General features: G+C 69.3%; 100 protein-coding genes and 3 pseudogenes (1 of these 103 running past the window's edge). 51 read left to right on the top strand and 52 right to left on the bottom strand.

Annotated features, from left to right (window positions below; translation table 11 throughout):
• Positions 1–422 carry the 3' portion of a hypothetical protein gene (locus AOK01_RS05990; RefSeq protein WP_055509164.1) on the top strand. Its footprint begins 295 nt before the window's first position, so 422 of the gene's 717 nt are visible here — the last part of the coding sequence; its start codon lies off the left edge, out of view; it ends in the stop codon at positions 420–422.
• 175 nt (positions 423–597) lie between these two features.
• On the opposite strand, the gene AOK01_RS46435 is transcribed toward AOK01_RS05990, so the two are convergent.
• The gene (locus AOK01_RS46435) at positions 598–738 is read right to left on the bottom strand and encodes a hypothetical protein (RefSeq protein ID WP_425424720.1); all 141 of its coding nucleotides are present in this window, start codon (positions 736–738) and stop codon (positions 598–600) included.
• Positions 739–833: 95 nt separating this feature from the next.
• Here AOK01_RS46435 and AOK01_RS05980 point away from each other — a divergent pair, with 95 nt between their 5' ends.
• The 3 genes from AOK01_RS05980 to AOK01_RS05970 all read left to right on the top strand — a co-directional run bounded on the left by AOK01_RS05980 (position 834) and on the right by AOK01_RS05970 (position 3,263).
• Positions 834–1,427: a TetR/AcrR family transcriptional regulator gene (locus AOK01_RS05980; protein ID WP_055509159.1), complete on the top strand. Its 594-nt coding sequence runs from the start codon at positions 834–836 to the stop codon at positions 1,425–1,427.
• 529 nt (positions 1,428–1,956) lie between these two features.
• Positions 1,957–2,892, top strand: coding sequence for an aldo/keto reductase (locus tag AOK01_RS05975; RefSeq protein WP_055509215.1), 936 nt, complete (start codon positions 1,957–1,959; stop codon positions 2,890–2,892).
• A gap of 23 nt (positions 2,893–2,915) precedes the next feature.
• A complete protein-coding gene (locus AOK01_RS05970) occupies positions 2,916–3,263 on the top strand; it encodes a MerR family transcriptional regulator (RefSeq protein WP_055509157.1) in 348 nt (115 codons plus the stop codon).
• Between the two features lie 414 nt (positions 3,264–3,677).
• Here the strand turns inward: AOK01_RS05970 and AOK01_RS05965 are convergent, their stop codons facing one another.
• The 3 genes from AOK01_RS05965 to AOK01_RS05955 all read right to left on the bottom strand — a co-directional run bounded on the left by AOK01_RS05965 (position 3,678) and on the right by AOK01_RS05955 (position 6,095).
• Complete coding sequence (locus AOK01_RS05965) at positions 3,678–4,337, bottom strand: NADPH-dependent F420 reductase (protein ID WP_055509213.1); 660 nt, start codon at positions 4,335–4,337, stop codon at positions 3,678–3,680.
• 94 nt (positions 4,338–4,431) lie between these two features.
• Positions 4,432–5,367 (bottom strand): SDR family oxidoreductase, encoded by a 936-nt coding sequence (locus AOK01_RS05960; protein WP_055509155.1) that lies wholly within the window; start codon positions 5,365–5,367, stop codon positions 4,432–4,434.
• A 95-nt stretch (positions 5,368–5,462) separates the two neighbouring features.
• The gene (locus AOK01_RS05955) at positions 5,463–6,095 is read right to left on the bottom strand and encodes an NADPH-dependent F420 reductase (protein ID WP_055509153.1); all 633 of its coding nucleotides are present in this window, start codon (positions 6,093–6,095) and stop codon (positions 5,463–5,465) included.
• Between the two features lie 289 nt (positions 6,096–6,384).
• Here AOK01_RS05955 and AOK01_RS05950 point away from each other — a divergent pair, with 289 nt between their 5' ends.
• The gene (locus AOK01_RS05950) at positions 6,385–7,296 is read left to right on the top strand and encodes a LysR family transcriptional regulator (protein ID WP_055509151.1); all 912 of its coding nucleotides are present in this window, start codon (positions 6,385–6,387) and stop codon (positions 7,294–7,296) included.
• 149 nt (positions 7,297–7,445) lie between these two features.
• Here the strand turns inward: AOK01_RS05950 and AOK01_RS05945 are convergent, their stop codons facing one another.
• The 9 genes from AOK01_RS05945 to AOK01_RS05905 form a co-directional block, all read right to left on the bottom strand.
• Complete coding sequence (locus tag AOK01_RS05945; protein WP_055509149.1) at positions 7,446–8,381, bottom strand: aldehyde dehydrogenase family protein; 936 nt, start codon at positions 8,379–8,381, stop codon at positions 7,446–7,448.
• The gene (locus tag AOK01_RS05940; RefSeq protein WP_079103185.1) at positions 8,374–9,861 is read right to left on the bottom strand and encodes an aldehyde dehydrogenase family protein; all 1,488 of its coding nucleotides are present in this window, start codon (positions 9,859–9,861) and stop codon (positions 8,374–8,376) included. The genes AOK01_RS05945 and AOK01_RS05940 overlap by 8 nt, the downstream gene beginning before the upstream one ends.
• A 16-nt stretch (positions 9,862–9,877) precedes the next feature.
• Complete coding sequence (gene deoC, locus AOK01_RS05935; RefSeq protein WP_245702126.1) at positions 9,878–10,789, bottom strand: deoxyribose-phosphate aldolase; 912 nt, start codon at positions 10,787–10,789, stop codon at positions 9,878–9,880.
• 55 nt (positions 10,790–10,844) lie between these two features.
• Entirely contained in the window at positions 10,845–11,864 is a 1,020-nt protein-coding gene (locus tag AOK01_RS05930; RefSeq protein WP_079103184.1) for an ABC transporter permease, read from the bottom strand.
• On the bottom strand, positions 11,861–13,492 hold the full coding sequence (locus AOK01_RS05925) for a sugar ABC transporter ATP-binding protein (protein ID WP_245702123.1): 1,632 nt from the start codon (positions 13,490–13,492) through the stop codon (positions 11,861–11,863). The genes AOK01_RS05930 and AOK01_RS05925 overlap by 4 nt, the downstream gene beginning before the upstream one ends.
• A gap of 35 nt (positions 13,493–13,527) precedes the next feature.
• Positions 13,528–14,490, bottom strand: coding sequence for a sugar-binding transcriptional regulator (locus AOK01_RS05920; RefSeq protein ID WP_055509144.1), 963 nt, complete (start codon positions 14,488–14,490; stop codon positions 13,528–13,530).
• 26 nt (positions 14,491–14,516) lie between these two features.
• Positions 14,517–16,028, bottom strand: a complete 1,512-nt coding sequence (locus tag AOK01_RS05915) for an FGGY-family carbohydrate kinase (RefSeq protein WP_055509142.1) — start codon at positions 16,026–16,028, stop codon at positions 14,517–14,519.
• Entirely contained in the window at positions 16,025–17,086 is a 1,062-nt protein-coding gene (locus tag AOK01_RS05910) for a galactitol-1-phosphate 5-dehydrogenase (protein WP_055509140.1), read from the bottom strand. The genes AOK01_RS05915 and AOK01_RS05910 overlap by 4 nt, the downstream gene beginning before the upstream one ends.
• Positions 17,087–17,157: 71 nt before the next feature.
• On the bottom strand, positions 17,158–18,153 hold the full coding sequence (locus AOK01_RS05905) for a substrate-binding domain-containing protein (protein ID WP_055509138.1): 996 nt from the start codon (positions 18,151–18,153) through the stop codon (positions 17,158–17,160).
• A 126-nt stretch (positions 18,154–18,279) separates the two neighbouring features.
• Between AOK01_RS05905 and AOK01_RS05900 the strand changes: the two genes are divergently transcribed.
• A complete protein-coding gene (locus AOK01_RS05900; protein WP_055509136.1) occupies positions 18,280–18,528 on the top strand; it encodes a hypothetical protein in 249 nt (82 codons plus the stop codon).
• A gap of 284 nt (positions 18,529–18,812) precedes the next feature.
• On the top strand, positions 18,813–19,622 hold the full coding sequence (locus AOK01_RS05895) for an SAM-dependent methyltransferase (RefSeq protein WP_281181311.1): 810 nt from the start codon (positions 18,813–18,815) through the stop codon (positions 19,620–19,622).
• Between the two features lie 21 nt (positions 19,623–19,643).
• Here AOK01_RS05895 and AOK01_RS44735 read toward each other — a convergent pair whose 3' ends face one another.
• Entirely contained in the window at positions 19,644–19,943 is a 300-nt protein-coding gene (locus tag AOK01_RS44735; protein WP_055509134.1) for an SDR family oxidoreductase, read from the bottom strand.
• A gap of 103 nt (positions 19,944–20,046) precedes the next feature.
• Between AOK01_RS44735 and AOK01_RS44730 the strand changes: the two genes are divergently transcribed.
• From AOK01_RS44730 to AOK01_RS05880, 3 genes are all read left to right on the top strand, one after another.
• On the top strand, positions 20,047–20,184 hold the full coding sequence (locus AOK01_RS44730; RefSeq protein WP_245702120.1) for a hypothetical protein: 138 nt from the start codon (positions 20,047–20,049) through the stop codon (positions 20,182–20,184).
• A gap of 210 nt (positions 20,185–20,394) precedes the next feature.
• Positions 20,395–20,724 carry a hypothetical protein gene (locus tag AOK01_RS05885; protein ID WP_245702119.1) on the top strand — a complete coding sequence of 110 codons (330 nt, stop codon included), beginning with the start codon at positions 20,395–20,397 and terminating at the stop codon, positions 20,722–20,724.
• A gap of 11 nt (positions 20,725–20,735) precedes the next feature.
• The gene (locus tag AOK01_RS05880) at positions 20,736–23,393 is read left to right on the top strand and encodes a tetratricopeptide repeat protein (protein WP_055509130.1); all 2,658 of its coding nucleotides are present in this window, start codon (positions 20,736–20,738) and stop codon (positions 23,391–23,393) included.
• Positions 23,394–23,590: 197 nt separating this feature from the next.
• Here the strand turns inward: AOK01_RS05880 and AOK01_RS05875 are convergent, their stop codons facing one another.
• The 8 genes from AOK01_RS05875 to AOK01_RS05840 form a co-directional block, all read right to left on the bottom strand.
• Positions 23,591–24,727: an SGNH/GDSL hydrolase family protein gene (locus AOK01_RS05875; protein WP_055509128.1), complete on the bottom strand. Its 1,137-nt coding sequence runs from the start codon at positions 24,725–24,727 to the stop codon at positions 23,591–23,593.
• A gap of 54 nt (positions 24,728–24,781) precedes the next feature.
• Positions 24,782–27,319, bottom strand: a complete 2,538-nt coding sequence (locus tag AOK01_RS05870; RefSeq protein ID WP_055509126.1) for a CBM35 domain-containing protein — start codon at positions 27,317–27,319, stop codon at positions 24,782–24,784.
• A gap of 472 nt (positions 27,320–27,791) precedes the next feature.
• On the bottom strand, positions 27,792–28,982 hold the full coding sequence (locus AOK01_RS05865; protein ID WP_055509124.1) for an MFS transporter: 1,191 nt from the start codon (positions 28,980–28,982) through the stop codon (positions 27,792–27,794).
• On the bottom strand, positions 28,967–29,506 hold the full coding sequence (locus AOK01_RS05860) for a GNAT family N-acetyltransferase (RefSeq protein WP_055509121.1): 540 nt from the start codon (positions 29,504–29,506) through the stop codon (positions 28,967–28,969). Before AOK01_RS05860 ends, AOK01_RS05865 begins: the two co-directional genes overlap by 16 nt.
• Before the next feature lie 12 nt (positions 29,507–29,518).
• Complete coding sequence (locus AOK01_RS05855; RefSeq protein WP_055509119.1) at positions 29,519–30,751, bottom strand: type III PLP-dependent enzyme; 1,233 nt, start codon at positions 30,749–30,751, stop codon at positions 29,519–29,521.
• Between the two features lie 2 nt (positions 30,752–30,753).
• Positions 30,754–32,103 (bottom strand): DUF6271 family protein, encoded by a 1,350-nt coding sequence (locus AOK01_RS05850; RefSeq protein WP_245702117.1) that lies wholly within the window; start codon positions 32,101–32,103, stop codon positions 30,754–30,756.
• A complete protein-coding gene (locus AOK01_RS05845; protein ID WP_055509116.1) occupies positions 32,100–33,131 on the bottom strand; it encodes a phytanoyl-CoA dioxygenase family protein in 1,032 nt (343 codons plus the stop codon). The genes AOK01_RS05850 and AOK01_RS05845 overlap by 4 nt, the downstream gene beginning before the upstream one ends.
• A gap of 230 nt (positions 33,132–33,361) precedes the next feature.
• A complete protein-coding gene (locus AOK01_RS05840) occupies positions 33,362–34,852 on the bottom strand; it encodes a glycoside hydrolase family 3 protein (RefSeq protein WP_055509114.1) in 1,491 nt (496 codons plus the stop codon).
• A gap of 407 nt (positions 34,853–35,259) precedes the next feature.
• Here AOK01_RS05840 and AOK01_RS05835 point away from each other — a divergent pair, with 407 nt between their 5' ends.
• The 3 genes from AOK01_RS05835 (at position 35,260) to AOK01_RS05825 (ending at position 39,121) form a co-directional block, all read left to right on the top strand.
• Positions 35,260–36,024: a GntR family transcriptional regulator gene (locus AOK01_RS05835; RefSeq protein ID WP_055509111.1), complete on the top strand. Its 765-nt coding sequence runs from the start codon at positions 35,260–35,262 to the stop codon at positions 36,022–36,024.
• 259 nt (positions 36,025–36,283) lie between these two features.
• Positions 36,284–37,579, top strand: a complete 1,296-nt coding sequence (locus tag AOK01_RS05830; RefSeq protein ID WP_055509109.1) for an AAA family ATPase — start codon at positions 36,284–36,286, stop codon at positions 37,577–37,579.
• A 264-nt stretch (positions 37,580–37,843) separates the two neighbouring features.
• On the top strand, positions 37,844–39,121 hold the full coding sequence (locus AOK01_RS05825; RefSeq protein WP_055509108.1) for a prolyl oligopeptidase family serine peptidase: 1,278 nt from the start codon (positions 37,844–37,846) through the stop codon (positions 39,119–39,121).
• A 105-nt stretch (positions 39,122–39,226) separates the two neighbouring features.
• Here AOK01_RS05825 and AOK01_RS46430 read toward each other — a convergent pair.
• A pseudogene (locus AOK01_RS46430) lies at positions 39,227–40,075 on the bottom strand (DMT family transporter); the annotation flags it as partial.
• Positions 40,076–40,148: 73 nt separating this feature from the next.
• Here AOK01_RS46430 and AOK01_RS05810 point away from each other — a divergent pair.
• Positions 40,149–40,649, top strand: a complete 501-nt coding sequence (locus AOK01_RS05810) for an Lrp/AsnC family transcriptional regulator (RefSeq protein ID WP_055509204.1) — start codon at positions 40,149–40,151, stop codon at positions 40,647–40,649.
• A gap of 103 nt (positions 40,650–40,752) precedes the next feature.
• On the opposite strand, the gene AOK01_RS05805 is transcribed toward AOK01_RS05810, so the two are convergent.
• On the bottom strand, positions 40,753–43,962 hold the full coding sequence (locus AOK01_RS05805; RefSeq protein WP_055509203.1) for a TIM-barrel domain-containing protein: 3,210 nt from the start codon (positions 43,960–43,962) through the stop codon (positions 40,753–40,755).
• Positions 43,963–44,475: 513 nt separating this feature from the next.
• On the opposite strand from AOK01_RS05805, the gene AOK01_RS40610 reads away from it, so the two are divergent.
• Complete coding sequence (locus AOK01_RS40610) at positions 44,476–45,123, top strand: snapalysin family zinc-dependent metalloprotease (RefSeq protein WP_245702116.1); 648 nt, start codon at positions 44,476–44,478, stop codon at positions 45,121–45,123.
• 177 nt (positions 45,124–45,300) lie between these two features.
• Here the strand turns inward: AOK01_RS40610 and AOK01_RS05800 are convergent, their stop codons facing one another.
• A complete protein-coding gene (locus AOK01_RS05800) occupies positions 45,301–45,885 on the bottom strand; it encodes a TetR/AcrR family transcriptional regulator (RefSeq protein ID WP_055509102.1) in 585 nt (194 codons plus the stop codon).
• A gap of 101 nt (positions 45,886–45,986) precedes the next feature.
• Here AOK01_RS05800 and AOK01_RS05795 point away from each other — a divergent pair, with 101 nt between their 5' ends.
• From AOK01_RS05795 to AOK01_RS42430, 3 genes are read left to right on the top strand one after another with little or no spacing between them, the layout of a single operon-like run.
• A complete protein-coding gene (locus AOK01_RS05795; RefSeq protein ID WP_055509100.1) occupies positions 45,987–46,415 on the top strand; it encodes an ester cyclase in 429 nt (142 codons plus the stop codon).
• A complete protein-coding gene (locus AOK01_RS05790) occupies positions 46,412–46,882 on the top strand; it encodes a DUF1772 domain-containing protein (RefSeq protein ID WP_055509098.1) in 471 nt (156 codons plus the stop codon). The genes AOK01_RS05795 and AOK01_RS05790 overlap by 4 nt, the downstream gene beginning before the upstream one ends.
• Before the next feature lie 33 nt (positions 46,883–46,915).
• The gene (locus AOK01_RS42430) at positions 46,916–48,145 is read left to right on the top strand and encodes an alpha/beta hydrolase family protein (protein WP_342671024.1); all 1,230 of its coding nucleotides are present in this window, start codon (positions 46,916–46,918) and stop codon (positions 48,143–48,145) included.
• Here AOK01_RS42430 and AOK01_RS05780 read toward each other — a convergent pair.
• Positions 48,097–48,693 (bottom strand): TetR/AcrR family transcriptional regulator, encoded by a 597-nt coding sequence (locus AOK01_RS05780; protein ID WP_055509095.1) that lies wholly within the window; start codon positions 48,691–48,693, stop codon positions 48,097–48,099. The genes AOK01_RS42430 and AOK01_RS05780 overlap by 49 nt on opposite strands.
• Before the next feature lie 110 nt (positions 48,694–48,803).
• On the opposite strand from AOK01_RS05780, the gene AOK01_RS05775 reads away from it, so the two are divergent.
• The 3 genes from AOK01_RS05775 to AOK01_RS05765 all read left to right on the top strand — a co-directional run bounded on the left by AOK01_RS05775 (position 48,804) and on the right by AOK01_RS05765 (position 52,366).
• Positions 48,804–49,973 carry an alpha/beta hydrolase family protein gene (locus AOK01_RS05775; RefSeq protein WP_055509094.1) on the top strand — a complete coding sequence of 390 codons (1,170 nt, stop codon included), beginning with the start codon at positions 48,804–48,806 and terminating at the stop codon, positions 49,971–49,973.
• 194 nt (positions 49,974–50,167) lie between these two features.
• A complete protein-coding gene (locus AOK01_RS05770) occupies positions 50,168–51,367 on the top strand; it encodes a carboxylate-amine ligase (protein WP_063792738.1) in 1,200 nt (399 codons plus the stop codon).
• Positions 51,368–51,511: 144 nt separating this feature from the next.
• Positions 51,512–52,366, top strand: coding sequence for a phenylalanine 4-monooxygenase (locus AOK01_RS05765; RefSeq protein WP_055509093.1), 855 nt, complete (start codon positions 51,512–51,514; stop codon positions 52,364–52,366).
• Positions 52,367–52,443: 77 nt separating this feature from the next.
• Here the strand turns inward: AOK01_RS05765 and AOK01_RS05760 are convergent, their stop codons facing one another.
• Complete coding sequence (locus tag AOK01_RS05760; RefSeq protein WP_055509091.1) at positions 52,444–53,013, bottom strand: TetR/AcrR family transcriptional regulator; 570 nt, start codon at positions 53,011–53,013, stop codon at positions 52,444–52,446.
• Positions 53,014–53,088: 75 nt separating this feature from the next.
• Here AOK01_RS05760 and AOK01_RS05755 point away from each other — a divergent pair, with 75 nt between their 5' ends.
• Entirely contained in the window at positions 53,089–54,366 is a 1,278-nt protein-coding gene (locus AOK01_RS05755) for an MFS transporter (RefSeq protein ID WP_169800103.1), read from the top strand.
• Between the two features lie 273 nt (positions 54,367–54,639).
• Positions 54,640–55,791 (top strand): hypothetical protein, encoded by a 1,152-nt coding sequence (locus AOK01_RS05750; RefSeq protein WP_055509089.1) that lies wholly within the window; start codon positions 54,640–54,642, stop codon positions 55,789–55,791.
• A 73-nt stretch (positions 55,792–55,864) separates the two neighbouring features.
• Here the strand turns inward: AOK01_RS05750 and AOK01_RS05745 are convergent, their stop codons facing one another.
• Together AOK01_RS05745 and AOK01_RS05740 are read right to left on the bottom strand one after the other, a co-directional pair.
• A complete protein-coding gene (locus AOK01_RS05745) occupies positions 55,865–56,692 on the bottom strand; it encodes a glycoside hydrolase domain-containing protein (RefSeq protein ID WP_055509087.1) in 828 nt (275 codons plus the stop codon).
• Between the two features lie 267 nt (positions 56,693–56,959).
• Positions 56,960–57,493 carry an RICIN domain-containing protein gene (locus AOK01_RS05740; protein ID WP_055509086.1) on the bottom strand — a complete coding sequence of 178 codons (534 nt, stop codon included), beginning with the start codon at positions 57,491–57,493 and terminating at the stop codon, positions 56,960–56,962.
• 797 nt (positions 57,494–58,290) lie between these two features.
• On the opposite strand from AOK01_RS05740, the gene AOK01_RS05735 reads away from it, so the two are divergent.
• Positions 58,291–59,448: an oxygenase MpaB family protein gene (locus AOK01_RS05735; protein ID WP_245702115.1), complete on the top strand. Its 1,158-nt coding sequence runs from the start codon at positions 58,291–58,293 to the stop codon at positions 59,446–59,448.
• Between the two features lie 112 nt (positions 59,449–59,560).
• On the opposite strand, the gene AOK01_RS42425 is transcribed toward AOK01_RS05735, so the two are convergent.
• The 3 genes from AOK01_RS42425 to AOK01_RS05725 form a co-directional block, all read right to left on the bottom strand.
• Positions 59,561–59,719 (bottom strand): hypothetical protein, encoded by a 159-nt coding sequence (locus AOK01_RS42425; RefSeq protein WP_213862058.1) that lies wholly within the window; start codon positions 59,717–59,719, stop codon positions 59,561–59,563.
• 149 nt (positions 59,720–59,868) lie between these two features.
• Positions 59,869–60,798 (bottom strand): NADP-dependent oxidoreductase, encoded by a 930-nt coding sequence (locus AOK01_RS05730; protein ID WP_055509084.1) that lies wholly within the window; start codon positions 60,796–60,798, stop codon positions 59,869–59,871.
• A gap of 168 nt (positions 60,799–60,966) precedes the next feature.
• Positions 60,967–61,380, bottom strand: coding sequence for a winged helix-turn-helix transcriptional regulator (locus tag AOK01_RS05725; protein ID WP_079103181.1), 414 nt, complete (start codon positions 61,378–61,380; stop codon positions 60,967–60,969).
• Positions 61,381–61,471: 91 nt separating this feature from the next.
• Here AOK01_RS05725 and AOK01_RS05720 point away from each other — a divergent pair, with 91 nt between their 5' ends.
• A complete protein-coding gene (locus tag AOK01_RS05720) occupies positions 61,472–62,221 on the top strand; it encodes a glucose 1-dehydrogenase (RefSeq protein ID WP_055509082.1) in 750 nt (249 codons plus the stop codon).
• Positions 62,222–62,324: 103 nt separating this feature from the next.
• Positions 62,325–63,266, top strand: coding sequence for a DUF2071 domain-containing protein (locus AOK01_RS05715; RefSeq protein WP_055509079.1), 942 nt, complete (start codon positions 62,325–62,327; stop codon positions 63,264–63,266).
• Between the two features lie 86 nt (positions 63,267–63,352).
• On the opposite strand, the gene AOK01_RS05710 is transcribed toward AOK01_RS05715, so the two are convergent.
• Positions 63,353–63,907 (bottom strand): RBBP9/YdeN family alpha/beta hydrolase, encoded by a 555-nt coding sequence (locus tag AOK01_RS05710; RefSeq protein ID WP_055509077.1) that lies wholly within the window; start codon positions 63,905–63,907, stop codon positions 63,353–63,355.
• 66 nt (positions 63,908–63,973) lie between these two features.
• Positions 63,974–64,855: an alpha/beta fold hydrolase gene (locus tag AOK01_RS05705; protein WP_055509076.1), complete on the bottom strand. Its 882-nt coding sequence runs from the start codon at positions 64,853–64,855 to the stop codon at positions 63,974–63,976.
• A gap of 110 nt (positions 64,856–64,965) precedes the next feature.
• Between AOK01_RS05705 and AOK01_RS05700 the strand changes: the two genes are divergently transcribed.
• Both AOK01_RS05700 and AOK01_RS05695 read left to right on the top strand, forming a co-directional pair.
• On the top strand, positions 64,966–65,469 hold the full coding sequence (locus AOK01_RS05700) for a CGNR zinc finger domain-containing protein (RefSeq protein ID WP_055509074.1): 504 nt from the start codon (positions 64,966–64,968) through the stop codon (positions 65,467–65,469).
• 232 nt (positions 65,470–65,701) lie between these two features.
• Complete coding sequence (locus AOK01_RS05695) at positions 65,702–65,926, top strand: hypothetical protein (RefSeq protein ID WP_055509072.1); 225 nt, start codon at positions 65,702–65,704, stop codon at positions 65,924–65,926.
• Positions 65,927–66,164: 238 nt separating this feature from the next.
• On the opposite strand, the gene AOK01_RS05690 is transcribed toward AOK01_RS05695, so the two are convergent.
• Both AOK01_RS05690 and AOK01_RS05685 read right to left on the bottom strand, forming a co-directional pair.
• Positions 66,165–66,551: a cupin domain-containing protein gene (locus AOK01_RS05690; protein ID WP_055509070.1), complete on the bottom strand. Its 387-nt coding sequence runs from the start codon at positions 66,549–66,551 to the stop codon at positions 66,165–66,167.
• A 65-nt stretch (positions 66,552–66,616) separates the two neighbouring features.
• Positions 66,617–67,822: a glycosyltransferase gene (locus AOK01_RS05685; protein ID WP_055509069.1), complete on the bottom strand. Its 1,206-nt coding sequence runs from the start codon at positions 67,820–67,822 to the stop codon at positions 66,617–66,619.
• Between the two features lie 490 nt (positions 67,823–68,312).
• Here AOK01_RS05685 and AOK01_RS05680 point away from each other — a divergent pair, with 490 nt between their 5' ends.
• Positions 68,313–68,903, top strand: a complete 591-nt coding sequence (locus AOK01_RS05680) for a glycosyltransferase family protein (RefSeq protein ID WP_220450575.1) — start codon at positions 68,313–68,315, stop codon at positions 68,901–68,903.
• Between the two features lie 150 nt (positions 68,904–69,053).
• Here AOK01_RS05680 and AOK01_RS05675 read toward each other — a convergent pair whose 3' ends face one another.
• Positions 69,054–70,076, bottom strand: coding sequence for a zinc-dependent alcohol dehydrogenase family protein (locus AOK01_RS05675; protein ID WP_198427892.1), 1,023 nt, complete (start codon positions 70,074–70,076; stop codon positions 69,054–69,056).
• A gap of 341 nt (positions 70,077–70,417) precedes the next feature.
• On the opposite strand from AOK01_RS05675, the gene AOK01_RS05670 reads away from it, so the two are divergent.
• Positions 70,418–71,152, top strand: coding sequence for an SDR family NAD(P)-dependent oxidoreductase (locus tag AOK01_RS05670; protein ID WP_055509064.1), 735 nt, complete (start codon positions 70,418–70,420; stop codon positions 71,150–71,152).
• A gap of 139 nt (positions 71,153–71,291) precedes the next feature.
• Here AOK01_RS05670 and AOK01_RS05665 read toward each other — a convergent pair whose 3' ends face one another.
• The 4 genes from AOK01_RS05665 to AOK01_RS05650 form a co-directional block, all read right to left on the bottom strand.
• The gene (locus AOK01_RS05665) at positions 71,292–71,807 is read right to left on the bottom strand and encodes an SRPBCC domain-containing protein (RefSeq protein WP_055509062.1); all 516 of its coding nucleotides are present in this window, start codon (positions 71,805–71,807) and stop codon (positions 71,292–71,294) included.
• A 29-nt stretch (positions 71,808–71,836) separates the two neighbouring features.
• Complete coding sequence (locus tag AOK01_RS05660; protein WP_055509060.1) at positions 71,837–72,340, bottom strand: SRPBCC domain-containing protein; 504 nt, start codon at positions 72,338–72,340, stop codon at positions 71,837–71,839.
• 98 nt (positions 72,341–72,438) lie between these two features.
• The gene (locus AOK01_RS05655) at positions 72,439–72,981 is read right to left on the bottom strand and encodes an NADPH-dependent F420 reductase (RefSeq protein WP_055509057.1); all 543 of its coding nucleotides are present in this window, start codon (positions 72,979–72,981) and stop codon (positions 72,439–72,441) included.
• A gap of 70 nt (positions 72,982–73,051) precedes the next feature.
• A complete protein-coding gene (locus AOK01_RS05650; RefSeq protein ID WP_055509056.1) occupies positions 73,052–73,984 on the bottom strand; it encodes an NAD-dependent epimerase/dehydratase family protein in 933 nt (310 codons plus the stop codon).
• 135 nt (positions 73,985–74,119) lie between these two features.
• On the opposite strand from AOK01_RS05650, the gene AOK01_RS05645 reads away from it, so the two are divergent.
• On the top strand, positions 74,120–75,061 hold the full coding sequence (locus tag AOK01_RS05645) for a LysR family transcriptional regulator (RefSeq protein WP_055509053.1): 942 nt from the start codon (positions 74,120–74,122) through the stop codon (positions 75,059–75,061).
• Positions 75,062–75,266: 205 nt separating this feature from the next.
• Positions 75,267–76,472 carry an MFS transporter gene (locus tag AOK01_RS05640; protein WP_063792737.1) on the top strand — a complete coding sequence of 402 codons (1,206 nt, stop codon included), beginning with the start codon at positions 75,267–75,269 and terminating at the stop codon, positions 76,470–76,472.
• A gap of 106 nt (positions 76,473–76,578) precedes the next feature.
• Here AOK01_RS05640 and AOK01_RS05635 read toward each other — a convergent pair whose 3' ends face one another.
• Positions 76,579–77,070: a GNAT family N-acetyltransferase gene (locus AOK01_RS05635; RefSeq protein ID WP_055509050.1), complete on the bottom strand. Its 492-nt coding sequence runs from the start codon at positions 77,068–77,070 to the stop codon at positions 76,579–76,581.
• A 99-nt stretch (positions 77,071–77,169) separates the two neighbouring features.
• Here AOK01_RS05635 and AOK01_RS05630 point away from each other — a divergent pair, with 99 nt between their 5' ends.
• The 3 genes from AOK01_RS05630 (at position 77,170) to AOK01_RS05620 (ending at position 80,496) form a co-directional block, all read left to right on the top strand.
• The gene (locus AOK01_RS05630) at positions 77,170–78,051 is read left to right on the top strand and encodes a LysR family transcriptional regulator (RefSeq protein ID WP_055509048.1); all 882 of its coding nucleotides are present in this window, start codon (positions 77,170–77,172) and stop codon (positions 78,049–78,051) included.
• Positions 78,052–78,273: 222 nt separating this feature from the next.
• On the top strand, positions 78,274–79,509 hold the full coding sequence (locus AOK01_RS05625) for an MFS transporter (RefSeq protein ID WP_055509046.1): 1,236 nt from the start codon (positions 78,274–78,276) through the stop codon (positions 79,507–79,509).
• A gap of 84 nt (positions 79,510–79,593) precedes the next feature.
• Positions 79,594–80,496: an alpha/beta fold hydrolase gene (locus tag AOK01_RS05620; protein ID WP_055509044.1), complete on the top strand. Its 903-nt coding sequence runs from the start codon at positions 79,594–79,596 to the stop codon at positions 80,494–80,496.
• A 131-nt stretch (positions 80,497–80,627) separates the two neighbouring features.
• Here the strand turns inward: AOK01_RS05620 and AOK01_RS43985 are convergent.
• Positions 80,628–80,765: pseudogene (locus AOK01_RS43985) on the bottom strand (transposase); the annotation flags it as partial.
• Between the two features lie 321 nt (positions 80,766–81,086).
• Here AOK01_RS43985 and AOK01_RS05615 point away from each other — a divergent pair.
• The 4 genes from AOK01_RS05615 (at position 81,087) to AOK01_RS05600 (ending at position 85,041) form a co-directional block, all read left to right on the top strand.
• Positions 81,087–81,377 carry a lactococcin 972 family bacteriocin gene (locus tag AOK01_RS05615; protein ID WP_055509042.1) on the top strand — a complete coding sequence of 97 codons (291 nt, stop codon included), beginning with the start codon at positions 81,087–81,089 and terminating at the stop codon, positions 81,375–81,377.
• A 152-nt stretch (positions 81,378–81,529) separates the two neighbouring features.
• Positions 81,530–83,641, top strand: a complete 2,112-nt coding sequence (locus AOK01_RS05610; RefSeq protein WP_055509040.1) for a bacteriocin-associated integral membrane family protein — start codon at positions 81,530–81,532, stop codon at positions 83,639–83,641.
• 45 nt (positions 83,642–83,686) lie between these two features.
• Positions 83,687–84,370, top strand: a complete 684-nt coding sequence (locus AOK01_RS05605) for an ABC transporter ATP-binding protein (protein WP_055509038.1) — start codon at positions 83,687–83,689, stop codon at positions 84,368–84,370.
• A 173-nt stretch (positions 84,371–84,543) separates the two neighbouring features.
• Positions 84,544–85,041 (top strand): peptidylprolyl isomerase, encoded by a 498-nt coding sequence (locus tag AOK01_RS05600; protein WP_055509036.1) that lies wholly within the window; start codon positions 84,544–84,546, stop codon positions 85,039–85,041.
• Between the two features lie 174 nt (positions 85,042–85,215).
• Here the strand turns inward: AOK01_RS05600 and AOK01_RS46075 are convergent.
• Both AOK01_RS46075 and AOK01_RS05595 read right to left on the bottom strand, forming a co-directional pair.
• Positions 85,216–85,308 (bottom strand): annotated as a pseudogene (locus AOK01_RS46075) (3-alpha-hydroxysteroid dehydrogenase); the annotation flags it as partial.
• 18 nt (positions 85,309–85,326) lie between these two features.
• Positions 85,327–86,211, bottom strand: a complete 885-nt coding sequence (locus AOK01_RS05595; protein WP_055509033.1) for an SDR family oxidoreductase — start codon at positions 86,209–86,211, stop codon at positions 85,327–85,329.
• Between the two features lie 95 nt (positions 86,212–86,306).
• Between AOK01_RS05595 and AOK01_RS05590 the strand changes: the two genes are divergently transcribed.
• Entirely contained in the window at positions 86,307–86,912 is a 606-nt protein-coding gene (locus tag AOK01_RS05590) for a TetR/AcrR family transcriptional regulator (RefSeq protein WP_213862057.1), read from the top strand.
• On the opposite strand, the gene AOK01_RS05585 is transcribed toward AOK01_RS05590, so the two are convergent.
• Positions 86,890–87,861 carry an NAD(P)-dependent alcohol dehydrogenase gene (locus AOK01_RS05585; RefSeq protein WP_055509029.1) on the bottom strand — a complete coding sequence of 324 codons (972 nt, stop codon included), beginning with the start codon at positions 87,859–87,861 and terminating at the stop codon, positions 86,890–86,892. The genes AOK01_RS05590 and AOK01_RS05585 overlap by 23 nt on opposite strands.
• A gap of 103 nt (positions 87,862–87,964) precedes the next feature.
• Between AOK01_RS05585 and AOK01_RS05580 the strand changes: the two genes are divergently transcribed.
• From AOK01_RS05580 to AOK01_RS05530, 11 genes are all read left to right on the top strand, one after another.
• On the top strand, positions 87,965–88,645 hold the full coding sequence (locus AOK01_RS05580; protein ID WP_079103187.1) for a TetR/AcrR family transcriptional regulator: 681 nt from the start codon (positions 87,965–87,967) through the stop codon (positions 88,643–88,645).
• 479 nt (positions 88,646–89,124) lie between these two features.
• Positions 89,125–92,418 (top strand): glycoside hydrolase family 2, encoded by a 3,294-nt coding sequence (locus AOK01_RS05575; protein ID WP_055509025.1) that lies wholly within the window; start codon positions 89,125–89,127, stop codon positions 92,416–92,418.
• A gap of 332 nt (positions 92,419–92,750) precedes the next feature.
• Positions 92,751–94,076 carry an MFS transporter gene (locus AOK01_RS05570; protein ID WP_425424719.1) on the top strand — a complete coding sequence of 442 codons (1,326 nt, stop codon included), beginning with the start codon at positions 92,751–92,753 and terminating at the stop codon, positions 94,074–94,076.
• A gap of 54 nt (positions 94,077–94,130) precedes the next feature.
• A complete protein-coding gene (locus AOK01_RS05565; protein ID WP_245702114.1) occupies positions 94,131–95,090 on the top strand; it encodes a bile acid:sodium symporter family protein in 960 nt (319 codons plus the stop codon).
• A 291-nt stretch (positions 95,091–95,381) separates the two neighbouring features.
• Positions 95,382–96,389 carry an Lrp/AsnC family transcriptional regulator gene (locus tag AOK01_RS05560; RefSeq protein ID WP_055509019.1) on the top strand — a complete coding sequence of 336 codons (1,008 nt, stop codon included), beginning with the start codon at positions 95,382–95,384 and terminating at the stop codon, positions 96,387–96,389.
• A gap of 93 nt (positions 96,390–96,482) precedes the next feature.
• Positions 96,483–97,439 (top strand): polysaccharide deacetylase family protein, encoded by a 957-nt coding sequence (locus tag AOK01_RS05555; protein WP_055509018.1) that lies wholly within the window; start codon positions 96,483–96,485, stop codon positions 97,437–97,439.
• Positions 97,436–98,764: an MFS transporter gene (locus AOK01_RS05550; protein ID WP_055509015.1), complete on the top strand. Its 1,329-nt coding sequence runs from the start codon at positions 97,436–97,438 to the stop codon at positions 98,762–98,764. Before AOK01_RS05555 ends, AOK01_RS05550 begins: the two co-directional genes overlap by 4 nt.
• The gene (locus AOK01_RS05545) at positions 98,764–99,579 is read left to right on the top strand and encodes an SDR family NAD(P)-dependent oxidoreductase (RefSeq protein WP_055509013.1); all 816 of its coding nucleotides are present in this window, start codon (positions 98,764–98,766) and stop codon (positions 99,577–99,579) included. Before AOK01_RS05550 ends, AOK01_RS05545 begins: the two co-directional genes overlap by 1 nt.
• Positions 99,576–101,834 (top strand): 2-dehydropantoate 2-reductase, encoded by a 2,259-nt coding sequence (locus AOK01_RS05540; protein ID WP_055509011.1) that lies wholly within the window; start codon positions 99,576–99,578, stop codon positions 101,832–101,834. Before AOK01_RS05545 ends, AOK01_RS05540 begins: the two co-directional genes overlap by 4 nt.
• A 195-nt stretch (positions 101,835–102,029) precedes the next feature.
• Positions 102,030–103,196, top strand: coding sequence for an NAD(P)/FAD-dependent oxidoreductase (locus tag AOK01_RS05535; RefSeq protein WP_055509009.1), 1,167 nt, complete (start codon positions 102,030–102,032; stop codon positions 103,194–103,196).
• Between the two features lie 145 nt (positions 103,197–103,341).
• A complete protein-coding gene (locus AOK01_RS05530) occupies positions 103,342–104,781 on the top strand; it encodes a glycoside hydrolase family 43 protein (protein WP_055509006.1) in 1,440 nt (479 codons plus the stop codon).
• A 25-nt stretch (positions 104,782–104,806) separates the two neighbouring features.
• Here AOK01_RS05530 and AOK01_RS05525 read toward each other — a convergent pair whose 3' ends face one another.
• From AOK01_RS05525 to AOK01_RS05500, 6 genes are all read right to left on the bottom strand, one after another.
• Entirely contained in the window at positions 104,807–106,051 is a 1,245-nt protein-coding gene (locus AOK01_RS05525) for a Gfo/Idh/MocA family protein (protein WP_055509004.1), read from the bottom strand.
• 103 nt (positions 106,052–106,154) lie between these two features.
• A complete protein-coding gene (locus AOK01_RS05520) occupies positions 106,155–107,312 on the bottom strand; it encodes an ROK family transcriptional regulator (protein ID WP_055509002.1) in 1,158 nt (385 codons plus the stop codon).
• 94 nt (positions 107,313–107,406) lie between these two features.
• Complete coding sequence (locus AOK01_RS05515; protein WP_055509000.1) at positions 107,407–108,906, bottom strand: glycoside hydrolase family 36 protein; 1,500 nt, start codon at positions 108,904–108,906, stop codon at positions 107,407–107,409.
• A gap of 44 nt (positions 108,907–108,950) precedes the next feature.
• A complete protein-coding gene (locus AOK01_RS05510; protein ID WP_055508998.1) occupies positions 108,951–110,303 on the bottom strand; it encodes an ABC transporter substrate-binding protein in 1,353 nt (450 codons plus the stop codon).
• Positions 110,304–110,394: 91 nt separating this feature from the next.
• Positions 110,395–111,345: a carbohydrate ABC transporter permease gene (locus tag AOK01_RS05505; RefSeq protein ID WP_079103180.1), complete on the bottom strand. Its 951-nt coding sequence runs from the start codon at positions 111,343–111,345 to the stop codon at positions 110,395–110,397.
• Between the two features lie 11 nt (positions 111,346–111,356).
• A complete protein-coding gene (locus AOK01_RS05500) occupies positions 111,357–112,310 on the bottom strand; it encodes a carbohydrate ABC transporter permease (RefSeq protein ID WP_055508996.1) in 954 nt (317 codons plus the stop codon).
• Positions 112,311–112,727: the final 417 nt, after the last annotated feature.

Genomic DNA, 112,727 nt, shown 5'->3' with positions numbered 1-112,727 from the left:
ATCCTGACGGAGCCCTCCCCTTCGCCTGCCTGCTCTACCTCGCCGACCAGACAGAAGGAGCACGGTTCTGGTGGCACTACGCCGCCGGCTCAGGCAATGTCACCGCCGCCCTGTGCCTGCACCTGCTCCATCTGCACCATGGGGAACACCGCGACGCCGAACACTGGGCCACCCAGATCCACGACCTCAACGCACTGGCATGGGGCAGCTACACGCCGGTGCCGCACCATGCGGCCCCCGCCGATACCCCGACCGGACCCAGCGTCCGCTACACACTGCCCGGCCCTGTCCGCCCTCTGTCCAAGCACGCTCTCAAGAACGCCATCGCCGTCCTGCACACGGCACACGACCAAGACCTGGGCCCTGTCCCCCAGCCGCCATCGGTGCTCGCCGACCACTGGCAGGAACTCGTCACCACTTGAGGTTTCGCAGGACCTTTATCTCCAGTCCGGGTTCGGCCACCGGCGCCGCCGTCGGGCCAGGTCTGCGCGTTCGGCGCCGGTGACCTCCAAGTCAGGAGGCGTCCGACCCGTAGGCGTCACTTCACTCCTGCGTCGCCGCCGTCCGTGGCCACCCGCCGTCGGCTGCGCGGTCGCGCTATGCGCCGTATCCACCGTCGATCCTCAACACTGCGCCGGTGACGTAGGAGGCCTGCGGTACGGCAGGCCGGAGGACAACGCCTGCGGCGATCTCCTCCGGCCTGCCGTACCGCCCCATCGCCGTTGTCGGAAGAAACATGGACGCGGCCGGGCTGTCGGCGGGGTTCATCTCGGTGTCGACGAACCCGGGCCGTATGGTGGACCGGACGGTCAAGAATCCGTATCCTGGTTCTCATGGCACGTCCACGAGCGTTCGACGAGAAGCAGGTGCTGAACGCCATCCGCGATCAGTTCTGGACCGCCGGTTACGCCGCGACCTCGCTGGAAGACCTGATGCGGGTCAGCGGGCTGGGCAAAGGCAGCCTGTATGCGGCGTTCGGCGACAAGCGTCAGCTCTTCCTCCGGGCGCTGCGCAGCTACACCGACGACAGCCATGGCCATCTTCGGAAGGCCCTCGCCGAGACTCCACGGGCCCTGGACGCACTACGCATGCTCCTTGAGGCACCGATCGGCGACCCGGCCGGCGCGCGGCGTGGCTGCCTGATGGCCAACAGCACCTGCGAACTCGGCAACGCCGATCCGGAAGTCCTCGCCCACGCCCACCGCACCTACGAGACGTCCACCGCGCTGATCGGTGACTGCGTCGTCCGCGCGCAGCGCGAGGGCGACCTGTCGGCCGGAGCGGATCCGATCGCACTGGCGCGGGCCCTCCTGGCTGCGCAGCAGGGGATCGTGTTCATGGGCCGGACCGGGCTGGACGCGGCCACACTCACCGCCACGGCACGATCACTCGCGGCTCAACTCCTGCCGGACCACTCCGGCGACTGAACCGACAGGTGCCTACGGACCGTTCGCGCTGTCTGTCAGACGCTCGCGCACCGCGCTGTCCGGGCCGGTGCCGACCCGGCCGTCTGCCGTGCACGGCGACCGCTGGGCAAGAGACACCTTCGTGCCACTCTGGAACGCTGGTGCTCGTCGCCGCCTGTGGCACCTCGGCCTCCTCAGCGTACGGAGACAGCCCCGGGGTAGCACGGTCAGCAGCGATCCGTGCTTTTCGACGGTATGTCGCAATGCCTGCTCCGAACAGGGCACTTGACCGCGAGTTGGGTGCCGGTTGAGCGAAGCCGAGGGCGATCCGGTCACCGACTCCGGCGCTCCGTCGGCCACCTGAGCTGCACGGCGCCCTGTCCGGCAGCCCTGCGCGGCCTGTTTGGCAGGCCGCCTCTCAGAATCACCACGGAGCGTCGTTACGCGTGTCCTTCGCACACGACGCCGGGCGCTTCCGGACTCGTGCCCACGGCCGTATGCCACAACCGCTCTTGACCTGGAGCGCGCTCCAGATTCGAGGATGGGCGGCATGAACACCACAGGCCCCCAGATCATCCTCGGAACCATGGACTTCGGCACCCGCGTAGACCCCGACCGGGCCTTCGCGATCCTCGACTCCTTCGTCGCCGGCGGCGGCGTCTGGCTCGACACCGCGAACTGCTACTCCTTCTGGAACGACCCTCGTGGTCTGGGCGGCGCCAGCGAGCGCGTCATCGGCGCGTGGCTCAAGGCCCGCCCGGGCGCGCGCGACTCGGTACGGATCGCGACGAAGGTCCGCCACAACCCGCTCGTCCCGCACTCGCCGGAAACCGCCGAAGGACTCTCGGCACGCGCCATTCACGCCGGCGTGGAGGAGAGCCTGGGACGTCTCGGAGTCGACCACATCGATGTCCTCTGGGCCCACGCCGAGCACCGCGCCGTGCCGCTGGAGGAAACGGTCGGCGCCTTCGGCGAGTTGGTCGCGAAGGGAACGGCCCTGCGGGTCGGCGCAGCGAACCATGCCGCCTGGCGTGTCGAGCGCGCCAGGTCGCTCGCGCGGGAGCGGAGCCTGGAACCGTGGACGTACCTTCAACTGCGCCACTCACTCGTCCAGCCGCGCCCGCTCACTCCCATCGCGGAGAGCGGTCACCGCATGCTCACCGACGAGGATCTGGACCTCGCGCGGTCGGAGGGGCTCGCTGTGTGGTCGTACAGCTCGCTGATGTGGGGTTCCTACGTGCGCCCGGACAAACCGCTTCCGTCAACCTATGATCATCCTGGGACCACTCGGGTGCTCGCGGTCCTGGACGATGTCGCCGAGGAATTCTCTGCCACGAGGAACCAGGTCGTCCTCGCCTCGCTGATGCGGCAGGGCATCGACCCCATCGTCGGCGCGAGCCGCGTGGAGCAGGTCGGGGAGGCACTCGCCGCACGCCGTGTGCGGCTCGGTGACGAGCACCTGGCGCGCTTCGCCGAAGCCCGCTAGCGGCGGTCACAAAAGGAGCCTCCATGACCACCCTCACCCCGGCGGCGGCTTCCGACCGCACGGGCGTCTCCATCGACACCCTGCGGTACTACGAGCGTGAAGGGCTCATCGGCCCGGTCCGGCGCTCCGTAGGTGGGCGCAGGCAGTACACCGAGGACGACGTCTTCTGGATCGGTCTGGTCACGTGCTTCCGCGACGCCGGCCTCGGCATCGCGGACCTGAGGGGGTTCGTCGCCATCCTGCGCGCCGAGCATCCTCCGCAGGAGCGGGTCGCCTTCCTGCGCGAGCGCCGTGCCGCCCTGGAGCAGCGGGTGGCAGCGCTGGGCCGGGCCATGCAGGTTCTCGACGAGAAGATCACCTACTACAGCTGAAGGCCGGGAGCCCCGCGTTCGTGGTCCGCCGGGGGTTGGCCTGGGGAACATTGGAATGTTCGGGATGAAGCCGAAACGACTCGCAGACCGCCGCGACTGAGCGTCATGTTCTCGCTCAGCGACGGCTCATGAGGTCGTGTCACGCTGCGTTGGCTTTCGCGGAGGTCGGTCGTTCCGCGGCACGACCGAGGCACTCACCGCGCGGTTGCCGCAGGCCATCGGGTTCCACCCTGGGCGCCCAGGACTCTCTCTTCCAATGCCTCTGCGACCCACGGAGGAGGGCACCCCCATAGCGACGCCGGCCCCGTCACTCGGCTACACCTCGGAGAGTGCCCTCAGCAACGCCTTCGGCGCTTTCCACCGGACGGGGCCACGACACGGCCGGACCACACCGCGGCCCGCGCCACCTTGCGGTTACCGCGTTGCGGTGGCCAGTGCCGCGCGGATGGTGTCCTCGTCGGCCGGCCGGCCCTTCTCGTTCGAGTACGGCCCGTACGGGGTTCCCCACACCGGCGTGCCCGTCGCCTGCCGCCAGCTGTCGGCCAGCGGTCCCGCGTCCACGACGCTGTACCCGATGGACTCGATGAATTCGGTCGCCGCCGCCTTCGTCTGCGCGGAGTCCCCGGCGATCGGCAGGTAGGAGCGGTCGGGCGCCCCCGCCGGGCGGGCGAGTGACAGCAGGTGCTTGAAGAAGATGTTGTTGAACGCTTTTACGACCCCGGCGTCCGGGATGTATCGCAGCAGCAGTTCGCTTGAGGTGAGCGACTGGCTGTCGAGCTCGGGGATGTGCCCGTCACGCTCGGGGCCGTAGTTGCACGTGTCGATGACCGTCTTCCCGGCCAGTGGCACGGCGGGCACGTGGGGGAACGCCTTCACCGGCACCGTGACCACGACGATGTCACCGGCCGCCGCGGCCTCCCCACTCGTCGCCGCGGACGCCTGCGGCCCCAGTTCCGCGACCGTGTCCGCGAGCGTTTCGGGACCACGCGAGTTGCTGAGCACGACCTGGTGCCCGGCCTCGATGGCGAGCCGCGCGATGGTGACGCCGATGTTGCCGCTTCCGATGAATCCCACAGTCGTCATATTCTCAGTGTCCCTCTAGAAGAGTCGAACCCTTGTCATTTGCCATTTGTCATTTGCCGGGCTCGTTGCGTTCAGGTACCTGCCGTCAGCCGGCGGGGAAATAATGGCCGTTGTCCAAATCGGCGAGCAGGCCGGGCTGAGCGGGTTCCCAGCCGAGGGTTCGGCGCGTGATGTGGTTGGACGCCGGGTAGCTCTGCGTGACTATGTTCGCGAGGAACCCGAAGTGCCCCGGCACCATCAGGACGTCCGCGGGAATGCTTACGGCAGGCAGGCCCAGACGGCTGCCGATTGCCTCGGCGATCTCGCGGAGCGGAATGGCCCCGTCGCCCACCGCGTGCCAGTACTTGCCGGCCGGCCCCTTCTCCAGCGCCAAGCGGAACAAAGAGGCGACATCGCGGGCGTGTACGGCGTTCCACAGGTTCGTGCCGTCTCCGGGGTAGCCGACGACGCCCTTCTCCTTCGCGAGCGCGATCAGCGTGGGGAGGAAGCCGTAACGGTCGGTCGTGCTGTGCGCGATGTTGGCGATCCGTACGACCGAAGACCGCACCCCCTGCTCGGCGAGGCCGATTACGGCGGTTTCCACGACGTTACGAACCCGCAGGGTGCCCTTGTGCTCGTCGCCGCCGGGAAGGGCCAGGTCCTCCTCGGTGGCCGGCCGGCCCAGGTACCCTGGCGAGCCAATGCTCCCCGCCGCGACCAGCGGCTTTCCGGTTCCCGCGAGTGCCTCGCCGTACGCGAGCATGATCGGGAGCTCCGCGGCGGCCACGGCGTCGAGCCCGCCGGAGGGAAGCAGGTCCTGTCGGTGCGCGACGTGGATGACGCCGTCGGAGTCCGCGGCCGCCTCCTTGAGCCCGTCGAGATCCTCAAGGTCGCCGCGACGCACCTTCGCGCCGAGCGCGGACACCGCCGCCGCGGCCGTGTCCGACCGCGCCAGGCCGGTGACCTCGTGCCCGGCGGCGATGAGCTCGGGAATGATGTACGAACCGGAATGGCCGGTCCCACCAGCGACGAAAACGCGCATCTTACTGTCCTTGTGAGGTAGGTGGAGGGGCTGTTCTTCTCGTGCCGCGGATCGACTGGTGGGATGGGGCGCGAGAAGTGGTGGTGCGGGTGCGCTCAGCTGAGAAGGGTGATGCCGAGGGAGAAGTTGGTGTGCTTGACGGAGTGGGTCATGAGGCCCAGCTCCAGCAGGCCGACGTTCTCCAGGGCCCGCGCCATGGGCAGCTTCCCGGTGTCCATCGGGCGCAGTCCCAGGCTCTCGATGAACGCCGACACGCGTGCCTTCGCCTCCGCGTCGTCGCCGGCGATGAACACGTCCAATGGGCGACCTTCGGCCGGGCCGGCCGCCAGGACATGGGAGAACAGCGTGTTGAACGCCTTGACGACATGCGCGCCGGCGGGAGCGGCCTTGGCGATCTCCTGCGCGCCGGAACTGCCCTCGGGGGTGACAAAGCCCTGGAGATCGGGGGCGACGGGGTTGGTGACGTCGATGATGACCTTGCCCTGCAGTGCGTCCCCGTACTCGCTCACCACCGCCGCCGCGCCGGCGTACGGCAGGGCGAGAACAACGATGTCCCCGGCCGGGACGGCGCCGGCCGTCCCGACAGTGGCGCCGCTGAGCGCGGCGGCCAATTCCTTGGCCTTGGCCGGGTCGCGACCGATGATCTCGACGGCGTTGCCGCCGGCCAGCGCCCGGCCGGCCAGAGCGCCGGCCATGTTTCCCAGGCCGATAATGCTGATACTGCTCATTGGTACGCCTGCTTTCTGAAGCTGGATAGGACGCCGTGCCCACCCCGTCGTTGTTGACGGCTGCGACGTCGGCGTTGACGTCGACGAATGGCGTGATGGGCCGCGCTCAATTCCTTATGTGCCCATTCTGGGCCTGGGCCCTGCTATCGAGTTTCGACGTCGAATTCTTGTGCCGAATTCGCTTCGGCCCCATCAGGTACTTATTCAGATTGCCATTGGCCTGAGTGGGTGTCCAAGACTTCTTTTAGGCGTGGTGATACCCTGAAGGCATCACCGATCGGGAGGCGCCATGGATCTGGACCTGCGCAAACTGCGTTACTTCGTCGCAGTGGCCGACCAGTTGCACTTCGGCCGCGCCGCCGATGAGTTGCATATCGCGCAGCCGGTGCTCAGCCGGCAGATCCGCGCGCTCGAACAGGATCTCGCCGCCCCGCTGTTCACGAGGGATCGCCACGGCGTAGCACTGACCGACGCGGGCCGACAACTGCTGGCCGACGCCGGTCCGCTGCTCGCCTCCGCACACGCGGCCCGCCACCGCGTTTCCGTGGCCGCGCGGGGCAGCCGGCGGCTGATGATCGGCTTCCGGGCCGGCATCGCGGTCGCCCCGGCCGCGCGGGCGTTCGAGGCCCGGCACCCGGACGTTCTGGTGGACGTGCAGCGGATCGAGGGGGACGACCAGGCCCCGATGCTGCTCGACGGCCGCATCGACGTCGGCTATGTGCGACTGCCCATCGACGAGGCCGGCCTGCGCGTCATCCCGCTGTACGCCGAGCCGCGGGTGGCGGTGCTGCCCGCCGGCCACCGGTTGGCCGGCAAGGAGGAGGTCACCCAGGCCGACCTGGCCGGCGAACCGCTGGTCTGGCATGCCGACCCGAGCACACAGCCCACCAGGCGCCCGCACCCCAACGCCGGGTACCGGGTGCGCGGGGTGGACGAGACGCTCGAACATGTCGCGTCCGGCCGGGGCATCTCGTTCCTGGCCCGTTCGGCGACCGTGTTCTACACACATCCGGACGTCGTCTATGTGCCCATCCCGGACCTGGCGCCCGACCAGGTGTGCCTCGCGGTGGCGGCATCACGCACCTCGCCGGTGGTCGACGACTTCTTCACCGCGGCCCAGGCGACGGCCGAGATCACGGCAGAATGTGGAAACTATGAAATGTGGCAGCTTGGAATCGATGCCGTTTCAAAGCACGGTTGAGCAGTCCGACTGACAACAGCAGCGCCAACCGGGGCACGCGGCCACAGCCATGGCGAAGGAATTGAGCTCGGGGCCGGAGGCGATGTTGCCCACCACAGTTCGGCAGGCTCGGCGAGAACGGTCCGCTCTCGGGACGCACCTCGGGCTGTTCAGCGGCCGACGGTCTGCCAGACGGTCTTCGTCTCCAGGAACGGTGTGATCCGGGCCAGGCCCGGCAGCGCGTGCCAGTCCGGGAACGGTTCCGGGCGCAGCACCCGGGTGAGGGTGGCCGCCGCCGCGGTCTCCAGTTGTGTGGCAAGGTCTCCCGCTCCGGCCAGGTCGAGTGCGTTGACGTCGGCGTGCGCGGCCAGGGTCGGGGCGAGCTCGGCGGTGCGACCGGTGAGGATGTTGACGACCCCGCCGGGCAGGTCCGAGGTCGCGAGTGCTTCGGCGAGGGTGACGGCGGGAAGCGGGGCGCGTTCGCTCGCCACCACGACCGCGGTGTTGCCCGCGGCGATCACCGGAGCGAGGACCGAGACCAGTCCGAGCAGGGGTGAGTCCTGGGGGGCGAGGACCGCGACGACGCCCGTGGGCTCCGGGGACGAGTTGTTCTCGTACGGTCCCGACACCGGATTGCCCCCGCCCAGGACCTGCGCGATCTTGTCGGTCCATCCCGCGTAGTAGACCCAGCGGTCGATCGCGGCGGAGACGAGGTCCTGCGCCGGGGCCTCGTCGATGCCCTGCGCGTCGACGGTCTCCTGGACGAAGTGGGCGCGGCGGCCCTCCATCATCTCGGCGATGCGGTAGAGGATCTGCCCCCGGAGCTGGGCCGACCGCGCAGCCCAGGGACCGAACGCGGAGCGCGCCGCGACGACGGCGTCCCTGGCGTCCTTGCGCGAGGCGAGCGCGGCGTTGGCCAGATGGGCGCCGTCCGATGAGGTCACGGGGATGCTCCTGCCCGACTCGGAGCGGGGGAAGGCGCCGCCCAGGTAGAGCTTGTAGGTCTTGTGCACCGGCAGCCGTCGGGACACCGGAGCCGGAGCCGTCGCCGGTGCCGGAGCCGGAGCCGTCGATGCGGGTTCGGGTGCCGTGGCCGTGTCAGCCATTGAGGTACGCCTCCAGTCCGTGCCGTCCGCCTTCGCGCCCGTAACCGGACTCGCGGTAACCGCCGAAGGGGCTCGTGGGATCGAATTTGTTGAAGGTGTTGGACCAGATCACTCCGGCGCGCAGCCGGTTCGCGGTCCAGGGGATTCTGCCGGCCTTCTCCGTCCAGATGCCCGCGGAGAGACCGTACGGGGTGTTGTTGGCCTTTTCGACGGCCTCTTCCGGGGTGCGGAAGGTCAGGACGGAGAGCACCGGGCCGAAGATCTCCTCGCGTGCGATGCGGTGTGCCTGGGTGATCCCGGTGAAGACGGTGGGCGCGAACCAGTAGCCGCGGGAGGGCAGTTCGCAGGGCGGGGACCACTGCTCGCCTCCCTCGTCCCGGCCGGCCTCGGCGAGGTCCTGGATACGGGCCAGCTGGGCGGCGGAGTTGATGGCGCCGATGTCGGTGTTCTTGTCCAGCGGGTCGCCGAGCCTCAGCCTGGCCACCCGTTCCTTGAGCCGGTGCATGACTTCTTCGGCGACGGACTCCTGGACCAGCAGGCGGGACCCGGCGCAGCACACGTGTCCCTGGTTGAAGAAGATCCCTGTGACGATGCCTTCCACCGCCTGGTCGATTGCCGCGTCTGAGTAGACGATGTTGGCGCCCTTGCCGCCGAGTTCCAGCGTGGCCCGCTTGGGCGTGCCGGCGAGGGTCCTGGCGATCTCCCGGCCCACCTCGGTGGAGCCGGTGAACGCCACCTTGTCCACGCCGGGGTGGGCGACGAGCGCCCGGCCGGTGGCACCCGCGCCGGTGACGATGTTGACGACGCCCGGCGGCAGTTCGGCCTCCTGGCAGATCTCGGCGAAGGCCAGGGCGGTCAGCGGGGTGGTCTCCGCGGGTTTGAGGACCACGGTGTTGCCCGCCGCGAGCGCCGGGGCGATCTTCCAGGCGAGCATCAGCAGCGGGAAGTTCCACGGGATGACCTGGGCCGCGACGCCGAGAGGCCGCGGTGCGGGGACGCCCGGCGACACGAAGGGGAGTTTGTCGGCCCAGCCCGCGTAGTAGAAGAAGTGCGCGGCCGCAAGCGGGATGTCGACGTCCCGGGTCTCCTTGATGGGTTTGCCGTTGTCGAGGGACTCCAGCACGGCGAGTTCGCGGGCCCGGTCCTGGATGATCCGGCTGATCCGGTAGAGGTACTTGCCACGCTCGGAGGGGCTGGTCCGGGACCAGACGCCGTCGTAGGCGCGGCGGGCCGCGGCCACGGCGCGGTCCAGGTCCGCCTCGGTGGCGACGCTCACCTCGGCGAGCTTCTCCTCGTCGGCCGGGTTGACGCTGACCAGGGTCTTTTCGCCCGGTTCGGTGAACTCGCCGTCGATGAAGTGTCCGTAGGCGGCCCGCAGGGAGACCACGGCCCGCGATTCGGGCGCAGGGGCGTAGAGGAGGGCTCCGGGCCCGGATTCCTGCGGGGTGGAGACGGTGTGGGGCGTGGGGCGGTCGGACATGTGTGCCTGATCCCTTTCAGTCCGCGGAGTAGTAGTCAGGACCGGGGTACGTGCCGGTCGTCAGCTTCGCCCGCTGCATCAGCAGGTCGTTGAGCAGGCTGGACGCGCCGATGCGGAACCAGTGGGGGTCGAGCCAGTCGGGGCCGGCCGTCTCGTTCACCATCACGAGGTTGCGTATGGCGTCCTTGGTGGTGCGGATGCCGCCGGCGGGTTTGACGCCGACCTGGCGGCCGGTCTCGGCGCGGAAGTCGCGGACCGCCTGGAGCATGACGAGGGTGACGGCGGGGGTCGCGGCGGGCGAGACCTTGCCGGTGGACGTCTTGATGAAGTCGGCGCCGGCGTGCATGGCCAGCCAGGACGCACGGCGTACGGCGTCGTACCCGGCCAGTTCGCCGGTCTCCAGGATGACCTTCAGATGGGCCGGGGGGCCGTCGGACCGGTCGCAGGCCTCTTTGACGGCGACGATCTCGTCGTAGACCTTGCGGTAGTCGCCGGCGAGGAAGGCTCCCCTGTCGATCACCATGTCGATCTCGGTGGCGCCGTCGGCGACCGCGTACCGGGTGTCGAGCAGGCGTACCTCCAGCGGTGCGCGTCCCGCGGGAAAGGCGGAGGCGACGGAGGCGACGCCCACCGGGGTGGACTCCAGGGCGCGTACCGCGACGCGGACGAGGTCGGGGTAGACACAGACGGCGGCCACCGGCGGGACCGTTCGGTCGGTGGGGTCCGGCAGCAGTGCCTTCGTGCACAGGGCGCGCACCTTGCCGGGGGTGTCGGCGCCCTCCAGGGTCGTCAGGTCGACCATGCTGATGGCGAGATCGATGGCGCGTGCCTTGGCGGTCGTCTTGACCGAGCGGGTCGCCAGGTCGGCCACGCGGGCGTGGACGCCCGCCTCGTCGACGCCGGGCAGGGAGTCCAGGAGGGCACGCAGCGCGGCGTTGCTGTGTGCGGGGGCCGAGGGTGCCCGGGTGGCGGGACCGGTGGTGTCAGGCACGGGAACCTCGCTTCTCTATGAGCATGTTGAGGATGAGCGCGACCACGAGGATCAGTCCGGTGACGACCATCTGGAAGAAGGAGCCGAGGCCCATCAGATTGCAGAGATTGCGCAGCACGGACAGCAGCAGGACGGCGACGAAGGTGCCCATCACGCCACCGCGTCCGCCGAAGAGGTTGGTGCCGCCGAGGACGACGGCGGCGATGGCGTCCAGTTCGAGGCCGTTGAACGCGGTGGGCTGGCCGATGGTGAGGCGTGAGGTGAGCAGGACCCCGGCGAGGGCGGAGAGCGCGCCGGAGATGGCGAAGACCGCGGTGATCACGCCGCGCACCGGCAGTCCGGAGAGTCGTGCGGCCTCCTTGTTGCTGCCCACGGCGTAGATGTACTCGCCGAACGTGGTCCCGCGCAGCAGCAGCCCGGCGGCGACGGCGACCGCGACGAAGATCAGGCCGACGATGGGCACGTAACCGACGAATCCGCCGCCGAGGAGCTGGAAGGCGTGCGGGATCTCGCCCCCGGCCGGCTCGCCGTCGGTCAGCAGGTAGGTCAGGCCGCGGATGGCGGTGAGTCCGGCGAGGGTGGTCATGAACGCGGGCAGTGAGAGGTAGGCGGAGAGTCCGCCCATGACGGCGCCGAAGAGGGCGCCCGCGGCCAGGCTCACCCCGATGGCCAGGACGAAGTTGATGTCGTGGTCGATCAGGAGGGCGACGGTCATGCCGCCGAAGGCGGCGACGCTGCCCACCGAGAGGTCGATCCCGGCGGTGAGGATGACGAGGGTCATCCCGACGGCGACGATGCCCGTGAGCGCGGACTGCTGCAGCAGGTTGGACATGTTGCGGACGGTGAGGAACTCGGGGGCGAGCAGGCTCGCGACCACACACAGCGCCAGGAAGACGAGTACCAGGTTGAACCTGACGACGAGGTCGGCGCCCCGCCACCGGGGCGAGGGCGGCCTCGGACCGCTGTCGCCGGAGGCGGATTTCGGGTCGGCCACCGTGGTGGATGTGCTCATGAGGATGCTCCAGGGGGTGTCGCTCCGATGGATGTCGCACCGGTGGATGTCGCACCGGTGGACGTGGCACCGGTGGGTGCCGCGCCGGCAGATGCCGCGCCAGTGGGTGCCGCACCGGTGATGACGGCGTGCGCGATGGTGTTCTCGTCGGTGGTGCGAGGGTCGAAGCAGGCCACGTTGCGGCCTTCGTGCAGGACCCAGACGCGGTCGGCGTTGGCGGTCAGTTCGCTCAGTTCGCTGCTGGCCAGCAGGACGGCCACGCCCTGGTCGGCGAGGTGGCGGACCTGGCGGTAGAGGTCGGCCTTGGCGCCGACGTCCAGGCCGCGGGTCGGTTCGTCGAGCAGCAGGACCCGTATGTCGCCCCGGGTGATCCACTTGGCCAGCACGACCTTCTGCTGGTTGCCGCCGGAGAGCTTGCCGACCGGCTGGTCCGGTGACGAGCACCGCACGCCGAGATCGGTGATGACGGGTGCGGCGAGCCGGCGGCCGAGGCGTCGGGGGAACAGCCAGGGCGGGCGGGTCAGTGCGGTGACGGCGGCGTTGCGGGCGACGGACAGCTCCAGCATCAGCCCCTGTTCCTTGCGGCTCTCCGGGACGAGGGCCAGACCGGCCCGTACCGCGGCGGCGGGGCTGCGCAACCGCAGGTCCTTGCCGTCGACGGACGCGGAGACGGTGGCTCGGGTGTCCGCGAACAGGGCTTTGAGGAGAGTGGTGCGGCCGGCGCCGCCGAGCCCCGCGAGGCCCACGATCTCGCCCGCCCGGACCTCGATGCCCTTGATGTCGATCAGCCCGGGGCTCCGGGCGGAACGGATCTCCAGGAGGGGCGGGCCGTCGGGCCGGGGCCGGTCGGTGGTCCTGACGAGTTCCCGGTTCTCACCGATCATGTCGGCGACCAGTTCGTCGGCCGTCGTGGTGGCCAGGTCCCGGACGGCGACCGAGCGGCCGTCGCGCATCACGGTGGCGCGGTCGCCGATCTCCATGACCTCGTCCAGGCGGTGCGAGATGTAGATGACGGAGCGGCCCTGTGCGGTGAGGGAGCGGATCACGTCGAACACCGTGCGCAGATCGCTCTCGCCGAGGGTGGCGGAGGGCTCGTCCATGACGATGAGACGGGCGTCGGCCGTGAGCGCCCTGGCGATCGCGGTGAGCTGCTGTGCCGCGATGGGCAGGGCGCGGACGGGCGTGTGGACGGAGAAGTTCCCGCCGACCCGGGCGATGGCGGCCCTGGCCAGTTCGGCGCGCTCCTTGCGGCGTACGACGGGGCCCCAGGACGGGGCGTGGCCGAGCAGCAGGTTCTGGGCGACCGTCAGGTCGGGTACGAGGTCCAGTTCCTGGTAGATCACGGCGATGCCGGCGGCAAGGCCCGCCTGCGGTCCTGCGAGAGTGACCGGCTCGCCGTCGAGCAGGATCTCGCCCGCGTCCGGCCGGTAGGAGCCGGCCAGGATCTTCATCAGGGTGCTCTTGCCCGCTCCGTTCTCACCGAGCAGGCAATGGACCTCCCCGGGGCGTACGACCAGGTCGGCGCCGTCGTTGGCAAGGGTGCCGGGGAAGCGTTTGACGATGCCGCGCATGATCAGCCGCGGTGTGTCCCCGCCGGCGGGCCGGGCATCGGTGTCGTGCGGGCTCACGGCTCCTTCTTTCTGGCTCTCCTGGCCCTCCGTGCTCACAGCTCCTCCCGCTGGTGCGTGGTGAGCAGGTGGGACGCGGTGTGCTGATCGGTGACGAGGGTGTTGCACAGGCCGCTGGAGACCACGGCCGCGCACACGGCGTGTTTCGCGCTGCCGGAGACGACGGCGACGGAGACGGCGCTGTTGCGCAGGTGCTCCAGCGGGAGTCCCAGGGTGCGGTCGTCGAGCGGCTGGTCGACGATGGCTCCGCGGGCGTCGATGAAGCGGCCCGCGACATCACCGACGGCTCCGGCGGCGGCCAGCGACGCCAGGTCGTCGGCGGTCAGGTATCCGGAGCTGACCAGCACCGAGTCGGCTCCTATCCCGCCGGGGCTGAAGAGCACGGTGTCCGCGGCGGCGGCCTGGTCGAGGACGTCGGCGACCGCGCTGTCCTGCTCCAGGAGCCGGCGGGTGGTCTCCTGCTCCACGATGGACGGCACCGGCAGGACGCTGAGGGTGCCCTGCGCGAGGTGGGCGATCCGGCCCGCCATGTCCTGGGCGGAGGTGGGGGTGCGGGAGCGGCTGAGGCCTCCGTTGATCTGGACGACATGGACACCGCCGGCCCAGCCGGGCTGGAGGCGCGCGGCGAGCAGGTCGAGGGTGCGGCCCCAGGAGACACCCAGCTGGCGCGGTGACGGGTTCAGACGGGTGAGGTAGTCGGCGCCGGCCTCGGCGACCCGGGCGCGCAGCCGCTCGTCGTCCGCGCGGTCGGCGGCGACCACGACGGCGTCGCGCAGCCCGAAGGCGTCGCGCAGCCGTTCCTCCAGGCTGCGCATACGGGCCTTGGGGTGGACGACCTCGATCCGTACGATCCCCGCCTCCCGGGCCTCGGCCAGCAGCCGGCCCACCTTCCAGCGGGTGAAGTGGAGTTCCTCCCCGATCTGTTCCTGCGTGCGGTTCTGTTCGTAGTACAGGGAGGCGACCTGGTAGAGCAGGGCCTCGTCCTCGATGTTGGTCATCCGGACCTCCTTGTCCGACGGCCGGGTCAGCCGGTGTGGCGGTCCGGTGCGCTGAGCCGGTGGGCGATCTCGCGGGTGGCCTCGGTGGCGGCCCGGTAGTCCTCGTATCCCTGTTCGAAAGCCGCGCGGTGGGAAGAGTCCGGTTCGACGACCGTCACGCGCGGGGCGAAGCCCGCGGCGGCCTCGGCGAGGGAGGCGGCCTGTCCTGCCCCGGTGGCGGCGGTGACCGCGCAGGCCCGCAGGGTGAGGTTGCCCTCGGCGACCAGCAGCAGCGGGCGGCCGAGGACGTCCGCGGTGGTGCGCAGCCACAGCGGGTTGTGCCGGATGCCTCCGGAGACGAACACCTCGTCGACCGGTACGCCGCCGTCGACGAACGAGTCGAGGACCTGGCGGGTGCCGTAGGCGACGCCTTCGACGGCGGCCCGGTAGACCTCCTCGGGACGGCTGCCGAGGGTCAGTCCGAGAACGGCGCCGCGGAGCCGGGGGTCGCGCAGCGGTGTGCGGTTGCCCATGAAGTAGTCGAGGACCATCAGCCCGTGCGCGCCGGGCGGCAGTGCCGCGGCCTCCTTGATGAGTCCGGGCAGCTCCGCGCGGGGCCGGCCGAGGAGTTGTTCACCGGCCCAGGTGAGCACGGACCCCGAGGTGACCTGCCCTCCCTCGACCAGCCACCGGCCGGTGTTGAGCGCGTCCGGGTAGGGGCCCCAGACGGTGGGCGGGTAGACGGGTTCGTCGATCTCCGTGACGAAGGCGGTGGAGGTGCCGCACACGACCGACACCCGGCCGGCCCGCGCACCGCCGACGGCGAGCAGCGACAGGTGTGCGTCGATGCCGCCGGCGCTGACCACGGCCCCGCCGGTGAGGCCGAGCTCGTCGCGGGCGCCGGCCTGCACGGGGGCGACGGGGTCGCCGACCGGAACGATACGGCCGGGGAGTTTGTCCCGGAGGTCGGGGACGCCCAGGTCCGCGTAGAGGTCGTCGGGGAGCCCGGCGCCGCGCGGGTCGTAGTTCCACTTGCAGACGGCGTTCATCCGCGATCCGGTCCACTCGCCGGTGAGGCGCCAGACGAGGTAGTCGACCGCCTCGGTGATGTGGGCGGCTGCGCGGTAGACGTCCGGCTGGTGCCGGGCCAGCCACATGGCCTTCGGCACGAGCCACTCGACCGCGTCGGAGCCGCCCGCGTAGCGCAGGACCGGGTGGTCCGAGGCGGCTGTCAGCGCGGACTCCGCGCTGGCCCGGCTGTCCATCCACAGCAGTGCGGGACGCAGCGGCCGTCCGGCCTCGTCCAGTACGGCGACGGTGGACGCGGTGGTGGCGACGGCGACGCCGGCCACCGGGGGCGAGCCCGCCTCGGTGAGGGCGGCGCGGGTGGCCGTGACCACGGCGCGCCACCAGTCCTCGGGGTTCTGCTCGGCCCAGCCGGGGCGCGGGAAGGAGGTGGCGTAACCGCTCTGGCTCAGCGCGAGTTCCGCACCGTCGGCGCTGTACACGGCCACCCGGGCGCTCTCGGTGCCCAGGTCGATGGCGAGAAGCGCGCTCATGGACGGTCTCCGTTCGGCAGGAAGAGAACCTTGGAACTGAAGATGGACCGCTCGCCGAGTTGGTGCAGGGTGGCGGAGACGTCGTCGAGACCCAGCTCGTGAGTGATCATGAACTTCCAGCGGAGGCTGCCGTCACCCATGGCGCGGGCAGCGGTGCGCCACTCGTCGCCGGGAAACGGTGCGGAGAAGGAGTTCCAGGCGCCGTGCAGGGTGACCTCGCGGCGCAGGAAGTTGCTGAAGGTGGCCTTGGGCAGGACGACGGGATCGTGCGGGATGCCGATGAAGACGGCCTGCCCGTGCCGGGCGGTGAGGGAGACCGCCTGGTCGGCCGTGGCCGGCACACCGGCGGACTCGATGACGACGTCGTAGCCCTGGCCGGCGAGTTCGGTGGCCCGCTCGGCGGTGGTGGCGGTGTGGGTGGCGCCGGCCTCCATGGCCATCGCGGCCTTCTCCTCGCTGACGTCGATGGAGAGCACCTCGTGCGCGCCGCTGAGCAGGGCCCACTGGACGGCGAACAGGCCGATGGGTCCCGCGCCGACGACGGCGACCCGGTGGCCGGCCCGCAGCTTGGTGCGCCAGATGGCGTGCAGGGCGATGGCGGCCGGATCGAGCATCGCGGCGGCGCGCGGGTCGAGGTCGGCGGGCAGCACCATCAGATTGCCCTCGGGAACCGTCACGTACTCGGCGTAGGCGCCGGCCCGCCGACTGCCGAAGTAGTCGTAGTCCTCGCAGAGGCTGAAGTGTCCCTGGGTGCAGGGGGCGCAGCGGCGGCAGGGAATCAGCGGCGGGACGGCCACGAGGTCGCCCTCCTTGACCGTGCCGGCCGCCGCGAGCTCCGCGCCGAGCGCCACCACGTACCCGGAGAACTCGTGGCCACAGATCAGCGGGAGGTGGTAAGCCCCTCCGGGGCGCAGCATCCTGGGTATGTCGGAGCCGCAGACCCCGCATGCGGCGACCCGGACGAGCGCCTCCCGGGGCGCGGGCACCGGTACGGGCACCTCCTCGACGCGGATGTCGCCCGGGGCGTGCAGCAGGGCGGCTCGCATGGTGTGCGGCATGTTCGTATCGCTCTCTCGGGGTGGGGGCGAGGCCGGTTTCCGGCCTGCGGCGTGCGGCGGGCTGCTCGGGGCTACTTCTTGCCCGCGAGGGCGAACGTGGTGGACCCGCTGTACGTGGCGGCGTTGCCGGTGTCGATCAGACCGGTTCCGGCGTCGACCTCGGCGGAGACCTTCTTGCCCGCCTGGGCGTCCAGCGCGGTCTGTACGGCGGTGGCGCCGAGGGAGATCGGGTCGTTGAGCGCGGTCGCGATGTAGGGGCCGTCGGCGGCGATGGACTTCACGGCCTCCATCAGTCCGTCGACACCGGCGACCTTGACGTCGGTGCGGTTGTTCTCCTTGAGCACCTGGAGCGCGCCGAGGGCCATGTCGTCGTTGTGCGCGTAGACGGCCTTGACGTCGGGGTTGGTCTGGATGAGGTCCTGCATGGCGGTGACGGCCTTGGCGCGGATGTAGTCGCAGTAGGGTCCCGCCACGATCTTGATCTTGCTGTTGGCGGCCACGGCCTCGTGGAACCCGGCGCTGCGGTCGCGGGCGACGGCGCCGCCCGCGTCCCCCTTGATCTCGATGATCTTGCCGCCCTTGGCGCCCAGGGCCTTGACGACCTCGGCGCCCACGAGGCGGCCCATCTCCTTGTTGTCGCGTCCGACATGGGCGACGGCTCCGGAGGGCACCGGACGGTCGACGGTGACGACGGGGATCCCCGCCGCGTCGGCGGCGGCCAGGCCTGCCTTGACGCCCTTGGGGTCGACGGGGTTGACCAGCAGCACGTCGACACCGCGGGTGATGAGGTCCTGGATGTCGTTGTTCTGCTTCGTCACGTCGTCGCCCGCGTCGGCGAAGTTGAGCTTGGCACCGGCCTTCTTGGCGGCCTGCTCGGCACCGGTGCGGAGCTGCACGTAGAACGGCGACTGCTGGGTCGCCTGGCTGAAGCCGATGGACAGGCCGTCCGAGGCCGCCTTCTTGCCGCCGCTGTCCGAGCCGCCCGGGGTGGTCGAGACGGAGCACGCGGTGAGCGATACAAGAGTGGATGCCGTGATAAAGATCCCGAAGATGCGCTTGGTACGCATATGGGCCTCCTGAAGTGGTCCTGGCGACGGACAGTAGATCCAGAATTAACTTCACGGCAACACATGCAGATTTTTTTGCTCTCATGAGCACGGCCTGGTGAGCGACGGTGGTCGAACGATCGCTCGGTGAGGCGGGGCCGGCCGGCGGCGACAGTCGTCGTCACCGACCGCGCGATCCTGATCGTGGGCCGCGGCAGGGTCCAGCGCCTCCTGCGCGACTTCTGGTTCGGCAAGCCGACCGGGCTGTACCACATGGTCGAACTCGACCGTACGTACAAGGTGCACCGGCAGTGGTACTCGGAGATCACCCTTGCCGACGAGGCACTGCGTGACATGCAGGCCCGCGGCAACCCGCCGGAGAGCGACCAGCGCTGAACCACGCCGGGTGCGGCCCGGTTCGAGGGACCGTGATCACACGGCGGGTGCGAGGGCGTCGCGGTAGCGGACCGCATGAACCCGTGGGTGCTCGCGCTGAGTGTGGTGGGCCGAGTACTCCTCGACGGCGCGAGGTCGTGGACCTCGCCGACGGTGGCCCTCCGCGCGGGCGGTCTGCGAAACACGGCCCCATACACATCGGGACATGAACTCCCTTAGAAACAGCGCCTGTTGACAGTAAGTTGGGCAAGAACTACCGGACGCACGACGAGAGGGCGTTCTCCGTGAAAGACGGCGACCCGGCACAGCACCTGACCGAGATCGATACGTCAATGCCGCATTCGGCACGGATATGGAACTACTGGGTTGGAGGCAAGGACAACTACGAGGTCGACCGCACAGCCGGGGACCAAGTGAGGGAGGTGTTCCCGGGCATCGTCGACGACGCCCGTCACACCCGCGCGTTTCTGGCACGTGCTGTCCGCTGCCTTGCGGGCGAGGAGGGCGTCCGCCAGTTCCTCGACATCGGCACGGGCCTGCCGACCGCCGACAACACTCACGAAATCGCCCAGCGGGTGGCACCGGAGTCGCGGATCGTCTACGTCGATAATGATCCCCTGGTGCTGCGGCACGCCCAGGCCCTGCTGACCAGCCACCCCGAGGGAGCCTGCGCCTACATCGACGCCGACGTACGAGACTCGGACCGGATCCTGACGGGCGCCGCCAGGACACTGGACTTCAGCCGTCCCATCGGACTCATGATGCTGGGGATTCTGGGCAACGTCCCTGACTACGACGAGGCGCTGGAGACACTGAAGCGCCTGCTCGACGCTCTGCCCTCCGGCAGCTTTCTCGTGGTCAACGACGGCACGACCACCAACGTGGAACGGAACGAGGCTGTCCGTCAGTACAACGAGAACAGCGGCGGCTCTCACCCCTACACCAACCGCAGCCCAGAACAGATCGGCGCCTACTTCAGCGGTCTGACCCTCGTCGAGCCCGGTGTGGTGCCCACCTCGCAATGGCGGCCCGAGCCGAACCCGTGGCACACCACCGACGTCGCGGTGCTCTGCGGCGTCGGCCGCAAAATCTGAACGCCAACGCGCTGGAAGCGGTCAGACAGCGGTGCGGCCGCCGTCGACGTTGAGGAGCGTGCCGGTGATGCAGCCGGCCTCGTCGGTGGCCAGGTAGACGATCGCGTCGGCGATCTGCTCGGGCTGGGCGACGTAGGCCGCCGCGGCGATCGAGGCCGCAGCGGCGATCGAGGAGTCACGGTGAGCCCCGTGAACCCTTCCGGACCGGGCCCCGTGAACCCTTCCGGATCCGGCGTCGACACCCACGAGATGGTGCTGATCCACCGCGTCATCCGCCGCGAGTTCGGCCGGCTCCCCCAACTGCTGCGCTCCGCGGCGCATGACCGTGCACGGTCCAAGGTCATCGGCGCACACACCCGGGATCCTCCCCATCGTCTCCACCACACTGACGCAAAGCGAATGGGACGCACTCGGCAAACACGGCATGAGCGCGATCCCGCTCACCCGACGGCTCGTCTTCCTCGGCCACATCACCGAGGAAACCGACGACGCCGAACGGCGGAAATTCCTACAGGTCGTACCGGCCCCGGCCCGGCTGGCGGGCGGGGCGGGAACTACGTGACGGATACCAGCACTTCGGAATGACCTCGCCCCTGCCGCCATCGTGGCGGCGGGGTGACCGATGCCTCGGCGCGGCTTCCGCAGGACGGCCATTGTCCGGCAACTCGCCTTCGAAAACAGGCGAATCGGACCTCCACATACCTCAGGTTCTCCGTATTCTGTAGAGAGACACCGACTTGGGACAACACGGGGGCGTGGGATGGATCCGAGTGTGGTCGCACAACTTGCGGGAGCAGCGATGGTCGCCGCCATGGGTGCGGACGCCTGGCAGCAGACCCGTGGTGCCGTCATCGCCCTGTGGCGCCGGGTACACCCGGAGCAGGCCGAGGCGGTGGAGGGAGAGTCGTCCGGCCTTCGTACGGTGCTCCGGGGCGCCGACGGGGAGCTCGCTGCGGCAGCGCTGACCCAGCTGTGGCAGATGCGGCTGCGGGCCCCGTCGCCCGCCGCACCACGTGTCGGTTCGGTACGGATGAGCGTCCGGGCGACGGATGGCGGCCGCGTCCACCAGTCAGCCGGTGACCTGCACGTCACCGAAAACTGACGGGGCTGCCGTTGCCGTCGCCCGACCGCAGGAACCTGCCGCATCAGGTCCGCCAGTCCGCCTCCGCGTCCACGGGTGCCCGGGTTGTTCAGGCCGGCGGTGACCTGCAGTACACCGAGGTGCATCATCACCTGCCCGCGAACGACGCGGTCGTCGTCGTGGAGCGGGTCCTTCCCAGGGCCGAAGCGGTCGCCGAGGTCTTCGTCGGGCGGGAGGGCGAAGTGGGCTCCGTCCTGGGCATTTTGGACCCCGCGCATGAGGCGTCCGGCATGGTGGTCGTGTCAGCGGTGGCAGGTCTGGCCGGCATCGGGAAGACGGCCCTCGTCCGGGTGTGCGCCATGGAGGCGGTCTCACGCGGCTGGTTTCCCGGGGGCGCCCTCTTCGTGGATCTCAATGGCTACGCACCCCAGCCCGACCAGCGCATCCTGCCCCGCCAGGCGTACGGTCCTCTGCTCCACACCCTGGGGCGGGACGGCACGGTCCATACCGCGCCGGCGCAGCAGCACGCACTGGAGTACCACCGGCTCCTGGAAGACCTCGCCGCGCGGGAACGTGCGGTCCTCCTCGTCCTGGACAACGCTTCCACGACCGACCAGATCGCCGATCTGCTGCCGCGGTCCCGAAGACACCGTGTCGTGGTCACCTCGCGACACACCCTGACCGTACGCGGCTCACGCACCCTGGACCTCGGGACACTCGCACGCGCTGACGCGGTAGCTCTCATCCGGCGCCAGTTCGAACAGCTCTCCGCATGGGACGGCCGTGTCCGTGACGACGAGGCCGGCACCCTGCGGCTGTGCGAGCTGTGTGAAAACCTGCCGTTGGCCCTGCACATCGTGACCGCTCTCCTGGCCCGCTCCCCCTCTCTGACACCGGATGAACTGGCCGACGATCTCGCTCACGCCCGCAGCAGGCTCGACCTGCTCGACGACGGGGAGCGTGCCGTACGCGCTGCCTTCGAGCTTTCGTACCAGCGCCTGAGTCCGGAACAGGCACGTCTCTTCCGCATCCTGCCGGTCAACCCCGGCCCGCACTTCGGCATTGCGACCGCCGCGCAGCTCCTGGGCAAAGATCCCCGATCCTCCCGTCCCCTTCTGCACGAGTTGTCCCGCGCCCACATGATCGAGCACGTCGGCGCGGGTGCTTGGCGTCAGCACGACCTCATCCGTGATTACGCCATCGAGCTCTCGACGGCGTGCCTCGACGACCAAAAGGCGCCTGCTGCCCGCCTGTTGGACCACTACTCGATAAAGGCAGCAGGAACCGGGGAAGTTCTGCGCACCGCACGCCGCGACGCGCCCGCGGACTCCGAGGCCGTGCAGAGCGCCCTGGCGTGGTTCGACCAGGAGCAGCCCAATCTCCAGGCCGCCGTCGCGATGGGAGTGACATTCGACGATGCCGACGCGGCGCTGCGGATACTCGAAGCCTTCGTCCGACTGCACCGCTTCAGAGGCCAGACGGCGGAACTCGTCGACACGTCCCAGAAAATCGCCGCCTTGACGACACCCGGCGACGAGAGGGACCACACCGTCTGGGCCCTGGCCGGTCTGAGCTGGACCCTGGGTGCTTACAGCAACGGAGGTGCCGAGGCCGAGCGCCTGCTGGACTTCGACCGGGAGCAGTTCCTCTCGTCCTTGGCCGACGATCCGCGCGCGGCACGCACACAGCTCAACACCCTGTTCGACACAGCGCGCAAGAGCTGCTCCAGGTTGCGCGACGAGGGCCGACACGCTGCGGTGCCCTTGTTCCACCAGATCTACCACCTGGCGTCGATGACAGGCCTGGACACCAGGCTGGAGTCCGAGGCCCTGACAGCCGCATCGCGTCTTGCGCACCGTCTCGGAGACGACCGGCTGCAGGTCGTCTGCCATGTGCTCGAAGCCAGAAGAAAGATCGCACCGCGATCCATCGGTGCTTGCCTCACAGCACTCGAAGAGGCTCTGGAGCTGCTCACTCGGTCCGCCGACACTCATGCGCCGCCGTGGCAGGACGCCTGCAGACAACTCACCGCCACCGCCCTCGGCGTCGCGGACGCCCTGCTCACTCCGCGAAAGGGATTCCGCTACGACAGTGGGCACGCAGAGCGGGCCTTTCACATCTGCCGCACGACCTGGCGGTACATGGATGCCCCCGGCAGCGAGGCGACGGCTCTGCGACGCTTTGCAGCACTGCGCCACCATGCCGGCTTCCCTGCCGAGGCGATCAGCCATTACCTCGATGCCGTGCGGATATACGAGGGCCTGAACCGGCAGAAGGACGTCGGGGGCGCGCTCCTCGACCTGTCTGCCGTGCACACCGCCGCCGGGCATCCGGAGAATGCGGTGCGGACGGCCGAGCGGGCCGCTGCGGTGTTCGAAGCGGAGCAGGATCTGCCGTCAACCCGTCAGGCACTGGACGTACTGGCACTTGCCCTCCTCGCCCTGGGGCGCTCGGACGAGGCGATAGCCGCTTCCACCAGGTCGGAACAGATGGCCGTCACGACAGGCGACCTCGGCGACCGGACCTCCGCCGCGGCCGCCCTCGCCCAGGTTCTTCAGCGGTCCGGACGCGGCAAGGAAGCCAGGCGAACCGCGCGCCGCGCACTCAAACTCGCGAAGGCCGCCGACGAGCCCGAACTCTATTACTCCTTGCACAACTGGCTGGCGGACAACGGGCTGCTGCCGGACTGACCGCAGTTGAGCGATGAGACATCGCTGATCGCCAAGTGCCGAGCGGGCGGGGCGTTTTCGTCGGTTGGGCGTGGGCATGACGGAGTCCAGGCGCGGTGGTCATGTCTCCAGGGCCAGGTCGCCGATATCCGCAGCAGCGGGACGCGCATCCGGGACCACAGGTGTGGATGAGGGCTGGTGTGTCCGCTGTGGTGGGGTCACACCGGTCGCAGTGTCGTCCACTTCTGCGCGTCGGTGCCGTTGCAGTTCCACAGCTGCAGTTGGGTGTTGTCCGTCGTGGACGAGTTGGGGACGTCCAGGCAGCGGCCGGACTGCGGGTTGCGGTAGCCGCCGTTGTACGGTTCCCAGACCTGGGCCCCGGTGCCGTTGCAGTCGTAGAGCTGTATCAGGGTGCCGTCGGCCGTGCCGCCGTTCGCGGCGTCCATGCACTTGCCGTAGATGCGCAGGGTGCCGTCGGTGCGCAGGGTCCACCACTGGGCGTTGGTGCCGTTGCAGCCGCGCGACTGGACGGCTGTGCCGTTGGCGGTCCCGGCGTGGTCGTCGTTCAGGCACTTGCCCGCGATACCGGAGCGCACCACGCCGCTGGGGCCCGGCGCCTCGATCCAGCCCGCCTCGTCGGCGGCCCGGATCCCGGCGTTGAAGGCGTCCGCCATCTTCTGGTGGCCGCTGTCGTTGGGGTGCAGCGAATCCGCGAGGTCAGCGGTGGTCAGCGTCCCCATGTCGACGTACCCGACGTGCTTACCCTCCGCCTGCGCGGCCTCGACGATCGCGGGCACCTGCCGGTTGAACGCCGGCCGGAGGGGTTCCTCGACCGGGTGGGTCGACACGACCAGGGAGGCGAGCAGCACGGTGACGCCCGGCAGGTCGGCGGTGATCCGGTCGACCAGGGCGTGCAGCCGGTCCGGGGCGGTCGCCACCTGGTAGTTCTGGTTCAGGTCGTTGGTGCCGATCATCAGGGTCACCACGTTGGGCCGGTAGGTGCTCAGGACCGAGTCGGCGATGCCGGAGATCTGGTCGATGCGCCAGCCGCTGTGGCCCTCGTTGTCGGGGTCCGCTATGCTGCCGTTCTGCAGGCTGCCGACGAAGTCCACGGTGTACCCGGCGGCGGTGAGTTCGTTGCGCAGCGGGAGCCGGTAGCCGGTGCCGTTGCTGCTGCCCGCGCCCCAGGTGATCGAGTCGCCCATCGGCATCACCCGGAGGTCGGTGGACGCGGTGGCCGAGGCGGGGCCGGTCGCCGGGGTCGAGGCGGGGGCCGCGGCTGCCACGGCCGGCGTGCCGATCACCCCGAGGATTGCCGCGGTCGCCGCAGCGGCGACCGCGAAAAGTCTTCTCATGTCAGTACTCACCTTCTCGATCGGCTTCTTGGTCTGTTTCTTGTCTGTCGGGATTCAGGGGGCGACGGCGATGACCGCCTCGTTGTCGGTGCCCGTCACGGAGACGGTGAAGAGCTTGGTCGAGGTGTCGTAGGCGACGGCTCCGGCACTGCCCGTGGTGGCGGTGACGGTCGGCCTGCGCGGTGCGTAGCCGTGCAGGGTCACCGGTCCCTCGCCCGCCGCGAAGGCGAGGGTGGCGTTCACGTTCCCGTCGTCGTCGAGGTGCACGACGCGCTTGTCGCCGTGCGAGACGAACTTCCCCGCGTCGCCGAGGAAGGCGATGCCGGAGGGTCCCACCGATGCGACGACCCAGTACGTACCGCTGGTGACGGTGGTGCTCACGCTGCCGCCCGAGGCGACCAGGGCGCCGGTGCCGGCGTAGTAGTCGTAGACGTACGCCGGTCCGCCCACGCCCAGCGAGGCCAGGCTGAACGAGACGCTCTGGGACAGGCCGGTCGGCACGGTGCCCTGAGTGACGCCGAGCCAGTCGATGTTGCCGCCGCTCGACCCGGTGGCGATCACGCGTACGGTGTTCGCGCCCGCGGCCAGGGTGGCGGTGAGCCCCACGACGCTCCACGACGACCACCAGCCGGTCGAGGGGAACGACAGGGTGCGCGCGGCGGCGCCGTTCACCTGCACCGCGAGCGGGCGGTCGGTGAAGGCGGCGTTCGCGTAGCGGAACTGGAGGGTGTACGTGCCCGCGGCGGGCGCCTGCACCGTCCACTCCACGTAGTCGCCGTCGGCGTGCTGATAGTCGGCGTAGCCGCTGCCGGTGTAGCCGGACTCCTCCGAGCGGACGGACACCCCCGAGAGGGTCGCGTCCTCCGCCTGGTAGATCCGCTGCGGTGCCCGGAACTGCCGGGCGTACGCGAAGACGTAACGGTACGTCAGCCCTGTCGCGTGCACGACGTGGGTGGCGGCGACCATGGCCGGCAGGTTGCCGGCCGCCTGGCCGATGTAGGTCGCGTCGGTGGGGACGATCGGCACGTCGGGTTTGACCAGGACCCCGTCGGGGCGTGCCACCTTCGACAGGTTGGCGGCGTTCACCTTGCCCAGCGCGTCCCCGACGCCGACCGGCCCGGCCGACAGGTTCGCAAGGAGCAGGTTGTCCCTCTCGCCGCTCAGGAACACGTCGGCCCAGGGCCACACCCCGAGCGAGCCCGCGAACTGCGAGTCGTAGAGGAAGTCGTCCCACTTCGGGCGGTCGAAGCGGTCGTCGCTCACCCGTATGGTCGTCAGGTGGGGGTAGCACGTGCTCTGGAGGTAGTCGCGCGGCAGTGCCATGCAGTACTGGAGATCGATGCCCTCGGCCGCGGAGAACCAGGCCATGTTGTCGAAGAACGCGTCGGCGTCGGTGAGGTTGGTGTCGGCGGGCTTGGCCTTCGTGCAGAGCCAGTCCTGCTCGAAGACGGTGACTCCGCCGTCGCGCAGGTACTTCATGACGCTCTGCCAGAACTCCGGGTCGATGACAACGTTGTTCGAGAACGCGTAGTCGTCGTGGTACGGGCTCAAAGCGTCCATCCACCGGGCGTGGGTGACCAGCGGCATGCCCAACTTCTTCTGGAACGCGGCCAGTCCGTCCGGGAACAGCTCCTTGTCCGCCTCGTACAGGGAGGTGCCGTCCGGCAGGGCGTTCCACTTGCTGTCGGGGCCCTTGGGATACCACCAGCTGTCGAGCTGCATGTACCCCATGGGGATCTTCTGGGCCGCCCACTCGTCACGGACGGCCAGCAGTGTGCCCGCGTAGCCCTTCGACTCGTCGAACTTGTAGTAGTAGTCCGCGCCGTTGTCGGTCCAGTAGCCCAGCTTGTTGAGGATCACACCCCGGTCGTTGGGCGGTGGGGTCTTGCCCGCCAGCCGCGTCAGCGCGGTGCCCCACGCGCGGTGGGCGGCGCCGATCCCTGCCTTGACCGACAGGATCGTCCGCCGGGTGTAGCCGGCCGGCAGGGTGGCGATCGAACCGAGCACGCCGACCGCTATCGAGCCGTCCGCGGCCTGGGTGGTCCGCGTGTCCTGGAAGTGGCTCGCCGCCGAGAGCAGGAAGGTGTTGCCCTCGTCGTCGAAGTACGCCCACGGGCTGTCGGCCGCACTCGCGAAGGTGTTGAACTGGACCCTCCCGAAGCACTCCCTGTGGCTCAACCGGTGGCCGAGCTCGGGATATTGGGTGAGGGTCGGGAAGGGCTTGGAGTTGGCGGCTGCCCTGACGCAGGTGTCGGTGAAGACGACGGCCGACGCGCTGTCGTAGACGCGGATACCGCCCCGTCGCGCACCCTCCTGGAACGTGAACGTGGTCTCGGTGTACGCGCCCACCGCGTCCGAACCCGAACGGGTGGCGATGCCGGTCGCGGCCGAGCCGACCGAACCACCGAAGGTCCAGCCCAGGACGGTCGCGGTCACCTGCCAGGTACCCGACGCGTTCACGACTGCTCGCAGAGCCGTCGGCAGGGACGCCCCCGCGGTCGCCCGGCCCGCCATGCCTGCCAACGGCAGGGTCAGGGCGGCGGATCCGACACCGGCGGCTCTGATGAAATCACGACGATTGAACCCGGTCATGACGTGCTCCTCGTCTCGTGGCAGGGCAGCGGAATGCGCGCGGCGGAGGCAGAGCGACGTGCTTCGTCAAAGTGCGCTGAAGTGCAGTGACATGCAGTGACATGAGTGCAGTGCGCTGAAGTGCCGTGAAAGCGGTAACGCCGGTGCGGCAATGCGCCCATTGGGTACGGGGAGATGCCGTTCGCCCAACGAGGGGGACGATGTTCAGTGTGCTGGCGTCTGTCTTTTGAGGTCAACACTCAAGACGAAGGAACTCCACACATCGGTTCATCTACATGAATTCAGCCGATCGAGAAGGCTTCGCATCGCGCCGCCGTTGACGCCATACCCCGTCGCGTTTTTACGTCAGAGATCTTGATTCACGTATATGACCTCGCTGCGGCCGCGACCGTACGCACCTTCATTCGTGCGGTTCAGCGTCGAGGTCGCCGACGACAGGGTGGTGGAGGAACGTCGTAGCGGCTCGGCGCAGTTATGAACTCACGGCCCCCTTTGCCGTGTTCCAGCGTATCCGTGTGGTGCAGAGCGATACGAGGAGCGCCGACGCGGCGACGACGGCCATGCCCCAAGTGAGGCTGCTGGCTCCGGCTACGAATCCGATGACGGCCGGGCCTGCCAGGAGGCCGATGGTTCCCATGGTCGCGACCAGGGCCAGTGCGTCCGAGCCCTGGGCTGCCGCGGCAACGTAGAGACAGGGTGTCACGGCCGCGATGCCCAGACCCACGCAGGCGAATCCGATGAGTGAGGGCACCACGCCGCCCGCCAGCAGCGCCAGGGCCAGTCCGGTGCCGGCCACCGCGCTGCCGACGCGGACGACACGGGCGTCGCCCCAGCGGCTGCGCCAGCCGTCGCCGAGGAAGCGCGCCAGGACCATCATGACCGAGACGACGGCGATGCCCAGTGGCGCGAGCCGGTCCGGTGCGTCGGCGACATCCTTCATGTAGAGCGCCGACCAGTCGTTCATGGCACCTTCGGTGACCGTGCCGAACACCATGGCGCAGCCCAGCCACAGCGTCACCTGCGCGGGCAACGTCAGCCCGCGGCGACGGCCCTTGGCCTTCTCCTCGGCTGCGGCGGGCTGTTCCTGCCCCTTGGGCCGGTCCGCCAGCAACCGCGGTCCCGCGTAGGCGAGCAGCAGCACGAGGAGGACAGCCGCGGCCGCGAAGTGCGCCGCCATGGACGAGGTGACCGTGTTCATGCCCGATGCCAGGAGCGCCGCGGCGAAGGATCCACCGCTGAACGTCGCGTGCAGCTGGGTCATGGCGGTGCGCTGGTAGGCCGATTCCAAGGCGGCACCCTGCGCGTTCATGGCCACGTTCAGGCAGCCGACCGCCACGCCGTCGGCACAGATGACCAGCAGGGCCACGGGATAGTTCGGCGCGGCGGACAACCCGAGGAGAATGACCACCAGGCACAGCGCGGACACCAGGGACAGGGATCTGGAGCCCAGGCGCTTCATCAGGTACGCGACGAGGGGGAAGGAAGCCGCCGCTCCCGCCCCGCAGGCCATCAGGAGCAGCCCCACCTCCGTCTCGCTCAGGCCCAGCCGGGACTTGAGGGCGGGCAGCCGGGAGGCCCAGGTGGCGTACTGGAACCCGAGGAAGCAGAACAGGGCCGCGATGGCCAACTGCGCCCGCCGGAAATCGTCTAGGGCACGGGGCATGGGAAACGGTCTGCTTTCGTCGCACCACTGATACGGACACCGGTCAGGGCCCGGGACATGTAGACGGCGTTGTCGCCGTAGTCGGGCGGGACCGCGACCCCCTGGTGAGCCAGGAACCCGCGGGACGCCCAGAAGGTCGCCTTTCCCTCGACGGCGACCAGGGAGATGTGGTCGTACCCCGCCGTCCCGGCCGTCCGCGTGAGGTGGTTCAGCAGTCCGCTCCCCCGCCCCCTGCCGCGCTGGTCCCGCGCGACGACCATGTCGTGCAGGTGCAGGTTCCGCGAGGGGACGGCGGGCCGCTCCGCGCGGGCCAGGTCCGGGTACTGGAACATCGGGTAGGGCAGGGCGAGTACGTAGCCCGCGACGCGGCCGTCGAGGTCCAGGACGAAGCAGGTGGCCGGTGCGGCCCGCCCCCGGGATTCCAGCACCGCGCGTCCCTCGGCGAGGGAACTGCCCGCGTAGGCATCGGCCTCCAGCGCGGCCACGTTGGGCCAGTCACTGTCCCGTATGGGGCGAGGACACATGTCTCGGCTCACCTAGTTCCCCCTTGTCGTCTCTGTTCCGGCGAGTGTCGTGTCTGTTCCCGCCAGGGAGGAGGTGTCTCGGACGCACGTGTAGGGCAGCGGCGGGAAGCCGTTGAACCCCTGCGTCATATAGCTGGTGGCGTAGGCGCCCGCGGCGAGGATCCACACCGGCTCGCCGGAGGTGACGGCTTCCGGCACCGGCACGGGATGATGTCCGGAGCCGTACGCGTCGTCGCTGTCGCACGTCGGGCCCGCGACGACCGCGCTCACCTGCGGTCCGTCGACGTGCCTGGGAAAGACGAGCCGGTAGCTCAACTGGTCCATTTCATAGAGCCCGTTGAACTTGCCGCTGCTCAGATACAGCCAGTGGACACGTTCGCCGTCGGACTTCTGGCGCGAGGTGAGCCGGTACACGTGCGCGCGGATGGCGCCGTGGTCGGCCACCAGATGCCGGCCCGGTTCCATGACGAAGTCCAGCGGTGCGCCGTTGACGGCCCGCAACTGCTCCATTCCGTCGCGGATCACGGCGAACATCTTGTCCAACGGGGGGTCGAGCCGTGTGCCGTGCCGGTCGAGGTATCCCAGCGCGGGCAGGCCGCCGCCGAGGTTGATATGATCCACGGCGATGCCCTGCTCGTGGAGCGCCACGAGTGTGTCGGCGAGCAGGTCGAAGGCCTGTCGCCAGGCCTCGCAGGTCATCTGCTGCGAGCCGACGTGGACCGAAAGACCTGCCGGTGTCAGACCGGCCGCTCGCGCCGCGTCCAGCACCCGCACCGCGTCGTCCCGCGAGCAGCCGAACTTCCGGCTCAGACCCCACAGGGCGCCGTCCCCGCTGGTGGCGAGGCGGCAGAACACCCGGGACCCGGGGGCGTGAGCGGCGATCGCCGCCACGTCCTGCACGCTGTCGGTGGCGAAGGTGCGCACGCCGAGCCGGTGGGCCTCGGCGATGTTCGCGTCGGACTTGACGGTGTTCCCGTAGTGGATCCGTGCCACGGGCACCCCGGTGCGCAGCGCCTGTTCGATCTCGGTGGGGCTCGCCGCGTCGAAGCCTGCGCCGCGGTCCGCGAGGCACGTGAGGACCTCGTCGACGGGACAGGCCTTCATCGCGAACCGCACATCGACGTCCGGCAGTTCGCTCAGAAGCCGCTCGTACTGGCCCTCGATCCCCGTGAGGTCGAAGACGATACGGTCCGACGAGGCGGCGGTCAGTGCGGCGGACAGCCGCGCGTCAGCGTCGACGTACATGCTCACTCGGCCGCGCTCCCGATCCCGTGGTCCCTGGCCGCGCGCATCAGCGGACCCCAGGCCTCGGTCAGCAGGGCGAAGTCCTCCATGTCCCTCGCGGCCTCGTCCAGCAACTGGTCGCGGCGAGCCGTCAACCGGTCGGCGAACTCCTCGTATCTGCCGCCGAGTTTCCGGTAGGAGATGCCTACGCTTTCCAGCCGCCACAGATTCTCGGTCCGGTCCAGGCCCGTGCTCGCACGGAGCAGGTCGACCACTGTCTCCGGACGGATCTTCTGCTGGTCGTCGAGGAGCGCGGGGCCCGCCGCGGCCATCCCGTCGTAGACGAAGTTGAAGTAGAGCATCGACAGCAGGAACTTCACGAACCGTGTCTGGTACGCCATGAACCCGGCGTCGGTGCGCCGTTCCGGGGTGTAGAAGTTCTCGATGTCGCGGTTGTGCAGCACACCCGGGAGGGCGGCGTCGTGGACGAGGTGGATGAGGAAGTAGTCGCTGCCGATGGTGCTGGTCGCCGGGGGCAGTGGCACCCGCTCGTACACCTCGTGCCGGAAGCTGATGTTGCACATGTCCACCCGCATGGGATCGACCAGTGTCAGCACCGAGTGGTCCTGGGTGAAGCGATCGGTCCCGGCGCCCTTGAAGGACTCCTCCACGAGCTGCCGTTTCTGCTCCTCGGGCCAGTGGCCGGGCGCCCACAGACTCACGACGTCGTGGTAGATGGTCTCGTCCAGCCGCCTGATTTCGTCGATGTCCACGGAGAGTTCACCGATGAAGGAGGCGCCGACCATGGACACGGGGCGCTGGGCATGGGCGTGGGCGAGGTCGAGGGTCGTCGCGGAGACCTCGGCCGACGCTTCGGTGGCGGGTCTGCCCAGGGACGCAAGTTCGTGGTGGATCGGGAAGACCGGCTCGCCGTCCAGTGTCTGGTAGGCGCTGTCGGAGTCCCGTCGGTGCACGGACCGGCAGCCGAGGGCGCCGGCGATCAGGAAGGCACGGTTCGTGCAGGCTCCGTAGGAGACGGCGTCCGGCAGCAGGAGATCGAGGAACAGGGCGGGTGCGGCCAGGCCTGCGTGCCGGATCAGGCGCCGCAGGACGTCCCGCTGGCGCTGTTCGTCGAGGTGGTGCACGACCACGTCGGGGTTGACGGGCAGCGCGGCCGTGACGCGCGCGTGGTCGGACCGGGTGGCCTCGTCGGAGGAGTCGAGGATCAGCAGATGTACTTCGACACCGAAGTGGCGCGTCGCGTACGCCGCTTCGTCCGCGAGGGCGGATATGGCGGCCGAGCAGGCCCTGTTGGTGGGCAGTGCCAGGCAGATGCGGTCGACGCCGCCTGTTCGGGTCACTGTCGGGGTCACTGCTCGGTCTCTTGTCCGCTCCAGGGATCCAGTCCCAGAAGCCTTTTGCCCAGGCCGTTGAGTGTGGCGGGCCCGTACCTGAGCGATTCGTGCTGCGTCGCGTCGCCGAGCAGAGTTCCGTTCCAGCCGGGCGTGCTGAGCGTCCGCCAGGACTCGACGCGGGAACTGCGCAGTTCCTCGTGTTCGTTGAGGGCGGGCATCATCGACAGGTACTGGACCGCTCGCACACCGTTGTCGGAGTGGTTGGGCGCCACTCCGTGCGCCAGCAGCCCGTTGAAGATCAGCAGGTCGCCGGCCTGGAGGTCCGGGCGCACGACGGGGTACTGCGAGCGGTCGATCGAGGGCCGGATGGGGTCGCGGTCGGCCGGCTGCGTGACCTTCCACTCGTCGAAGCGCCGGAAGAGCTCGGGCGCGCACTGGAAGCCGCCGAGTTCGGGCTGGGTGTCGTTGAGGGCGATGATGCCCTGCACCCGCTGGGGCAGTATGCCGAGCGTGGTGTCGACGTCCCAGTGCAGTTCGATGTCGAAGCCCTCGTCGGTCGCCTCGATGAGGGAGCGCGAACGGTTGCCCCGGTTGGGCGGGTTGAGGTTGAGCCGGTCGAGCGTGACCCACAGCTCTTCGCAGTCCCATACGTCGACGAAGGCGTCGTAGACGCGCTCCGTCTGACGGCTGTCCCAGAGGTGCTGGTGGTGATACGCCTCGACGAAGCCGTACACGTGCAGGTCGCGGTCCAGGTCCGAGCGGAACTCCCGTTCCTGGTACCAGGTTTCGGGGCGGTCCGGGTCGAGTCCCTGGAACTCCCAGGCGAATTCGAGGAGGCTCTTCGCCGCACCGGGCGAGATGGCGTCGCGGACGACGACGTAGCCGTACGTCTGCCAGAACTCCAGGTCCTGGGGCGACAGCACACGCAGCGGTCGCGCCTTGGAGATGTCTCTGAGGGGCGTCGGCGTGAGGTACGTCTCGGCGTCCGCGCTGAAGTAGGGGCGCGCGGAGGCTGCTCGATGCAGATAGGGGGAGGGTTTCGGCATGCGATGACTCCAGGTGCGGTAGTTCAGGGGCCGAGTGGCCCGCTCTCGGCCGGTGCGGGAGCCGAACCGAGGCTTCTTCAAGCTGGCCTAGACCATTGGGCGGGGTCAACCCGCTCCCGCGGAAACTGCCGCCAAGTGCCGGTCAACTGCCGGTTACCGGCACTTACCTGATGCATGCCGTGACGAGCCCTTCGCCGTACGTCACCCCGCGGTGATCCGCATCGCGTACGTCAGCCGGTGACGATCCGCTCGGCCGCGGCCACGCCGCAGACGCGGGCGGCTCCGTACGTGGCGAGGTGGACGGCGCCCCTCGGCGGCGCCTGCGGCACGCCCATCTCGACGACGATCGTGTCCGGGCGCGCGGCCAGGAGCACGTCCAGGGCCGCTCGCATCCAGTCGTGCCGGTGCTCGTCACGGACCACCGCGACGATGCGACGGCCGCCCGCCGCCGCAAGGGCCGCCCCACCCGCGTCGGAGCCGGTGAAGGACCCGGACGTCGTGCCCGGCAGCAACCGCTCCAGTTCGAGGTCGACGCCCCACGGGGTCTCGTGGCCGACGGCGATGTTCGCGGCCGGATGGAACGTCGCGACGTACACGGGCTCCTCGACCGGTGACGCGGCCCCCGTGCGCCGCACGGTCAGCGCACGGCGTGCCGCCACGAGCCCGATCTCCGGGTCGGCCGTCACCTGCGCCGCGCCGCCCCGCCGTGCGTCGGCCGTCCACTGCGCCAGGCTCCGCACCCGGGTGGCGGCGTCGGCGAGCCGCTCCTCCGGGAGTTCGCCGGAGCGGACGGCGGCGACGAGCGAGTCCCGCAGGCTCAGCACCGTGCCCTCGTCGCACAGTCCGCCGCCCACGCAGATCGCGTCGGCACCCGCCGCTATCGCCAGCACGACTCCGTGTTCCAGACCGTACGCCTCCGAAATCGCGCGCATCTCCATGCCGTCCGTGACGATCAGCCCGTCGTAGCCGAGTTCGCCGCGCAGCAGGTCGGTGAGGATGGGGCGGGAGAGGGTCCCCGGGCGGTCCGGGTCCAGGGCGGGGACGAGGATGTGCGCGCTCATGATGGCGCGGGTCTCCGCCTCGATGGCCGCGCGGAACGGGACGAGTTCGCGTCCGTAGAGGGTGTCGGTGTCCACCTCGATGCGCGGCACCGCGTGGTGGGAGTCGACGTTGGTGTCGCCGTGGCCGGGAAAGTGCTTGGTGCAGGCAGCGACGCCGGTGGACTGCAGACCCTGGACGTAGGCGGCGGTGTGCCGGGCCACCAGGTCGGTGTCCGCGCCGAAGGAACGTACGCCGATGACCGGGTTGTCGGGGTTGGCGTTGACGTCCGCGGACGGCGCCCAGTCGAAGTCGATGCCGCATGCGCCGAGGCGGCGGCCCAGTTCGCGGGCGACACCGCGCGTCAGGGCCGGGTCGTCGACGGCGCCCAGGGCGTGGTTGCCGGGGAACGAGGAGCCCGTACGGACGTCCAGGCGGGTGACGTCGCCGCTCTCCTCGTCGATGGCGATCAGCAGATCGTCCCGTTCCGCCCGCAAACGGGTGGTCAGGTCGGCCAGTTGGTCGTGCGTGGCGACGTTGCGGCCGAACAGGGCGACGGATGCCAGCCCCTCGCTGACGCGACGGCGCACCCAGTCCGGTGCCGTGGTGCCGGCGAACCCCGGCAGAAGTACCGCGAGGGCGTCACGGGTGAGGGTGTCGTGGTGGGTGGCGAGCGTTGTCATCTGTGCGTCATCCCTTTCGATGCCGTCGGTCAGGCCGTTGGTGAGTCGGGCGGGCGGAGCGGCAGCGGATCGGGGCGGGCGCGCGAACAGCGGGTGGACGCCGTCACTCGCGCCGCGCCGAACGGCCTCCCACCTCGGAGGTGCCGCCGGGCGTGCGTCCATGACGGAGGTCGCCCACGGCGCCGCACCTGCCGTGACCGACCGCCCACTGGTGTAGACCTGCCTCCGGGAGCTTGGCCTAGACTTTTGGCAGCGTCAAGGTCGGCCGGGTAAAGCGGGGTTCAGGGTCGCGGAGCCACCCGCGACCCGCCCCAGGTCCGCGGCGACACGCCCTCGTTTGGACTAGACCAAAGGACGGGTGCGGGTCTATAAACGGGAAAACGGCGACTCCGCCGGGAAGGCAGGCCATGACCACGGACGTCAGCGGTGCCCGGAACGACACGCGGGCGACCGGACCCGGCGCACGAGTGCCGAAGTACTACCGCGTCAAGCAGCGAGTCCTGGAGATGACACAGTCGCGCACACCCGGTGCGCGCATGCCGGCCGAGCGATTACTCGCACTGGAGCTGAACACCTCGCGCACCACGGTCCGGCGCGCCTTGCAGGAACTCGTGGGCGAGGGCCGACTGGACCGCATGCAGGGCAAGGGCACGTTCGTCGCCCGGCCCAAGCTCTCTCGCACGCTGCAACTCATGTCCCACACCGAGGACATGCACGCTCAGGGCCTCGCGCCCGCTTCCCGGACCCTGGACATCCGCCACATCGAAGCCGACGACAAACTGGCCCAGCTGCTTGACATCGATGTCGGCGACAGAGTGCTGCGCATCGAACGGCTGCGGCTGGCCAGCGGTGAGCCCATGGCGATCGAGACCTCACACCTGTCCGCACGCCGTTTCCCCGCCCTGGCGGCGTCGTTGGCCACCCACCGTTCGCTGTACACCGCGCTCGCCGAGGTCTATGGCGTGCACCTCACCGAGGCGCAGGAGGTCATCGAGACGTCCCTGGCGACACCCCGCGACGCCACGCTCCTCGCCACGGAGGTCGGCCATCCGGTGTTGCTGCTCTGCCGTCACTCACAGGACGCGCACGGTGCGCCGGTGGAATGGGTCCGCTCCGTGTACCGCGGCTCCCGCTACAAGTTCGTGGTCAACCTCAAGCCCCCGCCGGACTGAACGCCCGAGCCGATCCGCGCCCGCGGACCGTCAGGTCGAAGACCGGCTCCTCGCCCCCGCATCCGCGCCCCCGCTCGCAGGACCCCACTCCCGCCGCACCGTGCCGGAGCTTCGCCCACGGCGGTCGCCTGAACACCGCCGCCCGGCGGCTTCGCGGCCGCACCGACCACTCGTCCCCTCTCCGGTCTCCGTCCGCCGGAGCGTTCACGGTCGTCACCGCCCACCCACACAGCTGTCGGAACAACGAGATGGACTTGTCGTGAGCGAAACCCTAACGTCGGACACGTCGGCGACGGCACTGGTCACCGCGCGTGAGGCAGCCTGTCTCACGCAGGAGGACCTCGCGCAGCGCTCCGGCCTCAGCGTGCGGGCCATCCGCAACCTGGAGACCGGCCACACCTCCCGCCCGCGCAGACAGTCACTGCTTCTGCTCGCCGAAGCACTCGGGCTGCCGCCCGCCGCGGCGGACCGGCTGCTGAGCAGACCGGGCGCCGGCCACCGGTCCGGCTCGCCGCGCCGTCTGCCGCCCGCGGAGCTCCCGGCCGCACCGCGCCACCGTCTCGTCGGCAGGGAGCCGCTCATCGCTTCCCTGCGGACGCTCGTCACGACGAGGGAACAGCGCGACCACGCACAGCCGGCGATCGTGGTCGGGCCGCCCGGCTCGGGCAAGACCTCGCTGGTCCTGCAGACCGCTCACGGCGTACGGGACCAGTTCCCGGACGGGCAGGTCTTCGTCGACCTGCATCCGGCTTCCTCGCCGCCTCTCGGGCCGGACACCCTCGTCCGCCGCATACTCCGTTCACTCGGTGGCGTGCCCGCCGCCGACAATCCCGAGGAGGCGGGCGCACAGCTGCGGGACGTACTCAGCACGAGACACGTCCTCGTGGTCCTGGACAACGCCGACAGCGAGGCCCAGATCCGGCCGCTGCTGGTGGAGGACGTCAGCAGCGCCGTGCTGGTGGCCGCACGGCGAGAACTGCCCGCACTGCCCGCGCAGTCGCTCCACCGGATCGGCGCCCTCAGCCAGTGGGACGCGCAGGCGGCTCTGGAGGAGTTGGTGGGCCCCGACCGCGTCCAGGCGGAACAGCAGGCCGCGCTCAGCATTTTACGGTCCTGCGCGCGGCTGCCCCTGGCCCTGCACATCGCCGGACTGTGGCTCGCGGCACGCCCGCACCGCTCACTGCGCGACATGGCCGGCCGCCTGCTGTTCGAGCAGGACCGCCTCCGGGCCCTGCGCGTCGGGGACCTGTCACTTCAGTCGAGCGTGGCGGCCCATCACCGGTCGCTGCCACTGCCCGTCCAGACCGCGCTCGCACAACTCGGCACGGCAAACGACGATTTCGGAGTGAACGACCTCGTGACCCGGGGGGTGGCACCGTCGAGGGACATGGCGATGGAGATCCTCGACGAACTGCTGTACCGGCAGGTGCTGCACATCAGCCAGATCGACGACGACGGGCAGATCCGTTACCGGTTGTACGACGCGGTACGCCTGTACGTGTCGCACTGCCTGACGGCGTCGCCGGCCGGGTGTGCCGCGGGCGGCCGGGTGTAGCTGACAGACCAGGTGCAGTCGGCGGCACGGGTGGATCTGCCGGCAGGTGGCGGTCCTGCGGCGAGTCGGGGCCGGTCGCGCGGACGTTGTGATTGCCGAGGGTGATTGCCGAGGGTGATTACCGGTGGTGCTCCCCTACGTCTTGCCCACAGCACTGTCCGTCCTGATCCTGTACGTGGTGGGCAGCCGTCAACTCTCAGGGCTCACCGCCCGGTTCGGCAAACAGACTGCGCTGACATCTCCCCCACGACGCAAGGAGTCCGCATGCCCACACCGATCAGCCGTCGCACCCTTCTGGCCGTCGGCACGGGCGCCGCCGCCGGCCTGTCCCTGCCCGGCGTCGCCGCGCATGCCGACGACCAGGCAGCCAGCGGCGTGAGATTCACCCTCAACGCCCAGGTGCTCGACGGCGGCGAGCAGGTCACCTCGCTCACCCTCGACACCGCCCGTCTCGGCCCGATCGACCCGGCCGGCCTGACCACCGGCACCTTCACCGTGCACGCCAAGGCCACCAGCCCGATTCCCCTCGCCGCCGACGACGTCATCTTCAGCGAGTACGACCTCGACCGCACGGTGACCGCCGTCCGGCTCGACCACCGCGGCGACATCGTCCTCGACCTGGCCCACGCCGAAGGCCGGATCGGCGGCAGCACCCTCGGCTACATCGCGGGCAGGGGCCGCAACGTCGTGCTCGACCTCGCCTACACCCTCACTCAGAACGCCCCGATCGCCCTGCGCAATCACCGATTGATCACCATCAAGGACTTCGTGCAGGGCCATCGGGTGTCGGACCCCGAGGTCGACGCGTTCAGCTCGCACGTCTCCGGCTCGGGAATGAAGTACCGGCTGTACTCACCCACCGGCTCCCACTCCTCCCGGCGGGGCAAGCGCCCTTTGATCGTCTGGCTGCACGGCGGGGGTGAGGGCGCCTCACTACCTGACAACTACTACGACAACGAGACCACGCTACGAGCCAACCGCGGCGCACTGGGCTTCGCCACCCCCCAGGCACAACGCATCTTCGACGGCGCCTATGTCGTCGCCCCGCAAAGCACCTCCGCCTGGATGCAGGACGGCCCCCGCTTCGCTCCCCTCATCCACGAGATCATCGGCGACGTCGCGAGCAGGAACCGCATCGACCGGGACCGGATCTACGTCGTCGGCTGCAGCAACGGCGGCTATATGAGCATGAAGATGACCACCGTCTACCCGAGCCTGTTCGCTGCTTCCGTGCCGATCTGCGGCATTGTCGCGTCCTTGCCGTCCGGCGGCGCACCGCTGATCCCCGACAGTGAGCTGGCGAAGATCGGCACCCCCAGCTGGCTCGTCGCCTCCCGCGACGACACCACGGTGGACCCGCAGGCCAACACCGCCCACGCCCACGACCTCATCCCCGGCTCGCAGATGACGCTCTACGACCACGTCGTCCGAAACGGCTACCAGTTCGCCGGCCACTGGTCGTGGATCTACGTCGCCCGCAACGACCCCAGTGTCAACGGAACTCACCTCTGGCAGTGGATGGCCGCCCGGCGTCGGCACTGACAGGGAACCCGCGTTCGTCCGCACCACGGGTGACGGCTGTGGCTCGGCGGGGGCGGTGGCGGACCGTGTGCGGCGGGCGGGGAAGCAGGCTGCCGCCAGTCCGGCGCACATCAACAGGCTTCCGAGGACGGAACTCGGGGTGAGGTGCTCGTGCAGGACGAAGACGCCGAGGACGAACGCCGCGAACGGCTCGGCAAGGCTGAGCGTACCCACGGCCGCGGCGCTGGTCGAGGTGATACCGATGGAGAACAGCCAGTAGGCCAGGGTGGTGGAGGCCAGCCCCAGCCAGGCGATCAGCGCAAGACCGGTGGGCTGCCCGAGCGCGGCCGAGTCGATGACCATCCACGGCATCAGCGGAACGGCTCCCAGCAGCAGCGCCAGGGCGGACACGGCCGGCAGGGGGACGCCCGGGTGGTCGGTGGTCAGCTGCTTCGCGTACACGGTGTACAGGCCGTAGCAGACGCCGGAGACGGTGGCCGCCAGCAAGCCGAAGGCGTCGACGCTGCTGCCGGTGGGCGAGAGGAGCAGCGCGCAGCCGGTCACAGCGGCGGTGGTGGCGATCAGCCATGTCCGGGTCAGGTGTTCACCGTTGACGGATCGGGCGATGAGGCCCGTGGCGACGGGAGCGACGCCCAGGGCGACGACGGTGGCCAGCGCGGCGCCCGTGTGCGCGGTGGAATAGAGGAAGGCCGCCTGGAAGACGGCCGTGGCCGCGGCGCATATCAGCAAGGGCCGGGCCATGCCCTGCCGCAGAGCGGGGAGCAGGGCCCTCAGATGGCGGCTGTGGAGAGCGCCCAGTACTGCTCCGCCGACCAGCAGTCGCCAGCCTCCGAGGGCGGCGGGTCCCATGGGGACGTCGGCCAGAGCTTGTGCGGGTCCGACGGTGCCCCACAGCAGTGCGGCTCCGAGGATCAGACCGGCACCCGTGGTGAATCCATGTTTTTGTTGCCTCACGAGGTCATAGAGTAGGTATTAGTTCATTCTGTTGATGCAGGCAGCGAACTTCGTAAGGCGTATGGGACAGATCATGGAACTTGATGCGCTGGACATGGCTCTTCTGCGGGAGTTGCAGAACGATGCACGGCAGACGAACCGGGACCTCGCCGCCAAGACGGGTGTCTCACCGTCCACGTCGCTGGAGCGTGTGCGTGTGCTGCGGGAGGGCGGTCTGATCACGGGCTACCACGCGGCGCTGGATCTGGAGGCGGCGGGCCGGCCGGTGCAGGCGCTCATCTCGGTCCGGATCCGGCCCCCGGCCCGGCCCGTCATCGAAGGATTCCGGGAATGGGCGCAGCAGCTGCCGGAAGTGATCGCCATGTTCGTCACGTCCGGCGCCTACGACTTCCTGCTTCACGTCGCGGTGCCGGACGTGAACGGCGTGTATGCCTTCGTGATCGACAGGCTTACGGAGCGGCGAGAGGTGGCCGACGTACAGACGACCATGGTCTATGAGCTCGTGCAGTCACGGGTCATCGAGCCGGCCGGCGTGACTCCCGGGCGGACGCGGCACGCGCGCCGACACCGGTGAGTACCGCCCGTACGGCCTCGCGCCGCGTGGGGCGCCCCCGTCCGGACACACCGGAACGGGGAGCACCCCACCAGGCACGGGGGAGCCGGCTGTCAGCTGTCGGCTATCGGTACATGACGGTCGTTGCCTTCCGGATGCTTCGTGAGGGCACCGTGACGCTGAGGGTGTGGGTGTCGGCGTCCCACCGCCAGGCCGATGCGGCCGTCCTGGTGCCGTTCAGGGTCACGCGGGCCGGCTCGTGTTCCACCCCTCGGAAGGACACCGTCCACTCGCGGCTGCTCACCTGGCCCTTGAAGGACCCCTTGGCAGGGGCGATCTTCAGGAGGTGGGAGCCGTTGTGCTCGGTGTACCGCAGTTGTGTGGTCGCCGCCCGCTTCGACACGGGGCCGGTGCCGTCGTCCTCGTAGAGGGAGGAGAGACCGGAGGCCCCCGTGGCGACGGTGACGCCGGCCTTGTTCAGCGGGTGCTGCGCGTCGTTGGCCACGTTCTCGGAGCGCGTGGTGACGATGCCGCCCGCGCGGACGAAGACCGGCATGGTGTCCAGGGTCGTCGTGACGTCGTGGGTGGCTCCGCCGGCGGGCGCGGTGTAGGTGCGTCCGGTGAAGTAGTCCGTCCACCGCCCCGGCGGGAACCAGACCGAGGTCGTGGTGCTGGTGCCGGGCGTCGTGACCGGCGCGACCAGCATGTCGGGCCCGTACAGGTACTCGGCGCCCGCCTTGCTGTAGGCGCTCTCCTCCTCCGGATACTGCAGGTACAGCGGCCGGACGAGCGGTGTACCGGTGACGGCGGCCTCCTGAGCCAGGGTGTAGGTGTAGGGCACCAGCGCCTCGCGCAGTCTGAGGAACTTCTCGGCGGACTTCCTCGCCTCGGAGCCGTACTGCCAGGGGAGCCGGTCGCTGTGATTGCTGTGCAGGCGGTCGATCGGCTGGAACGTCCCGAACTGCACCCATCGTGCGTACAGGTCGTCGGGCAGCTTGGTGGTCCGGTGCGTCTGGCCGTCGGAGGTGTACGTCTCGGCTCCGGGAATGCCGTAGCCGTCGTTGTGGCCGCCGATGTCATGGCTGATGGCGGCCATGCCGGTGGCGGCGGACTCGCCCGGTGTGTAGCCGATCTCGGCGCGCAGGGTGCCCCAGTTGGACGTCGTGTCACCCGAGAAGTGCAGCGTGGTCCGTTTGTCGGCCCAGGGCCCGGTGGGCAGGCCCACTCCCCCGCTGTAGCCGCCTGCCTGGAGGGAACCGTAGGCGCGGGAGAGGATGAAGCCCCGCTCGCTGGTCTCGGCGGTGAGGTCGGCGTACTGCTGGTTGATCCACGCGTCCGGGGTGACACCGGCCTGCGAGGACTGTGAGGTGTCGCAGCACCAGTCCAGCCACCAGAAGTCGTTGCCCGCCCGGTCCATCGGCCGGTGCAGATCCAGATAGGCCTTCAACTGGTCCGGGTCGCCGAAGTCGAAGGTGTAGCAGTCCGCGCCGCCCGCGGGCGCGCATCCCCCCGCGCGCAGCTTGCCCTTGGCCGTGGCCTGTGCCTTGCCGAACTGCGGGTCGTTGCCGAGAATGCTGGGGTGCACGTTCAGCGTGTTGTGCAGCCCCTGGTCCGTGGACCAGTCGAAGAAGCCCTTCGCATCGGGGAACTTGGCCGGATCGAAGTTCCAGCCGCTCCAGGTGTTGGGGGACTTGAAGTCGGTGTCGGTGACCAGTACGTCGAGCGGCACGCCGGCGGCCCGGAACGCGGGCAGGACGGTGTTCTCGTAGTCGCTCGCCGTGCGGTCGATGTACTCGGAGTACCACACGCCGTAGGCCCAGCGGGGCAGCAGTTGCGGTGGGCCCGTCAGCGTGGCGAGGTCGGACAGACCCTGCGCGTAGTCGTGGCCGAAGCCGAAGAGGTAGCCGTCCTGGTAGGGCCGGCCGTTGTGTGCGGGCCGAGCGGATGTCTTCTTGGTGCGGCGGTCGTAGACCGCTGACGTCGTGTCGTCGAGCAGGTACCAGCCGTCCCGGTGCAGCAGGCCGGATGTGGTCCAGGGGGTGGGGTCGTTGTCGCCGTTGAGTCCGTCGAGGCTACGCCGGTAGCCGCCCAGGGCGAGGTGCGGCGCGGGTGCCGGGTCCTGCGGGCGGGCCAGCGCCAGGCTGTCCACGTTGACGTGGCAACTGGTGGCCTCGGGGCATCCCAGGGTGATCTTGTCCGTGCCCGCCTTCAGGCTGACGCGGAGGGAAGCCGTGGACCAGGAGTCCCAGTTGTCCGTCGGCGGCAGGGACAGGGTGCTGTCGGTGCCGCCCTGGGTGCCGATCTGCACGCTCCGTGCCTGGTGCAGGCCGTCGCCGCCCGTGCCGTTGGCGTAGCGCAGACTCAGCAGGTAGATGCCGTCCTCCGGTACGCCGGCGATCCGGTCGGTGATGCCCGCTCCCTGGCTGAGCTCGCCGGTGAATCCGTATCTCGCATGTCCCTTGTGGTCCGTGGCGACCACCGCGGAGCCCGACAGGAGCGCGTCCTCGGCCTCGCAACTCGTGCCGAACCGGCAGCCGGGGGCGGCGCTTTGGGCTCTGGAGGGGTAGGCGTCCCCGGCTCCGAGGAGGGCGACGCTGTCGATGTTGACGTTCCCGGTGTCGGCCGCGGTGCGGTGCAGTGTCACCGTGTGGTGACCGGCGTTGACGGACAACGGCAGCCGGGCCACTCCCCAGGTGTTCCAGTCACTCGTCTCGGGCAGGCTGAACTTCTGGTCCGCGCCGCCGTCCACACTGAGGCTGAGGGACCGGGTCCCGTGGTGGCCGTCACCGCCGACGGAGTTGGCGTACCGCACGGCGAAGTCGTACGTGCCGGTCGTCTTGGCCCGGACGTCCGTGGAGAGGGAGTTGTTGTCGACCTCGAACCCGGCCAGGAAGCCCTTGCCGGTGAACGCGCCATGGTCCGTGGCCAGTCCGGGGCCGTCGTACCGCTGGTCCTCCGCCTCGCACAGGACGCCGGGGGCACAGACCGGGTGCTGCCAGGGGGCTGCGAGCACCGGCTGCTGCCCCGCCTTGAGTTTCATGGTCAGGTTGTCCGCGGTGAAGGGGCCGGAGCCAACCCGGTAACGCAGTGTCATCGCACTGGTGGCGATGGTCAGGACGCCGTCGCGAACCGACGAAGTGTAGTGGGGCGGTGTGAAGGAGCCCCGGCCGATCGCGTTGAAGGTGGACCGGTCCTCGAAGCGGCCGTCACCCGCGTACTCGGTACGTATCAGGGTCGGTGAGAGAACCTCGAACCGGGCGTCCGACACGGACACCGTCGCGGTGCGGGCCGGCGCACTCGCGGTGTCCGCCGCACTCGGGGTGTCCGCGGCCACGACACCGGAGGCGGCCAGGACGAACCCCGCCGAAGCCCAGGACAGGAGGTGGACGATCACAGGTGTGCGCCATCTCCGGCGGAATCTCGAAGGCGTTGGGCTCACAGCAGGCTCCATTCCGCGACGGCAGCACTCCGGCGAACGCACGACGAACATGCGCCGAGGCCTGTGCCGACACGTCCAGCGCGTCCGGCACCGGCGGTTTACAACGTTGTCATCGCGGTCCTCCGGCATGAGATCACCAACTTTTTCCTCTGTCCACACTCCACCGGGCATCATTGCCAAGGCTTTCCGCTGCGCTCGGTCCGTACTGAGTCCGTGCTCAACGGGCAGGCTGGAGCGAGGTCTCCGGCGAGCAGAAGGCGGGTGCTCGGCGCGTTCGCCGTTGGACAGGTCGCGCTCGACCGGGACGAGGCAGCATTTTCTCGTACAACCCTTATGGGCAATTTGCCGCCAGTGCACAGTCTGTCACGGTAGCCCGGGCCGGCGCCCTCAAGTAGGTTTCCGCAATGCATGCTCGTCGCAACACCGCGACACTCTTCCGAGTGCACCGTTCCGCTTGAGTCCAACGTCAACGGAAATTCACAACTGGTGATGGAGGTCCTGAAATTGCCTCGTCGAGTAGCGAGTCTGATATCGGCCCTGGTCTGCGTAGGCGCTGCTGTGGTCGGTGTCGGTTCTCCGGCAAGTGCCGCGGATTCCGAGCCCGAGGTTATTCCCATCGATCTCATCCTGGCCGGCTCCTACGCGAATACGGTGCGCGACGCCATGGAAATCTGGAACACGGCCGTTCCGGGGATCAAGTTCGTCGAAGAGGACACTCCAACGGCACTACGGGTCAAGGAATACACGACCGCGACCGGTACCGGTTCACACGTCTTCCTCAATGGCTTAGGCAGGGGCTGGATATATCTTGAGACCGGAGACGCCCAGGTTTACCGCCCTTCGCGCATCGCTGTTCACGAGCTGGGGCACGCTCTGTCACTCGCCGATCTTGGGCCGGGCAGCCCGTGTTCCAAAGTGATGTCCGGCGGATGGGCGGGGCCCGAGTGCCTCAACGATCAGCCCGACGCGGAGGAGGTTGCCGAGGTGGCGTCGTTCTTCGCCAGCCATGATGTCGGCGATCAGGTACCGGGCTGGCCACCCCCGTCAGGGAGTTAGTACTGCACGGCAGGTATGGGGATGGGGATGGGATTCACGGTTCCGAGGTTCCTGGCTCGGAACCTCGGAACCGTGAATCCCATCACAAGAACAGAACCAGAGCCGAAATACATGGTCGCTCACAGGGCGGTCTCGGCCCGTCGATCCGGGGTCACCCTCCAGATGAACGCCGCCAGTTCAGGACCCCGCGGTGCGGAACTGGGCGAGCAGGACCTCGATACGGTCGGCCTCATGTCCAGGGCGTAGCCGATCGTTGCGGCTGAGCGTGACCAGTCCGTGCAGTGCCGCCCAGAGGACCTCGGTGAGCGTGTCGATGTCGCGCCCAGCAGCGATGGTGGCGACCGCCCCGCGCAGTTCACTGAATGCCTGGCGGAGCGGCGCCGCGGTGTCGTCCGCCGCGAAGCGCAGTTGCGTGGACCGGGTGAACATCGCGTCGTAGAGCGCGGGGTTCGTCGCGGCGAAGTCGCTGAAAGCGGCGGCGACCCGGCCGACCTCGTCGTCGGGCAGGGCGCTGCTGCGACGACGGGCCGCGCGCAGCGCCTCGGCGAGTTCCCCGAAGCCCTCCGACGCAACGGCTGCGACGATGTCCTCCATCGAGCCGAAATGCTTGTACAGCACCGGCTGGCTGTACTCGATCTCGGCGGACAACCTGCGCGTGGTGACCGCGTCCCAGCCGTCACTTTCGGCCAAGGAGCGCGCTGTCGCCGTGATGAGCCGGCGACGGGCGACGCGCTCGCGCTGCCGGCGGTCCTCGATAGCCATTACCTGACTGTAGCTGCACTGCAGCGCGCTGTTGATGCGAGTCCGCCAAGGGGTTAGCATTGCTAGCGCTAGCAATGCTAACCCCTGATGAGGATGCCGACATGACCACACCCGGACACCAGCTCGCCGACCTCTTCGTCGAGATGACCAACACCCACAACCCGGACCTCGTGGACCGGTTCGTCGCCGAGGACTACCTCAACCACAACGACTTCGTCGCCGACGGACGTGAGGCCAACCGTCAGTTCTGGACGGTCTTCTTCGCCGGTCTGCCCGACGTGAGCGTCACGAGGGAGGACCTGGTCGTCTCCGGTGACCGCGTCGTGGGCCGCCACATCTACCGCGGCACCCACACCGGGGACCTGATGGGCATCCCCGCCAGCGGCCGGCCCGTCGAGATGCGCAGCATCGACATCTGGCGCGTCCAGGACGGCATGTTCGTCGAGCACTGGGACGAGCTGAACCTCATGCAGATGTTCCAGCAGATCGGCGCGCTGCCGTCGCTCGGCGGCGCCGGGGCCCAGGCATGACACTGCTCTCGCAACTTGCCGCGCTCTTGGCGATCATGAGCACGGGGATCGTCTACGGCACCGATGTCTTCTGCGCGCTCGTCCAGCGAGCCGCACTCGCGGAAGTCGACGACGCCACCCTCACCTCGGTCATGGGCACCACGCACCGCATCGCCGACCGGCGCATGCCGGCCCCCGGAATCCTCGGCGTGATCGCCGCCGCCGTCGCATCCGTGCTCGCCGCGGTGGCCGGCCGCCCCACCGGATCAGCGACCGCGGGAGCGGCCTTCCTGCTGCTGGTGGTCTGGGTGCTGCTCTACGTGCGGATCAGTGCGCCCATCAACCGCCGGCTCACCGCGGCTGCCGACGCCCACGAGACTCCCGCCGACGCCCGTACGTGGCAACGGGACTGGGACCGCGTCATCGTTCCCAGAGCCGTACTGCAGGGCGTGGCCGTCCTCGCCCTGGGCGTAAGCCTCATCAGCTGACCCGGCACGTCGCCACTTCCGCACTCAGACCCGATGGTGAGGTCCGACCGCCATGCCCGTAATGAACACCGGGGTCAGCGCTCCCACCGCTCCCCCGTATCACGTCCAGTCGACAGCCAGAACCCTGCGCGACGGGTTTCCCTGCTTCGCGCACCACGATTCGGTCTCGGCGCTGTGGTCGCACAAGTGGCGTGTGCCATGCGCAGCGGGCATCTACCCCTTCACCGACGGGCGGGTGGAGGACTTCGACCCGGTCTTCGCCGAACTGAGCAAGATCTCAGCCGACGACCCGGCGATCCTGTACCGGCCCGACGACTACGCGAAGCCGTTCTTCCCGGTCGCGGAACAGCTGGTCGCCGCCGCTCAGGAAGCGCTGTCGAAGGGCGGCGCGTCGAGGGAAGGGATCTGTTCCTGCGCGCGGCGGCGATCTGCCGGATCGCGCGGTTCCCCGTCAACCGATCGCCGCTCGGCCAGGAAGCATGGGAGAAGGGCAAGGCCGCATACGAGCAAGGCGGTCGGCTGCTCGACCCGCCGAGCATCCCGATCGGCATCCCCTTCACGCACGCCGACACGGCCGCAGGCGATCTCGACGCCGACATAGCGGCGTACCTCCGCCTGCCTCAGGGTCAGAAGCCGGCGACCGGGTGGCCCGTGGTGCTCTGCATCTGCGGACTGGACGCCTACCGGACCGATCACACACCGCGCACCCAGCAGCACGTCGACCGCGGCTACGCGACGATCAGCTTCGAGATCCCCGGCACCGGCGACTGCCCCGCGGCACCGAACGATCCGGCATCACCGGACCGGCTGATGAGCAGCGTCCTCGACTGGGTGGCCGCCGGCGCCTCCGCGTACGGGTTCAACCCTGAAAGGATCCTCGCCCGGGGTATCAGTACCGGCGGCTATTACGCGTTCCGCATCGCGCACACCCACGCGGACCGGCTGTTCGCCGTCGTCGCGCAGGGCGGCGGTTGCCATCACATGTTCGACGCCGACTGGATCGGCGCCCAGAACCAGATGGAATACCCGTTCGCCCTGTCCGACGCGCTCGCGTACAAGTTCGGGTACCGCGACCCGGACCCAGCGGTGGCGGTCGCCCGGTACGCCGCCGAGGCCCACAAATTCAGCCTCGCCGACTCCGGCATCCTCCGTGCCCCGACGTGCAAGCTGCTCGTCGTCAACGGCACCCACAAGCCTGACACCGCCAGAAAGCCTCACGCACCCAGTGCGCTGACGATCTTCGTGACCAGGCGTTCCAGGTAGTCCTCCCCGGTCGCGGCCCGGGTCATCACGAGGCGCCAGTAGACGGGGCCGACCAGGAAGTCCAGGCCCAGCTCGACGTCGGTGTCGGCAGGCAGTTCGCCGCGCTCGATCGCGCGCCGGATCACCAACTCGGCGTTCTCCCGCCGCGGATCGCGGACCGCGGTGAGCAGGGCCTGCGAGAGCTCCTCGTTGCGCGCCGCCTCCGCGACCAGGTCGGGCGCGATCCTGGAGACCAGCGGGTGGCGCAGCGCGGCCATCACCTCGCGCAGGTACTGCGTGACGTCGCCGCGCAGGCTGCCGGTGCCGGGGGCGCCGGTCGCCGCCACCGCGAACCGGGACACCAGCGCGACCGTCATGGCCTGCTTGGACGGCCAGCGCCGGTAGACCGCGGCCTTGCCGGTCCCGGCACGCTTGGCGACGGCTTCGATGGAGAGCCGGCCGTAGCCGACGGCGGCGAGTTCATCGAAGAAGGCAGCGGTCAGGGCATCGGTGACGCCGTCCTGCAGGACGGGCCCGCCGGAGACGCGCCGCGCGGGGAAGGCGTTCATGGCGAAGACGCTAACACGAGACGGAACGGTTGCGTCTCGCCAAGGCGCAAGGCTACGCTCCCTAGGCGAGACGGAACCGTTCCGCCTCGTTCGAGAGCAGGGAGTCGAGGATGAAGTTCCTCTACGACGACGAGTCCTTCTCCTTCGAAGCGCTGCGCGCCGCGGGCTACGCCGCCTACAGCGGGGCCGATCTGGGCGAGGTCCTGGTCACCTGCCGGCGCATACCGGAGGGGGACGAGGACGCCTGGTCGGCCGAGTGGGCCGCGACGGCCGCGCGCGTGGAACACATCGGCCGCGACGCACTGGCCGCCGGTCACCGGGTCAGCGCCCGGGAGGCGCTGCTGCGCGCGTCCAACTACTACCGCACCGCCGACTTCTACCGCCGCGAGAACCCCGCCGCCGACGCCGAGTCGGCGCGGCTCGCCGAGGCGTCCCGACAGACCTTCGCCGACGCGGCCGCCCTCCTCGACACCCCGGTCCGCGCGCTGCGGATCCCCTACGAGGACACCACGTTGCCCGGCTACCTCTTCCTCGTCGACGACTCCGGCGCCCCGCGCCCGACCGTGCTCTACCACGGCGGATACGACTCCACGCTGGAGGAGGACTACCTGGCGCTGGCCGCGGGCGCGCTGCGGCGCGGCTACAACGTCATCGCCTTCGACGGCCCCGGCCAGGGCCTCAACGTCCGTGAGGGCCTGCACTTCCGGCCGGACTGGGAGGCCGTGGTCATCCCGGTCGTCGACTACGCGCTCACCGTGCCCGAGGTGGACGCCGAGCGGCTCGTGCTGATCGGCACCAGTCTCGGCGGCTACCTCGCCGCACGCGCGGCCGCCTTCGAGCACCGGCTCGCCGCCTGCGTGCTGCACGACGGCGTCTTCGACTTCCACGCCGCCGTCGCCGCGATCGTCGACCGCGCCGCGTCGCTGCCTGGCGGCCTGGAGGCGTTGACGGCCCAGAACACCGGCACGCGGTGGGCGGTGCGCAACGGCCTGTGGACCTACGGCCTCTCCGACATGGAGGAGCTGGTCAAGGCGACCGAGGCGTACACGCTGGCAGGCGTCGCCGACCGCATCACCTGCCCGACGCTCGTCCTCGACGCCGAGAACGACCAGTTCTTCAAGGGCCAGCCGCAGCGGGTGCTGGAGGAGCTGACGTGCCAGAAGGAGCTGATCACCTTCCGCGAGGACGAGGGCGGCGGCGAACACTGCCACGAGGGCGCGCTCTCACTGTTCCACCAGCGCTCCTTCGACTGGCTCGACACCGTGCTCGCCGCTGCCTGATCCCCACCCACTGCCATCGAGGTGCACAACTGGCAGTTCGGCGGGCGGCCGTCATGACCGTGTTCCAACGTCCGGCATGGTGACTGCGGGTCTCTTGCCGGGCCGGGCGTCAGGCGCCTGTACCGGATGAGGCCGGTCACGCGGGTCGGGGCCTTCGCGTTGCGGACCCGGCCGGTGGCAGGAACGGTTGCGGTATGACAGCCGTGTTCGGGGACCAGCCGCCTCCTGTGGGAGTGGAGGAGGAGTATTTCCTGACCGCCGTCGGCAGCCGGACCGTGGCCGACGGCGCGTCGCGCATTTCGCCGCAGGCCACGGCCGTGCTGGGTGATCGCTTCTCCGGTGAACTCATGGAGTGCCAGGTCGAGGCGAAGACGCCGCCGTGCTTCACCGTGGAACAGGTCCATGGTCATCTGACCGCCATGCGGGACGCGGTCGCCCGGGCGGCGGGTGCGCACGGGCTTCGCATCCACGCGTCGGGCACCCCTGTGCTCGGCGTGCTGGGCTCCGCGCGGCTTCGGGACGATCCCCGCTACCTTGCCGCCCATGCCACGTTCCGGGCCAGGACGGAGGGCGCTGTCATCTCGGCGACGCACGTCCACGTCCAGGTACCGGGGCGGGAGGAGGCGGTACTGGTCGGCAACCACCTGCGTCCCTGGCTCCCGACCCTGGTCGCGTTGTCGGCCAACTCTCCCTTCTGGGCGGAGCGTGACACCGGTTACGCCAGTTGGCGCACCATGGCGGCGCATGCCCTGCCCGTCTTCGGGCCGCCGCCGTACTTCTCCTCCCTGGACCACTACGACCAGGTCGCCGCCGGCCTGCGGGAGGCCGAAGCGGTGGTCGACGAGGGCATGCTCTTCTGGGACGTCCGGCCGTGCACACATCTGCCGACCGTGGAGATCCGGGTGATGGACGCCGTCGCCGACGCCGAGGTCGTCGCCGTGCTCGCCGTCCTGATCAGGGCGATGGTGGTGACCGCCCTGGCACGGGTGAGCAAGGGCGACACCGGCCCCGAACTGCCCGAGCCCGTGCTCAGCACCGCGTACTGGCGCGCCGCGCGTGACGGGCTGCGCGGCCATGGAGTGGACACGGTCGGCGGACGGCTGCTTCCGGTGCACGAACTCGTCACCCAGCTCGTGCGGGACGTCAGGCCGGTGCTGACCGAGTACGGCGAGTTCGAACGGGTCTGCCGGACCCTGCGGCGCTGGTGCCGACAGGGTGGCGGTGCGACGGTCCAGCGTGCGGCCTTCGGCCGCCGAGGAGACCTGAGGGACGTGGTCGACGCGCTGACCGCCGACACCATCGGGGCGGCGACGGGGTACGGTACGCCGCCTGCCGACACCCAGACACCGGACCCCGTCGTGCGGCAGCCCATCGCCACGACCGAGTCCCGCTGAACCTGGTACGGCTGCCGAAGCCCCGGCCGGCGGGATCATCGCCGTTCACCTGTTCGGACCTGCGCTGCGCGCGCGGCCCGGGCGGCACGGCAACGATGAAAGCCCGGGCCCAGCCGGCCCGACCGGCCGTCGAAAGGCTTCCTCGTGGAGGAGAACTCCGGCTACCCGGACATCAGAAACGTTGGCGGCACGGTCGTCGTGGACTTCCCTCCCAGCCATCCGGGACACCATGACGTCGCCTATCACCGGCGGCGCGTCGCGATCGCCGAGGCGGCCTTCCGCGCCGGTCCCGCATCGTCGGCTCCTGACATCGCGTACACCGATGAGGAACAGCGCGTGTGGCGGACGGTCAGCGCGGCCCTGACGGGCCCGCACGTCAAGCACGCCTGCCGGGAATTCCTGGAGGGCGCCGACCGCCTGGACCTGCCCGCCGACCGGCTACCGCAGCTAGGCGAGGTGTCCGACAGGATCGAGCAACTCACCGGAGCGCGGTTCAGCCCAGCCCCCGGCATGCTCGCACCGCGTGACTTCTACAGCTCCCTCGCGGAGCGCCGCTTCCAGGCCACGCAGTACATCCGGCACCCCTCGCGGCCGCACTTCTCCCCCGAACCCGACATGATCCACGAAATCATCGGTCACGGCACCGCCCTGGCCCACGACCGGTGGGCCGACCTCTACGAGATGTTCGGCCACACAGTCCGCCGGCTGGCCGGCCGCGAGGCCGTGAGCGCCGTATCGAACGTGTTCTGGTTCACCATGGAGGCCGGCCTCGTCAAGGAGGACGGCGACATCAAGGCATGCGGCGCCACCCTCCTGTCGTCCTGCGGAGAACTGGAGAACATCGCCCGGGCCGACATCCGCCCCCTGGACACGACAGCCGTCCAGCGACAGCCGTACGTCGTCACCGGCTACCAGCCGGTCCTCTTCTGCGCCGAATCCTTCGACCACCTTGAGGACGTCCTCCGCGACTATCTGACCGGCATCCAGGACAAGAAGTGACGGTCTTCCAGGAGACGACGCCCCCGGCCGCCACCGAACCGGACCAGCTCTTCGGGACGGCGCACCGCGTGGCAGGTTCAGGCCAGGGCCTCGGACGCCGCGAGGAAAGTTGCCACCAGCTCCCGGGCCCAGCCGCTGGAGGCCGGCTCGGTGCTGAAGATGGCGCGGTAGTACAGCGGTCCGAGCAGGAAGTCGACGGCGCTCTCCACCTCGGGGACACGGCCGCCGCGGGAGCGTTCGCGCTCGATGATGGCGCTGAGCTGCTCGTGGCGGTCGCCGATGCAGGCGCAGCCGCCTTCCGGTCCTGAGCCGATGGCGGCACGCATGAGGGCCAGCGTGTCGGGGTCGGCGAGGTCGGTGGCCACGTCGCCCAGCCAGCGTTCGAGGTCACCGGCGAGGGTGCCGGTGTCGGGCACGACGACGTCACCGCTGAACCGGCTGGTGGCCACGTCGCCGAGGAGCTGGGCGGCTGAACCCCAGCGTCGGTACACCGTGGTCGGGTGCACGCCCGCGCGGGCGGCGACGGCGGGGATCGTCAGGGCCTGTTCGGGTTCCTCCGCGAGGTGCTGCGCGACGGCGCGGTGTACGGCCGCCCGGACCTTCGCGGAGCGGCCACCGGGGCGTACTTGAGTCGGAGCGTCAACCATGGGGAAATTATCGCACCGATCGCTGCGTTAGTGGTAGCGTCCTTAACGCATCGATCACTGCGTTTGGAGAGAGTTGTGTCCGTCTCCGCCCTGCCCGACAACCAGATACCCCCGCCGTCCGGCACAGTCCCGCCCCGCCGTCGCCGCCGCGAGCTGAACCCTCCGGCCGCTTTTGCCGCCCTCGCGGTCGTCTTCGTGCTCTTCATGGCCGCGTCCAGCGCGCCCTCCCCCCTCTACGTCGTCTACCAGCAGCGGTGGGACTTCTCCGCGACCACCCTCACCACGGTGTTCGCCGTCTACGTGCTCGGGATGATCGCGGCACTGCTGGTGCTCGGCGCCCTGTCCGACCATCTCGGACGCCGCCCGGTGCTCCTGTCCGCGATCGCGCTGGAAGCCGCGTCGATGGCGGTCTTCCTCGTCGCGGACAGTGTGTCCCTGCTGCTGGTCGCGCGACTGGTCCAGGGCGTCGCCACCGGGGCCGCCATGACGGCCCTCGGCGCGGCCCTCGCCGATCTGAATCCCGCCCACGCGCCGCACCGCGCCGGCCTCGTCACCGGCGCCGCACCCACCTTCGGGCTGGGCCTTGGCGCTCTGGGATGCGGCATCCTCGTCGAGTACGGACCGCACCCCACCCGCCTCGTGTACGTGCTCCTGCTGGCGGCCCTCCTGCCGGCCGCGGCCGCGGTCGCGGCCCTGCCCGAGACGTCGCTGCGGCGGCCCGGGGCGGCCCGCTCCCTCCAGCCCCGCCTCAAAGTGGCCTCCCACCTGCGGGCGGACCTGCTGCGTCTGGTGCCGATCCTCGTCGCGAGCTGGGCGCTGGGCGGCCTCTACCTCTCCCTGGGACCGTCGGTCGCCGCGGGTCTGTTCGGCCTCTCCAGCCACGTCGTCGGCGGACTGGTGGTCACCCTGCTGACCGTACCGGCCTGCCTGACCGCGATCGCGCTGCGCGGCCGGCCCGTCTCCCACACCCTCGCGCTCGGCGCCGGCCTCCTGCTGGCCGGCACGCTCGTCGCCCTGACCGGGATCGAGGCGGACTCCCTGCTCACCGCGGCACTCGGCACCGTCGTCGCCGGAGTCGGATTCGGCGCCTCCGCTCTCGCCACTTTCGGCACGCTGGCCCGTATGGCCGCACCCTCCGAACGCGGTGAACTGTTCTCCGTGGCCTTCGTGATCTCCTACCTGTCCTTCAGCGTGCCCGCGGTCGTCGCCGGGATCGCCACCACCCATATCGGGCTCCACGAGACATCCGTCGCCTACGCCGCCACGGTCGCCTTCCTCGCCGCCCTCGCGCTGCTCGCCCAGTGGCTCCGCTCCCGCCAGGCCCCCGACCGCGGCACCTGCCCGCAGACCTGACCGGGGGACCTGTTCCGGGGACGAGCGGGACGGCTGCCACGGTACCCACACCGAGGCGCTCGACGGGGGTGGCCGTCCCGGCCTCTCGGAGCCTCCCGTCGGCGGCTGTACGTCATCAGCGAGCCGCGGAACCCCGCTCGCCGGAGGCCGGCCCGGAATGCGAACGCCACGCCGAACACGGCCGTTGACCTGCCGTCGGACGGGGCGCGGCGCGACATGCGCAGGAGCGAGGGACCATACTGGTCGGGCCCCGATCGCCCACAGAACGGTTCCATGGCCAAGAACAGCAGCTCTCCGACGACCGTACCCGGCACCGTATGGCTGGCGCGCGGGCGCCATCTCGGGCCCGAACCCGAGCGGGACGTCCGGCGCAACCTGATCGCCCTCAAGGCGGCCGGGGTCCTCGACGACTTCCTGGACCTCGATCCCCTGGAGGCGGCCCGCTCCACCGTCCTGTACCCGCGGGAGGAGTCCGCCGGCCCCGGCCCGTCGGCCCGCCGGCTCTTCGAGGCCCGCTGGAGCGTGGCCGGCGGCGTCACGGTGCGCGCCCAGCTGACGACGTACGAACACGGGTCCCGCCGCGCGGACAACGAGGGAATCACCTGGATCCTGGCCGCCGAGGCCCAGCCTGCGTGGAACCACCGGTGGCCCTCGCCCGCCACCATGTTCTGGCCCGACAGCGACCAGGTCGCCTGGGACCACGACCTCGTACCCGAGGTGCGCCTGCGGACGGCGAACCACCTGCCGAAGGACGAAGGCGAGCTGCGCCGCCGCCTGCGGGACTGCTCCCGCAACACCTGGTACATCCATGTCGTGGTGCATGAGGCCATGACACCCGACGCGAGGGGCCGGCAACCGGTCTCCACGTTCCTGCCGCCGGGCCTGCGGCACCGGGTGGTCGAGCACCGGGCCACACCGGAGCAGGCAGAGGTCGCCGATTTCGCGGTGAAACGGGAACTGAACGTGCGGTTGCCGCGCGGCGGCGCCGTCATCCTGCCCACACAGCCGCGAAGCCCGGACCACGACGCGGAACACTTCAGCGTGCACAGTGTCTTCCTGGACGGCTCCGAGCCCACGGAACTCCTCGCCCTCATCGAGGAGTTCGCCAAGCTGCCGCGGCCCATGCCAGAAGGCGCCGAACGGGCCCTGACACAGTTGCGCCAGGGCTGGCACCTGCTCACCCCGGACGAGGAACTGGCCCACGCCCAGAGCATGGTCACCAAGTACGCCGAAGCGCTCGACGCCATGACGAAATCCGCTGATCTCTACCAGAAGGCAGCCGAGGCAGCGCATGCCGCACTGGCCGAGCTCACCAACGGCGACGGCACACCCCGGCCATCCGCGTCGGAGACAGCCAGGACAGGCAGCTCACCGCTGAACGCCATCAAAAAGGGATTCGGCCGCTTCCGGGACCCGAACAGATAACACATGTGACACCCACCGCGGGTGGCGCCGGATGCACGGCACGCGCTCCTGACGACGCCACCCCCAGGGATGGTCAGCCGATGATGGCGACCGGAGCGTCCCAGGCGTTGCGGTCGACGGTGATGGTGTGGCCGCCGCGGGTCTCCTTGCTGTTGACCATGTACTGGTGGGCGCGGCTGTGGCCGGTGTACAGCTTCGGGTCCCAGGGCCAGTCCGTGGTCGTGGTGTTCTTCTTGTCCCACAGCGCGTACCAGAGGTTGCCCGGCAGGTCGGTGCGGTCGGTGGCCGTGGCGATCGCCTTGGCGCTGGAGCTGCTGAAGCCGTAGTAGCCGCCGCGGTACGTCTTGGCGCGCAGCGTCTTGGTGAAGGAGCGCACGTAACTCAGTACGGCGTTGTTGCACGACGTGTTCGTGATGTCGTACGGCTCCATGTCGAGGTAGATCGGGCTGCCGGCCTTCATACCGAGCGTGGAGGCCTTGGCGACGGCGTCCTTGGCGTTGCTCGCGCCGACGGAGGCGGCGTTGGCGGCGGTGAACTTCTCCGGGTTCGAGCCCGTCTGGCAGGGCGGCTGGGCACCGACGTAGAGCGGGATCAGCTTCCAGCCGGTGGAACTGACCGACTTCACCCATGACTTGGTGAGGTTGGGCTGGTTGCAGCCGCGGTTCTTGCCGCCGATGTAGACGGCCGCCGCGCCGTAGAAGCCGGTCTTCCACGCCTTCATCGCGGCGAGCGAGGGCGCCGTGCACGCGTCGAACGCGCGCCCCGTATACGTCTTCTGCGCCGGCCAGGTGGTGGCGGCCATCGACGTCTGCGCCGCGATCCCGGCCCCCGCGACGACCGCGGCTCCCGCGGTCGCCCACGCGATGTAGCGGCTCTTTCTGGACAAGCGGTGCCTGGACAATCCCCACCCCGTTCGAATTCCGGCCAACGGCCGTGGCTGATGGTCTCTTTCGCAGGTGTGCGAGACGCATCGGCACCTTACTCGACAGCCGTACCGTGATCGTTGCCGGGCCGGTGAAGTCGCGCCTGGTCGGGGGGCAGGGAAGTGACGGCCCACTGGGCGCGGGCCAGGATCGGACAAGCCAGTTGGTCGCAGCCCCGGTTGAGGGCTGCGACCAGCTCGGTCGCCTCGTACGCCTGTCGAAGCTCGTGGCGACTTCGTGTGCTGTTACAGGCGGTTGAACGACCAGGAGTTCATGGCCGACTCACTCGGGGTGTCCAGGATGACAACCTGATTGGGCAGGTTGTAGTAGGGACGCAGGGCCTGTTTGGTGGAGCGGGAGATGATCTGCCCCTCGTAGGGGTTGTTCCAGCGGGAGACGATGTCCCACTGGAACTCGTAGCTGTTGGAACAGGTGGCCTGGGTGACGAACGTCTTCAGCCCGTCGAAGAGGCCCCCGGGCTTGAGACACTTGCTGGTGTCCGTGTTGCGGATGATGTAGTAGTTCTGTTCCACCCACTCCAGGTGCCACGAGTCGCCGGTGGCCGTTTCGTTCCAGGCGTAGATGAGGATGCCGTCCTGATGGTTCAGCCCGTATCCGGCGGGCATGAGATGGCCGCTGGTGGCGGAGTTGACGATGCGCCAAGGACCACTGTCGAACCCGGGGGCCGCGGTGGCGGCGGCCGAGTTTCCGACGACCAGCGCGAATAATGTGCCTGCGATGACGGCGAGTCGGGCGAAGAACCCGGAATTGGACTTCATGCTGCCTCTCTCCATGGTTTGGGGACGTTTCCGGTGCCTGGCCGGGCACTGCCCTCGGCAGGTGCCGGACAGGTCGGCGCAAGAGCTCGGCGGACCTGCGAAAGGTCTGCCGCCGACACGGGGGAACCGAGGAAACTGCGGCCTGAGTCGATGGGCTCACCCATCCGACGGCGAGCTACTCGGACCTGATCAACTCGACGGAACGGCAGGCGTCCGAACGGTTCACGGGACCTGTCGACGCCCGCCGACGGTCTTATCACCATGAATCGCGTCCACCAGTAACCGCAACACTGCCCAGGGTGCTCTTTCGGGTGATTCGGCACCACGCCTTGGACCTTCCCGAAGCCAGAGTCCGGCCAGTCGTCGCACGCACCCCCGGCGTGCGATTTCGTCAACCGTCTGCCGTTGTGCAACTCCCGCGCCAGACACACACCTTCCCGCCCCGCGATCGCGCTACTACGGGCCACGATTCCGGCGAGACCGTGTGTATGAAGCTCGTCGGCTGCGCTGTCCCTTCCTGACCTGGCGAAGCCCTGTCCGTAGGACCGGCGACGCCGGCGCGGCCACCGGGCGGCGAGCGCGGCCGTGCGCCGCTTCAGCACGCGGGCGTGCTCCTGCGTGCCTCGAACGGGGCATCGCGAACGTGCAGCCTGCCGAGGCAGGATCGTAAAAGGTGATCTTGCCTGGCTCCTGCTCCGTGTGAGCGCGGCCGGGGGCGAAACCCGTACTCGGCCGAGGTCAGCGGCCTGGTCACCGCAGCGCCACAGCCCTGATCAACACAAGACGGGAGTTCTGTTATGGCATTGACGACTGCCAACATCGCGGCCGAGCTGGAGGCCGCGAACAAGGTCGGCGATCCGGACGCCGACGCATTGGTGTCCGACCTGATCGACAACCGGGAGGTCGACGGGGTCAACGACCTGTTCCGCACCATCGGCAAGCTGAGCAAGAACCAGGACTACCACGCGCAGCTGCCCGAGCGGCTCGCCGACTTCATGGACAAGGCCGCGGCTGACCCGCCGGGCTGGACGAAGGCGGACGTCAGGGCCGCGGAGGGCTTCTTCGACCACCACCACGGCGAAGCGTCCATGCTCCAGGGCACCGTCGGCCTCATCGGCACCTACCTCTCCCCCACCGGCGCCTTCACCCTGCGCTCCACCGGCCGCCTCGGCGGCGTGGAAGGGCCGGGCCGGCGCCTGTCGCAGTCCTCACGGCTGTTCCTCGACATGGGCAACAAGGGGGCGATGACAGACGGGACGCTGAAGGCGAACGTGACCAAGGTGCGCCTGGTCCACGCCTCTGTGCGCCAGCTGCACAAGAAGAGCGGCGAGTGGGACTATGCCAAGTGGGGTGAGCCCGTCTCGCAGAAGTACACCACCGGCGCCGCCTGCGTCTTCTCCACCCAGATCCTCCAGGCCCTGAAGAACCTCGGCGTCGACGTCTCCAGGGACGACGCCCACGGGTTCATCTGCGCCTGGCACTACGTCACCCACTACCTCGGCACACCCGAGAAGTGGCTCCTGCCCAAGAACGCCGACGACGTCGAACAACTGTGGAACCAGGCACGGGAGACGGAGTGGAAGAAGACCGACGACGGCCTCTTCATGACCGAGCAGGCCATCAAGTTCTACCGGGACCTGCTGCCGCCCGGAGTCAGTGACGCCTACATCGCCGTCACCCGCGTGGGCCTCGGCGACAAGTACGCCGACATGGCGGGCGTCCCCAAGAACCCCCTCGACCTCGCCGCCAAGCCCCTCGCCGAAGGACACAAGGTCGTCAGCAGCATCGGCGGCGGTCTGTTCGGCGGAGCCGCCGAGAAAACCGTAGGCGTCAATCCCTACAAGGAAGTCCTCGGCACTGCCTCCAGGCACTTCAACGAGATCGAGAAGTACGCGATCACCCACGACCAGGACAACCAGCCCCAGATGCACCAGGAACTGAACGACGGCCGCTGACAGGCAGCCGCCGACAGCCGCCGACAGCAGGACCGGACCCGGCGACGTAGCCGGGCGGCGTGTCCCGGCGCTGTATCAGTCACCCCCCGCCGGCCGCACCGGAGTTCCGGGATCAGGCGTCCGGAAGTGCGTACCGCTGGAATTCGGTCAGGTAGGGCGACTCGGCCGGATCCGGCCGGTCGGTGGCGTTGAGGGCGCGGTGCCACCACGGGTAGTAGGCGGGCAGCCGGGAGACCTTGAGCCCCGACGCGCCGAGGGGAACGTACTGCATGGGTTCTTCCGACAGCCCTTAGGTCAACTGCCGCCCGGACGCCTCACCATCAAGCACTCGGGTGATGCCCGAGCGGGTTCGGCGCTGCCGAGCCCGATCTCGGCGGTCATGTGCTTCCCGCATCGCGTTCAGCGCACCCGGGGACCTGCTCACAGAGTGATCACGATCTTGCCGTGGACGTGGCGTCCGGCTTGCAGGGTCACGGCGTCGTGGGTCTGCTCGATCGGGAAGGTAGCGGCGATCGGCACGGTGATCTTCCCGGCAAGGATCGCGTCGGTGATCCGCGCCAGCGCGTCCGGCCCCGCTTCGCTGCCGCCGGTCGCGCGCACGCCGCCGGGAGGGTTGGGCCCCGCGGCGATCGTGGAGATCCGCTCGGGCGGTACACCGAGCGCGAGCGCGGTCTCCGCTGTCTCGGTGCCGAACAGGTCGGTCGCCGCGGTCACGCCGTCGGGGGCCAGTGTCCGTACCCGGTCGGCCAACCCGGCGCCGTATGCCACGGGCTCGATGCCCAGCTGCCGCAGGAACTCGAACGTGCTCTCCGAGGCGGTCCCGATCACTCTGGCGCCGACGAGTTTCGCGAGCTGTACGGCAAACACGCCCACACCGCCGGCGGCGCCGCCGATCAGGACGGTGTCGCCGGACCGCAGGTCGATCGCCGACAGAGCGGCGGCCGCGGTCAGGCCGGCCACGGGAAGCGTGCTCGCCACCTCGTCGCTGATGCCCTCCGGCGTGTGAGACAGCACCTCGGACGCCTCCGCGGGCACCTTGACCACCACGAAGTCAGCGACGGCCCTGCTCAGCGCGCCTCCGTAGACGCGGTCGCCCACCGCAAAACCCGTGGCGCCGACGCCGACCTCGTCCACCACACCGGCGAAGTCGTGCCCGAAGCCGGACGGCACGGTGACGCCGAACTGCTCCGCCGCCTCGGGCAGCGAGGCAAGGATCCAGTCCATGGGGTTCAGGCCGGCTGCCGCTACGCGGACACGGACCTCGCCCGGACCGGCGTGCGGCTCCGGGACCTCTCGCACCTCCAGCACCTCGGGACCTCCGAACGCCTCATAGATGACGGCTCGGCTCATGGCAGACCTCCAGCAGGCAGAGTGACGATACTTGGTCCCATCACCGTACACGAGTGATGGGACCAAGTGCCGTAGGCCGTCCTCGCCGTGCGACTTCCGCCGGTCGCACCGAGGACAGCCACCCGCCGCGCGTGGCGTCGGGGGGGAAGTCGCCGAGGCATCCGCTCCCTAGTTCGCAGCACTCTCCGCCTGCCGGCTGTCGTAGTCCTTCTGCGCGGCGAGGAGTTCGTCTCCGTGCCGGCCGAACCATCCGATGAGGTCGGTCAGCGGTCCGGCCAGGCTGACACCGAGCTCCGTCAGGCTGTAGGTGACCTGAGGCGGATTGGTGGGCGCGACATGGCGGGCGACGAGTCCGGCCCGGGCCAGCGCCTTGAGGTTCTGCGACAGCATTTTCTGACTGATGCCACCGACTCGTACATGCAGCTGCGCGAAACGGTGCGGGCCGCCGACGAGGGCCGACACGATGAGGGTCGCCCAGCGGCTTGTCGTCTGGTCCATGATCGGCCTGAGCGGGCACTTGCTGTCGAAGGTGTCATGGGCCAGGAGCCTGCCGGCGGTCGCGACCTGCGCTGTTTCCATCATGACAGGAGCTTACAAAAAAGTACGTACTTCCCATCAGTAAGTGGTTTTCCTACGGTTGCTTCCACACGCACCAACCGTTCTAGGAGCCACTGTGAGCAGCAACAACGCACGTACGGCGATCGTCACAGGCGCGTCGAAGGGGCTGGGCGCAGGCATCGCCAAAGCACTGGCCGGGACCGGCGCGGCCGTAGTGGTGAACTACCGAGTGGACGCGGAAGGCGCCGAGCGGGTCGTCGCGGACATCACCGCCAAGGGCGGCCGGGCGATCGCGGTCCAGGCGGACGTCGCCGGCGGCGACGACGTACGCCGGCTCTTCGACCGGGCGCGCGAGGTGTACGGCCCGGTCGACGTGCTCGTGAACAACGCGTCCGTCGTCACCTTCGCACCGCTGTCGGGCATCACCGAGGAGGAGTTCCAGCGCGAGATGACCACGAACGTGCTGGGCACGATCCTGACCACGCAGGCCCTGGCCGCGCAGGACGACATCGACGCCGGGTCGATCATCAACATCTCGACGGCCGGCACGGTCAGCCACCCTCCCTACGCCTCGCTCTACGTCGCGTCCAAGAGCGCCGTCAACGCCTTCACCGTCATCATGGCCAAGGAACTGGGCCCGCGCGGCATCCGTGTCAACGCGATCATGCCCGGCCCTTCGGACACCGAGGGCACCAGGGCCATCGGCTATGTCGGGTCGGAGCAGGAGGCCCAGACCATCGCCGCGACGCCCCTGGGCCGTACGGGCACCCCCGACGACTACGGCCCGCTGGTGACCTTCCTGGCCTCCGACGACGCGCGCTGGATCACCGGGGACGTCATCCTCGCTTCCGGCGGCATGCGCTGACGACGCCTCGCCCGGCCCTTTCCTCTCCTTACGGTCCTCTCCTTATGGTCCTCCTCTTACGTCTTTACGGAAAAGGCCCCACCGCATTTGCCATACTCTCGTGATGTTCGTATTCCTCGCCGTGCTCGCCCTGGTCCTGTCGGTCGGCTCAGCGGCCTGGATCGCCGAGCACGCCCTGCGTCGCACTCGTCGGCAGACCCGCTACGGGCGGTACGCGCCGTGGATCCACCCACGGGGCCGGCTCGCTGCTCCGCTCAACTGGGTGGCTGACAGCCGACTGCTGCGGACACTGTGCGAGCGCATTCCACCGGTGGCCTTCGCCAGCGACATGAGGGACGTCGTCTACGTCAACTACGTGGTCGACGCCCGTCGCATCGAGCCACTCATTCCGCCCGGCCTGGAACTGCAGCGCATCGGCGAGGCCGGCGACCAGGCGATGCTGACTTTCCTGAGTTACCGCCATGGGCACTTGGGGCCGGCGTCGCTCGGCCGCTGGCGGCGCCTGCTGCCCTCGCCGCTGCAGAGCAACTGGCGCGTTTACGTGCACCACCGTCGCACCGGTGCCTTGGGCGTCCACTTCCTCAGCACCGCCATCGATCGCACGTTCCACGCCCTCGGCGCGCGTATGACGGCCGAGGCGCTGCCCATGCACGTCCTTGGGCGAGCGTCGCTGCTCACTTCGGAGGACGGGCGGATCGATCTTCTTCTGGGTCCGGGGCACGGTAGCGCGCCGGACGCCGAAGCCCATCTCGCCCCGCTGCCCGAGTGGCCGACGGACGGACCTTGGCGCTGCGCCTTTTCCGACTACGAGCAGATGCTGGCCTACTGCGTGCCTCAGGACCGTGCGCTGTCGGTTCAGCCGTGGCACGGACGAATAACCCGGCAGGAGATTTCCCTGGGGATCCCTCTCGATGTCTGCGTAGCCCTCACAGGACCGGTTCATTCCGCTGCCGCCGGCGCCATCACAGGCGACGCCGAACCATTCTCATTTCTGGTGCCGCTGGTGAAGTTTCGCTTTGAGAACGAAGAGCACGATCCGATCTGAACTTCTGAACTTCTGAACTGGACACACACGTGAGCTGAACACTTGAATTGAACTGGGGCCGGGGCTGGTGCCGGGGCTGGGACATCTCAGCGGTCGACGAGCGTGCGCAGGAATTCCCGGCCGGCCTGCCAGTCGCCGAGGCCGCTGTCGGAATTGATGTGTCCGTGGCTTCCGACGAAAGACGGTTGCGCCTGCCACCCCTGCGCGAACGAGGCCGAGGCCGTCGGGTCGCAATAGGGGTCGTCGTCGCTGGCCACCATCAGGCTCGGGCACGGCAAAGGGCGGGCGGACACGCCGAGGAACGTCGACGCGGCCGCACGTGGGAACGCCGGTCCCTGGGGGTTGGGCGGTGCCACCAGGAACGCGGTGACCCCGTCGGGCCGCACCCGCTCCAGCCACTGAGCGGCTGCCCAGCAGCCGAGGCTGTGCGCCACCAACACCACCTGGTCGTCCTGGCCGTCGCGCTCGGAAGCCACCTCATAGGCAGCCTGGACCGCGGCGACCCAGTCACTCAGGTCCGGCCTGCTCCACGAGGCCGGCGCGATCCGGACCGCTGAGGCTCCCCACTCGTTCTCCCACAAGCTCTGCCAATGCTTTTCATCGGAACCGTCAATTCCGGGGAGGATGACGTACGCGGCCATCGCACACCGCCTTTCCTGTCGTGGCCCCCACACTCCGTGGAAACCTCCGCCGACCGACTCTGCCTGTCATACCCGAGTCGCCGACAATGTACGGGTCAGGAAGTCCCGGATGTGGCCGGCCGTGCCGTCCAGGTGGCTTTCGAGCAGGAAGTGGCCGCCTCCGGGCACCAGGTGGATCTCGGCGCCCGGCAGGTCCCGCGCGAAGGCGCGGGCGCCGTCGGGGCCGAAGATCTGGTCCTCGGCTCCCCATACCGCCAGGAGCGGGACGCGACTCTCGCGGAAGTACGCGTGCACCTGCGGGTAGAGGGGCGGGTTGGTGGCGTAGTCGCGGAAGAGAGCGAGTTGTACGAGGTCGTTGCCGGGGCGGCTGATGTCGCGGTGGTCGGCCGTCCAGGTGTCGGGGTCGACCAGTTCGGGGCGGTCCACCCCGTGGAGGTACTGCCAGCGGACGGCGTCCAGATCGAGGGCGCCGCGGACCGCCGGTTCCGTCCCGGGCCCCGGGTCCTTCGCGTAGGCCCACACGGGCGCCCAGAACTCGGGGACGAAGCCGTCCTCGTAGGCGTTGCCGTTCTGGGTGATCACCGCGGTGATCGACTGCGGGTTGCGCAGCGCGAGCCGCCACCCGATGGGCGCGCCGTAGTCCTGTACGTAGATGGCGTAGTCGGTGACACCGAGCCCGGCCAGGAGTTCCTCGGTGATGTCGGTGAGTGCGTCGAACGTGTACGGGAACGTGTCGGCGGACGGGGTGTCGGAGTGGCCGAAGCCGAGGTGGTCGGGGGCGATGACGTGGAACCGGTCGGCCAGCTCCGGGATCAATCGGCGGAACATGCGCGAGCTGGTGGGGAATCCGTGCAGGAGTACCAGAGTCGGCGCGTCGCCGGGTCCGGCCTCCCGGTAGAAGACGCGGTGTCCGCGCACGGTGGCGTACTGATGGCGAATCTCAGTCATATCTAACCCTCTCAATCCGCTTTGATGGTTACCTGCGCCCTCAGTGGACCGGATGTCGAGGTAACCTGTCAAGGCCATGAACGGGGTTAGACAGGGGGAGGTGGGCGGACATGATCGATGAACGCGCGCTGCTTGAGGCGCTGAACAGCACCCCGGTGGTGGACGGCCGGTCACAGGATCTGTGGGCCGACGAGGCCGAGCTGCGGCGGTGGGCTCAGGAGCATGGCGGCCCCGACGACGCGCCGGCGATCGACTGGCTGCGGACGGCGCGGGATGTCCTCCGGACCGCCACGCTCGGCCCCGTGCCCGAGGCGGAGCTGCAACAGATGCTTTCCGGCGTCTGCCGGCTTCCCGAGGTCGGCGAGTCGGGCCTACGGTGGCGTCTCCAGGTGCCACCCGAGCGGATGCTCGCGGTGGAGTTGGTGCTCGCCTGGTACGACGTCCGGGAACGCAGGCCCGGACGACTGCGTCCCTGCGGCAACGACGAGTGCCGCCTCTTCCTCCTCGACCGCAGCCGTGCGAACACCGCCCGCTGGTGCTCGATGAAGACCTGCGGCAATCGTCTGAAGGCCCGTCGCCACCAGGAGCGCACGCGGCAGGCTCCGACGCCCTGACCGGTGCACATGATCAGCTGCACAACCCGGCGATCAGTCCGCGACCATCACTGGCCGTCTGCGGAGGGCGTCCTGCTGCGGGAGGGCGTCCTGCGCGGCGCCCACGTTTGGGTGATGAATGCTCGCCGACGGCACGTCCCGCCGTGATGCTGGGCGCAAGGGCGGTGAGGGTGCGCATCCGCGCACCGGATCTCCCGCTCATGTGTCCATCACCTCTCCATCGGGAGCAACCATGCGTGTGCGTACCATCCTTGCCGCCGGCGCCTTCGCCGTCACCGCGATCCTGGGCAGCGCCGGCTCGGCCCTCGCCGACGACCACGACGAGCACCGCAGCGAGGGCGACTTCCGGATTTGCGGCGAGTTCGCGAACGCGGGCGACGGCCACGCCTCCTACGGCGCCGGCTGCGCGGAGGGCCACTGGAAGGGCGATGGCCAAGAGGGCCGCTCCTCGTTCTGACGTGGCATGAGCCCTGGTACTCCGCGACCGTCCGAGCCTCGGGGCGCGTGGGCTCGTATCGCACGACGTGGTCCCACGGCTGTGGTCACTTGAGCGCCGGTCCTCCCGCGAACACCGGGAGGGCGCGGTCATGCATGAGGTTCCGCGGTCATCCGGGAGTCGACCGGGTGACCGCGGGGCCCTTCGTGTGCGTGGGGGTCTGTGTGTCCGTCATGTGTGGGCGAGGCCGCAATCGGCTCTACGAACCCGCTCGCTCTTCGTCCTGTGGTACGGCGTATCCAGCGACAGAAGGCCATCGCACGGTCAGTACCACCGACTCGTCCTCCGCGACCCAGGAGTGATCCACTCCCTGGCCCCAGACGACGTAGTCGCCTTGTTCTTCCAACAGCACGCTACGACCGGGGAACTCCATACGGAAGCGACCTGTGATGAGAACCAGGAGGGCTGTACGCACTTCGCCCTTCACCCACTGCGCCCGCTGTTCGCCACGTGGGTGGACGCCCCATTTGACCTCCACGGCCTGGCTGTGGCGAGGACCGCCGGGCTCCTTGAAGTGCCCGAGCAGCCATCCCCGGTCCAGCGCCGCGTCCTTGCCTGCGTTGCCCACGTACACGCCGTCTTCCATGCGCCCGAACGCTAGCAGTGTCGGTTACGGCGTCGGTCACAGGGCGATCAGCCCATCCGCCATGCTTACCGGAGGGCGTCGCGCAGCAGGCTCGCGGCCACCGCCGCTCCGTCGGTACGGATCCTGCTGCCCACATCCTTTGCCCGCGTCCGGGTCTCGGGCGACAGGGCCGTCTTGAACGCGACGTCCAGGGACTCGGTGGTCAGAGTCGGACCGTCGAGTGCCGCACCGATGTCCAGGTCTGCCACCCGGCCGGCCCAGTACGGGTTGTCCGCCAGTTGAAGAGGCACCACCACTTGCGGCACGCCCGCCCGGGCTGCCGTCACCGTCGTGCCCGCGCCGCCGTGGTGCACCACTGCGGCCACCCTGCCGAACAGGCGCTGATGACTGACCTCGCCGATGGCGAAGCAGTCGTCCCGGTCGTCGACCGGGTTCAGATCCGCCCAGCCCCGGGAGACGAGTACGCGGTGCCCCTGTGTGCGGAGCGCCTCGATGGCCCTTTCGACGATGCCCGGCGACGGGCGCAGGCTGCCGAAGCCCACGTAGACCGGCGGCGTGCCCGCCTCCAGGAACGACACCAGATCCGCGGGGAGCGGGCGTTCGTCCGCCAGGCTCCACGCACCCGTCTGTGTCACGTGAAGGCCGGGGGTCTGTCGCCAAGGTCCCAGGACCGGGTCCGCCGCCAGCCACGGCCGGTCGGTGAGGACGTGGTCGCGGACGTTGTCCACGGGTGGCAGGCCGATCGCTGCCCGGTGGCCGTTGAGCGTCTCGCTGAACTGCGCATTCGCTTGATGGGCGTCCAGCTCCCACAACGTCCGGTTGTCGTTCGCCTCCGGCTCCGGCCAGCCCGGCCGTGGTGGGGGCGCATGGTGCGGTGACGGCAGGCTGTTCGCCGCGTAACTCACGTACACGTAGCGGATGCCCGCAGCCTCGGCCACGGACCGCGCCGCGATCTGCGCCAGGCCGGCCGCCACGAGCGCGTCACACCCGTCGGCCGCCGCGGGAAAGATGCCGAATTGTGCCTCGACCATCTCGGTCCGGTACCGGGACAGTTCCGCCGCCGACGGCAGGCTCGCGCCGCGCATCAACGCCCGTACCGGTGGCCCGACCGGCACCAGGTCCACCCCGAGTCCTGCCAGCCGCTCGGCAAACTCCTCGTCCGGCGGGGCGCACATCCGCACCTCCACGCCGAGTTCCTGTAGCCGCACCGTGAGTGCCACCAGCGGTTCGACATCGCCACGCGTCCCGTATGTGGACAACAGCACCCGCATTCCGCGTCCTCTTTCGTTCTGTCTTCCCATACGTTTCGGCCCGCCGTCTTCGTTGACGGCGGTGCGTTCGGTGCGTTCGGTCTTCGGCGCGTTCGGTCTTCGGTGCGTTTGGTCGTTCGGTGCGTTGTTCGTAGCGCGTGTGCGGCAGCAGTGTATGCGCAACCGGGCGATGTCGGACGGGAGTTGTGCCTCGCCCCCAGCGCCTCGCCCTCTCGCGTGGAACCGTCCTCGGTGGCTACGGTGAGCGCCGGCGTGCGTTCCAGGCCGAAGCCGACAGTGCGGTGTCGGCCTTGGGGCGTGCCCGTACCCGTGCCCGTACCCGGCGAAGTGCGCAAGGTCCTCGATCTCAAGACAACCTGAGAGCCACTCAATGCATAGTTCGTCCGCGCCCGTCCCCGATGTTTCGATCATCTTGCCCTGCGCCGGATTCGGCACGCGCTTCAGGGCTCCCTACTCGAAGGAACTGCACTGTCTGGCACCCGGGGTCACTGTGCTGGACCGCAGTCTGGATGCCGTCGTCGAACTGACCAAAAGCGGACTCGACGTACGCGTGGTCGTCGTATTCGGGACACACAAGCTGGACACGGTGAGTTATCTCGCGCGCTATGCCGAGACCTTTCAAATGGTCTTCGTCTACCAGGACGAGTCGTTCGAACCGGGTCTCGACGGGGCGATTCGGTCGGCCCTGCCGATGACGCGGGGGCCGGTAGCCCTCGTACTGCCTGACATCGTTGTCAACGGTGCGGGCAGCGTCGGCAGCCTGCTCGCCGCGCTACGGCACACAGCGGTGTCGGGGTGGAGCGTGGTGGCCGCCGAGGAACGGAACCCTGACACCCTGCAGCAGATGGGCGCGCTGGCCGTGAGCGAGAGTGGCGGCCTCCTGACGGTCGGGGCAGCCGCCGACAAGCCGGCGGATCCGTCGGGCTTCAACGCGTTCTGGGGCATGGTGGCGGTCACCGAGGCAGAGGCACACCGGTTGCCCGACGTGGTGAGCAAAGGGGTGGACAGCCCATTGACCGGTGCGGTCGCTCTCATGGTGGAGGAGATCGTCAACTACAACACCAACACTGCCGCGGGGTGACTTTCCGGGCGTCGACGAACTCGTACGGGGTTGTCGCCGCGCACACTCCCCTGGGCTGTGTTCGATCCGGCCTCCGGCCCCGGCCGGGCCTGCCGCTGAAGCGCAGTGGCAGAGCCCGGCCAGGGGCGGCTGTGTGGGGGCCACGGTGCGTCAGAGGGTGAGGAGCACCTTGGTGGCGCGGCGCTCGTCCATGGCCTTGTAACCCTCGGGGGCCTGCTCCAGAGGGAGCGTGAGGTCGAAGACCTTGCCGGGGTCGATCCTGCGGTCCCAGATGAGCTGGATCAGCTCGGGCAGGAACCGGCGCACCGGGGCCGGACCGCCGAGGGTGTGGATGCCGGCGAAGAACAGCTCGATTCCGGGGACGGTCACGTCGTAGTTCACACCCACGTAGCCCAGGTGTCCGCCGCCGCGGGTGGCGCCGACGGCCTGCATGAATGACTCCTGGGTGCCGACCGCCTCGATGACCGAGTGCGCGCCGAGCCCGTTCGTGAGTTCCTTGATCTTCGCGACGCCTTCCTCGCCGCGCTCTTCGACGATGTCGGTGGCGCCGTAGTAGCGGGCCAGCTTCTGCCGCTCGGGGTGCCGGGACATCGCGATGATCCGCTCGGCGCCCAGTTGCTCGGCGGCGAGGACGGCCATGAGTCCGACCGCGCCGTCGCCGACGACCGCGACGGTCTTGCCGGGGCCGGCCTCTGCGGCGACGGCGGCGTACCAGCCGGTGCCGAGCACGTCGGATGCGGCGAGGAGGGCGGGGATCAGCTCGGGGTCGGGCTGCCCCGGGGTGGCCACCAGGGTGCCGTCGGCCAGCGGGATACGGGCCTTCTCGGCCTGGGTGCCGATCCCCGCGTGGACGAACTCGGCGTGCACGCATTTGGACTGGAACCCGGCCCGGCAGATCTCGCAGGTGTTGTCGGAGATGACGAACGATCCGACGACGAAGTCCCCGGGCTTGACGGTCTTCACCGCGGAGCCGACCTCCTCGACCACGCCCACGTACTCGTGCCCCATGAGGGTGTGGTCGGCGGGCTCGATGCCGCGGTACGGCCACAGGTCCGAGCCGCAGATGCAGGTCGCGGTCAGCTTCACGACGGCGTCGGTCGGCTCGATGATCTTCGGATCGTCGCGGTCCTCCACGCGGACGTCACCGGCCGTGTGCATCACTACTCCACGCATGGTGGGTCTCCTCACTCGGTGTGCCGGCGCTTCGCGCCGGTTCGTGTGTCAGGAAGGCACGAGATCGCCGCCGCTTCCTCGGCTTGTGCGCCCCCGACCGCCGAGCCCGCTGAATAGGCGTAATCCGCCCGGGGCGCGGCCGGTGGTGCGGCGAGTGGGGCCCCTGCTCGAAGAGCTTGGGGGAGGGTGCCGGGCGTCGCGATGCCGCGGAGATCCATCAGAAGGGCCCTAAGGGCTGTCCCGCCCACACGCCGGTTCCCGGCACACTGAAAGCCGTTCAGCACAGCAATTCCGGGCAACAACACCCCAAGGAGTCCTCCCGTGCAGCACACAGGACGATCATGAGCCGGATCCTGATCACCGGTTCCACGGACGGCCTCGGATACGCCACGGCGGACGCACTGCAGTCCGCCGGGCACGACATCGTGGTCCACGCCCGCAACCCGCAGCGCGCCAGGGCCCTCGACCCGCTCGTCGGCCGCGGGGCGGACCTCGTCGTCGCCGACTTCACCGACCCCGACGCCGTACGGCACATCGCCACCGAGCTGAACGACGGACCACCGCTCGACGCGGTCATCCACAACGCCGGCGTCTGGAGCGGACGGGCGGTCATGCCGGTCAACGTCGTCGCGCCCTACCTGCTCACCGCAGTGCTGCGCCGCCCACGCCGCCTGGTGTACCTGAGCAGCGGCTCGCACTTCGACGGCCGCCCCTCACTGGAGGGCATCGACTCGGCCGACACGAAGCCAGGTTCGTACGCGGACAGCAAGCTGTTCGTCACCACGCTCGCCACCGCGATGGCCCGCCTGTACCCCGACGTGCTGAGCAACGCCGTGGATCCGGGCTGGGTGCCCACCAAGATGGGTGGGCCCGGCGCACCCGACGATCTCGAACTCGGCCACCGGACACAGCAGTGGCTGGCGAGCAGCGACGATCCCCAGGCACTGACCACCGGCGGCTACTGGTATCACCGCCAGCGGCAGCAGCCGCATCCCGCCGCACACGACGAGGCGTTCCAGGACCGGCTCCTGCACACGCTGGCCAAGGAGACAGGCACCGCGCTCAGCGCGTGGTGACAGTACCCCTCGACAGCGTCGTCTGCCCGGCGCGGCCTTCTCATGGCGGCAGATGCCTTACCGGGCGGGCTGACCGGCTCCGCCCGCGGCGTGCCGTCGATCAGCGGCACGGCGCGGGCGAGAGCGAGGGAGTGTCGGCCTACCGCGCAACCGGTCCTGATGCTCCGGACCTGTCCCCGCGCTCGGTCGCGATCTTGGCGAGCGCCGCAAGGAGTTGCTCGTGCGTGCGCCAGAAAGCGTCAGGAGCGTTCTTCGCCAATTCGATCCAGAACGGACCCTGCATCGTCTCCTCGGTCCAGAGATGACATCCGTTCGGCGTGGGCGTGATGATCCACGCGTGATAGGCCTTGGACGCTTCCGCGGCCTTGGGATACCCGCCCCAGGCGATACGCGTCATGGGTTCGAATTCCTGCACGGACGCGAAGACGTCCTGGCCGGCCAGATTGGTTTCGAACCGCGTGCCGAGGCGCAGCGAGTCATGGCCGTCGAGCAGCTGGACGTGCTCGACGCCCGGGTAGAAGCTGGGCCAGGCCTCCGGGTCCACAAGCAGGGACCAGACTGTTTCGGGAGATGCCGCGACCTCCAGTTCGTTGGTGAAGTGGATCGGAGAGCGGCTGGGAACCATGGCCTGCGGCCAATTCACTGCTTCGAACACATCAATCTCCAGATGTTCAATGAAAGGGGTCAGACCGGACGATTCGCCACTTCCGCCTCTGCGGCGCGGGCGAGGCGTTCGACCCAGTCCTGGTGATAGCGGTAGAGGGCGCCGGGATGCTTGTGCCCGAGTTCCTCAAGGAAGAAGAGTCCCTGCTGCGTTTCCTCGGTCAGCACGTGACAACCGTCGTCCGTGGGTGTGATCACCCAGCCGTGGTATGCGCTCGAACCGGTTTCGTCGCTGTCGACCACCGTCTCCCACGAGAGCCTGCTGAAAGGCTCGAACTCCGTCACGCTCAGGCTCATGGGAAAACCGACCGTCACCCGGCTGTACTTGGTTCCGAGCGCAAGTTCCGGGTCGCCACTCAGGATCTTCACCTGATCTTCGGCAGGAAAGTAGCTCGACCAGTTCTCGGCGTCGACGAGCAGCTTCCACACCACTTCGGGCGGCGCCTTCACGTCGATGTCGTTGAGCGCGTAGATGGCCGACGTCTTCGGATCGTACCGCTCGGGCCAATTCACCTTGTCGTACATCGGTCACTTCTCTTTCTATTTCTTCTTCAATATTCTGGAGGGAACATTTCCCTTGCACGGAACGCGGGTGCCGGGACCCGGAAGGCGGGCGCCCGGCCTCAGAGCTCGCCGGGAACGGCGAACCGGTAGAACACGCCGCCGACCGGCTGGATGCCCATGAGCAGCCAGACCGCGTTCTCGAAATCGCGGGCCCGTGAGAGATCCCCGACACGCACGGGGTCGTAGCCGGCGTCACGGATGAGCCGCTCGGTGACCTCGCGGGCGCCGTCGTCCGCGACGTACCAATTGCTCGGCCGCACTCGCTGCTCGCGCACGACGCCGAACAGGCCTCCGAAGTTCATGTTGAAGCTCTTGGCCACCGGGCCGCCGGTAAACGACTTCACCTCCTCGGCATACGACGGAAAGTCGCCATGCCGCGCCGGCATGATGTTCGTCGCGTCGATCGCGGTCTTTCCCCCGAGCCCCGTCACCTTGCTCAGGGCAGCCGAGATCTTGTCGCCGGGAACGGCAACCAGGACGACGTCCGCGTCCGACGCGTCCCCGCCGTCACGACCGAGTCCCACCACGTCGTGGCCCGCAGTGCGCCACAGGCCGGCCAGCCCTCCGCCGATCATTCCTCTTCCGATCGTGACGATCTTCATTTTGGTTTCCCTTCGTTCCGGCATTTCCAGTTCAGGCATTCACAGAGGTCGGTCGAACGGATGGGGAGTTTCACGTGCCGCTGACAGCCAGCGAATTCCTGACAGCGTCCAGACCGGCGGCATGCGAGACAATGGGCTCGTATCCCAACTCAGCCACGGCTTTGTCCGTCCGCAGGGTGCACGACTGCCCGAGGAACCATCGGACGGGAACGGGGACCTCGCGAGCTGCGGTCTCGACGTCCAGCTCGGGGATCGGCGTATCGACGCCATGGATCTCGAACAGCGTCTCCAGGAACTCGCGCAGGGAGACGCGGTGCCGATCAGTGACGAAGTAGGCCTGGCCGGGCCGGCCGCGCCGCCATCCGAGGACGAGGCCCTCGACGGCGTTCTCCACGAACGTGACGTCAGTGGTGTGGCGGCCTCCGTCGATCCAGGCGAACTGGCCCGCCTTCGCCGCCGCCGCCAGGCTGTCGGTGAGGATGCTGTCGGGACCCCAGACGAACCTCGGGCGAATCGACACCGTGGCGAACCCCGGGGCGTTCGCGTCGAGCACGATCTTCTCGGCAGCGGCCTTCACCGCGCAGTAGGCGGCTTCCGAGTCCGGCCGCAGCGGCGCGGTCTCGTCGACGTCCACGAGGGGGTCGCCGGCGAGGAGGGCAGCTTCGCTCCCGCAGTGGACGAACCGAGGAACCTGCGCGTAGCGGGCCGCGTCAACCGCTGCCTGGGTGCCGCGGACCGACACCAGCTCGTGGCGTTCACGGTCAGCGGTGACGTCCGTCTCGGCAGCGAGGTGGAACACCACGTCACTGCCCGCCACCTGATCCCGCCATGTGGTCGGGTCGGTCAACTCCCCTCGGACAGGCTCCGCCCCCAGCGCTGACACCTTTTCGGCCGACGCCTGGCTTCGGACCAGAGCACGGACCGAGTGCCCCTCGTCGATGAGCCGACGTACCAGCACCTGACCGATGAACCCTGAACCGCCCGTGACGAACGTCTGCGCCATGGATCTCTCCTTCGCCGAGTGCGAGCCTCCTCGCCTGTCTTGGCGAGAAGGTGTCGTTGGGTTGTAGCAATCAGGGGCTCCGAGGTCTTCCCTCGACGAGATTCATGCTTCGAAGGGCTGCGATAAGATTTATGGATGACTTCTCTTCGGGCGCTGGAGTGCCTCGTCGCGGTGGCGGACTCCGGGTCGATCACACAGGCCGCGCTGCTGCTGCATTCGTCGCAACCCGCCGTCTCCCATCAGATCGCTGCACTGGAACGCGAGACCCGGACGGTCCTGCTGCGCCGCGAACCCCGGGGGGTCAAGCTCACTCCCGCAGGGCGTGCCGCCGTCGCGGATGCCAGACGAGCGATCGAGGCGGCCGCCTCCGCGGTGAGGTCGGCCCGTGCGGCGGGTCAAGCGGCCGGAGGAGTCCTGCGGTTGGCCTGTGCGCAGAGCCTCACCGTGGCGCTGCTCGCCCCGGTGATCCGCCAGTGGCACCGCCGCCACCCCGAGGTGGCGATCACTCTGCGGGAATCCACGGCGATGGACGAGATCCTCGGCTTCCTCGACTCCGACGAGGTCGACCTGGTGCTGATGTCCACCCCTCCGCCCGGGCGCTTCACGATCACCGCCGTCGCCGAGGAGGAGATCGTGCTGGCGGCGCCCACCGGTCACCCCCTGACCGAGCAGCCGGCTGTGCGCATCGAGGACCTCGAAGGCGCGCCACTCGTTCACTTCGCACCGGACAACGGCCTCAGCGTCTGGCTCGATCAGTCCCTCGCCCGCGCCGGAGTCCACCCGGAGACGGTGATGAGGACATCGGTCACGGCTGCGGCACCACAGCTCGCGGCCGCCGGTCTGGGAATCGCGGTGTGCCCGGTGAGTGCGGTCAGCGATGGTTTCCCGGGCGCGGTGCGCTCGTTCTCACCACGGTGGGTCAGGCAGCTGGTGGCGGTGACGTCCACGGAACCGGATCCGCTCGTCGCACGATTCATCGGCAATCTGCGCACTCATGGCGTGCGTCTGCCGCGCGGCGTGCGAAGCCGGCTCGCGGACGACAACTCCGCGTCCGCGAAGACGAGACCGGCCTCCTGAGGATCGCCGCACCGACGCGGTCGTTCGCTCAGGTCGTTCACTCAGGTCGTTCGCCGGCGGCCAGCAGTGGGGCGACGCCGGCACCCATCGAATCGCTGAAGGTCAGACCCAGAAGAACCGAAGGTTGTTCCAGGAATCGCCGTGGAAGCGGTCATGTTGAGCCCCGGTGTAAACATCCATTCAGGGTTTCCCGGAAGGCTCAATCATGTCGTCGGCGACGAACGAAGAAACTCGCGTCGGAGAGAAGGCAAGGCTTCCCCTGGCCGGCCTCCTGGCGTTGTTCACGGCGGGATTCCTGGGAATTATCAACGAGACAATTCCGGCGGGCCTGTTGCCGGAAATGTCCAAGAGTCTCGGCCTTTCGGAGTCCGTCGTCGGTCAAACCGTGACGGTGTACGCGCTGGCGACGGCACTCACCGCGATCCCGCTCAACGCCGCCATGAAGAACCTGGGGCGTCGGACCGTACTCGTTTCGGCTTTGGTCGCCTTCATTCTGGCGAACACCGTCGCAACTTACGTGAGCAGCTTCGAGGTACTCCTCGTCACGCGCTTCGTCGCCGGCGTCGGAGCGGGACTGATCTGGTCGAACCTCGGCGGGTACGCGGCTCGGATCGTCCCCGCCGAATTCCAGGGCAAGGCGGTCGCCATCGCGATGGCGGGCACGCCTGTCGCGCTGTCGCTCGGTCTTCCGGCGGGTACCTTCCTGGGAGACGCCGCCGGATGGCAGGCGACCTTCGGCGTGGTGGCGGTTGTCAGCGTCGCCCTGATCGTCTGGATGTTCGCCTCGCTGCCCAACCTCCCGGGCCAGGCCGCGGGCGGGCATGTGCCGGTCGCGACCATCCTCCGGGCCCCTGGGGTGCGGGCGATTCTCTGGGTTGTCGCCGGATTCATGGTCGCCCACAACATCCTGTACACGTACATCGGTCCGCTGACGGTCGCTTCGGGCGTCGGCAGCCAGATCGAATGGGTTCTTCTTGTATTTGGCGTCGCGGCCCTTCTCAGTATCTGGGCCACGGGAACATACGTCGACCCGCACCACCGCCGGCTGATCGTCATGAGTACGGTCGTCCTGGGTGCCAGCGCTGTCGTCCTCGGTTTCGTGCAGTGGAATCCCGTGGTCCTTTATCTGGGAGTGACCGCGTGGGGTTTCGGGTTCGGCGGTTCCGCCACGCTCTTCGTCACGGCCGGCATGCGGGCGGCCGGCACGGACGGCATTCAGTCGGTCCTCGTCACCGTCTTCAATCTCAGCATCGCGGCCGGAGGGGTGTTCGGCGGCCTCCTGCTGGGAGGGCTCGGTGTCAGCTCGATTCCGTGGGTCGCCCTCGCGATCGTCATTCCTACGGCGCTCACGATCAGCGCGGGCAGGCGGCACGCTTTCCCGCACTGGCCACAGCCCGATCGAATCCGCTGACGACCCCGGTCACCCTTTGTTCCTCGCCAAGCCCCTCAAGCCCGTGAAGCCCGTGAAGCCCGCCAAGTGAGGGCGCACCATCCGTCGTCGGTGGCGGCCCTTGCCGTCACATCAGCTCCATGAGGATGTCCGCACGGGCGTAGTAGTCGGCCACCGGGAGACGGTCGCAGGTGATCCTGACGAACCCCGCGTCCTCGTAGAGGTGGACGGCCGGGCCGAGCTTGCTGTTCGTGCCGAGGAACAGCCGGGCTCCGCCCAGTTCACGGACGCGGTCGATCGCCGCGGCAATGAGCTGACGGCCGATGCCGTGTCCCTGAGCGACGGGGGCCACGGCCATCTTCGCCAGTTCGAACACCGCGTCCGGGTAGGCCAGAAGCGCGACGCACCCGACCACAGCGCCGCTGCCGGTATCCCGAGCCAGGAGAACGTCGCCGCCCGGGCCCACGATGCGGTCGAACGGATTTCCAAGGACGGCCCGGTCCTCTTCCTCCAAGGTGAACAGGCGCGAGATCCACTCCTCGTTCAGCGCCCGGAACGCGTCGGCGTCGCTCGGGGAGGCGATCGAAGAGACCACGGTCGGGGCAGAGAGGGGCGACATCAGGCAGGCTTCCTTTGCTGTGCGGCTTGCGACCAGCCTCCGGCCGGGCTCACCCATACGTCCAATACAACCGATGACCTCCACCAATAAGCTGAACCTATGGATCCGCGCATCGAGCTCCGGCATCTGCGGTACTTCCTGGCTGTGGCCGAGGAACTCCACTTCGGTCGGGCCGCGCAGCGACTGCACATCGCTCAGCCGGCCCTGTCCCAGCAGATCAAGCAGCTTGAGAAGATCGTCGGTGTCGAGCTGTTCCGGCGGACCTCCCGAAATGTCCGCCTCACGGACGCGGGAGCGACGTTCCAGCCACGGGCCAGTGACCTGCTGAGTCGTCTGGCGGCCGACCTCGACGAGGCCGGCCGTGTCGGCCGGGGCGAAGCAGGCCGCCTGGATGTCGCCTTCATCACCTCGGCGACCTCGATCGTGAGCGAACGGCTCCGTGCTTTCTCACGCCGCCGTCCGGATGTCCAGGTCAAGCTTCATGGCGCCTTCACCGTTGACGTTCTGACGGCCCTGGAGCGAGGCACGGCCGATGTCGGGATCGTCCGGGACGCCGAGGAGCGCGACGGAATCGCCCTTTTCCCCCTGACATCAGAACCGTTCGTGGGCGTCGTTCCGGCAGATCACCCCGCCGCGAAGGGCGAGCGCCTGGAGGCAGCGGCGCTGGCGGCCGATCCGCTCATCCTGTTCCCGCGGTCGGCGGGACCGCATGCGTTCGACGTGAACACGCAGCCGCTACGGGACGCAGGGGTCGAGGTCCAGGTCGCCCAGGAGTGCTCGAACTGGCACACCATCATCCTGCTCGTCGCTGCCGGGCTCGGCGTCACCATCGCGCCCTACAGCGTCACCACACTGCTCCCCGCGGGCGCCCGGAGACTCGAACTCGACGGGCCCCCTCGGACGAGCCAGATCTTCATGGCCACCCGCCGAGGAGACGAACGTCCCCTCGTACGCGCCTTCCTCACAGCATCCGAGACGTGACCGACCCTGGCAACGGCCGAACGACGACACCCCGCTGATCCTCTCTTGACAGTCGCGGTGGCTCGGCCCGTCCGTCCTCGCTGCCGCCTCTGGATAGGCTTGCCCTGTTCTGGGGCTGCCGGGCAATGGTGCTCAGCGCGACGGGCCAGGGCTGGACATGTTCCCCGGCCCGACCTCGCCTCCCATTGACCGGATCACCGTCCTTGAAAGGTCTCTCGCACCATGCCCCTGGCACTGCTGGCCCTGGCCGTCGTCGCGTTCGGTATCGGCACCACCGAGTTCGCCACCATGGGGCTGCTCCCCCAGATCGCCGACGGGGTCGGGGTGTCCGTACCCCACGCCGGAAACCTCGTCTCCGCCTACGCTCTCGGGGTCGTTGTCGGCGCCCCCGTTCTGACCGGCATCGGTGCGCGCATACCCCACAAGCGGCTGCTGCTGCTCCTGACCGGGCTGTTCGTGGTCGGCAACGCCGCGTCCGCGATCGCCCCCAACTTCACCCTGCTCTTCGCCGCACGCTTCCTTGCGGGCCTGCCGCACGGAGCGCTGTTCGGCGTAGGAGCGGTCGTCGCCTCCCGGCTGGTCGCTCCCGAGCGGGCGGCACGCGCCGTCTCGAAGATGTTCCTCGGGCTGACCGTCGCTAACATCGTCGGCGTACCTGCCAGCACAGCCCTCGGACAGCAGCTCGGCTGGCGCTCCGCCTACTGGGCGGTCGCCGTCCTCGGCCTCGTCGCCCTCATCTCGCTGGCCCTCTTCGTTCCTCACCAGCCACGCGGGCAGCACTCCGGCATCCGGCACGAGATGCGGGCCATGGGCAACAAGCAGGTGGCGATCGGGCTGGCCACGGCCGTCGTCGGGTTCGGCGGTTTCTTCGCCGTCTACAGCTACCTGGTGCCCATGCTGACGCACCTGACGGGCATCTCCGACACCTCGACCACCCTGGTCCTCGCGCTCTACGGCGTCGGCATGACCGTCGGCACGCTGCTCGCAGGTCCGCTCACCGACCGCGCCCTGCGGCCGACGCTGTACGCGGGGCTCATCGCGCTGGCCGCGGCGCTGGTGACGTTCTACTTCACCGTCCACGCCACCGTGCCCGCCCTGATCACGATTACCTTCATCGGAGCGATGGGCTCCCTCATCACCACGCCCGTCCAGATGCTCCTCATGGCCAAGGCGAAGAACGCTCCGACCATGGCGGCGGCCTCCAACCACTCGGCTTTCAACCTGGCGAACGCCGGCGGCGCCTGGCTCGGCGGCCTGGTCATCTCGGCGGGATGGGGCTGGGCCGCACCCAACCTGATCGGCGCGGCGCTTGCCGTGGCAGGCCTCGGCCTCGCCGTCACAGGCGGCCTCATGGACCGAGGTGGTCCCGTTGGTCCCCGTCGTTCCAAGACGGTCGCTTCGTCCATGGGAGAACCCTCGACAACAACCGAAGAGGGCACAGCGCCGCAGCGCACGTGACCTCGGAGGCGTGACCCGTTTGACAAGGACAACCTGGTTGCCTACTTTTATAGACAACCAGGTTGCCTACTTCGGGAGCTTCTCGTGACCACGACCAGGACCGCAACCGCGCCCTCCGGCGCGACCCTTCCGGGCGTCACGCACCACCTCGCGGACATCAACGGAACGCGACTGCACTACGTCTCCGCCGGCACCACCGGCTCCCCGATCCTGCTGGTGCACGGGTGGCCGGAGACGTGGTGGGCGTTCCGCAAGCTGATTCCGCTGCTCGCACAGACCCACCGGGTCTTCGCCCCCGACCTCCGCGGGTTCGGCGACTCCGGCAACGCCGACACCGAGTACGGCGAGGCGGTCACCGCCGAGGACCTGCACCATCTCGTCGAGCACATCGGTGCGGGCCCTGTTCACCTCCTCTGCCAGGACATCAGCGGCGGCACAGGCTTCCGCTTCGCGGCAACACATCCCGAGGACGTCATCAGCTTCACCGGAGTCGAGACGACACTGGCCGGTTTCGGCCTTGAGTCTCTTGCCGACGTGAACAACTTCGGGTCCTGGCACGTCGGGTTCCTCGGTGCTCCGGGCATCCCCGGAATGCTTCTTCCCGGCCATGAGCGCGAACTCCTGGCCGACTTCGCCTTCCCTCTGATGAACGGGACAGAGGGCTCCATCACCGAAAGTGATGTCGACGAGTTCGTCCGGACCTACGCGCGTCCGAACGCCTGGCGAGGCACGGAGGGTCTCTATCGAGGAGTGTTCTCGGACAACGGCGCGACCAGGGCTCTGGCCGAGTCGCACCCGCTCGCCGTACCGGTGCTCACCGTCGACGGTGCCGGCCATACCCATACCGAGAACACCTTCCGTCAGGTGACCGCCGGTGAGGTCACCGCGGTGCGTCTTGACGGAGTCGGCCACCTCATCGCCCAGGAAGCTCCTGAAGCACTCGCGGCCACGATGGTGGAGTTCACCGGGCGGGTCGACAGCAAATAGAAAGTCATCTCATTGGTGAGTCTGCGGTAGCAGATCAGGGTGCAAGCACGTTCGTAGAGGCGGAGCAGGCGTCGACATCCGGCGAGCGTGGACCTTTGATCCGCACTTGCCCCGGTCTACAGGATTCAGACCCACACCCGGGCTTTCGACCACTCCGTGAAACGCCGGTGAGCCGTCGCTCCGGTCGGCCCGAACGACGCGGTCGGCACCTGCTGCCACGTGCAACCCGAGGTCGCCACAGATATGAAAACGCATCGATCATCGCCGCGAACTGTCCGGGACATGGGCAAATACGCAGGTCGGACACCTAATCCTGTCCCGGACAGCGCAACCCCCTTCCCCACCGGTGCCACAGCCGCTGAACTCGGTCATGCAAACGCCGGGGAGCCCACCGCACCCCGGCACGGTGGGACACATAACGACCCGAGTGAACCGGGTCGTACGAAACGTCAGTGGCGCTTTGGCTGCATCAATTCACCAGTTTGGGCTCCTACTCAGGCTGGGGTGATGAGGGGCAATGCAAGTCGCCGCTCCCAGATGCACCCGTTAGTGAGTTCGCCAAAGGCTTCTGACAGAAGAGGGAGTTGAAAGTGCAGATCAAGCGCAGCATCAAGCTTTCGATCGCGGCCGGTGCCCTTGTCGCCGGGATGGCCACCCCAGCGTTGGCCACCACAATCGGTGTGGGTGGTGGCACCTGGGACTACGGCGTGAGCTCCAGCACCGTGCGCTCGAACTACTTCCACCAAACCAGGTGCCACGGTTCCTCGGTTGAAGGTCAGTACTACGACTCAAGCGGCAACGTGGCGGCAAACGACTGGGCCAGGGCCAGCGCCAACGCAGCGTCGTTCGGTAACCAGGCGTGGTGGCGGAACACCTGCTGAGCTGACGAGGAACATTCGCGGCTCCGTGTTTCTCAGAAAGTGTTTCCAGCTGTTGGGGAGCGGGTTTCTCCGCTCCCCAACAGCTCGTTGCCGGCACTTCACTCAGTCTCACGAGATGCGCTCTTCGAGCGCCCTGGATTTTGGGATGATTGATGCTGCACCAAGGTATTAAGTACGTCCATGCCGCCGTGCTGGCCTTTTCTGCGGTGTTGGCGTTTCTGTTCGTGCGAGGGCTGGATGAGGACTGGGTGCTGGGTCACTCTGCTCTGGTCTGGGTGTCAGAGTCCGACCACTCGTCGAGCGGCGAGCAGGTCGTGCGGGCGATCGAGTCGTTCGCAGCCAAGCACGGGGTGACTGTGGCCCGTGAGCTGCCCGATCTCAGGGATCCGCACCAGCATCGACATCTCTATCTCGCCGCAGGCAACCCGGGCTCTGACGCGGCGTCGTGGCTGGCGAAGGGGTATCCGGCGTTCGGCAGGGACTACCACACGGACGTCCACCCGATCGCCGAGTTCGGACAGCGGGATCCCCGGGGTTTCTACTATGTGTTCGGGTCACCCGGGGCCGGAGACGCGCTGCTGGCCATGTTTGCCGATCTCGGCCTGCGCGGGCAGGTGAACCATCCCCTGTCGGTCTCCGAGCTGACCCCGGTCTATTCAGACGGTGCCCTGTTCTGGTCCTTCCTGGTGGTCGCTCTCGCTGCGGTCACGCTGACCGGTGCCAGTGTGCTTCTCAGCGCGAAGACGTACGGGGCACTGCGGCTCCAGGGGAAGTCATTCGCTGAGCTCCTTCTCCGAGATCTTCGGCAACTGGGGAGGTTCTGGGCGATCGCGGCCGGTACGGTGACCGCGGCAGCGTTGCTCTTCCTCGGCTCCTATAACGGCCTGGCGTGGTTGGGTCTCTATGCTTCGGTGACCGCGGGCATCGCCGGGCTGCTCATTCTGGTGGTGTTGGCTGCCCATGCGGCCGCGCTCGCGCTGACTTGCAGGATTGAAGTGCTGCGTGCCCTCAAGGGAGAACTGCCCGCCCGGCTGGCGACTGTCTGCGCCTACATGGTGCGTGCCCCCGCACTGCTGCTTGCCCTCAGCATCGCCACAACCGTCGTCCTGGCAGCCCAGGACGTACTGGCGCGGCAGGACAGCCGGGATGCCTACGCCAAGGCGGGCGACGCCACAGCCATCCTGCTCAACGGCAGCCTGGGCCCCGAGACGGCGGAGATGGAAGTACAGGTGGGGCAGTGGCTGCGCAAGGCCGACGCACACGGGCAGATCATCGTCGCCGGACGCCGGGAGCTCCAGGACATCGCCCCGGGCTCGAACCTGCCTCAGGGCGAGATACTCATCGTCAACGAGACATTCCTCGCCGAGCAGCCAATCCTCGACCCCATGGGACGGCGCTATGGCCCGGCGCCACGGGATGAGAAGGCCCGAGGCGCCGGCCCGGTGCGGATCATCGTCCCCGAATCCCTCAACCGCTATGCGTCGACCGTCACTGCGGAGATTCCCGGGCTGCTGAGCCCGCACGATCCGGAACGCATCCGGCCGACCGATATGAAGACATCCCGGGCGAGGAGCGGACAGCGTGTCTTTGGCTACGACCCGGGGAGCCACACCCGCAGCACTGGCGCCAACCCGGACCAGGACCGGTCGATGGTTCGCAATCCGGTCCTGGTCGTCGTCCCGAATGGCTCGACATACCTCACGGACAACGCCTACACCGCGTTTGCCACCCAGGGGGGAGTGGTTTTCTCCGACCCTGACGACGTCTTGGACGGCGTCAAGGCTCACAAGCTGCAAACCTATGTGAAAGCCATGAGTCCGATCGGGCAAAACGCGGCCTTGGAACTGCGGAGGGTCGTCAACGAATTCCGGATGCAGCTGTTCAACCTCGGCATGGCCGTGGCCGTGCTCCTCATCACAGGTGTCGGCGTCTGCATCGTCTACTCGCGCAAGAACGCCCAGGCGGTCTTCGTCAAGCACATCAGCGGCTGGAGGTTCGCCGCCGCCCACCGCTCCGTGCTCGCCGGCGAGGCACTTCTCGCCATCCTCCTCGCTGTGTGGGTCCCGTTCGACGTGTGGCACGAGAACCAGGAGCTGGAGAGGTACACGGCCCGCGGCATCCCAGCTCCCAGCAGCCCTGTCCAGATCACCACGCTGGACATCAGCCTCACCTTCGGGCTGATCGCCGTTGAGGTCAGCGCGGTGCTCTTGGCCCTGGTGGTCTTCCACCGCCGCATCGTCAAGGAAAGGGCGACCGAAGCATGAGCCCCGCCCACACCCGGCCCCTTCGACTCCAACAGGAGCACCGTAGTGATCGATATTGACGGGCTGTCGAAGTCCTTCGGCGCTCGGACCCTGTGGTCCGATGTGACCTTCTCCATCAACCGCGGCGAGATGCTCGCCCTCGTCGGCCCCAGCGGATCGGGCAAGTCCACCCTCCTCAATTGCCTCGGTCTCCTTGACGCGCCGAGTGCCGGAGCGATCCGTCATGAGGGAAAGGACATCACCCGATTCGACCAGCGTGGAGCCAGGCGCTTCCGCCGCGACGTTCTCGGTTACCTCTTCCAGAACTACGCCCTGATCGACAACGCCACCGTCGCCGCCAATCTGGATGTCGCCGTCAGGCCACGCCGGTCGTTCCGGCGCGACTCAGGTCTCACCATCGCCCAAGCCCTCGACCGTGTCGGCCTCGCGGGGCGGGAGAAGGAGAGGGTTCACCAACTTAGTGGCGGAGAGCAGCAGCGTGTTGCCCTGGCCCGGCTCATGGTCAAGGAGCCGGCCCTCGTGCTGGCCGACGAGCCCACCGGTGCCCTGGACCACGCCAACACCACTATGGTGGTCGACATCCTGCGCAGGATGAGTGACGCCGGATGCGCCATCGTCATCGCGACCCACAACGATTACGTCCGCGACCGATGCGACGCCATCCGCGCCATGGAAGAAGACCCGAGCCGATCACGGAGTGGGCCGCTGCGTAATCCCCACCCGCAATAACCGAAAAGATGCCCTTGCCCACTTGGCGGCGGGCTGCTCCATCACTCTCCGCTACACGTCTGTCTGCCGTAGCCATACGAGAACCGGGCCGAGCCCACCGAGCACGGCACGTCCTGACGCTGCCGCGCAGGGCGGCTCCCGGGCATGATGCGGGGCCGTGACAAGATCTCCTCATGTCTACCAACGTCTTCTTCGACATCACCATCGACGGCGCCCCCGCGGGCCGGATCGTCTTCAAGCTGTACGACGACGTCGTCCCCAGGACGGCGCAGAACTTCCGTGAGCTGGCCACCGGCCAGCACGGCTTCGGGTACGAGGGCTCGGGCTTCCACCGTGTCATCCCGGAGTTCATGCTCCAGGGCGGCGACTTCACCCGTGGCGACGGCACCGGCGGCAAGAGCATCTACGGCGCGAAGTTCGACGACGAGAACTTCAAGCTCAAGCACGACAAGCCGTTCCTGCTGTCCATGGCGAACTCCGGCCCCAACAGCAACGGCTCGCAGTTCTTCATCACCACGGTGCTCACGTCGTGGCTGGACGGCAAGCACGTGGTCTTCGGCGAGGTCGTCGAGGGCCAGGACCTGGTGACGAAGATCGAGTCCCTGGGTTCGCGTTCCGGCACCACCCGCTCGAAGATCGTGATCGCTTCCTCGGGCGAGCTGAAGATCTAGCGCTTCCGCCCCGGGCGACAGGCCGGTTCCACGCGGGCCCCTCCAGCCGCGTATACGCCCGCTCGGCCGCCCGGGGCCTCTCCCAGCCCGACGCACCCCGCCCCCGGGGACACTCGCCCTTGCCGCATGGTTCGGCTCCGCGGCGGCCCGGTGGCGGGGTGCTGCCGATCTGTCCGCAAGGCCGCGCAGTGCCCACTTGCTGCTGCTGTAGGCGACGAGGTCCGGGGCTGCCGCGAGACCGGCGACGGAGTTGACGTCGACGATCGCGCCACCGCCGGCCCCCTTTCAGTGATCGGCGTGATCGGCGTGGCCGGCCGGGGCGGGGGCGGTGACGTCGTCGGCGTCGGTGGAGTGGGCGAGGCCTCGGCCGGCTTCGAGGGCTTCGAGGCGGCCACGCAGGGCGGCGGTGGCCAGCGCGTACGCGTCCGAGCCCAGCGTCAGGCGCAACGGCGCTTCGGTCCGGTCGGCGGAGGCGATGATGGCTGCCGCGATCTTCGCGGGGTCACCGGGTGCGGGCAGCGGGGGCAGTTCGCCGGAGAGAATGCCGCGCAGCTGTCCTGACGGGCCGTCGGCGTACTCGGGCAGGGGCGCGCCCAGGACCGAGCCGCCTGCGCCGAAGTTGGTGCGGGAGACGCCGGGCTCGACGAGGGTCACGCCGATGCCGAACGGCGCGAGTTCGGCGGCGGCCGACTCCCAGAATCCTTCGATGCCCCACTTGGTGGCGTGGTAGAGGCTCATCGCGGGGAAGGCGACCTGGCCGCCGATGCTCGCGATCTGGATGTACCGTCCGCCGCCCTGGCGGCGCAGGTGCCCGGTGGTGGCGCGGGCGAGTTGGATCGATGCCGTGAGGTTGGTCGCGATCTGCCGGTCGATCTGCTCGTCGGTGAGTTCTTCGGCGGCTCCGAACAGTCCGTAGCCGGCATTGGACACGACGACGTCGATCCGGCCGAGCTCGGCGAACGCGCGGTCCACGACCTCGCGCAGCTCGGTCGTGTCGGTGACGTCCAGGCGGGAACGCCACAGTCGGCTGCCGTAGCGGGCCGCCAGGTCGTCGAGGCTCTCCGGGCGTCGCGCGGTGGCGGCGACCCGGTCCCCTCGTGCGAGCAGCTGCTCGGTGAGGTGACGGCCGAAGCCGGAGGACGTGCCGGTGATGAACCAAGTGCGCGTCATGGTGTGCTCCTAAGGATGGGGTAACTAACTGGTTATATTCATACCCCACCCTCACCCCCAACGTAAACACCTGGATAGTTATGTACGATGAGCGCATGCCACCTGACGCCACCGAGACCAAACGACGCCTCATGAAGGCGGCCGTCGAGGAGTTCGCCGCGTACGGCCTGGCCGGCGCCCGGATCGACCGCATCGCCGAAACCGCCAGGGCCAACAAGCGGTCGATCTACGTGCACTTCGGGACCAAGGAAGAACTGTTCGACAAGGTCGTCGCCGACAGCATGTCGGAACTGGCGGAAGCGGTCGCCATCGACGCCACCGACCTGCCCGCCTACGCCGGCGAACTGTACGACCGGCTGGAGCGGCGGCCCCACGTACGACGGCTGTACCTGTGGGCAGGGCTCGAACGGCAACAGCCGATCGACGCCGAGGTCGACGAATACCGCCGGAACGTCACCGCGATCGGGGCCGCTCAGGAAGCAGGCCACATCCGCGCCGACATCCCGCCCGTGGAACTCATGGCCATGGTGATCGCGCTGGTGATCAGCTGGGACACCGCGTCCTGGTCGCTGAAGGCGCTGCAGTCGGAAACCGGGCACGCGTCCGCCACCGACCGCAAGGCCGCGGTGACCACCGCCGTCACCACACTCACCCAGCCGCCCGGGGCCCGGCCAGAACCTAGTCGACCCGGTCGACCCTGACGACGTACTTGCCGCGTACCCCGCCCGCTTCCAGCGCCCGGTGTGCCGCCGCTGTCTCCTCCAGTGCGAAGACCGTGTCCACCGCCGGGCGCAGCCTTCCCTCCGTCACCTGGCGGGCGAGGTCGTCGAAGAGCGCCCGCCCGGGGTTGCCGCTGAAGAAGCGCACCCGGCCGCGTCCGTACAGGGCGCTGGCCGCGATGTAGCCCAGCGAGGCGGCGGACCGTGTCAGGTCGAAAGCGATGGTGACCATGCGTCCGCCGGGTGCGAGCAGCCGTCTGAAGGCCCGCAGGTCGGAGCCCGCGGTGTCCAGGACCACGTCGAACCGGCCCAGTTCCGCCGGGGTGACGGTCCGGTGGTCGATGACGTGGCGGGCACCGAGCGTACGGACGAAATCGAGGTTGGCCGACCGGGCCAGCGCCGTGACCTCGGCGCCCCAGGCGTGGCCGAGCTGCACCGCGGCGTTGCCGACACCGCCCGCCGCGCCCCGTACGAGCAGGCGTTCGCCCGGGCGCAGTGCCGCCTTGTCGCGCAGTGCGGTGATGGCCGTGGTGGCCACCGGCAGCGCGGCGGCGGTCACCAGGTCGAGTCCGTCGGGGACCCGGCCGAGCCGTCCGGCCCGTACGGTCACGTACTCGGCGGCGCTGCCGAATCCGGTGCGGCCCACGATGCCCCACACCCGGTCGCCGACCGCGACGCCCGTTGCGCCGGTGCCGAGTGCGGCGACCTCGCCGGTGAAATCCACTCCGATGCGCTGTGGGAACTTCCGGCCGGTGAGCAGGCGGACGCGGCCGGAACGGGCCGCCAGTTCGCCTCCGTTGACGCTGAATGCACGCACGCGCACGAGGACCTCGCCCGGCGCCGGTTCGGGGCGTGGCACCCGGTCCGTGTACAGCACCTCGGGGCCGCCGTAGCGGTCGAACAGTACGGCTCTCATCGTGCGGTCGTCCATCGTTGCCACCTTCGTCACCAGCGATCATGCGGAGATCCGGGCGCTGAGCGTAGGCTGCGAAACGGACGAGATCGTCCGTTTGTACCGGAGGTGAGAGACAGTGGTGGGGAATTCCTCTCGGATCACGGAGCGGGACGGGCTGCGGGCGGACGCCCGGCGCAACCGGGAGCGCATCCTCGTCGCCGCCCGCGCGGTGTTCGCCGAGCACGGGATCGACGCGCCCATGGCGACCGTGGCCCGGCGTGCGGGGGTCGGCGTGGCGACGCTGTACCGGCACTTCCCGACCCGCGACGCCCTGGTGCGGGCCACGTTCGCGGAGCAGACGGAGATCTGCGGCCGGGCGCTGACGGACGCGCTGGCCGACCCGGACCCGTGGCGGGGCTTCCGGCGACTGCTGGAGACGGTCTGCGAACTGCAGCGGCAGGAACGGGGGTTCCCTGCCGCGTTCGTCGCGGTCTTCCCCGACAGCGCGGTGGACCATGCGCGGGTACGGGAGCGGGCGGAGCGGGACTTGATGACCCTCGTCCGCAGGGCGCAGGCGGCGGGCGCGCTGCGGGCCGACTTCCAGCCCTCCGATCTCGCCGTGGCCCTGTTGTCCCACTGCGGTCTGGTCAACGCGCTGCCCCACGACCGTGCGGCATCCCGGCGCCTGGTGGCGTACCTGCTCCAGTCGTTCCGGGCCGACGCGGCCCACGGGGCGCTGCCCGAGCCGAGCACGCTGTCACTGCGCGGTTTTCCCCTGCCGGCCGACGGCTCCCGGGAGCAGCGGCCTTCCGGGGCATGACAGGGAACGGCGTCTGCCGTGTGCCCTGCCCCTACCCTCGCGCAGGCCCGCTCGAAACCGTGCCGGCGGACAGTCGGTCCGAGTCGCGCCGGCTACGGCCCGAGTCGCGCAGTGGCCCGCGCCCACCCACGGTCGTAGCCCGCTCCAAAGGCCCGCCCGCCCCGAACTCGCGCCGCCGCGGACCGCCTTGACGAGCGCAACGCCCCTTCCCCATCTCCTTCGTGGTATACGACAAGTTCGCGAGGCCCCGGGCTCCCCTCGTCGTGACCCCGGACAACAGAGTGCTGCGCGAAGTCTGGACAGGCTCCTGTGAGCGTGCTGTCATACCGCTGGCAGAGGGTTTCCAACGTTGAAAAGGCCGCCTTACCGAACGCGCCTCAGCCTGTGTGCAGTTTCTTCTTACGGGCTTCCTCGCAGGAGCCCGTATGTCTGCCCCGGCAGTCGAACGCGGTCACGGCCTCTGTACGAGGAAAGGTTCGATGACACGACACGACTCCCGCCCCAGAGCCAGGAGCAGGGCCAGAATGCTGGCGCTGTTCGCCACGGCGGCCCTGGTGCTGCCCCCGAGCGGAATGCTGCCGGCCGCGGCGGCCGCAGAGTTGACCGGCGGTGCCTCGGCAGTCGCCGCCGAACAGACCGAACAGGGCGCCGTCGAGACGCACGGCCTCAAGGGCGAGTACTTCAGCATGTCGGCCCCCGGGGCCCGGGACTTCGCCGAACTCGGTGGTGCGACGCTCGACCCGCAGATCAATTTCTCCGGTCTGACCGACACGTTCAAGGAGTTCACCGGGAAGACGGAGCACACCACGGCCCGCTGGACGGGCCAGATCGAGGCGCCGGCCACGGGTGACTACACCTTCTACGCCATCGGCGACAACGGCTTCCGGCTCTACATCGACGACCAGCCGGTCATCGACCACTGGGAGGGCGACTGGGACCGGGAGCAGACCAGTCAGGCCGTCAAGCTGACCGCGGGTGAGAAGCACACGTTCCGCCTGGAGTTGTTCCAGGACACCGGCGGCGCCAACATGTACCTGCGCTGGTCGACGCCGACGCTGGCCAAGCAGATCGTGCCGATGTCCGCGTTCACCCCGCCGGCCGACTTCGAGGTCTTCCCGGTGGAGCTCACCGTCGCGCAGGACGGGCGCCGGCTGCGCGCACGGTTCGACGGCAAGGTGGGCAGCCTCCAGGCGGTCAAGGACCATCTGAAGGCCGAGGCCGACACGACCGCGATGCCGATCAAGTCGGTCACCTCCGTACCCGGGGACTCCTCCTCCCTCAACGTCAACCTCTCGGAGCCGATCCAGAAGAACCAGCTGGTCCGGGTCTCCTACGACGGTGAGGGCGGTTTGACGGCCGGCGGCAAGGCCGTGCCGAAGGTCATCCGCTACGCGGAGAACGGCTCCACCCACCGCCTCACCACCAAGTGGGGCGACGAGGTCGACAAGAAGCACCCGCTGCCCGAGTACCCGCGTCCGCAGCAGAAGCGGTCCAAGTGGGAGAACCTCAACGGGCCCTGGCAGTTCAGCGCCGCCAAGGCGGGTGAGCAGCCGGTCTTCGGCAAGAACCTCGACGAGAAGATCATCGTGCCGTTCCCGGTCGAGTCTCAGCTGTCCGGGCTCGAACGGCACGAGGACCACATGTTCTACCGCCGGGTCGTCGACGTGCCCCGGAGCTGGAAGGTGGGCAAGGACAACCGCTCGAACCGGCTCAAGCTCAACTTCGGCGCCGTCGACTACCAGGCCCGCGTCTTCGTCAACGGCACGAAGGTCGCCGAACACACCGGCGGTTACAACGCCTTCAGCGTCGACGTCACCGACGCGCTGAAGGGAACCGGCAAGCAGGAGATCGTGGTCGCCGTCACCGACACCGGTGGCGCGGACCAGCCCATGGGCAAGCAGTCCACGAACCCGGGCGGCATCTTCTACACGCAGACCTCGGGTATCTGGCAGACGGTGTGGATGGAGCCCGTGGCTCCCGTCTCGGTCGAGAACATCGTCACCACGCCCGACATCGACACCCGTACCCTCGCGGTGACGGTCGACTCGGAGGACGCTTCCGCCTCCGCCCGCGTCGAGGCCGTCGCACGTGACGCCCACGGCAAGGTCGTCGGCAGGGTCAGCGGCGCGGCCGACAAGAAGCTCACCCTGCCCGTGGCGAAGCAGCATCTGTGGAGCCCCGACGACCCGTACCTGTACGACCTCGACGTCACCCTGACCGACGGCAGGTCGAGCGACAAGGTCCGCGGCTACTTCGGCATGCGGAAGATCGGTGTCGAGAAGGTGGGCGGCTTCAACAAGCTGGTCCTCAACGGCAAGCCGATCTTCTCCCTCGCCACCCTCGACCAGGGCTTCTGGCCCGACGGTCTCTACACCGCGCCCAGCGACGACGCCCTCGCCTTCGACCTGCAGGCGCACAAGAAGCTGGGCTTCAACGCGGTGCGCAAGCACATCAAGGTGGAGCCGGCGCGGTGGTTCTACCACGCCGACAAGCTCGGCCTGCTCGTCTGGCAGGACTTCGTCTCCGGGAACCTCACCAACGAGACAGGTCAGAAGGCGTTCGTCGACCAGGGCAAGGAGATGATGCGCCAGCACCACAACTCCCCCGCCGTGATCGGCTGGATCGTCTTCAACGAGGGCTGGGGCGAGTGGAACCGCGAGGAGACAGGACGCCTCACCGAAGCCGTCCAGGCCGCCGACCCGTCCCGGGTCGTCAATGCCCACAGCGGCGTCAACTGCTGTAACTCCAAGGGAGATTCGGGCAAGGGCAACATCCTCGACCACCACGACTACAACAACGACGACCCACCCTTCCCCGACGGCAAGCGGGCCGCCATGGACGGCGAGCACGGCGGCTTCACCCTCCGCTCCCCGGGCCACATGTGGCCGGGCGCCCCGACCGTGATCTACAGCGGTGTCACCACCAAGGCGGAGCTGACCCGCAAGTACGTCGAGAACACCGAGAAGTTCTACGTCGAGCAGGCGGGCGCCGAACTGTCCGGCTCGGTGTACACACAGATCACCGACCTGGAGAACGAGCTCAACGGCCTGTACACGTACGACCGCCGGGACATCAAGATGGACCCCGCCGAGGTACGGAAGGTCAACCTCAAGGTGATCGCCGCCGGCGCCGCGGCGGGCAAGAAGCCGTTGAAGGGCGGGCACTGGACCCTCGACGAGGGCACCGGCACCACCGCCGGGGACACCGGCCCCAGCAGCAAACCTCTCACCCTGCGTGAGGGCGCTTCCTGGACCGACGGTGTCAACGGCAGCGCCCTGCAGTTCGACGGCCAGAAGCAGTACGCGGAGACCTCGGGCCCTGTGCTCGACACCAGTGGCAGCTACTCGGTGTCCTCCTGGGTCCGGCTCGACGCGATCCCCGGCAACTACGCCACGGCCGTCAGCCAGGACTCGCGGGCCACGGTCAACTCGTTCTACCTCCAGTACGGGCACGGCGTGTTCGCCTTCAGTACCCCCGATGAGCGCCGCGCCCAGGTGCCCGTCGCCGCGGAGACGGGCCGCTGGTACCACCTGGTCGGGGTACGGGACGCCGCCACCAACGAGATCCGGTTGTACCTCGACGGAAAGCTCGCTGCGACGACGACCGGCGGTGCCGCCTACGGGAGCACCGGCCCGCTGACCGTCGGCCGTGCCCACTGGAACGGCTCGAACGTCGACTTCTGGAACGGTGCCGTCGACGAGATCCACGCTGTCGACCGGGCACTCAGCGCCGCGGAGGTGAGCACTCTCTACAGCGAGGAGAAGCCTGCATAGCCCTCATGGGCAGCGCACGACAGGGGTCCCGGTGGCGGGCGGATCACGCCCGCCACCGGGGCCCTTGCCGTGTGCTGGACAGGACGGCCCCGAATTGCCTTTCGCGTCGAGCCTCCGGGCGTTAGTGTCCGGAAGCAGCGAGTCGAACCACGAGGAGATGCAGACATGCCCGGTCGCCCGAGCGCGCGTTGACGTCGTAGGCCGATCGGCCTGTCATCGCGTGCTGCCCTCGATGTTCTTGATGTCGCGGCACAGCGAGCCTTCCCCTGCCCGAACCGTCGGCGCACCCGTCGTGTGCCCGGTGGCGGGCCTCGTTGTCGGCAACCCGAGGGATCCCTGTGCCGTCCGCTTCCTCCGATGTATCCGATGTATCCGATTCCGGTGGCCCCGTTCCGTCGAGCCTGTGGCGGGACCGCGACTTCCGCAGACTCTGGCTGGGGCAGACCGCCTCCCAACTCGGCGAGCACACAGGTCTGGTGGTCATTCCGCTCTTCGCCGTCCTGGCGCTCGACGCCAGTGCCAGCCAGCTGGGCGCCCTGCGCGCCGTGGGCCAGGCGCCGATCCTGCTGCTCTCGCTCTTCGTCGGCGCCTGGGTGGACAGGTGGCGCACGCGCACGGTGATGGTGCTGACGGACGCCGGCCGGACCTTTGCCCTGGGTGCCGCCGCCGTGGCCGGCCTCTTCGGCCTGCTCGGCCTGCCCGCGCTCTTCGTGATCGCCTTCACTGTCGGGACTCTCTCCGTGTTCTTCGACGTGGCGTACCAGACGTCTCTCGTACGGCTGGCGCACCGCGATCAACTGGTACGGGGCAACAGCGCGCTTGAGGGCAGCCGGTCCGCGGCGCAGATCGGCGGTCCCGCCCTCGGCGGCGCGCTGGTGTCCCTGCTGTCGGCACCGATCGCTGTCGCCTCCAGTGCGCTGTTCTTCGCGCTGTCGTTCCTGTCGATCCGACGCATCCGCCGGACCGAATCGACCCCGGAGCGCCCGGAACACCCCGAACACCAAGAACGCCCGGAACGTCCCTCCCGGGTCTGGCGGCGGATCCACGAGGGCCTCCGGTTCGTCGTCGGCGACCCCGCGCTGCGGGCCGTGTGCCTGGCCTCGGCCGCCTTCCAGTTCTTCTTCGCGGCCGTGATGACCGTCTATCTGCTCTTCCTGCCGCGGGAACTGCACCTGTCGGGGACCACCGTCGGGCTGGCACTCGCGGCGACAGGGCCGGGCGCGCTCCTGGGTTCCGTGCTGGCCGCCCGCCTGCCGCACCGGTTCGGGTACGGCCCGGTGCTCGTGACCGCGGCGGCACTGGGCGACGGCGTGTTCCTGTGCGTACCGGCGCTGCACGGCTCCTCCGCCGTGACCGTCGCGGCGCTCCTCGCGGTCGGCTTCGTGTTCGGGGCCGGCGGCCAGTTGGTGAATGTGGCGGTCATGGCCGTCCGGCAGACGGTCACTCCGGACGGCTTGCAGGGCCGCGTGGCCGCGACGATCACATTTGTCGGCATGGGACTGTCCCCGCTCGGTTCCCTGCTCGGCGGATTCCTCGCCGAGGAGTGGGGGGTGCGCACCGGTCTCCTGGTGACGGCCGCGGGCATGATGCTGTCCCCGGTGGTGATGGCGCTGTCCCCGCTCGCGCGCCTCGGCCGCACGCTTCCGGCGGCGCGGTGATCACATCGCGAGACAGCCTTGCGTCAGGGTCCTGACCAGGCGTTGTCTCGCACAGTGAGTACCGAACGACCCGAACACCAGGGCAACGACACCGCAGGCGACCGCTCCGCGCGCCGCGCCGTCGCCATCTTCCCCGTCCTCGTCCTCCTCGCAGGCGCCATAGGCCTGCTGTTCCCGGGCAGCTTCACCGGCTGGGGCGAGTCGGTCCCGTATCTGCTGGGGGTCGTGATGTTCTGCATGGGCATCACGATGACCCCGCAGGACTTCCGAGGTGTCGCCAGACGGCCCTGGGCGGTGGCCCTCGGGCTGGTCGCGCACTACGTCATCATGCCGGGCCTCGGCTGGGCCATCGCCCACCTGCTGCAGCTCCCGCCGCAGCTCGCCGCGGGCGTCATCCTCGTCGGCTGCGCACCCAGCGGCACCGCCTCCAACGTGGTGACGTACCTGGCGCGCGGTGACGTCGCGCTGTCCGTCTCCGTGGCCACCGTCTCCACGCTCGTCGCCCCGCTGGTCACCCCGCCGCTGACGCTGCTGCTGGCGGGCGAGTACCTGCCCGTCGACACCGGTTCCATGGTCACCGACATTCTCAAGACGGTGCTGCTGCCGGTCCTCGCGGGTCTCGCCGTACGGCTCCTGGCGGGCCGCTACGTGCAGCGGGCCCTGCCGCTGCTGCCCTGGCTGTCCGCCGTGACCATCGGCGTGATCGTGACCGTGGTCGTGGCGGGCAGCGCCGACGCCATCAAGTCGGCCGCGCTGCTGGTCTTCGTCGCCGTCGTGCTCCACAACGGCCTCGGTCTGGTATTGGGCTACGGCGCGGGGCGGCTCACCGGGCTTGGCGAGCCGGCGAGCCGTGCCATGGCCTTCGAGGTCGGCATGCAGAACTCGGGCCTCGCGGCCTCGCTGGCCACCGCCCACTTCAGCCCGCTGGCCGCGCTGCCCGCCGCGGTCTTCTCCGTCTGGCACAACGTCTCCGGCGCCCTCGCCGCCGCCTGGCTTTCGCGCCGGGGGCGCTGACGACCGTGCGGCCGGGCCCGGCGACCCGCCGGCCGCCCGCCGTCGCGCGGACGACGGCAGGCGGCGGCGTCCGCGCTGGCCCGTGCTGTGGTGCCGACCCGGCAGGTGTGAACTTTTTCGGACAGGCACGTGGCGTAATCCGTCACCTTTCCAGCCATGCGCGGCGGCGGGCCCCAACTGCGTTCTTTACCCCTCCGTAACGCCACGGGTGCTGGATGACACAGCCTTGACCAGCGGTGATGCAGGATTCCTTCATTGACGAGGACCCCGGTGCTCATTAGCGTCGGCGTCATGAACCAGCCGGCTCCCGTGGAGAGCATCGACGAACTGGACCGGCGCATCATCGCCGCGCTCCAGCTCAACGGTCGTGCCCCGTGGAGCGCCGTGGCGCGGTGGGTGGGCGCCAGCGAGACGACCGCCCAGCGGCGCTACCGTGCCCTGCGCGAGCGGGGCCTGCTGCGGGTCGTCGGCACCCTGGAGCTGGACCGGACGCGGGAGGGATCCTCCATGCTCGTCCGGGTACAGGCCAGACCCGGTCGTGGTCTGGAGGCCGCGGACCGGCTCACCGCCAGTCCGGACGTGCGTTTCGTGGCCGTCGTCACCGGCTCCGCCGATCTCGTCGTCGACTTCGTCGCCCGGGACAACGAGGAGATGATGCGGATGCTCTTCACCGACCTGCCCGCGGCCGACCTCATCACCAGCACCGAGGCCGTACCGGTCATCCGCGCGTTCACCTCCGCGTCGATGTGGGACACCGGGCTGCTGCCCGCCGAGGCGGCTGCCGACCTGCGGCCCGACTCCCTGGCGTCCTCCTGCGACCGCGCCGACTGGGACGTGACGCCACAAGCGCTCACCGCCCTGGAGCAGGCGGTCGTCGCGGCGCTCAAGCAGGACGGCCGCACCCAGGTCAGCGCCCTGGCCCGGAGTCTGGGGCACACCGAGTCCAGCGTCGCGCGGGCCATGGACCGGCTCATCTCCCGCGGTGTCCTGCAGTTCCGCACGCTCGTCGAACCGGCACTGCTCGGGTACGACGCCGAGTTCATGGTCTGGCTGTCGATCGAGCCCGACCGGCTCGACGCCGCGGGACGGCAGCTCGCCCGGCATCCGGGAACGAAGTTCCTCAGCGCGGCGACCGGGCGCTTCAACCTCGTCGGGCACATGGTGCTGCCCCGCCGTGCCGACCTCTTCCACTACACCAGCGACGTCATCGGAGCGCTGCCGGGACTGCTCGCCTCCGACGTGACGCTGCACCTCGTCACCATGAAGTACTCCTGGCACCGGATGGTCCGCCCCACCTGAACGGGTGTCCGTCCGGTCGCGCTTCCCCATACCTCCCCCCTCTCTTTCTCCTCCCTCTTCCTTCGTACCGTCCCCGACCCCCGTGGAGTCACCATGCCCACAGACGACTCCGGCCTGCCCGCCGAGAGCTGGCGCTGGACCGAACAGACCTGGCGCGGTCACCTCGACGCCGTGCGTGCCGGACGCCGGCTGGTCCCCGACCGCTGGCCCGGCGGCGCCCGGGTCGCGGTCGCCCTGTCCTTCGACTCCGACCACGAGACGATCCCGCTGCGCGACGGCGAGACCAGCCCCGGCCGCCTCGCCCAGGGCGAGTACGGGGCCCGCGTCGGCGCACCCCGGATCCTGGACCTCCTCGCCCGGCACGGCGTGCCCGCGACGTTCTTCATGCCGGCGGTCTCCGCCCTGGTCCACCCCGAGGAGGCGCGCGCGTACACCCGTGACGGGCACGAACTGGCCGTCCACGGCTGGATCCACGAGCGCAACATGCTGCTCGGCCGCGACGACGAGCGGGAGCTGACCGCACGCGCCCTCGACACCCTCGACACCCTGACCGGGCAGCGGCCCGTCGGAATCCGCACGCCGTCCTGGGACTTCTCGGACTCCACGCTCGACATCATGCTCGAACTCGGCTTCGCCTACGACTCCTCGCTGATGGCCGACGACGAGCCCTACGAGATCGTCGCCGACGGCAGGCCCACCGGTCTGGTCGAGATCCCGGTGGACTGGATCCGGGACGACGCCCCGTACTTCACGATGGACCGCTACGGCTCCGTGCGCCCGCACAGCCGCCCGCGTGACGTGCTGGAGATCTGGACCGACGAATTCGACGCCGCGTACCGGGACGGCGGTGTCTTCCAGCTCACCCTGCACCCGCACGTCATCGGCCACCGCTCGCGCCTGGTGGCGCTGCGCGGACTCCTCGACCACATCGCCGCCCACTCCGGCGTCTGGTACGCCACGCACGCCCAGCTCGCCGACACGGCCCGCGCCGTGCCGGCCGGCCGGACCACCGCCCGTTCCGTCCCCGAAGCCCCGGAGCAGACGCCATGAACACCGGATCCGCCGCACCCGCCGGCTCCCTGCACAAGGACGGCGGCCCCGCCGCCCCCGGCAGACTGAGCGGCGCCCAGCGCAAGGCCATCGTCGCCGGCACCATCGGCAACACCGTCGAATGGGTCGACTGGGCCCTGTACTCCATCTTCGCCAAGATCATCGCCGACGAGTTCTTCCCCAAGGGCGACGGAGCGGTGGCCCTGCTGTCCACGCTCGCCGTGTTCGCGGTCGGCTTCGTGATGCGCCCGGTCGGCGCCGCCGTGCTCGGCGCCTACGCCGACCGCCGCGGACGCAAGAAGGGCATGACGCTCACGGTCGCCCTCATGGCGGGCGCCGGCTTCCTGATCGCGATCACTCCGAACTACGAGGCCATCGGCGTCCTGTCGCCGCTCCTGCTGCTCCTCGCCCGGCTCGTGCAGGGCTTCTCCGCGGGAGGCGAATTCGGCTCGTCCTCCGCCTTCCTCGTGGAGTCGGCCGCCCGCGGCAGGCGCGCGTTCGCCGGGTCGTGGCAGCAGGTGTCGGTCGCGGGCGGCGTCCTCATCGCCTCCCTCCTGGGCACCCTCACCACCTCGGTGCTGAGCGACGACGCCGTGCACTCCTGGGGCTGGCGTGCCGCGTTCGTCTTCGGCGGCCTCCTCGGCCTGGTCGGTCTGTGGCTGCGGGTCTCCGTCGCGGACACCGAGTCCTTCACCCAGGCCCAGGGCGCGGGCCGTACCCGTACCAACCCCGTCAAGACGATGTTCGTCGAACACCCCGCGGCGACCCTGCGCGTCGCCGGCATCACGATCGCGGGCACCCTGACCTACTACATCTGGGTCAACTACCTGCCCACGTACGCGAATCTGACCACCGGCATCCCACTGAGAACCGCCCTGCTGTCGCAGACGCTGTGCCTGGTCGTCTTCGTCGTCGCGCTGCCGTTCGCCGGGCTGCTCTCCGACCGGGTCGGGCGCAAGCCGACCATGGCGGCCTTCGCCGGCGGCTTCGTCGTCCTGGCCTGGCCCCTGCTGCACCTGCTCAGCGGCAGCTTCCTCAGCCTGTTCCTGGTACAGCTCGTCGGAATGCTGCTGATCCTCGGCTACTCGGCCAACTGTGCCGTCATCATGGCGGAGCAGTTCCCGGCGGAGGTACGCGCCACCGGCATCGCCCTGCCCTACGCCCTGGCGGTGGCCGTGTTCGGCGGCACGGCGCCCTATCTCACCACCTGGCTGCACGAGAGCGGCCACAGCGACCTGCTGTGGATCTACGTGTCCGGCGCGGCGCTCGTCTCCCTCGTCGTCTACCTCACGATGCCGGAGACCAAGGACAAGGAGTTCGACTGATGGCGCACGTACTCGTCACCGGTGCCGCGGGCGGTATCGGCGGAGCGGTGGCCGAGGAGTTCGCCGCTCAGGGTGCGCTGCTCACTCTCTCCGACCGCGATCCCGAGGCACTGGAACGGACCGCGGCACGGCTGGGCGGCGGAGCGGCGGCGCATGCCGCGGACCTCGCAGAACCGGACGCGCCCGCCGCCCTGGTCGAGGAGGCCTGGGCGGCTCGCGGCCCCGTGGACGTCCTGGTCAACGCGGCCGGTGTCTATCCGTCCCTGGACATGGCCGAGGTCGACGCCCGCGCCTGGGACCGGCTGTTCGCCGTCAACCTGCGCGCTCCGGTGCTCACGACCGCCGCGTTCGCCCGGCTCGCCGTGGCGGGCGGGCGGCCCGGCGCGGTCGTCAACATCTCCTCCGGTTCGGCGCTGCGGTCCCGCCCCGGCGGCGGCCCGTACGCGAGTTCCAAGGCGGCCCTGGAGATGGCCACCCGCGCCGCAGCCCTGGAACTGGGTGAGCACGGCATCCGCGTCAACGCGGTGAGCCCCGGGTTCGTCCAGGTGTCCAGCGACTGCAACCCCGTCTCCGCCGAGTACGCCGCGGCCATCGGCGCCAACCCGCTGGGCCGCCCCGGCAGTCCGCGGGACATCGCCCGCGCGGTGTGCTGGATCGCGGGCCCGGACGCCTCCTGGATCACCGGGGAGGTCCTGCGGGTGGACGGCGGGTCCAGTACGGGCGCACTGCACCTGCCCCGCATCTGGCAGCCCGGCGACACCCGTGCCACCCCGCTCGCGGCCTCGGCCGCCACCACGGAAGGACCCACCCCATGACCGACCCCTCCCCGCAGCGGGCCGCCTACACCGTCGTCGGCGGGGGCGCGATCGGCGGCACGCTCGCCTTCGCCCTGGCGCGCGCCGGCCACCCGGTCACCGTCGTCGACACCGACCCCGCCCACGTGGCCGCGATCCGCGCGGGCGGACTCGTCGTCGCGCACGGCGACACCCGTACCGCCGTGCCCGTCACGGCCACCACCCCGGACGAGTTCTCCGGCACCCTCGGACGGGTCCTGCTGGCCGTGAAGGCGCAGGCCACGGCCACCGCGGCCGCATGGATCGCGCCCCACCTGGACCCGGACGGCTATGTCGCCTCCTTCCAGAACGGCTTCAACGAGGCCCTGATCGCCGAGCACGTGGGCGCCCACCGCACCGTCGCCGCGTTCGTGAACATCTTCGCCGACGTCGTCGAACCGGGCGTCGTCCTGGACGGCGGCGCCGGCGCCGTCGTCGTCGGCGAGCCCGACGGGGCGCCGGTCAGCCCGCGCGTCGGCGCACTCGTCGCCGACCTGCAGAGCTGGGGTCCGGCCGTGGCCTGCGACAACGTGGAGGGGTACCTCTGGGCCAAGGCCGGCTTCGGCGCGATGCTCGCCGCCACGGCCCTCGCCGACGCCCCCATGGCCGACCTCATCGACCGGCACCGGCCCGCCATGGCCGCGCTGACCGGTGAGATCTTCGCCGTCTCCGACCGGCTCGGCGTCACCCTGGAGGCCTTCGACGCCTTCGACCCCCACCCGTTCCGGCGGGGAGCCGACCCGGCGGACCGCGACGCCGCCTTCGACCGCCTCACCGCGTGGCTGCGCACGCAGACGAAGGACCGCAGCGGGATCTGGCGCGACCTCGCCGTACGCCATCGGCCCGTGGAGGTCACCACCCACTACGCCGACGTCCTCGGCCACGCGGCCCGCGAAGGACTGCCCGCGCCGCTCCTGCGCACGGTCATGGCCGGCCTGCGCGAACTGGAGGGCGCCGCGCACCGGATGTCGGAGACACGGCTGGCGGAACTGGACCGGCTCGCCGGACCAGCGGTGCCCGGAGTCCTGCCGGACACGGAAGAGGCCCCGGTGCCCGGACATCTGCCGGAAGCGGACCAGGCCGCGGCGGTCCGGGACTGGCTCGACGAGCACCGTGAGGACATGGTCGCCGACCTCGACGCGTACACCTCCCAGGGCAGTGCCAGCGACGATCCGGACGACCTCGACGCCTGTCTCGGCTGGCTGCGCGAGTGGCTCGACCGGCGCCTGGGCGCGCCGGACGCCGAGGAGACCCTCCCCCGCGAGCAGGCGGGGGACATCCTCGTCCGCCGCTACCCGGCCCGCAACGCGTCCGCCGACGACGGCCGGCCGGTCCTGCTCCTCGGCCACTACGACACCGTCTGGCCGACCGGCACCCTCGACACCTGGCCCTTCACGCGGGACGGCGACCACATCAGCGGGCCCGGCGTCTTCGACATGAAGGCCGGTCTCGTGCAGGCGGTGTGGGCCCTGCGCGCCCTCGACACCCTGGGCCTGCCCCGGCCGGCCTGCACACTGATGCTGAACGGCGACGAGGAGACCGGCAGCCTCGCCTCCCACGAGGCCGTCGTCGCGGAGTCCCACGGCAGCAGGCTCGCCATGGTCTTCGAGGCGGCCGCCGACGGCGCGATCAAGACGGCCCGCAAGGGTGTGGGACTGTTCACCGTCACGGTCACCGGCAGCGAGGCCCACGCGGGACTCGACCCCACCGCCGGGGCGAGCGCGGTGGACGAACTCGCCCACCAGATCCTGCGCCTGGCCCAACTGCGCGACCCGGACGCGGGCACCTCGCTCAACGTGGGCGTGGTGGAGGGCGGCACCCGGAGCAACGTCACCGCGGGACGTGCCGTCGGCCGCATCGACGTACGCGTCGCCTCCGCGGCCGAGCAGAAGCGCGTCACCGACGCCCTGGCCGCCCTGCGCCCGGTGGATCCGCGGACCCGCGTCGAGGTCACCGGGGACTGGAACCGTCCCGTCTTCGAGCGGACCGAACAGGTCGCGGCGCTCGCGGAGTTGGCCCGCCGGTGCGCGGCACTGCTGGGAGAGGAGCTGCGGGAGGTGTCCGTCGGCGGGGCGAGCGACGGGAACTTCGTCGTGGCCGCGGGCACACCGGTCCTGGACGGCATCGGGGCGGTCGGCTCGGGCGCGCACGCCCGCTCGGAGAACACCTCGGTGTCCGGCATGGTCGCACGTGCCGCGCTGGCCGCCACGGTACTGGGCTCGCTGGCCGCCGGCTGACCGCACGGGCACCGCGCTCTCGGTGCAGCCCGGGAGGGCCTGCTCGGACGGCCGGGCTCGGACCGAAGGGGGGTGACGGTCCGTCGTTCCCATGGCATGGTCGGGCCGCATCGGGTGCCGGCGCCCGTTCTTCCCGGAGCTGCCGGCCCGCCACACGGGCAGCGTGCCCCGCTGCCGGAGGGAGCCACGCAGCCAATGAAGGTCATCGTCATCGGTGCCGGAGTGCTCGGCGTGAGCGTCGCGCGGCAGCTCGCCCTCGCCGGCGAAGACGTACTCCTTCTCGACCAGCGGGGCGCCGGCACGGGTACGAGCGGGACCACCTTCGCCTGGACCAACTCGTACCGCAGGCTCGACCCCGACTACCACCGGCTCGGCCTCGCGGGGATGGAAGAGCATGCGAGGCTCGCCCGACAACTGCCCGGTGCGGCGGCGTACTTCCCCAGCGGAGCGTTGCAGTGGGCGGACGCCGCGAACGAGCAGTGGCTCGCCGACAACGTGGCCCGACTGCGGTCCCTCGGTTACCCCACGCACCGGGTCACGTCGGGCGAAGCCACGCGGATCGCGGGTGACCTGCGGATTCCGGCGACCATCACGTCCCTCGCGCACTTCCCCGGCGAGGGGTACGTGCTGCCCGACCTCTTCGTGCGCAACCTGCTGGCGGATGCCGAGCGCCACGGAGCCGCGTACGTGATCGGCGAGGTCGTGGAGATCGAGGAGACACCCGACCGCGTGTCCGTCACCCTGGCCGACGGCACGGTCCGCAGGGGCGACCGAGTCGTCCTGGCGGCAGGCCGCTGGACCCGACAACTCGCCGCGCGGGCGGGGATCGACGTCCCCATGGTGACGGACTCCCGCCGCGGCTCACCGACGGTCGGTCTGCTCGGATACGTCGGCCTCCCGGGACTCGACCTGCGCTGCGTGATCCACAGTCCCGGCCTCAACGTCCGCCCGGCGGGCGGCGGTCGCGCGGTCGTGCAGGCGCTCGACCTGAACGCGGAGGTCGATCCGGCGGACCCGCCGTCCGCCGGCGGCGACATCGCGAGCACTCTCGCCCGCCGGTTCTCCGCGCTGCTGCCCGAGCCGGTCCCGGCACCGGACATCGACCTGCGGGTCGGTCTGAGATCACTGCCGGCGGACGGCCACACCATCGCCGGTTACGCCGCCGGACACTCCCGCGTCTACTGCCTCGTCTCGCACAGCGGCGTCACCCTCGCGCCGATTCTGGGGCGGCTGGCCGCGACCGAGATCACGACCGATCAGGAACAGGCCCTCCTCGGCGCCTTCCGGCCCACTCGCTTCACCGGCGTACGACGCTCGGGCGCCGAGGTGGACCACGGCGCGACGAAGTTGGGCGAACAGTAGGCACGTCGGAATCGCTCGCCACGCCGCTCTTTACATCGATGTAATCACCGTGGTGCCATGGGTGACCACCAGCTCATGTCGTGCTGTCCACCTCCCTCCCCCCCCCACACACACAAGGCACCTCAAGAGACATTGGGAGCAGTTGATGCGCGCTCGGTCCGTCGCCACCTTGATGACCACCCTGTTCGCCCTGCTGGTCGGCCTGCTCTGTGCGCCGCAGGCCACGTCCGCGACACCGACAACAGCAGCGGCATCCGGGACCTTCCGCAATCCGCTCAACACAGGCCCGGACCCGTTCATGACGTACGCGAACGGCGCCTACCACCTCACCACCACACAGGGCGGCAGCATCAAGATGTGGCGCTCGCCGTCACTGAGCACCCTGCTCGACGCCGAGCCGATCACGGTGTGGACGGACACCGACGCCTCGCGCAATCAGCACATCTGGGCAGCCGAGTTCTACCGCTTCGACAGCCGCTGGTACATGTACTACACGGCCGATGACGGAGTGGACGACCACCACCGGCTGTACGTCCTGGAGTCGGCCGGTGACAACCCGGCCGGGCCGTACCACTTCAAGGCGAAGCTCACCCCGCCCAACCACACGAACGACTTCGCCATCGACCCAGGCATCCTCCAGCACAACGGCAGGCTGTACCTCGCCTACAGCGGCATCAACGCCTATCAGCACAACGGCCTGAACATCGCGCCCATGTCGAACCCCTACACCGTCTCCGGCAACGCCGTGGCACTCAACGGGGCCGGCGGCTGCCCGGAGGTCCGTGAGGGCCCGGAGTTCCTGAACCGCAACGGCCGTACGTGGATGACGTACTCGGCATGCGACACCGGCAAGCCCGACTACCAGGTGTGGACGATGTCGCTCCCCGACGGGGCCGACCCGCTGGTGCCCGGCAACTGGACCCAGCACAGCGGGGCCGTCTTCTCACGCAACGACGCCAGGGGTGTGTTCGGTCCCGGCCACCACGCCTTCTTCCGCTCCCCCGACGGCACGGAGGACTGGATCATCTACCACGCCAAGACCACCACGGAATTCACGTACACCAACCGTACGACCCGCGCCCAGAAGATCGGCTGGAAGGCCGACGGCAGCCCGGACCTCGGCACGCCGCTCGCACTGGGCGCCACCCAGAACCTGCCCGCCGGTGACCCCGGGTCCGGCAACCACTGGATCAACGACGACGGCCGGTCCAGCGGCAACGGCACGGTGACGTACCAGGGTTCCTGGAACTCGGGCACGGGCTGCGCCGCCCAGTGCTTCTGGAGCGACGACCACTGGAGCGACCAGGCCGGCAGCACCGCGACGATCAGTTTCACCGGCACCAGGCTCGCGCTGTTGTCGGTCGAGGACACCGGCAACGGCATCGCGGGCATCCGTGTCGACGGGGGCGCCGAACAACGCGTCGACTTCTACGGCGCCCTCCGCACCGGCGAGACGCTTCAGTACCTCAGCCCACGCCTGCCGTACGGCGCGCACACCGTGCAGATCCGGGTCACCGGGGAACGCAACTCCGCGTCCGGAGCGGCGTTCGTGAGTGTGGACCGCGCCGAGGTCTACACGGACTGACCTCAGCGCTGGTCATGTGTGTCCGTCAGGCGGTGACGTCGCCGGCCACCGGAAGAGTCTGGTGGTTGGCGAAGTAGTCGACGAGTTCCGGCGCGGGTTCGGGTACGGCGACCGGTGTGCCGTTCGCACGCAGTGAGGTCGTCGCCGCCGCCGCGCAGGCCACTGCCTCGCGGGCGGCCATCGGGGAGGTCTCGGTGGGGCCTCCGGTGGCGGCGAAGCGGAGGAATTCGTCGACCAGCGCCTGGTCGGCGCCGCCGTGCAGGCCGTCGTCCTGCACGGGAATGGGGAGGCAGAGGTCGGCGTCCTGACGGTAGCCGGAGCGTCGCCGGTTCCACACCTTGACGGTGGCGGCGTCGCCGTCGATACCGTCGCCGAAGTTCTCCAGGCGGCCCTCGTCGCCGATGACGGTGTAGTTGCGCCAGTAGTCGGGGGTGAAGTGGCACTGCTGATAGCTGGTGAGCACTCCGTTGTCCAGGCGGCCGAGCATCATGCTGAGGTCTTCGACGTCGACGACGGGGTTGAGGTCGCGCAGGGCCGACGGTGGCCAGACGTCCGGGTCGTACCAGTCGGGCATCCGCTCCCCCCCGGGTGCGGGACTCCGCGCGGAGCGGCGCGGATTGTCGCCGTACACGGCGAGTGTGCCGTGGGCGACGACGTCACGTGTGTAGCCGCCGGCCAGCCAGTGGATCACGTCGAGGTCGTGTGCGCCCTTCTGCAGCAGCAGGCCGTTGGTGTGGGCCCGCTCTGCGTGCCAGTCCTTGAAGTAGAAGTCCCCGCCGTGACCGACGAAGTGCCGGCACCAGATGGAACGCACACTGCCGATCACACCCTGGTCGATCAGCTCACGCATGCGTCGCACTACCGGCAGGTGGCGCAGGTTGTGGCCGACGAACAGACGGGTGCGGGTGCGGAAGGCGGCGTCGAGCAGGGTGTCGCAGTCCTCGACGGTGATCGCGAGGGGTTTCTCCACGAACACGGCGATCTCGGCATCGAGGAAGAACAGCACGGCTCCTGTGTGCAGATGGTCGGGGGTGAGGACGAACACCGCGTCCAGGTCGTCGTCGAGCATGTCCTCGTACCGCTCGTGCACCGCGACGTCCGCTCCGAACAGGCGCCTGGCGTCGTCCTGCCCCCTGGAGTCAGGGTCGGCGCAGGACACGACCCGGGCGACGCCCGGCCGGTTCGCCAGCGTGGCCATGGGGGCGCGCTGGCCGATCCCCACTACTCCGATGCGCAGTTCGGCAGCCGGTGTCTGGGCATGGTCGCCCATGTACCCGTCCCTTCAGTTCAGTTCGACTCAGTTCAGTTCAGTTCAACTGAGTCTGGTTCGTTGCATCTGGTTCGTTGAGTTCGGTTCGTCGCGACGAGAGGTCTCACGCCGTCGGTGCCGTCGGCGCCGCCAGTCCGTCGCTGAGCAGGCGGCTGTCGACCTCGTCGAGGGCGAGGCGTACGGCGCCCAGGGCCACGCTCTCGTCGCCGAGGGTCGACGCGCGCAGTTCCGGCAGGCGCAGGCAGTGTTTGGTGAGTTCCTGGCGCAGTGGCTCCAGGACGACGTCGGCGGACCGGGAGAAGCCACCGCCGTAGACGACGACCTGGGGGTCCAGGGCGAGGACCAGGGCGGCGACTCCGACGGCGAGGTCCCGGGTGTAGCGGCGGACGGCGGTCTTCGCCTGCCGGTCGCCGTCCCGGGCGGCCTGGAACACCCAGGCCGCGGCCTCTCCCGGTGCCGCCGTGGCGGGGATACCGGGGCAGTTCTCCAGGTGGCCGGGTGCGCTGAGCCACCGCACGGCCTTGAGGGCGCCGATCTCTCCCGCGGCGCCGCCGTGACCGCGGCGCAGGGTGCCGTCCAGGATCAGTCCGGCGCCGGTGCGCAGTCCCGCGAGGAGGAAGACGATGTCGTCGGCGTCCGATGCGACTCCTTTCCAGCGCTCGGCCACGGCGGCGAGTTTGCAGTCGTTCTCGACCTGGATCGGGCAGGGGAACCGGGCGGCGAGGTGAGCGACGGGGTCCGCGGCGGTCCAGCCGGGCAGCGGGGTCGAGATGATGGTGCGCCCGCTTGCGTCGACGGGACCGGTCACACCGAGGGTGACCGCCCAGATGTCGGCGGGTGTCATACCGGCCCTCCGCAGTACCTCGTCGATCGCGCGGTCCACGGCCGCGAGTCGTGTCCTCGGGTCCGCTTCGGGGTCGGCCGGGCGGCGCAGGGTGTGGACGAGATTGCCCTCCAGGTCGCTGAGCATGACGAGGATCTTGTGGACGCCGATGTCGATGCCGAGCACATGACCGGCGTCGGCGCGGAAGCGGAAGCGGCGGGCCGGGCGCCCCACCACGCTGTTGGCGCCCGGTTCCTCCACCTCGGCCCAGCCGTCGGCGACCAGGGTCTGCACCAGGACGTCGACGGCCGGCCGGGACAGGCCCGCCCGGCCCGCGAGCTCAGTGACCGTCGAGGGCTGGTTGCCGCGTAGCGCCCACACGATGGACAGCTGGTTCATCTCGCGCATCCGGGACAGGTCCGTTCCGGTCGTCGCCATGTGGTGTGCTCCCTGGAAGGGGGCGGGTCCCCGCCGCTGGATAATGCTGAGCAGTTTACTAATTCATGCCGGTGACCGCGCCGACGGACGGACGTCAGGCGATGGGATAGCGCTGCTCCGTCCCTGGATCGACCGCCGGGGCGAAGTCGACCTCGCGGCCGTCGAGTGTGAAGCGGTAGCGGCTCAGCCTGTGCACCTCGGGGCGTGCGGCCAAGTAGGCGGTCATGTCCTCCAGTTCGTCGGGGTGCAGCCAGCCGGGCGGATCGGAGACGGCCCGGAAGCCGCAGATGTCGGCGAGGTCGCGCAGCCACTGCTGCTGTTCCTCGGTGAGCAGGTTGAGGCGGCTGCGGAAGTAGACGACATCGGGGTCGACCTCCAGCAGCGGTGACTGCCACAGGCGGTGCAGGGTGTTGACGACGGCGTTGCGGGCCAGGGCGTCGGACGGGTCCTCGGTGGCGTAGTGCTCCCACAGCGGGGCGACGTCGGGGCCGCTGCGGATGCCGTCGATCAGCCCGAGGGAGGGCAGCAGCGGTGCGCCGCTGCCCAGCAGGTAGGCGTCAGGGCCCGCTTCCTCACGGACGATGCGCAGCCCGAGCCGGTACGCCTGTTCGCGGCCGATCTCCTCGGCGCGTACGCCGGGGACGGTGCCGGCGCCGATGAAGTCGAGCTTGAGATAGGTGAATCCCCATTGGCGGCTCACCCGGTGGACGGTCTCGCGCAGATGCTCCTGCGCGGCGGTCGTGGTGAGGTCGAGAGTCCAGTAGCCGGTGCCCCAGTTGTGTCCGGCGACCACCGGTTCGCCCCGGTCGTCGCGCAGCAGCAGTTCGGGGCGCTGCCGTGCGGTGCGGGACCGCGGATGGACGATGAACGGGGCGATCCACAGTCCGGGGCGCAGCCCGGCGTCCGTGATCCGGTCGGCCAACGCCTTCATCCCGGAGGGGAACTTGGCGTTCGGTTCCCAGTCGCCCACGGCCTGTTCCCAGCCGTCGTCGACCTGGACGACGTCGAAGGGCAGGCCGCGCAGGGCGGTGATGTCCTTGGTGAGCTGTTGTTCGGTGATGTTCTCGTAGTACGCGTACCAGCTGCACCACACGTTGCCGGCCCGCTTGTCGCTGTGGCCCAGGCGGGCGGCGAGGTGGCGGGTGTAGGCGGCGAAGACCTCCTGTTCGCCGCCGAGAGCGAGGAACCACGGTGCTTCCCCGCCCTCGGACCAGCCGGTGAGCGTGTCCCGGTCCGCCGACAGGCGCGGGATGTCCGGGCCGAGCGCGCCGAGCAGCAGCACCTGCCCGTCGGCTCCCTGAAGGGCGGCGACGGCGGAGGAGTGGTGACGGGCGGGGTCGTCCCAGACGGTGTCGTCGGCGGTGAGACGACGCTCGGCGCTCGCGATCCGCAGCGGGGCGTCGGAGAGGCGACGCCATCCGCAGGGGCTCCAGGAGTTGTGCCCGTGGCGATAGAACAGCGCGTCACCGAGGCCGTGCAGGACGGCCACACGGCCGGGGGGCAGCAGCAGTCCGCCGTCGACGACCTGGGGCGGGCTGTCGCCTTCGAGTTCGAGGGCGAGGGCGCGTCCGCCGAGGTCTGCGAGCTGGGCCATGGATCTCCTTGCGTCCTGGGAAAGATGAGCAGCCTGTGGGGCGGCTACTTGAACAGGTCGTTGACCTTGTCGTTGACCGACTTGAGCGCGGCCTCGGGCTTGTCCCTGCCGAGGATCACCGACTGAATGGCGTCCTGGACCATGGGGTTGATCTCGGTGCCGTGCTCGGTGACCGGCAGTTGGAAGGTCTCGCCCTTGGCCGCGGCCACGTCGGTGAAGGCGGTGACGTCGTCGCCCTTGGCCTGGTGCGCGGCGAGCGCCTTCCGGGTCGCGGACTTGAGCGCCGGGAAGACGACGGCCCGCTCGGCGACGAGGTTCTGGCAGTTGGCCGAGGCGAGGAACTTGACCCACTTCCACGCCTGGTCCGGGTGCTTGGTGCCGGCCCAGATGGCGTCGGAGAGTCCGTTGATGGGGCTCTTGCGGCCGTTCGGCCCCGTCGGCAGCGGCGCGAAGGCGAACTTCTGCTGGTTCTTGGGGTTGGTGAAGGTGGAGATGGTCCAGGAACCGGAGACCATCATCGCGCCCTTGCCCGCGATGAGCAGCTCGGAGTTGGCGACGGACGACTGCTTGTCGAAGCGGGGCGCGTACCCCTTGTCGATGAGTCGCTTGAACCAGGCGATCGTCTCGGCGAGCTTGGGGTCGTCGTAGGTGTAGTGCGTGCCCCACGGGTTCTTGTCGACGTAGGTGAAGCCGTTGGCGGCGGCCAGGTCCCCCCAGCCGTTCTGGCCCTGGGAGCCGTCGGCCCACTCGGCCAGGAAGCCGTAGGTCTTCACGTGGTTCTTGTCGAAGTCGGGGTCGAGTCCGTTACGGCCCTCGGTGTCGACGGTGGCCTTCGCGATGGTCTCCTCGAACGTGCCGCCGTCGGTGGGGTTCCAGGTCAGCTTGTCCAGCTCGGCGGCGTCCACGCCCTGCTTCTTGAGCTGTGCGGTGTTGTAGGTCAGCGCCATGGTGTCCCAGTCCTTGGGCAGTCCGTAGCGCTTGCCGTCCTTGACCCAGATGTCGGCCAGTCCCGCCTGGTAGGCGGACAGGTCCACCTTGTCGCGGTCCACCAGGGGCTGGAGGTCGAGGAGTTGGTTGCTGGTGGCGAACTGCGGATAGTAGGACGCCTGGTCGGTCCATACGTCCGGGGCCTCACCGGAGGTGAGCTGCGTGGTGAGGTTCTGCCAGTACTGGCCCCACGCGGTCTGTGTGATCTTGACGGTGATGTCGGGATTGGCCTTCTCGAAGGCGGTCGCGCATTCCTGGTAGGCGGGCATCTGCTTGTCGTCCCACAGCCAGTAGTTGAGGGTCGTCCTTCCTCCGGCGGCGTCGTCGTCGGAGTTGCCGCAGGAGACGAGAGTGGTGGTGGCGGACAGGCACAGCAGGGCGGCGCCGAGGCGCAGGTGCTTGGAACTCATCGCGGGACCTCTTTGGCAGATACGGAGAGCATGGCGTGATGGCTGGCTGACGCCGGTGAGGCGGGAGCGGCCGGAGCGGTGCAAGCAGGCGTTACTTGATTCCGGTGAAGTTGAGCGACTCGACCAGGCGGCGGCCGAGGACGATCAGCAGGACGAGGACGGGCAGGACGGAGAGCGCCGAGCCGGCCATCAGGCCGGTCCAGTCGGGCTGGGCGTTGGGCGACTGCTGCTGGAAGATGCCGAGCGCCACCGTCAGGACGCGGGTCTCCTCCTCACGGCCGGTCAGCAGCGGCCACAGGTAGTCCTTCCACGACCACACCGTGGTGGTGAGCCCGATGGTGATGAGCGGGCCGCGGCTCATCGGCATGACGATCCGCCAGAAGATGCCCCAGGAGCCGACGCCGTCCAGGGTGGCCGCCTCCTCCACGTCCCGGGGGATGGACAGGAAGAACTGCCGCAGGAAGAACACCGCGAACGGCGTCATGAGCACACTCGGCGCGACCATGCCGGCGAAGGTGTTGAGCAGGTCGAGGTTCTTCACCAGGACGAAGTTGGGCAGCACGGTGAAGATCGGCGGCACCATCAGCGCGGCGATCAGCACCCCGAAGACGGCGTCCCGGCCGGGGAAGCGCAGCCGGGCGAAGGCGTAGCCGGCCATCGCGCAGAACAGCGTCTGCAGTACGGCGATCAGGCCGCTGTAGACGACGGAGTTGAGCAGATAGCGCAGGAAGTCCACGTGCGCGCCGGAGCCGCCGGCCGCCTGCGCCTCGGCCTGGCTGGTCAGCCCGAGCACCCGCAGGAAGTTGATCATCGTGGGGTGTTCCGGGATCAGGCCGGTGGAGTCGGAGTAGATGTCGGCCGCCGGCGTCAGAGCGGTGCGGATCATCCAGTAGAACGGGAAGACGGTCACGAACAGGGCGACGCCGAGCAGTGTCCAGGCGGCGATCCGGCCGGGGGTGATCCTCCGCCGGGGGCCCTTGGTACGTGGGGACGGCTTCCGGCGCGCGTCCTCGGTCGGGGTCAGGGTCGGGGTCTGGGTCATCGTGTGCCTCCTCAGGCCAGGTCGGAGCGGGAGGCACGCAGCAGACGCATCTGCACCGCGGTCAGCACGCCGAGGATCACCGCGAGTACCACGGCCACGGCGGAGGCGTAGCCCATGTGGAAGTTCGTGAACGCCTGCTCGTAGATGTAGAAGTAGATGACCCGGGTCGAACTGATCGGGCCGCCCTTGGTGGTCACCGCGATCGTGTCGAAGATCTGGAACGAGCCGATCAGCGACACCACGAGGACCAGGGCGAGGACCGGCCGCAGCAGCGGCAGGGTGATCCTGGTGAACATGCGCCACTCGCCGGCGCCGTCCAACGAGGCGCTCTCGTAGAGGTGATGGGGGATCTGGAGCATCCCCGCGTAGAGCAGCAGGGCCGTGTAGCCGGTGTACGCCCAGGTGTTGACCACGGCCACGGTCGGCATCGCCCAGGTGGGCGAGGTGAAGAAGCCGGTGGTGCCGAGCCCGAGGGCGTCGAGGATGTGGTTGACGAAGCCGAGGTTGGCGTCCAGCATCCACATCCACAGCAGGCCGACGGTCACGTTGGGCACCAGCCAGGGCACCAGCAGGATCGCCCGCAGTGCCACCGACCGGGTCAGCCGGTGCATGAGTGTCGCCAGCAGCAGCCCCAGCACGGTCTGCGAGCCGATGTTGAGGACGACGTAGTAGCCGGTGACCTTGAGCGCGTTGAAGAACTGCTCGTCACCGATGAGCTGGTGGTAGTTGTCCGCTCCGGTGAAGACCGGGTCGGTGAGCAGGTTGTAGTCGGTGAACGAGTAGTAGATCCCGCGCAGTGTCGGATACGCGTAGAACAGCGCGAAGCCGATCAGCGCGGGCGCCAGGAACAGCCAGGCGGCCTTGCGGTCGTCGCGGCTCCGGCGTGCTCCGCCCGGCGCACGGGCCTTACCGGGATCGGAGCCGGCGCCCTTCTGCGGTGGCGCAACTGCGGTGTCGGCGCCCATGGTTCCCCTTCGAAGAGATCTGCGCCGCACCTCTTGCCAGTGGGGCACCGTGGTCACATATTGATGAGCAACAGCGAAACTTTGTCAATGCTGGCTCATAACAAATTGGCTCCGAGACCACCGGAGCTCCGGTGGAAACCGGCCCACGCGACCTCGTGACGGCTCGCGTCCGTGCACGTCAGAAGGGGATTGGCAGGCTCGTAGAGCTGTCCGGCGGACCGCCGGACGGCATGTCCCGACCCGATACCGGAGGTTGACACCGTGCGCACCTTCGCGCAGCGACGCGGCAGAAATATTCTGGCCGCACTCTGCTCCACCGCCCTGGCCCTCGCCCTGGCGGCACTCCCGAGCGGCTCCTACGCGGCGCCCGCCGCCCCGTCGGTCCCCGCTGCCTCGTCGGCGGCCACGGCGCAGGGG

It is taken from the genome of Streptomyces aurantiacus, assembly GCF_001418335.1.
GTDB lineage: Bacteria > Actinomycetota > Actinomycetes > Streptomycetales > Streptomycetaceae > Streptomyces > Streptomyces aurantiacus.
The sequence above is the reverse complement of the archived record's forward strand: the minus strand, read 5'-3'. Positions and strand labels throughout refer to the sequence as shown.

Excerpts from the sequence above, each read along its gene's own strand:
- AOK01_RS46435 (WP_425424720.1), bottom strand. The coding sequence starts at position 738 with ATGTTTCTTCCGACAACGGCGATGGGGCGGTACGGCAGGCCGGAGGAG.
- AOK01_RS05980 (WP_055509159.1), top strand. The coding sequence starts at position 834 with ATGGCACGTCCACGAGCGTTCGACGAGAAGCAGGTGCTGAACGCCATC.
- AOK01_RS05975 (WP_055509215.1), top strand. The coding sequence starts at position 1,957 with ATGAACACCACAGGCCCCCAGATCATCCTCGGAACCATGGACTTCGGC.
- AOK01_RS05970 (WP_055509157.1), top strand. The coding sequence starts at position 2,916 with ATGACCACCCTCACCCCGGCGGCGGCTTCCGACCGCACGGGCGTCTCC.
- AOK01_RS05960 (WP_055509155.1), bottom strand. The coding sequence starts at position 5,367 with ATGCGCGTTTTCGTCGCTGGTGGGACCGGCCATTCCGGTTCGTACATC.
- AOK01_RS05955 (WP_055509153.1), bottom strand. The coding sequence starts at position 6,095 with ATGAGCAGTATCAGCATTATCGGCCTGGGAAACATGGCCGGCGCTCTG.
- AOK01_RS05950 (WP_055509151.1), top strand. The coding sequence starts at position 6,385 with ATGGATCTGGACCTGCGCAAACTGCGTTACTTCGTCGCAGTGGCCGAC.
- AOK01_RS05945 (WP_055509149.1), bottom strand. The coding sequence starts at position 8,381 with ATGGCTGACACGGCCACGGCACCCGAACCCGCATCGACGGCTCCGGCT.
- AOK01_RS05940 (WP_079103185.1), bottom strand. The coding sequence starts at position 9,861 with ATGTCCGACCGCCCCACGCCCCACACCGTCTCCACCCCGCAGGAATCC.
- AOK01_RS05930 (WP_079103184.1), bottom strand. The coding sequence starts at position 11,864 with ATGAGCACATCCACCACGGTGGCCGACCCGAAATCCGCCTCCGGCGAC.
- AOK01_RS05920 (WP_055509144.1), bottom strand. The coding sequence starts at position 14,490 with ATGACCAACATCGAGGACGAGGCCCTGCTCTACCAGGTCGCCTCCCTG.
- AOK01_RS05915 (WP_055509142.1), bottom strand. The coding sequence starts at position 16,028 with ATGAGCGCGCTTCTCGCCATCGACCTGGGCACCGAGAGCGCCCGGGTG.
- AOK01_RS05910 (WP_055509140.1), bottom strand. The coding sequence starts at position 17,086 with ATGCCGCACACCATGCGAGCCGCCCTGCTGCACGCCCCGGGCGACATC.
- AOK01_RS05905 (WP_055509138.1), bottom strand. The coding sequence starts at position 18,153 with ATGCGTACCAAGCGCATCTTCGGGATCTTTATCACGGCATCCACTCTT.
- AOK01_RS44735 (WP_055509134.1), bottom strand. The coding sequence starts at position 19,943 with ATGCGCCGCGGAGCGCAGCAGTTGGGGGAGCCGGCCGAACTCGCGGCG.
- AOK01_RS44730 (WP_245702120.1), top strand. The coding sequence starts at position 20,047 with ATGAGCGCGATCCCGCTCACCCGACGGCTCGTCTTCCTCGGCCACATC.
- AOK01_RS05875 (WP_055509128.1), bottom strand. The coding sequence starts at position 24,727 with ATGAGAAGACTTTTCGCGGTCGCCGCTGCGGCGACCGCGGCAATCCTC.
- AOK01_RS05870 (WP_055509126.1), bottom strand. The coding sequence starts at position 27,319 with ATGACCGGGTTCAATCGTCGTGATTTCATCAGAGCCGCCGGTGTCGGA.
- AOK01_RS05865 (WP_055509124.1), bottom strand. The coding sequence starts at position 28,982 with ATGCCCCGTGCCCTAGACGATTTCCGGCGGGCGCAGTTGGCCATCGCG.
- AOK01_RS05860 (WP_055509121.1), bottom strand. The coding sequence starts at position 29,506 with ATGTGTCCTCGCCCCATACGGGACAGTGACTGGCCCAACGTGGCCGCG.
- AOK01_RS05855 (WP_055509119.1), bottom strand. The coding sequence starts at position 30,751 with ATGTACGTCGACGCTGACGCGCGGCTGTCCGCCGCACTGACCGCCGCC.
- AOK01_RS05845 (WP_055509116.1), bottom strand. The coding sequence starts at position 33,131 with ATGCCGAAACCCTCCCCCTATCTGCATCGAGCAGCCTCCGCGCGCCCC.
- AOK01_RS05840 (WP_055509114.1), bottom strand. The coding sequence starts at position 34,852 with ATGACAACGCTCGCCACCCACCACGACACCCTCACCCGTGACGCCCTC.
- AOK01_RS05835 (WP_055509111.1), top strand. The coding sequence starts at position 35,260 with ATGACCACGGACGTCAGCGGTGCCCGGAACGACACGCGGGCGACCGGA.
- AOK01_RS05825 (WP_055509108.1), top strand. The coding sequence starts at position 37,844 with ATGCCCACACCGATCAGCCGTCGCACCCTTCTGGCCGTCGGCACGGGC.
- AOK01_RS05810 (WP_055509204.1), top strand. The coding sequence starts at position 40,149 with ATGGAACTTGATGCGCTGGACATGGCTCTTCTGCGGGAGTTGCAGAAC.
- AOK01_RS40610 (WP_245702116.1), top strand. The coding sequence starts at position 44,476 with ATGCTCGTCGCAACACCGCGACACTCTTCCGAGTGCACCGTTCCGCTT.
- AOK01_RS05800 (WP_055509102.1), bottom strand. The coding sequence starts at position 45,885 with ATGGCTATCGAGGACCGCCGGCAGCGCGAGCGCGTCGCCCGTCGCCGG.
- AOK01_RS05795 (WP_055509100.1), top strand. The coding sequence starts at position 45,987 with ATGACCACACCCGGACACCAGCTCGCCGACCTCTTCGTCGAGATGACC.
- AOK01_RS05790 (WP_055509098.1), top strand. The coding sequence starts at position 46,412 with ATGACACTGCTCTCGCAACTTGCCGCGCTCTTGGCGATCATGAGCACG.
- AOK01_RS42430 (WP_342671024.1), top strand. The coding sequence starts at position 46,916 with ATGGTGAGGTCCGACCGCCATGCCCGTAATGAACACCGGGGTCAGCGC.
- AOK01_RS05780 (WP_055509095.1), bottom strand. The coding sequence starts at position 48,693 with ATGAACGCCTTCCCCGCGCGGCGCGTCTCCGGCGGGCCCGTCCTGCAG.
- AOK01_RS05775 (WP_055509094.1), top strand. The coding sequence starts at position 48,804 with ATGAAGTTCCTCTACGACGACGAGTCCTTCTCCTTCGAAGCGCTGCGC.
- AOK01_RS05770 (WP_063792738.1), top strand. The coding sequence starts at position 50,168 with ATGACAGCCGTGTTCGGGGACCAGCCGCCTCCTGTGGGAGTGGAGGAG.
- AOK01_RS05760 (WP_055509091.1), bottom strand. The coding sequence starts at position 53,013 with ATGGTTGACGCTCCGACTCAAGTACGCCCCGGTGGCCGCTCCGCGAAG.
- AOK01_RS05750 (WP_055509089.1), top strand. The coding sequence starts at position 54,640 with ATGGCCAAGAACAGCAGCTCTCCGACGACCGTACCCGGCACCGTATGG.
- AOK01_RS05740 (WP_055509086.1), bottom strand. The coding sequence starts at position 57,493 with ATGAAGTCCAATTCCGGGTTCTTCGCCCGACTCGCCGTCATCGCAGGC.
- AOK01_RS05735 (WP_245702115.1), top strand. The coding sequence starts at position 58,291 with ATGGCATTGACGACTGCCAACATCGCGGCCGAGCTGGAGGCCGCGAAC.
- AOK01_RS42425 (WP_213862058.1), bottom strand. The coding sequence starts at position 59,719 with ATGCAGTACGTTCCCCTCGGCGCGTCGGGGCTCAAGGTCTCCCGGCTG.
- AOK01_RS05730 (WP_055509084.1), bottom strand. The coding sequence starts at position 60,798 with ATGAGCCGAGCCGTCATCTATGAGGCGTTCGGAGGTCCCGAGGTGCTG.
- AOK01_RS05725 (WP_079103181.1), bottom strand. The coding sequence starts at position 61,380 with ATGATGGAAACAGCGCAGGTCGCGACCGCCGGCAGGCTCCTGGCCCAT.
- AOK01_RS05715 (WP_055509079.1), top strand. The coding sequence starts at position 62,325 with ATGTTCGTATTCCTCGCCGTGCTCGCCCTGGTCCTGTCGGTCGGCTCA.
- AOK01_RS05710 (WP_055509077.1), bottom strand. The coding sequence starts at position 63,907 with ATGGCCGCGTACGTCATCCTCCCCGGAATTGACGGTTCCGATGAAAAG.
- AOK01_RS05705 (WP_055509076.1), bottom strand. The coding sequence starts at position 64,855 with ATGACTGAGATTCGCCATCAGTACGCCACCGTGCGCGGACACCGCGTC.
- AOK01_RS05700 (WP_055509074.1), top strand. The coding sequence starts at position 64,966 with ATGATCGATGAACGCGCGCTGCTTGAGGCGCTGAACAGCACCCCGGTG.
- AOK01_RS05695 (WP_055509072.1), top strand. The coding sequence starts at position 65,702 with ATGCGTGTGCGTACCATCCTTGCCGCCGGCGCCTTCGCCGTCACCGCG.
- AOK01_RS05690 (WP_055509070.1), bottom strand. The coding sequence starts at position 66,551 with ATGGAAGACGGCGTGTACGTGGGCAACGCAGGCAAGGACGCGGCGCTG.
- AOK01_RS05685 (WP_055509069.1), bottom strand. The coding sequence starts at position 67,822 with ATGCGGGTGCTGTTGTCCACATACGGGACGCGTGGCGATGTCGAACCG.
- AOK01_RS05675 (WP_198427892.1), bottom strand. The coding sequence starts at position 70,076 with ATGCGTGGAGTAGTGATGCACACGGCCGGTGACGTCCGCGTGGAGGAC.
- AOK01_RS05670 (WP_055509064.1), top strand. The coding sequence starts at position 70,418 with ATGAGCCGGATCCTGATCACCGGTTCCACGGACGGCCTCGGATACGCC.
- AOK01_RS05660 (WP_055509060.1), bottom strand. The coding sequence starts at position 72,340 with ATGTACGACAAGGTGAATTGGCCCGAGCGGTACGATCCGAAGACGTCG.
- AOK01_RS05655 (WP_055509057.1), bottom strand. The coding sequence starts at position 72,981 with ATGAAGATCGTCACGATCGGAAGAGGAATGATCGGCGGAGGGCTGGCC.
- AOK01_RS05650 (WP_055509056.1), bottom strand. The coding sequence starts at position 73,984 with ATGGCGCAGACGTTCGTCACGGGCGGTTCAGGGTTCATCGGTCAGGTG.
- AOK01_RS05645 (WP_055509053.1), top strand. The coding sequence starts at position 74,120 with ATGACTTCTCTTCGGGCGCTGGAGTGCCTCGTCGCGGTGGCGGACTCC.
- AOK01_RS05640 (WP_063792737.1), top strand. The coding sequence starts at position 75,267 with ATGTCGTCGGCGACGAACGAAGAAACTCGCGTCGGAGAGAAGGCAAGG.
- AOK01_RS05635 (WP_055509050.1), bottom strand. The coding sequence starts at position 77,070 with ATGTCGCCCCTCTCTGCCCCGACCGTGGTCTCTTCGATCGCCTCCCCG.
- AOK01_RS05630 (WP_055509048.1), top strand. The coding sequence starts at position 77,170 with ATGGATCCGCGCATCGAGCTCCGGCATCTGCGGTACTTCCTGGCTGTG.
- AOK01_RS05625 (WP_055509046.1), top strand. The coding sequence starts at position 78,274 with ATGCCCCTGGCACTGCTGGCCCTGGCCGTCGTCGCGTTCGGTATCGGC.
- AOK01_RS05610 (WP_055509040.1), top strand. The coding sequence starts at position 81,530 with ATGCTGCACCAAGGTATTAAGTACGTCCATGCCGCCGTGCTGGCCTTT.
- AOK01_RS05600 (WP_055509036.1), top strand. The coding sequence starts at position 84,544 with ATGTCTACCAACGTCTTCTTCGACATCACCATCGACGGCGCCCCCGCG.
- AOK01_RS05595 (WP_055509033.1), bottom strand. The coding sequence starts at position 86,211 with ATGACGCGCACTTGGTTCATCACCGGCACGTCCTCCGGCTTCGGCCGT.
- AOK01_RS05590 (WP_213862057.1), top strand. The coding sequence starts at position 86,307 with ATGCCACCTGACGCCACCGAGACCAAACGACGCCTCATGAAGGCGGCC.
- AOK01_RS05585 (WP_055509029.1), bottom strand. The coding sequence starts at position 87,861 with ATGGACGACCGCACGATGAGAGCCGTACTGTTCGACCGCTACGGCGGC.
- AOK01_RS05575 (WP_055509025.1), top strand. The coding sequence starts at position 89,125 with ATGACACGACACGACTCCCGCCCCAGAGCCAGGAGCAGGGCCAGAATG.
- AOK01_RS05560 (WP_055509019.1), top strand. The coding sequence starts at position 95,382 with ATGAACCAGCCGGCTCCCGTGGAGAGCATCGACGAACTGGACCGGCGC.
- AOK01_RS05555 (WP_055509018.1), top strand. The coding sequence starts at position 96,483 with ATGCCCACAGACGACTCCGGCCTGCCCGCCGAGAGCTGGCGCTGGACC.
- AOK01_RS05550 (WP_055509015.1), top strand. The coding sequence starts at position 97,436 with ATGAACACCGGATCCGCCGCACCCGCCGGCTCCCTGCACAAGGACGGC.
- AOK01_RS05545 (WP_055509013.1), top strand. The coding sequence starts at position 98,764 with ATGGCGCACGTACTCGTCACCGGTGCCGCGGGCGGTATCGGCGGAGCG.
- AOK01_RS05540 (WP_055509011.1), top strand. The coding sequence starts at position 99,576 with ATGACCGACCCCTCCCCGCAGCGGGCCGCCTACACCGTCGTCGGCGGG.
- AOK01_RS05535 (WP_055509009.1), top strand. The coding sequence starts at position 102,030 with ATGAAGGTCATCGTCATCGGTGCCGGAGTGCTCGGCGTGAGCGTCGCG.
- AOK01_RS05530 (WP_055509006.1), top strand. The coding sequence starts at position 103,342 with ATGCGCGCTCGGTCCGTCGCCACCTTGATGACCACCCTGTTCGCCCTG.
- AOK01_RS05525 (WP_055509004.1), bottom strand. The coding sequence starts at position 106,051 with ATGGGCGACCATGCCCAGACACCGGCTGCCGAACTGCGCATCGGAGTA.
- AOK01_RS05520 (WP_055509002.1), bottom strand. The coding sequence starts at position 107,312 with ATGGCGACGACCGGAACGGACCTGTCCCGGATGCGCGAGATGAACCAG.
- AOK01_RS05515 (WP_055509000.1), bottom strand. The coding sequence starts at position 108,906 with ATGGCCCAGCTCGCAGACCTCGGCGGACGCGCCCTCGCCCTCGAACTC.
- AOK01_RS05510 (WP_055508998.1), bottom strand. The coding sequence starts at position 110,303 with ATGAGTTCCAAGCACCTGCGCCTCGGCGCCGCCCTGCTGTGCCTGTCC.
- AOK01_RS05505 (WP_079103180.1), bottom strand. The coding sequence starts at position 111,345 with ATGACCCAGACCCCGACCCTGACCCCGACCGAGGACGCGCGCCGGAAG.
- AOK01_RS05500 (WP_055508996.1), bottom strand. The coding sequence starts at position 112,310 with ATGGGCGCCGACACCGCAGTTGCGCCACCGCAGAAGGGCGCCGGCTCC.